Source organism: Candidatus Nitronauta litoralis (genome assembly GCA_015698285.1).
Taxonomy (GTDB): Bacteria; Nitrospinota; Nitrospinia; order Nitrospinales; family Nitrospinaceae; genus Nitronauta; species Nitronauta litoralis.
This window is the reverse complement of sequence record CP048685.1, coordinates 2537543-2652885: the sequence shown is the minus strand read 5'-3', so window position 1 is coordinate 2652885 and position 115343 is coordinate 2537543. Positions and strand designations below refer to the sequence as shown.

Below are 115343 nucleotides of genomic sequence, written 5' to 3'. Positions count from 1 at the left end.
ATCAATATTACGTTTAGAGAATGGCAGGGGATTATCGTTTGTCTGAGTTTATTTCCACTTCTTCTTTTCGCATAATAACCCTCCGAAAAAGAAAGCTCTCACTTCACCCGCAATAAATAAATCCCATCGCGGACGGTGAGGAAGACGTGCTCGACGCGGTCATCACGTTTGACGGTCTCGTTGAAGTTGGCAATCGCGCGGTCCCAGTCGTCGACGGGATGCAGCACCCTGCCGCTCCACAACACATTGTCGACTGCGATCAATCCGCCTTTCCGCATCTTCGGAAGAAGGGCCTGATAATAGTTCAGGTAATTGGCCTTGTCAGCATCGATGAAAGCAAAATCAATCGGACCCGGCACGGTGGAAATTGAGGTCAGGGCCTCCCCCTCCAGCAATTTTATTTTTTTACCGTGCGGACTTTCATCAAAATACTTCTGCGCTACGGCGATGGCATCTGGATCGATTTCACAGGTGAACAGTTCACCATCCTCAGGCAGAGCTTCGGCCATGGAAAGGGATCCGTAACCACTGAAGGTACCGACTTCCACCACCCGACGGGCATTGCTGATCTTCACCAGTAGATTGAGAAAGCGCCCCTCGATCCGACCGGTCAGCATTTGCGGTATATCCAGGGAAGCGTGGGTTTCTTTTTTCAACCGGTTTAGCAATTCGCCTTCGTCTTCGGTGTGATCATGTGCGTATTGTTCGATTTGTTCGTCTATAAAATCCATGAAAGTCTCCTGGTTGAAATATTCAATTTTTTAGTTTTATTCGAGTCCCTGGTGTAACAGAAAAATCACCCTGCTTCGCTTCCCTCTTTTACAAAGAGGGAATATTGTATTAACCCAAAATAAAAGCCCAAGGCGAGATTCGGAGTTTATCCAGAAATTTATTAATCTGCCCGCCCGGCCAGGGCCTGCCAGCAATACCAGGTGGCGATTGATTCATAGGGTCGCCAGTTGGCTCCGATTGCCCGAAGCTTTTTCGCATCCGGTTGGGATTTTAATTTGTAAATTTTCTGCACACCTGCCTTGAGACCCAGGTCGTCGACGGGCAGGACATCGAGTCTGTTCAAGGAAAAGATCAGGAACATTTCGGCTGTCCAGCGACCGATCCCTTTCACCTGGACCAACTGTCCAATGATCTCCTCGTTGTCTGATTTAGAGAATCGCCTTGTTTTGATAAGGCCCTCATCAAAATGACGAGCCAGATCTTTCATATAACTTATTTTTTGTCGGGAAAGCCCGGCTTGCCGCAAGTCTTCATCAGATAAATCCAGAGTCAGTCTGGGGCGGGGTCGCCCCCGGGCAAACAGGGAGCAAAACCTGTTGTAAATGGTTTCTGCGGCTTTGGTGGAAATCTGCTGGGAAACGATCGCCCGCGCCAGAACAATGAAATATTCCTTGTCCGGAGAAAGTCTATGCGGCCCCACCTTCCTGATGATAGCGGCCATTTTGGGATCCTGCCTCTTGAAATGTGCGAGGACCTGTTTTTGACCGGGGAGGACCTGCATGGCGATCAGTCGCAGTGCAGGAATTTAAATCGGGGGAGATCGGGTTGGTCGAGTAAACGCTGTTTGATATCCATCCCTGTCTGCTTGATAAAGTTTTTACCGAGGTCCAGCGTGATCAGGTTTTTCAAATGGCCGCTGTCTAAAATACAATCGACAGCCGAATCATCAAGACCGTTATCTCCCAGATACAGTTTTTCCACCGTGTTCAAAATGGGGGACTGGCAGAGAGCCTGCAGTCCTTCGTTGGTCATGCGCACCCGTTCCAGATAAAGTTCTTTCAGTGAACGCAGGTGCGGTGATGCTGCCAGAGCCTTCACCCCTTCCACACCCAGTGGATTGACCTTGGCATATAAAGTTTCGAGGCCGGCCAGGTTTTTTGAACCCGCAAGGGTTTCCATCGCCTCAGGCCCCAGCCGGTTGTACTGTATAAAAAGGATTTTCAGGTTTCGTAGTGTTTTGGATTCTGCCAGTGCGCTAATGGATTTTACGGTGAGTTTGTTGTGGGCGAGTGACAGGGTATGCAACCGCGCGATGGTCGGGAAACCTGCCAGCAAGACCACCCCATCATCCTCAAACTCATTGGAGTCGAGCCAAAGAGCCTTGACCGTTTTAAGGCGCGGCCAGCCACCCAGCCAAACCATTTCCTCCAGATTGATGTCCTTATCGTTCAGTTCCAGTTTGAATTTGGGTTCCTCACCTGATTCAGCATCGGCAAACATCCGCGACTCGTCCACCACCATCGCTTCGGCATTGTCGACACCCGACTCCACCAGGGTCATGCTGTGGCGCAACAGGCTTTCAAACAGTGGGCTTATTAAATCCATCCCTGCTCCTGAAAATGAAGGCAGATTTCCATACTGGTATTTTCCGGTTTGACATAAGATGTGTCGCAGACAAAATCTGCAGCGGCCTTATATTTTTCTTCACGCTCCGCCATGATCTGCCGCTGTTCATCCTCAAAACTGACACCGTCCAGAAGTGCAGGGCGGTTCCTGTCCCGTCGTAACCGTTCCAGTAAAATGCTGAATTCTGCAGTGAGTAACACGACACGGCCACAGCGTTTGAGCCTGTCCACATTGCGATGGTCGAGAACCACCCCGCCTCCACAATCGAGAACGGCATCTTGTGCTTCATCGCATACTTCCTGAACCACCTCGTATTCCAGTTCACGGAATTTCGGCCATCCATTCCGGGCCACAAATTCAGGAATCACCATTCCCCCTTTTTTTTCAATAATTCGATCCAGGCTGTAAAGCTGACGCTCCAACCGGCGAGCCAGGATCCGACCCACCACCGACTTCCCGGTTCCGCGGTAACCCATAAGAACAATATTCATGGCAAAGAGGGTATAAGAAATTATTCAGGGATGCAATCTTCCCTCCATGATTTCAATAGAAAGGAGAACATTTTTCCGTTACCAATTCATAAAACTGACGACCTTTTGGAACAATTCTTTTATGATATACTCGGATAAAGTTTCAGAAGATCCATTCAAAGGCTCGACCACCTACAGAAAGGGCGCCTGCCGTGAAACCTTCAATAAACAGGACGATCAAACTGTTTTTACTTGGAATCATAATCCTTCTTTCTACAACCACAACGGTAACTGCTTTGGACCGGGACGCTGCGCTCGAACAAAAGTGTCAGGAAAAAAATTCTTTCGCCTGTTTCACCATTGGTGAAAAACTGCGGACGCTGGATAAGAACAACACCGAAGCGCTAAAATATTACGTCAAAGCCTGTGATGGAGGTTGGATGACTGGTTGTACCAATGCCGGTATCCTGAAAACCCTGGAAGGGGAAACCCATGGGGATTATCAAACGAAAATGAAAATTTGGAAACAAGCGGGCAAATATTTCACCAAAGCCTGTGACGCTGAAGAAAACAATGCCTGCTCAAATCTTGGGGTGCTTAAATACAAAGAAGGGCGTACCAGCGCAGCTAAGAAATATTATAAAAAGGCCTGCGACCTTGGAAACAACCTGGCTTGTGGTCTCTACAAGAATCTTGAAAAATAATGGCAAAAAAATCCACGTTCACCGCAAAGGACTGGGAAAAGCTGGTCAACGATGGGACCAATTACGGGGACCTTGGGGACGAGTTCACTCCTAAACAAAAAATCCTCTTCGAAAGCATCAAGGATAAAAAAATCCTGAAAGTCCAGGATGCCTATGCTTTTTCCAAGCAAGGGAAAAAAGAAGAGAATCACGCCACTGAACTCGCTGAACTGATTGCCAGCTTCGAACCTGTCAAAAAAGTCACCAGTTTCATCATCACCCACAATGGGCTGACCCCTGAGGCACTCAAGATCCTGATTGATTCGGACTTCGTAAACGATGTCGAGTATCTACAACTTGGCTCAAATGAACTGGGCGATGAAGGGGTACAACTGATCGCCAGTACTGAAAAATTTAAAAATGTTCACACCCTTAATCTTGAATGCAATGGTGTGGGTCCGGAAGGAGCCAAGGCACTGGCAACTTCTCCCTATCTCAACAAAATAGATTATTTGAGTCTGGTGGATAACCGCGTGGGGGAAGAAGGTGCCTATGCGATTGCCAACTCCGACAACCTGGCCAGTCTGACCTACCTTCACCTTGGTGGGAATCGCATTAAATCAGAAGAAGCCAAGGAAGCTGTCCGCCAGTCAAAAAAACTGGTGAACATGAAAACTCTTAAGATATTTTAGCCCGGCCTTAGCCTCCGGGCACTTCTTCATAACCCGGCCTTAGCAGCTCTGGGCGGGAGTAATTAACATACCCGGCATCTTCACCCATATCTTCACGCAACAGCAGTTTTTCCAGCTTTGGAAGTGACTTGTGTTCGTATAATATTTTCGCCCCCACGTCTTTGAAATAATTTCGACCGATGTACAACGTTTCAAGAGACTTTAAATTCTCTGATTCTCCGAGAGCTTTTGCCCCTTCCTCGTCAATGGCGTTGTTGGTCAACCAGAGAGTTTTGAGGCCGGAAGGAATTTTTGACTTTGCGAAAGCGATCACCCCTTCGTCCCCCAAACGGTTTCCGGACAAATTAAGCGCTTCCAGAGCCGGTAGCCCGCCTTCCTCAAAAAGTGCGCCGCCCCCTTCCTCTCCCACATAGTTTCTTTCAAGATTCAAAAAAGTGAGTTGGGACAATGTCTGGCTCTTTCCCAGAGCGCGGGCCGTCTCCGGTCCGATTTCGTTGTAGCTGAGATTTAGCCACTCGAGCTGGGAGAAGTTTTTCGATCCGGCAATCGCCACACCTGCTGCATCTTTCAACCGATTATCATCCAATGAAAGAGCTTTCAGGTTTTTCATCAGAACGCTGTCGGACTCTGCAATTTCGGCAACCGCTTCTGAAGTAATAAAATTCACAGAAAGATTGAGGTCCAATAATTGGGTAAGGTCTTTGGCTTCGAAGATAGATTTCATTTCTTCCAGAGCAATCTGGTTATCGCTCAGGTCCAGCTTGGTCACCGTTTTCAAATCCGGGAACCCAGTAAGGATAGCCACTTCATCGGCACCGAAGTGACGTCCCGTGAAAGACAAAACCGTGGGATCCTTTTCCAATTGAGCCCTGATTTCACTCTCAAGCTTTTCTTTTTTTTCCTCAAAGTCTGGCTCACTGGATTCGTAAACAGAATCGCCGTCACTACGGATCGCCATTAAACCTCCAAATTGTATTGAAATTGTTGATCGCCCAAATTGAAGCAAAAGTCAGTGTATTTTAGCAAGTCTCCAGGTTTTTCCCAAGCAAGAGCAGACAGGAAAAGTGAATTCAGAGGGTTGGGAAGACATCGGGCCCTCCAGGTCCTTTTGCAGGTCCTGAAGGGGACCCAGTATTCACCCAAACCTTGAGGAGCAACCCCTGTTTCATCCTTCGTTTAGAAAAGTAGCCCCCAGACCTCGAAAACCGCCAGTCCCTTATAAAACAGCGAATAACAACAAGCCCCCAACATTATTAAAAAAAATTAATGGAACGTTAATTCAAAGTTAATGTTGGTTTCTTATATTAGCTACAGGTCATCAGGGAATGACCAACTCTAACCGCCCCATTTGAAAGGAGGGCCTGACCATGACGACATTTAAATCACTGGATATCAGAGGCCTGTCTTTCTTCAACGCTTTCAATATGACAAATGACGCAGTTAATGAAGTAAAGACGGATGGTATTCTGGAAATTATAATCGACAAAAAAAAGAATTTTACCGATGCTTTCCGCGAGTGGGCTAAGGAACGCGGTTACCAGGTATCGGGAGTAGACGAAAACGATGGACTTATCCGGATGTTCATTACCAAAGTAGCCAGACTGAAAAATAAAAAACGCTGATTGTACCAAGGGGCCACCGGTTTTTTCGAAAAGTTTCCCCAGGACCCTCCTCTCCCTGGGAGTCACTGCCCTCCTCAAACGAAAAAGCCGGGGCCTCTTTTTTTATTCCCCGCCACTACAACTGCTCGTTCTCATTTCCGGTTCCGCTCGTAAATCAAACTCAACCCTTCAAGTGTTAAAAAGTCGTCAACTTCTTCGATACTTTCGACTTGTTCCGCGATTACCCCGATCAACCCTCCTGTTCCAATCACCCGCGCCTTGGATTTCATTTCTTTCTGCATTCGGTACACAATACTGTCGATCATCCCAACAAATCCATAGACAGTTCCGGACTGGATACTTTCCATCGTCGACCGACCAATCACGTACTCGGGAACGGCCAGGTCCACTGGAGATAACTTGGCTGTATTTCGAAATAACGCTTCCAGCGAAATTCTAAGACCGGGTGCAATGGCTCCCCCCAAATATTCTCCCTGGGCCGAAACAGCGTCAAATGTTGTTGCCGTTCCAAAGTCAACCAGGATCAAGGGTCCACCATATTTTTCAAAGCCAGCTACCGCGTTAACGATGCGGTCTGCCCCAACCTCTACAGGATTTTTGTACAAAATCGGGATACCGGTTTTAACCCCTGGACCAACAACCAATGCTTTAGTCCCAAAAAATTTGAGGGATAACTCTTCAAACACGGGCACCAGAGGGGGGACGACACAGGACAATATCAGGGCGTCGATGGTCTCAGGGTCCGCAGAATTAAGACGGATAAACTCCTGCACCAGCACCCAATACTCATCTGTCGTCCGGTTTAGTTCCGTGCGGATGCGCCAATGCATCAACAGCTTTTTTTCCCGGAACAGGCCAAAGACAATATTTGTGTTTCCAATGTCAACTGCGAGGAGCATGAGTCAGCCTATCTCGAATCAGTCGAGCTCGAAAGCTTCGGCGTAATTCAATTTGAGGGAGGTATCCTGCTCTTCCTTGAGAAGCAGGCAGCCGCCAACCGAGAGAACATCCAGGTCAGTTCCCATAAAACATCGAAACGCATCTTCAGGAGAACCCACAATGGGTTCGCCTCGCACGTTGAAGCTGGTGTTTACGATGACAGGACATCCGGTGATTTTTTTAAACTCCGAGATGAGGGCGTGATAAGCCGGATTGGTGTCGGCATGCACTGTCTGGATTCGTGCAGAATAGTCGACGTGTGTGACTGCCGGAATATCCGAACGCGGCACATTGAGTTTGTCGATGCCAAACAGTTTTTTCTGTTCATCTGTCATGGCAATGTGCCGTTTTTTCACAACATCGGCAACCAGCAACATATAGGGGCTGTCTTCATCGATATCGAACCAGTCGGAAACATCTTCCCGTAAAACAGAAGGCGCAAATGGACGAAATGATTCTCGAAACTTTACTTTTAGGTTCAAAACCGACTGCATGGAAGCTGATCGTGCATCCCCGAGAATAGAGCGACCGCCAAGAGCACGCGGACCAAACTCCATTCTCCCCTGGAACCAACCGATTGCCTTTTCATTTGCCAGAGCCTGCGCGCATTGTTCGATCATACTATCCTGGTCCAATACGGTAAATTTAGCTCCCACAGATTCCAACCTGCGTTGAATGTCCTCCTGGTCGAATTCCGGCCCAAGGTAGGAACCGCGCATTTGGTCTTTCCCATGAGTCAGTTTACGTGGCTGCTGCTTGAACAAGTGGTGTCCCGCCAGCGCGGCACCCAAGGCTCCTCCGGCATCACCTGCCGCTGGCTGAATCCATATTTTCTCGAAACATTTGTCGCGCAACAACTTTCCATTGGCCACACAATTAAGAGCAACTCCACCTGCCAGACATAAGTTTTTAAGGCCAGTTTCTTTTGCTATGGAGCGCGCCAGTTGCAAGACCAGCTCTTCCGTCGCATGTTGAACAGAAGCGGCGAGGTCCATATGCCTTTGGTCCAAACGATCGGTCTCTGCCTGTCGAGGGGGACCACCGAAAAGGTCGTGAAACTTGTCATTGGTCATGGTAAGGCCGGTGCAATAATTAAAGTATGAAAGGTCCAACCGAAACGACCCGTCATCTTTAATATCCACCAATTGTTCCAGAATTTTTTTCGAATACCTGGGTTCACCATAAGGTGCCAATCCCATCACCTTATATTCACCGCTGTTGACTTTAAAACCTGTGTAGTAGGTGAATGCCGAATAGAGGAGGCCAAGGGAGTGGGGAAAATGAATTTCCTTGATCATTTTAAGGTCGTTCCCTTTTCCATGCCCGAATGAAGTGGTCGCCCATTCGCCAACACCATCCATTGTCAATACGGCTGCCTCCTCAAAGGGAGATGCAAAAAAAGCACTGGCGGCATGACTGAGATGATGCTCAGAAAACAGCAGGCGCTCCTCCACCCCGCTCTCCAGCCCGAGTGTCTTAAGCTCATCAATCAAAAGTTTTTTCTGGAAAAGTTTTTCCTTAAGCCAGACAGGGATGGCTTTTTGAAAAGAAACAAACCCTTTGGGAGCAAAGGCCAGGTAAGTTTCGAGCAGGCGTTCGAACTTCAGGAAGGGTTTGTCATAAAAAACGATATGATCGAGATCAACAGCAGAGAGGCCCCCTTGTTTAAGACAGAACTCTATGGAACGATGCGGAAAACCAGAATCGTGTTTTTTTCTGGTAAACCTCTCTTCCTGGGCTGCAGCTACTATTTCGCCATCCACCAGCAGAGCTGCTGCGCTGTCGTGATAAAACGCTGAAATCCCGAGGATGTGCATGTCGTCCGACTAAAAAAGCGTATAGATGAAGGGGGCTACTGTAGAACCCTGAGTCAAGACAATCAGGCCACCCATAAGAACCATCATAAGAAGAATCGGAAGCAGCCAGAATTTTTTTCTGACACGCATAAACGCCCACAATTCGGAGAAAAAGGACATGGTGACTCCTAAAACTGGTTGGACAGGGTTTCGGGATCCGGCCCTGGTGGATCACGGGGAATCCAGTAACTGTTTGCTTCGGGCTGAAACTTAAGACGCAGCAGGTCTTTCCCTGTAAGGCGCATGAAAAGCCCCATCGGGGTAACCACCACAAAAAAGATGATTCCCATTACAATTGGACTGACAATTTTGCCCATCAAAAGGCCTAATTTCGTCCAAAGCTTGTTCAGAGGAGCTAAAACTGAAGGGTAAACTGCTCCCGACAGGCCAAAAACAGCACTTAAAACGAGGAGCCAGGTTTTCAGGTCCCCAGATTTGTACCAGATAAAAAGAGCAATCGCGAGAAAAATCCCGGAAAACCAAAATCCAAAGGATCTATCGGTAGATGTCTTTATTTGATGTTGGTTGTCTAGCGTCTCGTGTGCCGTCATAGAGGGTGATTATACAATAAATCAATGATCTGGAAAGACGTATTCTTTCCCAGGATAGTCTGACCTTGAATCCTGAAGGATCCCTTGAAAAAGGTTCAAAAAAAACTGGTTAGATTTTGTTCAATTAAAAAACTTGAAATGCTTACTTTGGCACCACCGCACCTGTCAGGGAAAATACCTTTCCCCATTGTACGCCTAATTATCCTTTACCCAAAAAAGCTAATCACATAATTTATTGAAAAAGGCCTATTTAAAACAGACTTACAGGATAACAGCCTAATCAGCCACAGCCTTATAAAGCCCAAACAGGCTAACATCTATACGAAATTTCATATAATCGATCCATATAAGTAAACTATTAATTTTGAAATGTAACTCTTAATGAATTAGCTGGAAAACCCGTTTTCATAAAAAAAACCACCGAACAAGTTCAATACTGTCATAAACCGGGCCAAACACCACAAACACAACTAATTGATTTTATTAGCCTTAGATCAGAAGTCGCCTTTCACACAAAAAAAAATCCGCATAAAGTTTAAATCAGTTATTATAATCAAACCTTTACAAGATGTTTGGACTACTTTCGCACCTTAACCTCCTCTGACTTGTCAGTTTTTTCTTACAGGTTGCTGAAGATGACCCGAATTCGTCTACAACATTTAAAGCCGGGCATGTTAATTAGTGAGGACGCACAAACAAATTTGGGAAAGGTAGTGCTTTCTCGCGGAACGCGATTGGGTCAGGATGATATTCAGACACTAAAGGCCTGGGGTATTCCAGAGGTAGATATCCTGGACCCTGGTTCTGAACCTGCAGGGAGGGGAAACGAACCTCTTTCAAATTCTCCAGAAGTATCAGAAGAAATTATTTCACAAGTTAAAGTTCTGTTTGCAAAAAGCAATATTGATCATCCGGCAATTCAGGAGTTGCAAAGACTGGCAATCCACTCACGGTTACCATAAGAGGATAAATTCCTTTGCAGGTCACACCCGACAGCCTTGTTGAAAATAACCCTAAAATTTCGTCGCTTCCCGAAATTTTTTATTTAATTAATGAAGTTATTTCTGACCCGGATAGTTCTTTCGGCGATGTTGCTCAGGTTATCAGCAACGATACTTCTTTGTCACTTCGCTTACTGAAAATTGTCAACAGTCCCTTTTTTAATTTTCCACAAAAAATAGACACCATCACCCACGCCATTTCAATTGTTGGGACAGAGCAATTACGTGATCTGGCTCTTGCCACATCTGTTCTTACCCGGTTTAATGGAATAAACGATCCCAAGATTGACATGAATTCCTTTTGGCGACACAGTCTGGGTTGTGGGGTTACTGCGCGAGTCCTTGCTCTCCAATGCAGGCAGCCCAACGCTGAACGTTTTTTCCTCATGGGCATGGTTCACGATGTGGGAAGGCTGATCTTGTTTGAAAACCTTTCGGACAAAGCCTCTCAACTATTGAACCGGGAATCCCCAGAGGAGCCAACTCTTGTGGACAGGGAAAAAGACATGCTCGGGTTTCATCATGGTGACATTGGAGGTGCGTTGTGTCGGGCATGGAATTTACCCACTCTTTTGGAACAAGTTATCACCCATCACCACCATCCAGAAAATGCAGAAGATTTTTTTCTTGAAACAGGCCTCCTCCACCTGGCAAACCTCATCACCAAAGCCATGGAGCTTGGCAACAGTGGAGACACGTATGTATCCCCGCTTGATGAAGCAATGTGGAAACGAATCGGTTTGACCCCTGGACACCTTTCCTCAATCTGGAGCCAGGTTTCCCTTCAATTTGAAGAAACCGCTGATGTTATTCTTACAGGCTAAAAACAATGGATAAGCAGGAACAGCTACAACAAGAAACCCCACAAAGTTTAAAATCGCGTCTGGACCACCTGGAAAGAAAGAACCAATGGTACTACTCTGCTCTTGAGTTGGTCGCTTCGCTGGGGGAAATTCATCGTAGTTTTAACCATCTTGAAGATCCGGTCGAAATTTTCAGGGATGCCAGCCCGCTTATTCAACGGGTAGTGCCTTTTGACACCATGGCATTGTATCTGGTCGAGTCGGAACCTCCCAGGTTTGAATCCCAGACATGCGAACCAAAGGAAAACCAGAACGAGGTTCAGGATGCAGTTCACAACTGGATAGAGAACGGCACTTTTGCATGGGCCTTACAGCAGACAAAGCCCATGTGGTTGGAAGAAAAAAAGGGGAATTCCACCTGGTTGCTTCAAGCGCTGGCAACCCGTTCTACAGTGCTGGGCATGATCGTGGCCCGTATTCCAGAGGACCAGCATCGACCGCATCAGGACACCAGCAAAGTTTTGTCTATCATCGCACAACACATCGCCCAGGCCATCGAAAATGCCCTTCTATTCCGTAAAACAAGTAAGCAAAACCAGGAATTGGAAAAGTTGGTAAAAAAAAGAACCCTGGCTCTGGAAACCAAAACAGTAGAACTTGAAGCACAAGTACGTGAAGTCAATGACTTTTCTCACCTTGCTTCCCACGACCTCAGGGAACCTTTACGGAAACTCACATTATTCAGTGATCGGCTCAAGTTACACTTGCAAGCCAATTTGGATGAAAAGACTTCAGACTATCTGGGAATCATGAACCGGGCAGTCAACCGTCTTGAAACCCAGATTGAAGGGTTACTCAATTTATCCCGGGTCACTACACAAGGACGACCTATCCAGAAAATTCAACTCGATCGTTCACTACAATTTGTCATAAATGAACTGGCCATGGAAATTGAGGAATCCGGGGCTCTCATTGAGGTTGACTCACTACCCTCCCTGCATGCAGATCCGATACAAATGCAACAGATGTTTTCAAACCTCTTGCACAATGCAATTAAATATCGTTCACCCGGAAAAACTCCAGAAATCCGGGTTACCGCAGTAAAAAATGAAAACGGCTTCTGGTTGATTGGAATTCACGACAATGGAATCGGGATTGAACCCGAACAGCAGGACAAGATTTTTAAACCTTTTGAAAGGCTTCATGGCCAAAAACAATACGAAGGGGTCGGGATGGGGCTTTCAATCTGCCGAAAAATTGTCGAACGCCATGGCGGCAGTCTTTATGTGGAAAGTGACATCGGAAAAGGCGCTTCGTTTTTTATAAATCTACCCGAATCAGGATAATTACTAACCCATTTGATCCAGACTCTATCCGGATGTTTGAGGCTAATACGCCGCCTCTATAATTATTAGACAGATTTTTTTTATTTAAACTGGCAGTCTGGAAGGTTTTGGAAATTATTATTCCTGGCCAAAAGTTTCATCAATGGTTTTGATGACTTCCTTTTGTAACCCTTTTTCCAAATCGCGTTGCTTTCGGGGGACGAGTGCGCTCCGACCGGGAAACGATAAATTCAGTATTGTTGGTTTAGTTTCCGTTTCAATAGAGTGCTTGGACTTCAACCCATCTTTGGTCAGGGGTTCCATTTCAGCCTTTCTGAAAACCACTATCAAGAACTCCAACCGTCATTTGCATAAGATGTTCCAAGTATAATTCCTGATGGTTTTTTTGGTCGGGTTCAGTAGACAAAATCTGCCTGTTTTGAGGTTTTTTAGGGTTTTGTTTTTGTTTGTGGTCTTTCATGATTGTCTCCATTAACTTTTACATCTGAATCACATCTTTTTCAGCAAAACCTGTACCAAAACCCAGCTCCCAACAAAAAAGAACTCAATTCCTTAATTTACAATAAGATATATCGTATATTTTTTCTTAAAAATATCCTGATTTGCGTCAAAAAAGCGGCTGATTTTACCCATTGAGGGAAAAATTATCCAGATATCATGTTCGAAAATTGACAAACCCAGGTGCTTGTCCTAGATTTGGTTGAACTTTTCCTCTGGAGTTTTATGAATCGTAATCAGGTTGTCGCACAGAAAGACAAACTGGCAGGCAAAGACCTGACAGAGCTTGATCTTAGCGGTCTCGACCTTAGTGCTGGAAATCTTGCGGAAGCGGACCTCACAGGTTGTAAACTTTGCCAGAGTTCATTCCATTCGGCTCAGTTTTACCGATCGCGGCTGCGAAATGCTGACCTTACCGGAGCAAACTTCCATGAGGCCGATCTGACAGAGGCCAATATCAGTCAATCTGACCTCACAGATGCAAATTTCACAAATGCCATACTTGAAGCAGCGGATTTTCGTGAATGCACGCTGCTTCGTACCTGCCTGGACCACTCTGACCAGACAGGTGCATTCTTCACCAAAGCTTACCTTGTGGACGCTTCTTTCAAAGAGGCCGACATGAAAGCTTCTGATCTACGGGAAGCTGAAATGTTTGGAGCTGATCTGGAAGGTGCCGACTTGCGTTACGCCAAAATGTCTGGTGCACGTTTGCAAGAGGCCAATTTAAAAGGAACCGACCTTGGAAACGCCGACTTAACAGGGGCCACATTTGAAAATGCGGTCCTGAAAGATGCAGATCTTTCCAGCGCAGTTCTTGAGCACGCAAACCTCAATAACGCAGACTTAAGTAACGCAAATCTGTTGGGTACCATTGGACTGGAGTGCGTTCAACTGGAAAAGGCCCGGATCACCAGCGAAACCCTCCTCCCTGAAAATCTGGAGGTAGTCTGGGAAAAGGATAACCATGAAGGGAACGCTCATCTCTCCTTCAAATGCAGAGAAATCCAAAAATAACTTCAAAAATGAGGTTTTGCTTAAATTTTTTAGGAATACTTTATATCGAAACTTTTTATTAACTTATAATTTTTTCTTTCATAAAGGCCTGAATCAGCTACACTAATAAGAAATTAAACTTGCGGGTTCCGATAAAGTCCTTGGCAGTTCTCCTTATCCATCATGTGTTTAGAATTGCCCTTCAAAGAACCCTGTAAATCTATTTAGAAATGATTGGAAAACAAAAACTATCGTCTTTACAAGACAACACCAAGTTAGTGATCAATCAGATCACCCTTCTTGCAGAAAAAATTCAGAAATCCAACCTTCTGGATTTACATGGTAATACACCGGAAGAAGAACGAAATCGCGTTGTCAATGAGCTGAGCAACCTGAAAGGGAAAGTTCCCAAAATCCTGGAACGGGTCGAACCCGCAACGGAAGAGCTCCCTCCCCCACAAGAACGATTAAAGATTCTTTCTGAAATTGACTCTATCCTGTTTTCTATCAAACATGGGGTAGAAACCCTTGCCAGGGAACACGACGAATGTAATCTCGACCTGCATAAACAGGAGGTAGTAAAAGCTGTTGAATTGTGCAGGGAAGCTTTTGATTGGATCCTTCCCCAAATCCACAATGAAATGATGTATCTGGAAAAATTTTACGGCGACCCCTTAAATGCACAGAACACCATAATTCCTGAAATTGAATTACTCGTCAACAAGCTGGAAGAACATCAAATTTCTCATGATGATTTTCTTTTGGGCTTCAATATAAATGGCAAGGATCATCCCGGTTTTCGAGAATTAAGAACACGAAACAGAGTGTATTCTGATTTTCAGTTTTACGACCACAGTTTTGAGACCTACAAGGGGGTAAATACCTGCTTCTACGAAATCTGCAAGGCCATGGAATCCCTCTTGAAGGAATGGAAGCTGGAAGACAGCTTCAGTTATTACCTGAAGCGTATTCGGGAAAAGTCGCGACCCATAGCCAAAATGGGGGACATTTTTGATGCTGCCAGCTTTCTGGATCAATTTTACCAGCAGGCTTCCAGAAAGTATTCGTTCACTGAGGAAATGAAGCGAGTCAAACCCCTTATTAAAGAATTCCATGATTACCGGAAGCGTCTGGTGATTTACAATCATGAGGCAATCCAGAAAGCCAAGCTAACGCTTGACAACAAGTATCAAAACAGCCCAGAGCACAAACGCTATTCTCTCATCATGACGCGGGTAGAAACTGGCATTAAAAATCAAATGCTTTCCTTTATTAGTTTAGAAAATATCTTTGAACAGTTAAAAAATGATGATTTTAACATTGTGGTAAATACCGGCGAACCAGCCTCAATTGGAATCTCCATCACTCCACATCATGAAAAGCTATATGGCCGCGGATTGCTTGACCGTGTCAACACTATCTTAAGTGAAATTGATTTCTGGTACCCACCGAAAATGAAAAAGGACATCCTTGAGGAACTATCCATTCCATTACAAAAACTCCAGGATGATGAACTGACAGAACGAAACGAATTTTTTAAACGCATGCAAAACTTTGACCAGGAAGTCGAATCAAAAATTCGCCAATCCTACAGTGAACGTGTGCGCGAAGGCCAGATGATTCTTTCAAGTTTTGAAAAAATATTTTCAGATAAATCCGTACAGTCCAAATTAAAAGATCGTCTGGCCAATCAAAATATATGGAATGAAGTCGCACCAAGAATTGAACACATTAAAACCGAATTGACTGCAGCCAGCAACATTTCGGGTGAAAAAAACAGCGTCCAGAAATTCCCGCATTTAAAAAACGGCCTGGAAGAATTCAACCAATTACTTTATGACCTTTCAATGCAGTTGTTCGTTCTATTTCCTGGAGCAGAGGACCAATGGATAGCCAACATGGCGGGCATCCTGTCCATTTGCAACGACTGTCATGATATTGCAACACTTTGGGCAGCGTTCTCTCATTACCATAAAAAAATTGCGATACCCAATTTCCAGGTCAATGAATCCATGATCATGGAAACATCCAAAAACCCGCTGTGCAAATCCCGTTTTAAGGAGTTGTCAGCCGCCTGACCCCCAATACTGTCGATGCCTCTGAGCACACGAGCACAATCGACTTTTACGCTTTTTGCCGTTACACTTTCCATCGGCACATCCCTTCTTGCTGGAGAGTGGTTTTTAAGGTCTTTCTATCATTTCCCGGATTCTCTCGCCCCCTTCACTCCATTTCGAAACAATCTCCCTGGCTCACATTTCCAACTGGTTCAAAAAGAATTTGATATAACACTGGAATACAATCGCCAGGGATTTCGCGACAGTGACTTTGAAAAAAAACTGGATGCACCCAAAAAATTAATCTTTCTTGGCGATAGTTTTATTCAGGGCTTTGGTGTTGAAGAGGAAAACCGGGCATCCAATCTGGTAGAAACTGAATTAAACAAGAACTCAACGGGTCGCACCGTCTCCGTATTCAACGCCGGACAAATCATGTCAGGCCCTTTCCATTATTTTTTAAACCTGATACGTTTCGGAATTGCTCTAAAACCCGATGTCGTCGTGGTTGGATTGTTTATGGGAAATGATTTTATAGAGGCACACCATCGCCTGATTCCAAATGGTTACAGGGTGAGAGAGCAATACCCTATTTACAGTCGAGAATTGGATGACAAACCTTTTTGGAGAATCTCCTATCTACTGACTCTGGTCCAATCTTTCCTGGACAAAAAAAACCTGATCCAACGCAGAATAAATTCTAATCAGTATTGGAAGTTTTTTTATGGCAAAGAAATCAACCGTGATTTCTTTTTCGAAATGAGTGGGATGGATCACAAAGAATTTGAAAACCATATAAGCACTATTCCTGAATCCACTCTGGATGATTTTTTCTCAGGCCGAATCAATCCAAGCTACCTGACCTCCTCGTTCCTTTCCACCAAAGAAGCAGCCGGTCCATCCTACACAGGCGATGACATTCGAAACGTTTTTAATGCCATCTACGAAATGTATTTCATTTGCAGTCAAAGAAAAATCCCTTTTCTTCTTGTTATTTTCCCCAGCCCTTACCAGGTTTTCCCCCAGGAATACAGCACCCACTTAAAACAAAACTTTGGATACAAAAAGGTACCGGAAAGTTTAAAAGAACTGGACAACATTCATCAGGCATTAATTGAATGGCTGCGCATCGAAGCAATCGATTCGATAGATCTGAAACAAATATTAAACATAGAAGATTATTATCTGTTTGATGGTCACCTGAACTCGAAAGGACAATTCAAGGTGGCCGACCAGATTCTTAACAGAATCCGTCCCTGGGTGGAAGTAAACTAATCTTAATGTTGGTTTTCTAAATACCCAACCAGTTCAATAAGCCACTAGAAGACGCAGGGGAAGAATAATCTCCTTCATCAGTAAACCAAGTACTTATCGTATCCAAAACCCGGACCACACCATCCACCAGATCACCCTGCCAGGTATTTTTCAAATCATTGTCTTTTAGCCAACTTACTCCAGCGTCAAACATAATCCGTAATGGTTCGGAAACAGAAGGATGCTCCTTAACCCATAGCGCCCACCCCGGGCCGTATTTATAATACAACCGCACCAGCCGGGTTCCGGACTCACTTGCCAGCAGAGTATTATCCCGAAATGATCGGAGTACCGTGATTTGGTCTGCCAGTGGGTCCTCATAGACAGCTGTCGCGACAAAACAAGTAATGGATCCGGACATTAAAACAATTTGACGGGATAAGTTTAGAGCTCTTTGCTTATTGGCGGTTGTCCAGCCTTTTGTCAAGGGACCAACAACAACCTGACCAGAGTCTGCATTGTTGATAGTGAATGTGCCGGAGCTGTCTTTTATGACCGCCTGCGAAATATTCTTGGAATTAACTGGCCCTTTCTGGCCTGGGGTATCCATTTCCGGGTACGCAGCTTTTAACTCATCAAAAGATTCATAAGAACGAATCACCTCCAGCAAAAAGGCCACATTCTGTTTTGATGAACCACTCTTCCCGGGCATATTCCCTGTTACCGGGATGGAGTATTTATCTCCGGGAGCAAAGCTTTCCAGCGGATAGGCTTCCTGGCCTCCGGGAGCAATACCAATCATCATAGGCACTTTCATTTTTGTTATTGCTTTTGGGCTGGTATTGCTAAATGAGAGGTTTTTCGCAAACTTTTCTATGATTATTTCGTTTTGTTTTTTAATTCGCTTTCTTGTTTTGGAATCCGCTCCCTTTGGGATTTCCAATGTCTTGGGTTTTGAGTTGGGCTGAAGAAAATATATTTTAAATGCTACTGCAAAAGTCTCTGGCTCCTCGGGTTCCAAATCAGTATCCTGTCCGGCAAGGGTGGATTTATCAATACAAGACTTTCCATCCGGGCTTTCCACACGATCGCTCGGGCAACGGCAGTCATATTGTCGGGTCGTTGGGTCCTCTACGGCAATACTTCCGGACTTTTTCGACTGACAGGTAACGTTTGCCTGCTGTTGATCGGGTTTTTGGTCTTCCTGCTGGGCCTGCATTCCGGCTTCGATTTTTCCAATCGCCTGTTCAATGCGGCCGCGAAATTTATCGCATTTAGTATGACCTCTCGCTTCTTTCAATAGTGCCAGAGCCTGTTCCAGTTGATTATCCTTGAATAACTGGTTGGCCTGAGCGAAGAGAGTTTTTGTTTTTCCCTCATACCGCACCCGCTCAAAATAAAGCGCTTCCAGTTTTGCCCTACGTGGATCACTTCCAAGTGTTTTGATCAATCCTTTGGCATTTTTGAATTCACAGGCAGCAATGGCAACACGAGCTGTGCCAACCAATTTGTCGGGCCCCTCCCGAACCATTGAACGGGCCAGAGCGACACATTTCATGGCATCGGCCCCGGATTGTTGCGCCGCCTCCGAAAAAACTTCACCGGTATCAGCGACAGCCTTTATCCGGGCAACAGATTCCTTTAATGAACTGCCATCCGAACCCGACACCCTTCTGCTGAGTGATTCCAGTTGTGGCTGCAAGACCTGGTGATTTGCCTTCGCACTGGCAAGTCCGTCTTTTAGTGCAAGTAATTGGGCCGCAGCTTTTTCATCGCAGGGCGTCACCTGTTGAGTGGCCGTCACTACTCTTCCAAAAGCCGCATCCAGTCGAGCCAGTTGATCCGTTTCTCCAGAAACACTCCGCCCCTGAGAAAAAAGACTTTCGGCCCGCGCTTTTAATTCAGGTAATTTTTTTCTCGCTTCTGCTGCCTGAACACTCGCTTCTGAGATCCGGCTCAACTGGTTTTCAATGGACGTGAGCGCACCCGCTTTTTCCTGAGCCCTTTGCAAAATCGATTTCAATTTATCCGCTGCACCACCAAGTGCCTGAGCCTTTGCCTCTGCATCAGATGCCATGGTTCGAACACGAGTGTAAGCCTCTCCGGCTTTTCCAGCAGCAGATTTGGCGTTGCGACCCGCTGCTTCCGCTCTTGGGACAAGTTTCGCTGGCTCACCCTGTTTTTTCTGCAAAAGCTCGGCCTGCTCACAAGCAAAGAGGGCCTGGCTTTCAGCTGTTTTTTTATAGTCGATAATGGATTCAGAAATTCCCGACGCATCGCTCGACATTTTTTGTATTTCCACAACGCGCTGATTATGGTTTTCGATTTCCTGTCGGACAGCATTCATTTCCGACTTTAATTTCGGAAAATCTGATTGAAACTGATTTAAATCAGCTTCAACTTCTCCCAAACCGGATAATACCTGGCAGGCCTGACTCAATTGGGAAGAGGCGGTTTCAGCCTGGGTTGCCACCATTTCCAGTTGACCCGCTATATCAGCAATTGAACCACCTTCCTCGGATGGTCCTTCTTTATCTTTATTCTCTTCCTGTTCATCCTCTTCAAACTTGAGTGGAAGGGTGAGACTGAATGATTCTATGAATGGTCTTTCAGTAAGATCAAAGCCCAACTTGTCAGGTTCTATTGGAAACGTTTCACTCCGAACATTTCCCACGCTGGCCGAAACCTTCGCCGAAAGAGCAGATGATTTGGTAACCAGATGGGCTATGAAACGGCCTTTACCATCCGCCTGATTTATTTCACAACCCGGTAATTCCCGCGAATTACTAAACGACAGGTCAATATTAGCTCCCCCGCAATTAGGACAGGAACGTCCTGGTTGCTTTTCGTCCAGCACCCAACCCCTGATTTTAAAAAGAGACAGATGCTCCACCTTGTCAAAAAAACGGGAGTAAGTTTTATAAGCTGCGGTTCTCCTTCCCCCAGTAGACTTCAACTTATTGTGCTGCTCTACGAAGGCGAGTGCATAACTGGTTTTCAGGTCTCGGCGAGATTGCTCGAAAAGACTCATAAAACGCTCGACCTGCTGCCCAGACTCTTTTTCGATCCACCTGTCTACCTTTTCCACTGTGCAAGAGGGCTCTCCATAGGGATCCGCACCTCTGCGCAATGATTTGATCTGTCCACCCAGCGCATTGATGACAAGATTCGCCTCTTCTCTCAGCCCAACAACCCCGGATTTTTTGCTATGGTTTTTTCCACGGGGAGAATCTTTTGGATAAGGAGTGTTATAAACTTCAGCAATGGTCGGGATATCGTTTGATTTTCCTGCATAGGAAGCGAAATTGAGTCGCTCGCCCTCTTTAATCAAACGAATTACTTCATTTAATCCCGCACTCCCTCCCCCTCCGGGATTTCCCTTGATAAACTTTTTACCGTCCCAGAAAAACAACTGATTGTTATTGTGTTTGGGTTCCGTCTGATAAAAAACGTTACTGAACAAACCGTCCAGTTCCAGCGGGCAGGCTTCATATTCCGGGCCGAAGGTCCCAATCAAGGCCTTGTTTTTGGGATCTTTCATGGAATGGGTTTCCCCCCCAATACAAAACCCTTCCCGACCCCGGATCATTTTTTCAAGGGCCAGAACCTTGGCCAGCATTTCCTTGCCGATGTCTCCATAGGCTTTCACGATTTGCCCGAATAAAGACACGATAGGAATATTACTGTCTTCTGCGACTCCGCCAACCAGAGACAACAGGTCCATCATCCCTGCAATTTTCTGGTCGGGGACATCCGTCTGAAACGCACCTGCAATGATGACCACCGCATCTTTTATTTTGTAAGCCTCGTTTAGCCCCTTGATACGCCCTTCGTATTCCTTGAACTTTCTTAAATAATCACCACTGAACCCGTATTTCTCCAGAGCATCGCTGATATTTGTATCCCCCGCTTCGATTTCCTGCTGCATTTTGGTGAAACGGTCAAACTTATCCTTTGCCCCTTTCATTAAACCTTGTAGTCCGGTAATAATCTCCATAGAAGCACCGGACATATAGTCATTGAACAAACGGGCCAGAGGTTTGGCTTTTGCTTCCAGATAAGCGTGAACATAAGTTTGTATTTCGTTCTCGGGTTTAGCCAGCCATTCCAGAGCCTTGTCCATGGCCGCCGGAGAATTCGGCGCGAATTTGGCCTGCTCTTCCGGTGGGAGGTAGTCGTAAATTTTCAGTGCTACAAATTGCAGAAAGTAAACATAGACATCCCGCTTGACCGACTCAACACCGGCATTGAATTGTTTTTCAGCAGCACTGTATCCAGAGATGTCCTTCAATCGAGATTGCGCAGCACCTTCAAGATCGGCTCGCATCTTCTGGCATGCCGCAAGAAAAAAGGAATTGCCGCTTAAGCTGACGCCTTTCAGGGTGAATTTTCTTCCCTGCGCTTTAGCCGGCAGGTACTTTAAAATTTCTTTACAAGGATCTTTGGTTGAAAGAGTGATAACCAGTGTTCGCTCAGCAAGAACTATATTTTCTTCTGGAAATTGATTTAACCGATGGAAGGCCCCGGAAGGAATATTATTTGGCCCGGAATTCGACAAAGCACCAATTGAGGGGGAAAAGAGCAAAAGAATGCCACAAAAAGACAAAACCAGAATCGCAAGAACTTTTGAGAAGGAAGAGTTTCTAGAGATATTTTGGATGGAAAATTTTTCGGATCGCATCGAACCCCCTGGAAATATTTTTGCCCTTGAAGGGAACTATAGCGAACTCGGGAGGGGTTGTAAAATCTCAGATACTAACGGCAGGAAGTCCCGATATACCGGCTTTTCAAGACACAAACTTTTATTTCAATTATGAGAAATCAATTGGCAATTGTGACCCGATTGCGCCCTTTTTCCTTCGACCCATATAATGCCTGATCCACTTTTTCCAAAACATCTTCCAGGGTTTCACCCTCTTTAGTACAAGCCACGCCCAAACTCATGGTAACCATCAACTTCTTGCTTTTTTCGATGTAATAATCCTTTTCCAGTCTTTTTCGAATATTTTCGGCAATTTTTGCAGCTGATTCAAATTCCATCCCTGGCAAAAAGATCAAAAACTCTTCCCCACCATACCTGTATATTTTCCCTTTTGTCTCCAAAGCTTCACGCAGGGTATCGGCCACAAATTTTAAAACCATATCGCCTGTTTGATGGCCGTGGATGTCGTTAAACTTTTTAAATTCGTCAATATCTCCCATAATGATATTCAAGTTATTGGTATTTGATATTCCGTCCGGAAACCAGTCGCTAACCTGAACCTCAAAAGCATGTCGATTATAAAGCCGAGTCAATTGGTCGGTAAAACCCAGGCTTTCCGTCTCCTGCAATTTTTTTGCGAGACTCTCGGTTTTTTCCCGATACATTTCAAGCTCTTCTTCCATTCGACCGGTTTCTTCTTTTATTTTGGACAACCCCTTTATGATTTTCCCTTTGACAACCTCCAGGTCGCTTATAGATTCCAGTGTTGCAAATTCATCAATCACACCCCCCATTTCCTTGTTGATCCCACCCGAGGAACTTGACATACGACCAATCACATTTTCAAGGTCAGAAAAAAATGATTTCACCTGACTTCTTTCAAAGTTTTTAGCATCATCCTCCAGGTTCACTTTTTCAAAATAATGTTGGATTTCCTGAGCGAGCCCGACAGCCGGTTTTGGACGAGCCGCTTTTTTCAGAACTTTTAACAATTCCTGGATTTTTTTCTGCAAAGGGTCCGTGGAAGGCAGCCAGGCACTCATCCCACGGCAAAAAGAAAGAAGGATGGAAGCAATCCGCTCATTAAACTCTGAACGTTGATTATTTACGGCTGGTTTTGATTCGGGTTTTTTAAATATCATCTTCCCCTCAGATAATGTAAGAAAAACGGACACATCCTATCTAAAGAAGCTATGATAGCGGAGACAAAGCACAAAGCAAGGCCCGACAACGCAATATTGAATATCGGAAAAGCTCTGAGGCCAAACCGCTTATTCCGAATTTTTTAAAAAATTAATGAACTCGGTCACATCATTAATCCAGGAAATAAAATCCTGCACTCATTGCCAGGAACACCTGCCCCTGCCGCCTAACCCTGTAGTTTCCTTTTCCAGAGAATCCAGAATCCTGGTGGTCGGCCAGGCACCGGGGATAAAAGTCCACGAGACTTCCATACCGTGGAACGACCCTAGCGGAGATCGACTGCGTCAATGGTTGGATGTTTCACGGGAAGAGTTTTATAATCCGAAATTGTTTGCCATTGTTCCAATGGGATTCTGCTATCCGGGTAAAGGCAAGTCCGGGGATCTCCCCCCTCGTCCCGAATGTGCAGAACTCTGGAACGAACCGATTCTCAAACTTTTAAAAAACATACAGTTGACGCTGCTTGTCGGGCAATACGCCCAAAACTTTTACTTAAATGATTCAAAGAAAAAAACACTCACACTCACCATCCAGCATTTCAAAGAATACCTGCCGGATTATTTTGTACTTCCGCACCCTTCACCAAGGAACAATATCTGGCTAAAGAAGAACCCCTGGTTTGAAAAGGAAACACTCCCAAAACTGAAGCGGGAATTAAAGAGAGCTTTGAAACATTAACTAACAGGTTTCCAGAAAACGGGTGCAGGTCTCATGTCAAAAAAGCATTTCTTCTGTTTTGGGCTGGGCTATACGGGAACAGCCCTCTGCGAATTGTTACTGAAAGAAGGCTGGAGCGTTTCAGGAACCTGCCGTACAAAAATAGAACAATCCGCCCTGAACTCCCTGGGATTCAATACCTGCCTTTTTGATGGTGCCTCTTCCGAAACAAAACTACTGGAATCCCTTGCCAGTGCAAGCCACCTTTTGTCCACCGTCCCCCCGGGAGAATCTGGCGATCCGATCCTCCCTTTTTTAGAAAAGCACCTCAAAAACACAGGTGGATTTTCCTGGGTGGGTTACCTCTCGACAACAGGGGTTTACGGCCATCGTGACGGTAGTTGGGTGAATGAAGACAGCGAAACCAATCCACAAAGTGTCCGAGGGCTAAAACGACTGGCTGCCGAACAAGCCTGGACAAATCTTTCAAAACAATATTCCTTGCCGCTTCATATCTTCAGATTGTCCGCAATTTATGGTCCGGGACGAAATTCTCTTTTACGCGTTCTTGATGGGAAAGCCCGGAGGATTGATCGGCCCGGTCTGTTTTTCTCAAGAATACACCTCACCGACCTTATCCAGGTCATCCGAGCTTCAATTGAAGCCTCCAATCCAGGCCGCATCTACAATGTTGGAGATGACCTGCCGACACCACCAGAAGAAGTGATCCGCTTTGCATGCGAACTTTTAAACATCGAACCTCCTCCCCTGGTTCCCCTGGAAAAATGTGAAATGTCAGATCTGGCAAAAAGTTTTTACCAGGACAGTAAGCGGGTTTCCAATTCGCGAATAAAAAAAGAACTTGGTGTTCATTTAATATATCCGGATTTTAAATCGGGACTGACAGCGTTATTTAAAAATTTGAATGCGAACAGACGGTCATTTCCAAGGCAGGGCGGCAAGAAAGTTCCAGACAAAGGAAGCGGCAATTAACAATACCGCGATCACCGCTGCATACACACTGATCACATCCTTTTTTTGTTTTTCAGTCAGAGGTGCGTCGATCTCATCATCTTCCGGGTTTTTCGATCCCATTTTTCAATCCTGTCGGTTCTGGTTTTGACCCGCCGGGAGCGGGGATTTGGTACACTATTATAAAATAAACTTGTGCTCTTCCCAGCTTTACTTTTAGTTTAACAAAACACTTATGGATAACATTCTCACATCCTGGCATGACCCTGTTCTGGTCACCCTATCCTATGTAATCGCTGTCCTCGGGGCTTTCGTTGCACTGACCCTCATACTGCGTTACCGGCAATGCCCGGAAGAAAAACGGTGCAAGCGGTTGCTGGCCGGCGCCAGTGTCAGCATGGGAGGTGGGATCTGGTCGATGCATTTTATCGGCCTGATGGCCATGAACCTCCCGGTCAATGTCACCTACCGGTTTGTCCCTACAGTTTTATCTCTCATAATCGCCATCGCCGTGACTTTTTATGGGTTTCGACGCATTGTCCAGGAAGGGGTTTGCGGCAGCATACTGTCCCAGTCCGGGTTTCTCATGGGTATGGGAATCATCCTCATGCACTACCTGGGTATGTTTGCCCTTGAGTTTCCCGGAAAAATTATCTGGAATCCGGCACTGGTCCTTACATCAGTTGTCATTGCAATAACAACAGCCAACGCCGCGTTGTGGATATTCCTGAAAATGGAACCGGGGGAATCTGTCCGACAGAACTGCAAAAAAATATCAGCAGCCATGATCATGGGACTGGCCGTCTGTGGCATGCACTACACGGGAATGGCTGCCGCGGACCTGGTACCTCTGGATCACATTCCTTTTCATGGGAAATTCACCATGGAATCGAACCTGATGGCATACAGTACAGTTGGAATGATCGTTTTTATTCTGGCTCTCGCACTGATCACTTCAAGCGCAGTCGAACACATGGGCAGCCGACAGCGCCTTGCGGTATTGATCCTCATAATGTCGGGAGTCGTAATCAGCGTTACCGTGTTTTCCATATATTTTCTTTACCAGACCGGATTTATTCAACAACGCCAAAGGATGATCGAAATAGTCAAAAGCCAGGCCCGGCTGGTGGAAGCAATAGGACGGTTTAATAAAAGAATCGATCCGGCTGCACTGCCTCAGGGAGCTTATCAAGCCACTCTAAGCCAGATTCGCGATGCCCAGAAAAACTACCCGGGATTCGGAGAAACAGGAGAGTTCGCCCTTGCCCGCAAAGAAAATGGCAAAATAAAATTCATGCTCCATCAACGTTATAATCAAAGCAACAGCATGCCTGTTATTGAAATGCAATCTGCTGAAGCGATTCCCATGAAGCGGGCTCTGATGGGAAAGTCAGGTGTCATGACTGGCAACGATTACCGTGGTGTCAAGGTGTTGGCTGCATTCGAACCAGTGCCGGAACTGGCCCTCGGGCTGGTTGTTAAAATGGATGTCGAAGAATTACGGGCACCTTATATTAAGGCGGCACTTCTCACCAGTGGCCTGGGTGCAGTCGCCATCGCTCTCGGTGCCTGGTTGTTCTTCGGAATCAGCAATCCAATGATCACACGCCTGGAAAAAGAAATTAAAGACAGGGAGTCCGCACAAAAAGATCTGGCCAAGAGCAAGGAAGATCTGTCCAAAGCCCAGGAAGTCGCCCAATTAGGCAATTGGGTTTGGGAAATGAAAACAGACGAAGTCCGCTGGTCGGACCAAACCTATCGCATCATGGGTTATAAACCGGGGGATTTTGAAACCCCCGCAGGACAATTCGAAAAAGCCGTTCACCCTTCCGACTGGGAAGAGGTAGACCACATCATCGAAGAATGCGTTGCCACAGGCAAACCGCTGGAAATGGAACATCGAATCGTTTGGCCTGATGGAACCATCCGATATGTTTTAGGAAAGGGTGAAGCCATTTTGGATGAAACCGGCACACCCATTAAATTGGTAGGAACTATACAGGACATCACGGAACGAAAAAAAATCCAGGAGGAAGTCCAGCAACTCACCCTGGAAAAGGAAAAAATTGAAAACGAACTCGAAGTGGCCAAACTGGTACAGGAAGGCTTTCTACCAGAAAAACCGCCTTCCCCGCCCGGGGTGTTGTTTGCAGCACAAAGTGTTCCTGCAAAGTTTGTCGGTGGAGATTTCTATGACTTCATCGATCTTGGCGAAGAACGACTGGGACTGGTACTTGGGGATGTTTCCGGGAAAGGGGTTTCGGCAGCTTTGTTCATGGCGCAATTATTGAGCGATCTACGCAACGTATCCCAACTTGAAACAGACCCGTCCCGTATCATGTCCAAAGTCAATGATCTTCAATGTCGCCGCTCGCGGAGAGGCATGTTTGCCACGGCGGTTTATCTCATGCTGGATTTAAAACGAAACTCAGTAAGCGCCTCCAATGCAGGGCACCCCCCCGTGTTTGTCCGATCGGGCAAAGATGGTAGCCTCCGACAGGAAGCTAAAGAAGGCGGCATTCCCCTCGGCATCATGCCATCCACCGATTACAAACGCATGGACTTTGATCTTGAGGCTGGCGATCAGGTATTAACGTTTACGGATGGAGCAAACGAGGCCATCAACCCGGAACGGGAACCCTTCGGACTGGACCGGCTCGAAACCATATTCAAGGCCCACACCGGCACACCGGAAGAACTGATAATAAAAATCCAGAGCGCTATCACTCAATTCCGACACCCGCAAGATCCTTCAGACGACCTCACTCTGATGGCCTTCAAGATTTTATAATTTTCTGATTGAACAAGCTTAAACCAAATCCCCGGGATAATTTTTACTGGACCGTTGCCGATCCACCTCAGCTAAAAATTGTTTTACCGTATCAACACTCGAAATATTTTTGAACGGAGCCACCATTCCGACAATGCAGCATGACAAGGTAAAAGGATCGTCTCTGCCACTCAGGATGACCATGCTGTTCACGTAGTCCTCCTTGAACCAGGGAAGGTTGTTCACATCTATAGGCAGAGGAACATTTTCAATATAAACAGGCAAACCATACTTCTCTGAAAGATATTCCTTCAATTCTTCAACTTCTTCTGATTCAAGAAGATTATTTGTCCGCTGCTGAAGCCACCGTAGATAACCGGGATCGTGATTCTCCTCCGCTGATCTTCTTAATTCCTCAAAGTTTTTAATGAATTTATTGCAAGGCAGGTTGTGATCGCGCAAATAGCACACCCAATCGATCCGGATGTCTTCTTCTTCATGCGGGAGGGTCAACCGCGAAGAAGGAATCAGCGAATAAGCTTTGTATAGGACCATATTGATTTACTTTTCCAAATTAAAAAACCATTCTATCCGGACAATGCTCAAATCTCCGGAAGAAAATGGTTTCTGCCCCCTCAAAATGAAACCCGTTGTTTAACCGACAACAAACCGGAATCAATTAATTTCCCAACAAAAATGACCGATAAATACTGTAACACCAATTGAGCCGGAGGCGATCATGAGCCTGAATTTGAAAGCCATGTTTTCAGGGTTTCTTAAACAAGCAAAAGAGCAGTATTCCGAAACCGGAAATACTGAAGCTTCGCAATCCCAATTGAATATCAGCGGAGATGAAGAAGTATTGACCGAGGAAATACCCTACAAACTGGAGCCAAGCCTGGCTGAAGTCGAGCAATACCTGGGACGCATCCGCCGCAACGGCTTGTAGGCCTGCAAGTTCGACTAAATATCTCCGATGCCATCCTCTTCAAACAGGGATTGCATGGTTTCGGCATCGGACTGCTCCGTTGCCTGCTGGTCCGCCCTGTTGAGGAAATCGTTGACCGTCCTTAAATGTTCTTCAGTGATATTGCAAAACGACACTCTTTGCATCACGGTTTCCTTTTCGAAGTGATTTAATAGCTTGCCCAGGGCTCCCATCAGGAACGGAGAAAAAACCAGTTCTACCCCGCTGAAATCAAGATCCACCGACCGCTTTTCTATCAACTCCGTAAATAGTTGCTCGTATACTTTTTGCCCGTCGTCAAGACCTGCACAACGCGGCCCGCACAATTCGCTCAATTTTATTCGCATAATGACTGATTACTCGCTTTTAAATGTCTGTGACTATAGAGTTTCGCGTATGATTTGGTTACAATCCTTTTTCAAAAATCACCCTTCTACGAGAATTGGATTTCCATGCCATCACCGCCAACCCCCCGCCAGAAAGAAAACGCCGAAAAACTTCGTGGATTCTGTATCTGGTTTTTTTACGTGTTCATAGTGGGCGGCGGAATCCTGTACCATTTTATTCTATTTCCCGCCTTTGACTAAAAAGAAATCCAATTATCTCAATAAATGGCCTCTGGCTGGATGCACAATCTGAAAATCTGGATCGCCACCCTCCTTACAGTCGCTCGCGATGACGGGCTTTTGGCCATAGCTCCGATTAGATTAAGATGACCTATTTGGGGGTTATCAAAGGTCCCCTTAAATACAAAGGGGAAATTTATCTTCACCTAAATCCGAAGTTCCAAGGCGAGATTCCAAGGCGAGATTCCAAGGCGAGATTCTTCTTCGCCTAACGGCTCATCAGAATGACATGCAATGGCTTTTTGCTTCGTACTGACTTGTCGATGGAGGCCTTCAGAATGACGTACTGAAATTCATTGAATTTTTAAATTTCCGGCTTCTTGACTCCGGAATTTTTAAACCCAGCAAATGTCCTACTGCCATTCTGAACGAAGTGAAACGGAGTGAAACGGAGTGAAGAATCTCGCCTTGGATTTTGGTTTTAAAGCTACGCTCTTTTCCCCTTTTCAGGAAGAGCTTCGAAAAAAGGTTCTCGTCGCCCGTACGGCTAGCACCCGCCTGCGGAAGACCCAATTTTCTTGAAATTGGCGGGATAGCATAAACACCCGAAAAAGAATCCCTTCAGGCTTTTGACACCTATCCCCTCCCCTCATATAATCAATTGATATGAAACGTGTTGTCAGGTTAGCAGGCAATAGAAGGAAAGGTGTAATCCGTTCCGAGAATAGACCTCTGCAAAAGTGCTTTTTAATGAATGGAAACAAGAACGCCCCACTTCGACGGACTCAGTGTGACAGATTAAAACAACAGCATGTCATTCTAAGACCTTTCGTTTCGCGCAGGACAGGTTCCGCGAAGAATCTCCCATTTGCTTTTGATTTTCGGGGTTATGCAAAGGTCTCCTCCGAAAAAGGGTTCACCCTGATCGAAATCCTCAGCACCATTCTGCTATTGGGAATCCTTGCGGCAGTGGCGCTACCCCAGATCACAACGGATACGATAGATATCAATTCGGCAGGACAGATCGTGCGGTCCGATCTTCGTTTTTTGCAGCGGTTGGCGATGGGCCAGAACACAGGAACTCTCAACATTACATTTACTCTTGGAGCCAATACTTACAACACGTTTGATGCCGGCGGGAATGGGGTGACCCGGACACTGCCCCAAAATATAACGATCTCATCGCCAACAAAAAACCTGGGCTATAACCGTTTTGGAGAACCTGCCTTTGGAACGCCAACAGATTTTGTGCGAATCACCAATGGAACACAAACAATAGAAATCACGATTCAACAATTTACCGGCATGATCACTGTTGCCAGTCTGTAAAAGAATTTACAAATGAAAAGACACGGGAATGGGATAAAAAATACTGAAAGCGGTTTCAGCCTGATCGAGATTATCATGTCGATTGTGCTGATCGGCATCGCGGTTCCCACCTTCAGCAATTATTTCAGCGGACTGGATGACAGCAAGGAACCCGAATACTTTACTGAAGCTGTATTTCTCGCAACCCGGCAGATGCAGGGGATCAAAAATGAAACCCTGGCAAGGTTCCCCAATGCTGCCAACTTCCCAACATGTGCCGGATTCCAGTCTTCCCAAACGGTTGGAGCCAACTTTAATATCGATTGCACTACTCCCCCCTATGACCAATATGAATTCAGTTGGCTGGTTGAAGATGTGGGCGCAGGAACTCCCAATACTGGGGGATCAGGTACATTCGGCAAAAAAATCACCTTAACGGTTACCAGGAAAGCAGGCGGTATGACTCCTTTTCAACTGGTCAACTTGTTCTGAATAAATATTTATGATGACAACACCAGAACATCCAGGAGGAATAATCACCAAAAGACAAAACGTATTTTCGTCTAAAGGTGCAATCTCCCAAGCCGGGTTCACTCTGCTCGAAATTATTGTTTCCATTTTATTAATTGGAATCATCGGGGTGGTAACCCTCAGCTTCCTCACCAACCTGATACAAACCAACCAGGATGCCTCGGGCCAACTGGAGGTGGTGGAAGATGTCAACACGGCGCTGGATTTCATGGCGCGGGAGCTCCGGCAGGTCGACGAGTTTTCCTGGCCCATCCGCTGCGGCAACCCGGCAGTTTCTTGTGTTCCAGGTACGGTGTACACACGAATCCTGTTTTCCAAAGATGTGGAAATGCCTCTGGACCCGGCACGACGCGATACCAATACCGACGATATTATTTACAACTTGAATGGGACGACACTGGAAAGAATCAGCAATGGCATCACCACCACACTGGCCACAAACGTAAACAGTTTTTCAATCAGGGAAACCCCCTTACCTTTAGACCCGGGAACACCTAACGGATTGTTTGAAATTACGTTGCAAGTCACACGTCCCTCACTCGACCCCGGAACCAGTTATGATTTTACCGGTGTCACCGCGGCTCAAATCAGAAACCGCTGGCCATTAATGAGCGTTGCTTTTGTGGTGAATAACCCTGGCAATTTGCATGCTCAAAGGGAGGTGGGCTATAACAACCACCTGGCCAATGTACTGGGACACAATGTTTCGTTATTTAATGATAACGATCAAACATGGACACCCACAAATTTTGATGTAGTGGTTTTATCAGGGAGCGGAGGAGCTTCGGCTGACTCCTGGTTATCTGGTATTTCTGTGCCCATCCTCACTCTGTATGCGCAGGATTACAACGAGTTCAGCCTGGGAACGAATCGAGACACCAATGGGCAGGAAGTATTGGGAACAGTGCAGATAGCAAATCACTTCATTACCCGGGTCTTTGGCCTGGGTAATTTTGCTTTTGATGATGGTGTGGCTATCAATCAGCCAGATAGAGGATACATAACGGGTTTCTCTAATCAGGTGACCAGTTTAATTTCGTACGCCATTGCGGGTCGTTCCAAACTCCTGGTGGTCCAGAGTGGAGGCACTCTTGTCAATGGCAGCCCGGCCCCGGCAAGGCGGGCATTTTTGGGAATGCGTCACTACACGGAAGGTGGCCGGGTTCTCAATCGAAATGGCCTAAAACTTTTCAACCGCACACTGGCCTGGGCTGCAGGACTGGATTAATGATGACACTACACCGCCAAATAAAAAACGAATCAGGTGTCGCCACTCTCCTCATGGTGATTGCGGGCATCCTTATCGTGGGCCTGGTCGGAATGAATTTCGTTATCGAGCAACAGAACAAACACCAGGGCTCGGCGGTAACAGTCAACGCTGAGCAGGCCCAGGCCAATGCCGAAGCCGGTTTCCGTTACGCCACGAAATGCCTGCAGGGCAATGATCCCCAGTGCCGGTGCAACACCGATGTCGGAGCCAACGGTTGCCAAAGCTGGATCAATATGCAGAACTTCGCTCCAATAAACCTTGGACGGGGTAACTTCCAGGTTTCTTTCAGCAACCTGGAACAATGCTCCATTGGAATCACGTCGACTGGCACTGTCAATAACACCCAGCGAACCGTCAGCGACATTCTGACTCGAAACGCTATCGGCGGCGCGGTACAGGCCGTAATCGTCACCAATTCACAATCGGTTCTAGGCCCCACCATTCCACCAATTGCAGTTTTAAACTATCAATCGAATGATAATTCTACACGTACAAATACGATTACCTTTCCAAACTATACAACTCCCGTTGGGTCAAATCTGGTTCTGGTAGTTAGCGCAGGGGGGGAAGAACGACACAATGCTCAATCTGTTCCTTCAGGAATCACTTTTGCGGGTCAGCCAATGACACTTGCTGCCAGCGGTTTTTCGAGCGGAGGAGGAGAAGATCCCGGCGTCGGAATGTTTTACCTCCCGGTAGCATCAGGGGTAACGGGAGACGTAGTTGCGACCTTTAATGACACAACAGACACACAAATGATAGGGATCGCCACATTATCCAATGCCATTTCACCGCCAGAAGCTGTTGTGTTTTTTAATGATGATGATGACCCCGTTTCTCAAATCAGAACAGATATAACAACCCAAACCACGAACGCCATGATTATGTCCGCAGCACATTATAAGGACGACAATAATTTGCAGGCTATAGGAACTGACCACGTTGAATTATCTGGGAACGACAATCCATCCAATAGCTCGGAGGGTGCCATGGGTTACCTACCTGCAACTACGGCTACTACTTATACGAATATTGGATATCAACGACAAGGAGGATCAAACGACGAAATGGCATTGGTCCTGGCTGCCTTTGGTCATGCCAACCGCACCATTTCAATGAACTACACCGTTCCTGCCGGTGGTAATCAGATTTTAGTGGTGGTCGCTGGCGCAGAAGACGGGGTCTTACCCCGTTCACCGGATAGCACCCTTCCCATCAGCGCAACTTTCAATGGAACCCCAATGAACCTTGTCACCAACGAAAACATTACTGCAGGTGGATCTTTTGGGTTTCAGGCAGGGCTGGGCATGTTCTGGCTGGCGGTGAATGCTGGTGATTCAGGCACAATTACCGTCACCTACACAGACAGTGCCATAGATGACAAGACTCTTCACGCCTATACCCTGAACAATGCCGTTGGCCCACCGGAAAGATTTGTTGTTAATTCCAGCACTGTCTCTCCCAATATCACGCAGGACTTTGCAAATATTCTCACTGCAGGCGCGATGATTGCTACAGGTGGATATGAGGGAACAAGAACAGGTATTGGACCGCTCCCCTTAGCGGGAACCCATGTAATTCACAATCAGGTCCTGGCTGCATCCTCCAGTGGCGTTATGGGTAGTCGCCCTGTGCCTGTAGCTCAAACCCCCCTCGGAATCGGCTGGACCGGTAATTTCAACCGGATGGCCCTTATTCTCGCCTCCTTTCCACCGGCAGGCGGTGGCGGACTTTGCACAGACTCCCCATAACTCATTGAAATTTTAGCGCTTATTTTTCTATTTCTATAGACAGCGGAAATCCCCTGTGACATAATTTAAAGCAGTGCCTTTTGAGCTCAAATGGGCACTCCTAAATTTTTCAACACGTTGGGATTTCTAATGGCAAAAGGCGAAAAAGCAATCGGGCTTGATATCGGGTCGACTGCCATCAAGGTGGTTGAGGTCAAACCCAAGGGTGATGGCTTCCAGATCATCAAGTTTGCCCACCGTCCCATTCCGCCGGAAATCCAGGAGAACGATGCCAAAATCACGGACCTGATCCGCGACCTGTTCCAAAGCAGCGGCATCAAGAACAAAAAAGTCTACCTCGCCGTCAGCGGCTCGAACGTCGCCATCCGTCGCACCACCCTTCCGAAAATGCCGGTCGCTGAACTTCCTGAGGCTATCAAGTGGGATGCCCAGGAAGAAGTCATGTTTCCGCTCGACAATGCGGAGGTCGATTATTACATCACCGGAGAAAAAATGGAGGCCGGCAGCCCTTTCCTCGAAATGGTGACGGTGATTGCAGAGGGTGAATTCATTCGACGGCAGGTCCACCTCGTCAAAAATGCAGGGCTCCATCTACTCGGCATCAATGCCTTTCCACTGGCCCTGATGGCCTACGACAACACCTTATCGCAAACCAACGAGGGCGGCGAGGTCACAGGTTATATCGATATGGGTGCAGAACGTACCCGGATCTACTTTGCTGCAGGCAGCGACCTCCTGTTCTTTCGCGAAATCCCGAGTGGCGGGCAGAACGTCACCGAAGCGTTGATGCAGCCTTTTGAAGACATAGAAGGTCGACGCATTGTTGTTGAAGAAAGCCGGGCGATCGAAATTAAAATGGAACACGGTTTGCCTGAGGAAGGAGCTACAGGCGGTACGTCCGAAGGGATCACCTTCGACGAACTGTTCGATCGCATACTGCCCGTGCTCAACAAACAGGCAGAAGAACTTTACCGGTCGGTTGAATATTTCAAAAACATGTTCAAACGCGACGACATCTCGCGTCTCACGGTATCCGGCGGCGCAGGAGGCCTGAAAGGATTTTACCGGTTCCTGTCGGAAATGCTGGAACTGCGAATCGAACAGTTCAACCCCCTTATTCAGTCCAATCCTCCGGTTACTGGAGTTTCTGAAGAAGAAGCCCAGATGATCGGACCCAGCCTGACAGCAGCTACCGGACTGGGTCTCGGGGCGTGTGACAAAATCAACCTGCTGCCTGAAGAATTCAGACCTTCAATAAAAAAGGACCTGATCAAGCTTGCGCGTGTGGCGATCGTCCCGTTGATCCTGATCGGACTTGTGTTGTTCACCGGCCAGATGCGCAGCAAGGTCGAAGATCGCGAAGCAACCCTGCAATCGGCCCGACAGCAATTATCCCAGCTACAGCAATCGCTTTCCCAACTGGAAGCCCCCAAGCAGGAACTGGCCCGGCTCGAGGCGCAAAAAATGAACCTGCAAACCAGAATAGGCGAAATGCCTCTTGGTTCTGAAAAGGGGATCGACTTCCCCAAAATATTCAAAGAGCTGGCCCGACGAATGCCATCCAATGCCTCCCTCGAAAAGGTAAGCTACCTTCCTGCATTTTATGAAGGCAACAATGAGGATGAGGAAGATGAAAATTCCAGCGACCTTTCCCTGCTGAATATGGAAGGGCAGGTGTTTGGTGATGAAGTTAAATCCCTGGACACTTTGGAAAAACTGATGGCCCGACTGGAGAAATCGTTCCTGTTTTCCAGGATTCAACTTGTGGAAACGGTCGAGCTGGATGGCAGTCTTTACTCCCAGGAAGGGTTAAGGTTCAAGTTGATTGGATTCCCCGCAGAACGCGGCCAGGAAATGCCTTTATAAAGTTAACGGTTTTGGAGAATTACATTGGCAAGTGCTCTTGATAAATTAAGCACCCGGGAACGCCTCATCCTTGCACTGGTCGCAGTGGTCGTGGTGGGTGTCGGTTATCTGAATTTTGTATACGATCCATTGACTAAAAAACTCAAGACGATCGATAACCAGATCGCACAGGTACAGGGTGAAATTGGCAGTTTTCAACAGGCGATATCCGGGTTACGCAGGCAGAATATTCAGCAAAAGATCCAGATGGCCCGGGGAGAAATTGTCCGTATCCAGGATGAAATGCAGTTTTTCCAGACCCGTATGTCCGGTCAAGTACAGGATGTGATTGGCGTACTTAAACGCCAGGCGGCATTGCACGGAATCAGATTGAAATCAATCAACAGCGAGGAAAGCCCGGCGGGGGGTCCCAATCTCCAATACCGGAAGGTTGAGATCAGCCTCAAGATGGAATCAGGGTACCCGGGAATAGGAAACTTCATCCAGGCACTCGAAGAAGTCCCAGCGATCATTGCCGTTGAAAACCTGGAAGTGGTGCGGGAACCTAAAACGCTGCCGCGCTTAAAAACCAGCTTAACTCTCAGGCTATTTGTTATCTAACCCAACATGATGAAAATACAATTTAAAATTTCAAATCTTTTTCTGGTCGCAGCAATGGGAGCCGTTTGCATCTGCCCTTCTGCCTGGGCCGATAAAGGCCGCACCAACCCTTTTGAACTGCCTTCTGGAGTCACTTACAAAGGTCGGCAACTGCCTTCGGTAAGCGACCTGGACCTGCAGGCCGTTGTTGAAGGAAAAACCCGACGGGTGGCAACCATCAACAACCGGAATTATCTGGTTGGAGACATGGTAAAAGGCCGGGAAATTATCCAGATTGCCCCCAATCACGTGGTCCTGGCCGAGGGCTCTGAGTACGTCAAGTTAAACCTCAGACGCAAACCGTTTTCCATCCGTGTCACCCCCGCAACATCCCGGTAGTTTTTAATACGACCCCACCGAAAACACCCTCAGCCTACCCCTCCCCAAAAAGCTCATAACCTATTATTTTTCAAAGATATTTTTGGACATAAGTTGCCTTTTGATGTAGTATAATTTAGTTAAATTAATATAAATTAAGTATGAAATCGGCTAAATGACAACTAGGATCAAAAATCTTCCTCTGTTGCTGGTCCTGTTTCTGGGATTGTCTTCCTGTTCCACCCTGAAGAGCGCAGAGACTGTTACCCAGCCACAGCCACTTGAATCGGCCAAAGCCAAGCCTCCTGCCAAGCAGCGCCCGAAGTTTGTAGGACCGGGCGGCGACAGCCGTGAATTGTTGATGCCGCAAACGGATTTCGTTCCGGGCCAGGAACCGGTTTCCCCAATTATTGAAGATGCTGCCACTGCAGAAAAAAAACCGGTAGAACGTAAAGGTCCGCTCTTTTCTTTGTCAGCCCAGGATGTAGAAATTAAAACGGTCCTGCTTGCCCTGGCCAAGGAAATCAAACAAAACATTATCATCGAGCCGGGTGTTTCAAGAAAAGTAACCGTAGATCTTAAAGATGTCACTTTGCCCGAAGCCCTGGACAATCTGCTTCTCCCCCATCGATTGAAATGGACCCTGGAAGGGGACTTCATCCATGTGGTCCCGCAAAAAATGGAAACCCGGTTGTTCCAGATGAATTACATCATCACCCGTCGACAGGGTGTGAGCAACCTCCAGGCCACGAGTGGTCAGGGAACGGCCAGCACCACTTCCATAGGTGTCTCTGGTGGCGGAGCAGGCAACCTCAATACAGGCACTGCTGGAGCCGGTGTGGGTGGCGGATCTGGAACCGGTTCCGGCCGAACTTTCAACAACCTGTTCACCTCGGAAGAAACCGACCTTTGGCGAGAAATCTTTTTTGGTCTGAAACGCCTGGTGACCGATGCTGAGACCCAGGGAGATCGTCCCGACATCACTCAGCAAGGTGCATCCGGCGGACTCGGAGCTTCTACAGGAATCGGTGGGGTCGCACAAAGTCAGGACTCAGAAACCGGCAGCGAACTTGATACCGCCGATTCATCCGACGACACCACGACAACAGAACCCAAGGAAAAAGGGTTCTTCACGATCAACCGGCAGGCCGGGATCATCGTGGTCAAGGATTTCCCGGATGTTCTGATCAAGATCGCGGAATTTCTGGAAGCCGTGGAAGGTTCGGCGCAGCGTCAGGTATTCATCCTGGCCAAAATTCTGGAAGTCAATCTGCGTGACGAATTCAAACTGGGAATCGACTGGAGTCTTGTTTCCCCGGTCAATATTCTGCATGACAACGAACCAGGAGTAAATCAACAGTTCGGGGATGTATTCAATCTGGCCAAAACAGCATCCAGTCCACTTGGAACTTTTATCCAGGGCTCGGCTGGTTTTTTCTACGGACTCAGCAACACCCAGCTCAACATCATGATCGATGCGCTCGGGCAGCAGGGTAATGTCAGTGTTCTTTCCAGTCCCAAGATCGCGACCCTCAACAACCAACGGGCGGTGATCAAGGTGGGTACGGAAGACGTGTTTTTCATCCCGCAAGTCGTAACGGCATCCGAAACCGGGACCCAGACAACCACCTTTATTCCTTCATCGCTGACCATCGGAATCGTTCTCGATGTATTGCCGCAAATCAACGAAAACGGCCAGGTGATGATGAACATCAACACCAGCATTTCAGAAAAGTCCGGTGACCGTGTTGCTCCTGATGGACGCACCAGTATCCCGGTCCTGGATGTGCGCGAATCCAACAATGTGGTGCTGGCCCAATCCGGACAGACCATCGTCATTGGCGGGTTGATGAAAAACCGAAAATCCAAAAACCAGAATGAAGTTCCTCTATTAGGTGAAATTCCCATTGTTGGGCGGTTGTTCCAACATGAAGAGGACATTGATGCGAAAACGGAGCTGGTCATCATGCTCACCCCCCAGGTGATGGCAGGCAAAGCGATAGACGAAAAGCTGCAGCAGGAAGAAAAACGACTACAGAATTTTGTGCTCCCAAAGGGTTGATCTCTAGATCACCAGAGCATAACTATCTTTACGGACAACTATGTACGAAGCCTTTTACAATTTCCGGGAAAAACCGTTTAACCTGACCCCGGACCCGAAATATTTATACTTCAGCAAACACCATCAGGGTGCCATGGACCACATGCTCTACGGTATTCGGGAGCGTGAAGGTTTTATCGTCATCCTCGGAGGCATTGGAGCAGGAAAAACCACTTTAAGCCGGTGCCTGCTCAATCGGCTGGACAAAAATATTCAGGTAGCTCTCATAGTAAACCCGATGCTTTCCGATGTAGACCTGCTTCGCACTCTGGTCCACGATTTACGGATCACTCCGAAACTGGAAATGGCTGCGGCGGCTTCCCGGCCCCGTAGGATCGATGATGGAGACGAGGCAAAGGATAAAGACATTGAAGTAACTTCCGATGAAACTCCACAGGTAGTTAGCAACTGGGTCAACCGCGCCACCAAAAAAGAATTACTCGATGCACTCAATGAGTTCCTGCTGGATCAGCACGCCAAAGGCGGCTCGACAGTAATCATTATTGATGAAGCACAGAATCTTTCTCTGGATATTATGGAAGAATTGCGATTGCTGTCCAATCTGGAGACTGAAAAAGAAAAGCTGTTACAGATAATTTTCGTCGGTCAAAAGGAGTTGGAAGAGAAACTCAAATCTCCGGAATTAAAACAACTCCGACAACGAATTTCTATCCAGTATGAACTGCAGCCCTTATCCCTTGAAGAAACCAGAAACTATATAGACCACCGCATTCTGATCGCCTGTGGAACCGCCCGTACCACATTTAGCAACGGTGCCCTTAAGGAAATACACAACTACTCAAAAGGTTACCCACGTTTGATTAATCTGGTATGTGATCGGGCACTGCTCGGGGGATTCAATGCCAAAGTCGACCGGATTGAAGCGAAGCATGTTCGCAAGGGTATCCGCAGCCTGCTGGGTGAAGAGGGAAAAGAGTTTTTCCTCAAACGGTTTTTCAAAGAACGTCTTCCAGTGGCGGTCTCCATCCTGTTTTTCATTGCAGGTCTTGCCTTTTTTGTTGGAGGCGGAAAGGGTGGACTGCCACGACTGCAGCAATGGGTCCAGGCTAAATGGGAGCAAACGGTCAACGGCAAATCACTGATGACCACAACACCCGTAAAACAGACACCTGAGAAAATTTCTACAGCAGCTCCGATTTCTGCGCCGGCGTCAGACAAAGCAGAAAAGGGTGTTAACGAAAAAGAAACTATCGTAAAAGTTCCCGAACCGGAATCCCCTGTGATCTCAAAGGAAAAGCAACAAGTGTCGGTACTGACCCCCAATAGTGAAGGTGGTTACTATCGGATTCAAGTTCATTCCTCGAAAAAGAAAAAGGACGCGGAAGCGCTGATCGCAGAGCTTGGCAGGGAAGGCTACAAGTCTTTCCTCAAAGAAGTCCGGTCTACCGGCAAACCCTGGTATGTGGTTTATGTAGGGCCATACGAGGCTTTGGACAAGGCCCGCATTCACCTCAATGCTTTGAAGTTTTCAGGACGCTCCCCGATCCTCCTTTCTATCAGCAGATCCGGATAACAGGAGGGTTACCTTGAGTTTGATTTCCGAAAGTCTCAAAAGGGCCCACGACGATCGTAGCCAGGCTGAATCCCGACCTGCGTTTAACCTGGTCGATTCCCAACCTTCTGCAGTCTCCGAAAATCCTTCAATTTTCAGATTGTCTTTGTGGATTACAATACCAACCCTGGCTTTAGCTGGATTGGTAACCTTTGTTTTCAACACACAGGACACAAAACAGGTCGCCAGAGTCACGCCACACCAGGTATCAGCGCCAGCATCTTCTTCAGAAGCCTCACCCGTTAATTCCATTTCAAAAAAACCCGTCCCGGTTGTCGTAAATCCTTCGCAACCTGAACGTGTGGAAGTCAAAAAACCTGAACCGGCTAAAAAACCGGTAAAGAAAAAAGCAGTTTCCCTTTCTCCAGTCGCCCCGAAAAAAATTGAGAAAAAACCTGTGTCCACGGTAAAGCCATCCCGGAAAAACAGGGTATCCAAAAACTCGAAGGCATTGGGAAAACCTGAAAAGAAAACGGGGAAAGTAAAAGTTTCCCTCACACCCAAAAAGACGCCGGTTAAAAAGGCGGTGGTCGCCTCGCTTCCAAACAATAATTCCTCCGCTTCCAAAAATGCGAAGCAATCTTCCGAATCAAATGTTAACAAGAAGAAAACCGGAGAATTGGGCACCCAGGCCCCGGCTGAAAAGGATTCGGAGTTTTTCTTTAAAATGGGTGTGTTTTATCAACGCACCAAGGATCCTATCGAGGCGCTTGATTATTACAACAAGGCATTACAACTGGACCCGACAAATGCAGAAATTTATAATAACCGGAGCCTCATTTACAAAGAACTCGGTAAATTTGACAAGGCGGTCACAGGATTCCTGAAAGCAATTCACTTTGATCCAAAATACGTAAAGGCTTATAACAACATTGGATTGATCTACTTTCTAAAGGATAACCCTGCGGCGGCCATCGCCAGCTTTCAAAAAGCCATTGAAATCGATCCAGGAAACCTCGAGAGCTACAACAACCTTGCAAGCGTGTACAAGAAGCAGGATAATCCTTTCAAGGCACGTGAACTGTACCAGTCGATTCTAAGAATGAATCCTGGTCAAATCGAAGCGCACTACAATCTGGCTCTTCTCTATGAACAGGAAGGCGACTACCCCAACGCCATTACCCATTATTCCCGGTTTGTTGAACTGGGTGCCTCCCTGCGACCAAAACTTGCCAGCAAAGTCAAAGCCCACCTCAAACTTCTGCAATAAACATATTTCTATAACTCACGTCTTTCAATGCATTGAGGTAATCCGTGGGTGATTATTTTAAAAAAAGTTTTTTGGCCGGGCTGCTTGTCACAGTTCCGCTTGCGCTCACCTATCTTCTTTTTTCATTCCTGATACGAAAGCTCGATCATTTAGTAGCGCCACTGGTGCGCGAAATCATTCTCAAAACGGGTGCCCCCTTGCCGGAAGACTTCCATCTTCCCGGGCTGGGTTTCTTCATCACCTGCCTGTTAATGTGTTTGGTTGGGGTATTCGCAAAAAACTATATTGGAATCAAAGTTGTCCGTCGGGGTCAGGAACTACTGCAATCGATACCCTTTGTTAAACCTGTCTACACCACCATCAAACAGGTAGTCGATTCCATTTCAAAAGTAGACAAACGGGTTTTTGAACGCATGGTAATGCTGCGGTATCCGCACTTATCCACTTATGTCATGGGTCTGGCGGCCTGTGATTCCTCAGGGGAGGTCTTGCTTCGCACGGGTGAAAATTCTGTAAACGTATTTGTTCCCATGCTCCCCAATGTAACGCTCGGCTGGTTACTGGTGGTACCGCGCGATCAGGTCACGGTACTGAAGATGAGCCGGGAAGAAGGCATCAAAATGCTTTTGTCCTTTGGAATTTTCGAAGCTGGGGGTTCAAAAAAGGGGAACGCCTCTATTCGGAAAGAAGAAGGTTAATTGGCTTGGGGGTTATCGTCCAGGAGTTTACCTGCAATCCTTTCGCTGATTCGCTTGGCCACTTTTGTATCCATTTTACCAAGCACAGAACCTGCGGTTTTACTTTTCATGCGTGACACAATCTGAATCGCCACTCCCTCATCCAGTTTTTCCAACAAACGGGCAGCCTCTGCTGATTTCATTGCCGAATAAACCTTAACCAGATTGTTTACATTTTTGTCGATCAGGTCGCGCTTGATACCCACCTGCTCTTCGCTTCTGGCTAAAGCTTTCTCAATTTTGGCCAGGTCTCCATTGATCTTTGCCTCCAGTGCCTGAAGGTTTTTCTCGCGTAATGCCATTTCATTTTCACGTTGTTTCAAGTCCCGGTTTTTTCGTTCGATCATTTCCATCATGCGGAGAGTTTCCGGGTTAATACCAGCAGGCTCGGGTGGTAGCTCGGGTTTTTCCTCCGGTATGGAAGGCTCTGGTGTATTTCCATTTTCGTCAAACACAGGAGGTTCCCGGTTTTCAAGATCCACGGGAGGTTCAGTCAGCTTGGTTTGGGCCCACACATCACCATGAAATATTGGGATGAAACTGGTGAAGGACATGGTTATGAACAAGGCTCCAATCAAAATCAAGTTCAGGCGTATCATAGATAATCCCTCATGCGACGGGTACTGGCGATTTCATCCATTTCTGCCATCTCACGCTTTTGCATTTCCCTTTTTACTTCAAACTGATGCCTCTCTTCCAGGATTTCCAGGATTCTCCGTTTTTTGACTGCCTCGTTCAACTCTTCTCGTTTAGAATCTGCTCGCTCTTCAACCTCTGAAATAACCTGGGCTTGTTTTGCATTATTAACCTGGCTTCCTCTAAAAAAATCGTGGTACACCCCAAGTAAATTCTGGTCAGGATTTACGGCGATCCGCCGGTTAAACTCCTCCCGGCTTTGAGCGGTGATATTCTGAAGGCTCGCGAGCTTATCTTTTTGTCTGACAAGATGGGTATTTATATTGCCCATTTCCCGTTGCAGCATATTCTCCTGGTTTTTCCGGAGCCTCAAAAGGGACTCAAATCGAAATCGCATGTTAATTCTCCAGAATCTGCTTTAATCGGGCGATAGATTCACTTAACGGCCGAGCTTCCAGCATTCCCTGCTGCAAATATTGATTAAATGAATTGATTTTTTCTATTGCGAGGTCGATTTTAGGATTACTACCCCGTGCATACGCCCCAATATTGATCAGGTCTTCTGCTTCTTTATAGGTCGCAAGGATATCCTTAAAACGCATGGACAATTGATAATGCTCTTTAGACACCACATCAATCATCAAGCGACTGATGCTCTGTAGAACATCAATGGCCGGGTAATGGTTGTGAGTGGCAAGTTTTCGCGACAAAACAATATGACCATCGAGTATGGCGCGAACTGCATCCGATACCGGCTCATTAATGTCATCACCTTCCACCAAAACCGTGTACATTCCTGTAATACTGCCCTGTCCTTCTACATTACCAGCACGTTCCAACAAGCGGGGCAGGAGTGAGAAAACTGAAGGCGTATAGCCGCGCGTAGTGGGTGGTTCACCGACTGACAAACCAATTTCCCGTTGTGCAAAAGCGAGACGGGTGACCGAATCCATCATCAACATGACATCCTGGCCCTGATCGCGAAAATATTCTGCTATGGTGGTGGCAATGTAAGCCCCTCGCAGCCTGGCCAATGGTGGTTGATCTGCAGCAGCCGCAATCACAACAGATTTCGCAAGCCCCTCCGGCCCCAGGTTTTCCTCTACGAATTCTTTAACTTCCCGGCCCCTTTCACCGATCAGCGCGATTACATTAATGCTTGCTTCTGTATTGCGGGCCATCATTCCAAGTAAAACTGATTTACCTACCCCGGTTCCGGCCATGATTCCAATACGCTGGCCTTTTGCACAGGTAAGCAGACCATTGATGGACTGAATTCCAACATCCAGAGGTTTTGTAATACGGGCACGGTTAAGTGGATTCAGGCTTTTTCCCTGCAGGGGATATTTGATCCCAGAGGGCAGTGGGCCCTTTTCGTCAAGAGGCTGACCAACTCCATCGATGATTCGTCCCAGCAACTCTGGGCCTACCTCAAATGTCGGGGTTTCTTCCCGGGATTCGATCACACTGCCAGGCTCTATCCCGGTTGAATGAGACAGTCCCATAAGAAATACTTTTTTATCACGGAATCCCACCACTTCGGCTTCAGTCACCGCGCTGCCGTCATTCGAGTACAGGGTGCAAGTGGTTCCAATGGGAACGGCGGGACCATCACCTTCGATGATCAAGCCTGTCACACGGTTGACCCGGCCACGTTTCGTCACCAGCGGCAAGTGCTCAATAAATGTTTTATATTTGGACAGATCGATGGTTTGATCCATGGCTCACTCGCTTTCCGATTTATCGTCGAGATCTTCAGACTCCGGTCCGGAGGCTTCCCACGGAAAATTAGGATTCTCGCTTTCTTTCGAAGATGGTTTTTCTTCTCTATGCTCAGGAGGCGCTATACCAAGAATTCGATCAATTTGATCATTGAGGTTGCTCACCTGGGCATCAACTGTTCCAAAATTGGTCTCTATCAAGCAACCACCGCGTTCTATTGAAGGTTGCCCTTCAATAGTAATATTTTTTATTTCGTCGAACAGGTGATGTAACTCCGGGCGATAGGTCTCGGCATGAATCTGATCTCCCGGATTAACTTTTATTATCATATTTTCCCGATCGAGGACGGTCTGCACTGCCAATCGAATGACATCTTGAATTGAATCTTCACGAGTAGTGAGCTCGGCATGAATCACTTTTTTGGTCAATTGCACGATCATTTCAATCATTTCCCGTTCAACCTTGGCATACATCATTTGCCGGAACTCGGATAACTCCCGAACCAGTTCTTCCAGGGTTTTTAAAAAAGGAGTGAATTCGTCACGCGCAAACTTTTCTCCAGACTCGAAACCGGCTTTTTCGCCAGCGGCAAAGCCTTCTCCCTGGGCCTCAGCTTTTATCTTTTCAGCCTGAGCCTTCAGGCGATCCATGGCATCCTTAAATATCTCCTGGACACCTACTCTGGCTTTATCCACATTGGTGGGATCAAAGTTTCTCTGCGTTTCATTATCGAAGCTGAAAGTTTTTTTTTCGACTGAAGGGGGTTCGGAGGAAGCGTTAAAATCTTCCGGTTGAAATTCCTGCTGAAACCCGCTTTCCTGGGATTCAGGGGAAGATTCTTCGGAAGTGAAAAATTGCGGAGTAAACCTATCCATATTGACTAAACCAGCTCTTCGCCAGCCCCTCCAATAACCAGCTTTCCTTCTTCTTCAAGCCGTTTACACGTAGACACAATTTTCTGCTGTGCTTTTTCGACTTCGCTGATTTTGGTTGGTCCAAGAGATTCGAGGTCCTCTCTTAACATGGTTGCAGCGCGTTCCGACATATTTGAAAAGATTTTTTCCTGGAGATCCTCACTCGCCGTTTTCAATGACACAAGCAAATCTTCCTGGTTTATTTCCTTAAGAACCAGTTGTAATCCGTGGTCGTCAATTTTCAACAGATCCTCATAGGTGAACCTGAGGTTTCGGATCTCATTGGCAAGATCAGGGTCGATTTCGTCCATGGCAGTAAGGATAGCGGACTCCGCTGCCCGGTCGAGGGAACCCATAACCTGGGCCGCCGAGGCCACCCCGCCAAGTTTACTTCCAGAAACCGCACCTGAGGTCCGGAATTCCGATTGTAGTGCTTCATCGAGCTCTCTTATAACCTGAGGGGACACGCGCTCCAATGTTGCGAGGCGGTGAATGATTTCCATCCGGGTTTCTTCGGGAAGCTCCCGCAACGTCGCACTGGCCACACTGGCCTCGAGATGCGCCATCACAATCGCTGATGTCTGCGGATGTTCATTTTCCAGAAATGAGGCGATAATCCTTGGCTCGAGCATACGAACTGTCTCGAGGCCACCCCCAAGGTCTTCACCGGGAGTGGTGATGTTGTTCAGAATTTCAGTCGCTTTTGCAGGGTCCATGGCTTGCATGAGAGTGCTTTTCAAGAAGTCGAGTCCCGGGATACCCAGTCCTCCGGAACCTGTTTCAACTGCGGTATAAAACTCCTTGGTGACCTGATCCAGAACCGACATGTCAATGTCGGACAAGGCAGACATGTAGTTTCCGACAGTCTGGATTTCTCGGTCTTCCATCTGCGCCATAATTTTTGCGGCAGCTTCCTCACCCAATGCCATCAAAAAGATGGCTACTTTTTCCGGTCCGGTAAATTTTCGGGTCGACATACTGAAGGTCCCTTAAAGATCAGGCTCGCTCACGAAGCCATTTTCGCAGGACACCTGCGGCGTATTTCGGATCATTGTCCACAAAATCATTCACGGCTTTGCGAACTTCAAGGTTTTGCTGAGTCATTCTTGCAAGCCGCTTTTCTTCTTCGGCGGCTTCGATTTCTTCCGGTGTCGGCAAGTGCGAATCTTCTTCCACAACTTCAACGCTGGTTGTTACCCAGTTGACCAGCGGGCGGATTACCCTAAACAGGAAGAATAAAACTATTATAGCAACAAACAGGTATTTACCAATCTCAACACCCTGATGGATCAGTTCTTCCTGCTCCAGTTGGGCAGCCTGCTCCAGTTCCAGGGTACGGTCAAATTCCACATTTTCAAGCTTTATGAGATCGCCGCGTTTTTCGTCATAACCCACAGCTGATTTTACAATAGCCTCCAGTTGAGACATTTCTTCCGGCGTTCTGGGTTGATAGGCTGGAGGATCTCCCGCCATCTGCCCATCCACCATAACGGCTACCGAAAGTTTTCTTACGGAACCAGTCGGCTGGGTGGTGTGCTTGACGACCTTATTGATTTCATAATTAAAAGTCGTTTTTTCATTATTCCGCTTAGCCGGTTGCCCAAGGCCCTCTCCAGCCTGCCCATCTGCGCCAGGAAGGAGAGACTCGACCCCCGGAGTTCCTCCAGGCGGAACTGCACCCGTTACGGATTCATTACTGGCTTGTTCGCTACGCACCACCTGGGAATCGGGATCAAAAATCTCCTCCGTTTTTTCAACCTTGTCAAAATTCAGGTCGGCGGTCACTCTGGCGATGACCTTGTCAGGTCCCAGAGCATCTTCCAGCATACGAATGATACTTTGCTCAAGTTGTTGTTCGACCCGGCGTTTGTGCTTGTAGTTGGTAGCGGTCAGGATCGCCCCTTCGGCAGCTCCCTGCGAACCCGAAAGGATGTTGCCCTTGAAATCGACCAGCACAACATTTTTGGTGTCCACACCTTCAACGCTACTCGACACTAAATGGACAATTCCCTGAACCTGGGATTCCGTTAAGGAGCGACCCGCCCGTAATTTAAGCATGACCGAGGCTTTCCCTTTTTTTTGCTCCTTTATAAAAACATCATCTTTCGGAATAACCAGATGAACCCTTGCCATGTCGACAATATCCAGAGTGGTGATCGTCCGTGCAAGTTCTCCCTGCAAGGCTCGTTGAAAATTTAGTTTTTGAATAAATTCGGTCATACCCAACGGCATTTCTTCAAACAACTCCAACCCGACCTCATTTCCTTTTGGAAGACCCTGGCTTGCCAGCTTAAGACGGAGTTCGTGAACCATGTGAGATGGCACGTGAATGGAAGTCCCGTTGTGCGTTAATTGAGGTTCAATATTTTGAGTTTTTAATTGTTCAAAGATAGTGCCTGCATCTTCTTCTGAAAGATTGGCATAGAGTAGTTGATAGTCAGGCTCCTGCAACCACAGCGCCATCGCCATAAAGGACCCCATGATGAGCGCCACGAGACCCAGCGCGACCGCCTTATTGGTCGGGGTTAACTCCTGGAAACGCTGCCCCAGGCCTTGAAAGAATTGCAGAATTTTTTCCATAATCTATTTGCGAGTCAATTAATAAAAAGTTTTAGAAAATGCTACCTTCCAAGTTCAATAGCTCGTTGAGCCATTGCTTTAGCTGTATTTATCGATTGAACATTCGCTTCAAATGATCGGGATGCATTGATCAAATCCACCATTTCCTTGACCATATTAACGTTGGGCATTTTGACGTAGCCGCGTTCGTCCGCATCGGGATGGTCCGGGTTGTAAACCAGAATAGGGTCCGACTGATCCTCAACAACTCCGGTAACCACAACTTCACGTAATTTATCCCCGACCTCATTTTTTAATACAGAAGCGAACTCGTTATCTACTGGCAAGGCGTTGATGACCACCTCTTTCCGACGATAAGGTCCCCCTTCCGGTGTCCGGGTGGTTTCAATATTCGCTAGGTTGCTGGAAATAACTTCCATCCGTTTGCGTTGAGCCGATAACCCGGAGGAACTGATTTTCATTGCTGTCAGGAAATCCATAGCCACCCTCTTCTTTCAGTCAAATTGAAAATGTCACTCACCCAACCTTCTAAACAACCTCTCCTATGACGAATGACAAGCAATACTTATGCCGGAAACAGGAAACCCATCTAACAGAACTCGTTAAACACGCCCAAAGACTTATTTTATAAAGGGTTGTTTCCAAAAGACTTGTATTGCGCTACTTTGGATATTTTTTAGCGCGATCCTGGAAAGTCACTTTTTTGACGTAAGGGCGGGAGATTTTTGGTCTCTTTTTCCTTCAGTCCAATATCCCAGGGAAAGGAATTTCCTAACAGAATTAAAATGAAATTTAAAATAACCTCAAAATATTTTTATTAAAAAGCAGTTCCATATTTTTCAAATAGTTGTAATAAAATGTACTTTTCGGGCGAAATAAAAATATTTCAAAAATAAAAACTCATATAAAAAAAGATTTTGATATCGATATAAATCCCATTACCTTAACTTCATAATTTCAATTCCTGTTTTTTTATTCATATGACGAATTTAACAACACAAGCATATCAGTCCCGCTGGCACAAATTAATGCTAATGCGACAAGCTGGTTTTTTTTATGAAAGAACCCAGAAGGGTGATTTTACTTTTGTCAGTCCTGAAGTCACCGACACGCTGGGCTGGACTCCCGAGCAATTCATTAATCAATGGTCTTCCTGGACTCCAATCCCCTCAAAAGAAACAGGAGGTCTTCATCGCCTTGGGCAGGAACTGGTCTTAGGGGACCTCAAAATCTATCGTTGCAAGATTCCCGGAAAATGTGGCCGTCTGTTCTGGTTCGAGATGGTCGAACAACGAAATGAATCTTCCGACGGCGACTCCGGCTTCATAGAGGGTTTTGCACGCAATATCAGTAATCAGTGCCGGGAAGAAGAACTGAATCGTTTGCAGGAAAACCAGCTTCGCCAAATCATGGATTTTGCCCCTATAGGAATATTTCAAACAGATCCTGATTTTAATCTGACTTACGCGAATACATATTGGAAAGTGATCACCCGGCATTCTCTTAAGGAAACTCTTGGAAAATCCTGGTTGCCACTGATCCATGAAGAAGACCGAGAGCAGTTTCTGGAAACATGGAAAAAAGATATGAAATACAACCAGGAGTGCTTTGTTCAGTGTCGGTTATGCCGACCCGACGGTGAATTCCGCTGGGTAGAGTTTCGAACCCGGTTGTTATTTCAGGATGGTGGACGCATTATTTTTGGAACTATTGAAGATATCACTTCGCACCGGGAAATGGCTCTCCAACTGGAGAAGCAGACCCAGGATCTGAAAAGGAGCAATCAGGATCTCGAGAATTTCGCCACTATCGCCTCCCATGATCTGAAAGAACCTCTGCGCAAAATCACCGCTTTCGGAAACCGGTTGATGACCTGCATCACCCAGAAAAACGATGAGCAGTCACTTTATTTTCTGGACCGGATTCAGATGGCAGGTGGACGAATGCAAAACCTTATTGACGATCTTCTGCAACTTTCCCAAATCACTATTGAATCACGACCCTTCACACCGGTTGACCTGGATGCCCTGTTAACAGAAGTCATCTCGGACCTGGAGTTGCTCATCAATCGATCCAATGCGATCATCAAACTGACCGCCCTACCCCGGCTGATGGCGGACGAGGCCCAGATGCGTCAATTGTTCTTGAACCTTCTGGGAAATGCCCTGAAATTTACCCGTGAGGGTATTCCCCCCGAAATCCAGGTTGACGCCGAAAAACAAGAGAATGGAGATTGGCTTTTTTCTATCAAGGACAATGGTATCGGTTTCGATATTACCAATCTGGAGCGTATCCTCAAACCCTTCGAAAGGCTCTACGGCAGGAGCGATTACGAAGGAAGCGGTATGGGCCTTGCCATATGTAACAAAATAGTCGAACGCCATAATGGCACACTTACGGCAAACAGCAAACCCGGCGAGGGAACCACCTTTTTCTTTACTTATCCCGGAAGAACATGACATCAATTCCTACATTTCAACAATCTTAAATCTCTCAACCTCCTCCATCTTTTCCAAGACAAGATTTCAACCATTTTTTCGGCCGGTGTGAGAGGGTTTATAAATATTAAAACCCCCATTAATTTATTTTGATCTCGGTTCTTTCGATCAGGTAAAATAAAGGTGCCTCAAACATTTGCCACTTACCACGGATGCATGGGCAAATACCCGGAATCTTTACACAGGTTTTGGGTCCTCCCAACCGTGACAGGCTCTATTAAGATCAGGCGGTTTGTTTCCGCTTCTGAATCTCGTCATCATAGTGAACCTTTATCCAGTAGTTCCTGGAAACTTCAGGCAGGAAAGGAAAATATTATGTTTAAGGAAAAACAAAAAGCTCTTGTTCTTGCACTTTCAATGCTAGCTGTATCTGGATGGGTAATTAGCCCGTTGAACGCCATTGCCGAGACCTCTGGCAGTTATGCCCACCCTGAAATTCCAGGTCCCGATGAGGGCAATCCCATGGATCGTGGGTTTCGGTTTGTCAATCCCCCTCCTGCTGAAGAGGGAAGCGTCACCAAGGACGAACCTTCGACCAAAACTGAAGGCAGTACGAAAAAGGGATACGGTCCCGGTGCCCACCCGAAAACAGACAAGGAAGGAAGTGGGTCTAAAAAATACAGCCACGGGCACGGCAAAGGATACGGACACAGCAAGGGCCATGGCAAGAGCTACGGAGGACATTCTCCCCATCATGCGAAAAAACATCATGGGAAAAAACATCATGGGAAAGAAGGAAGCGGCAAAGGCTATGAGCGCGGCCACAAAAAAGGATACGGACACAGTAAAGGCCACGGCAGCTATGGTGGGCATCACGGCAAGAAAGGTGGCAGCCATAGCGCTCATCGGGGTTCAGCTCATGGCGGACACGGCTATGGGGGGCACAAATCCAACCCATTCCGCCATATTTTGAAGTTTCGTGAAAAACTGGGCTTGACCTCGGAGCAAGTTAAGTCCATTATGCGCATGCGATTTAACTGGGAGAAGCAACGGATCAAACTTGGCGCTGATCTCATGATTGCTCACATGGAACTGGACCGCCTGGTTCACTCTGGTACAATTGATGAACCCCGGATGCACGAATTGGCAAAGCTGATCGGCGGGCTCAAAATGCAGAAGGTTCAGATCATGGTGGAAGCCAAGATATCACTGCTCAAGGCTCTTACGGAAGAGCAAAGGAAGAAAGTTGCGGGTGTACATTCGCAACATTAAAAGAATAATAAATCGGGGCGTGGCGCAGCCTGGCTAGCGCACCTGCTTTGGGAGCAGGGGGTCGGAGGTTCAAATCCTCTCGCCCCGACCAAATAAAAGAAGGACTTGGTGGAAATCCACCAGGTCCTTTTTTGTTTTGGCTAACGCTATGGCTAGCATTTACCCATAAAAACGATCCTGCCTAAATAGCATCAACTCTTACCGCTTTGATTGGAATTAAATTAATCGCGCCCGAAGCCCCTGATTTGTAATCAGTAGGTAAACGGTTTAATTTCACTCATCAGCTCCAATAAAGCAACACCTTGAGAATTCGCTTCTAAATTATTACCTTCAGGCTAACTCTAAGGCCAACAAGTAAAACACTTAGAATATCAGGAAGATTATTCACTAATTTTTTAAATATTTCTCCAGTTTGGTAATTTATATTTTTTAGCACGGATATAAATTTAAAGTTATTAACCAAATAACAAGCAAGTTTTTTCAATAAATTCATTCTCTTCAAGAAATTGAAACAGGGAATAAATAATACAATATATGCGAACCTTGCAAATTCAAAAAGTGGGTCAAGGTTTGCCGAAAATGGCTGTGAATTATTTTCAAATGTTGGTGAATTTCCAGTTGGGTCAGTTAGGCCTGAATGGTTAAACCATCTTGCAATGAATTGCGATAGGCTTTGATGGCAGGAATGAGCCCCGCTATTATGCCGCCCAAAAGGATTCCGCCCAGATACATCCATTCGGTGGAAGATAGGGATTGAATCGGGAGGTAAAGGGAAAAGTTGGATTCCAGAATAGGTCGAACAATAAACAGACCCAGGTAGAGAAAAATGGTACCCAAAAGGATACCCATAAGGACGATCAGGGTCGATTCAAACATCAGGAGCGAAACGACTTTACCGATTCCTGAACCCAGTGCACGGAAAATGGCTATTTCCCTGCGACGTTCGTTTAGAGATGTGTAAAGAGAGATAATCACACTGATCAGTCCAACAACTAAAACACATAGACTGATCAGAAAAAGTATATTTTCCACATAAGAAAGGGTCCTCCACAACTCATGCAGGGCCACACCTGGAATCACTGCCATCAAAGGGTCCTTTGGGAATGAATCAATTTTCCTTTGTAACTTAAGCGTCTGGATACGATTTTTTGTCTTTAAAAGAAAACTGGTGATCTGCCTAATTTGTATGTTTGCTTTTTTCAGCTTTTCCGGAGAAATGTCGTTTCCTTTGCGCGGGACGCCCTCTTCCCAGCCAAAATGAAGGGCCTCCATTCCTTCGAGAGTAATAAAAACACTGCGGTCGATGGGTGTGCCCGTGGGTTTCAAGACACCCACGACTCTAAAGGGCGTGTTTGAATGCTCCATGATCGATCTTTTGGAAATGCCATGCGACAAAACGATCGAATCGGAAGTTTTGTGTTGGTATTTTTGCGCCACTTCAAAGCCCAGAACCACATCAAAAATACCCTTGGGAATTTGGCCTTCCAAAATCTCAATTTTTTTATCCCCACGATAGCGATAGTATTTGAATAAATTCTCATCGGTCCCCACTACCCTGTATCCACGGTAGGCGTCGCCCAGGGAGATAGGAATCGTCCAGTCCACTTCAGGTAGATTCTTGATCTTGGTATATGAGGAGTAGCGGATGTTGTTCGTGGGCGCACCGATACGAAAAATCGTATACAGTACCAGTTGAAGCGGGCCCCCTTTACTTCCCACAATCAGGTCGGTTTGACTGATGGTATTGGTAAACCCGTTGCGGGCTCCGTTTTTCATCCGCTCGACTCCTAATAGCAAAGCGACACTCAATGCGATTGAAACCACACAAAGCAGTGAAGTCATTTTTCTGTTTTGAATGGATTTCCAGGTTAGATAAACGACCATCATCCTTATTCCTTGATCCTGTTCATTTCTGATAGAGAAACACTGCGGTCGAATTCCTCTGCCAGACGTTCATCATGACTGACAAATACCAGAGTGAAATTTTTTTCCTCCCATTCCCGCAGCATTAGTTGCAAAAACTCCCTGGTATTCTTGCCGTCCAGAGAAGATGTGGGTTCGTCTGCAATCACCAGTTGAGGATTGCCGATCAACGCACGAGCAGCGGCAACTCTTTGTTGCTGACCCACACTGAGCTGGCGAGCTTTTTTATGTAAGACATCATTAAGGTTCAGATGATTGGCCAGCAAGGCAGCCTCTTGCTCCAGAGGTCTCGTGATTTTGGCTTTTCTCTGGGGAGTGATAATGCATGGGAGCAAAATATTCTCCAGACAATTCAGGTACGGAATTAAATTGAAAGTTTGAAAAATATAGCCAATCTCCTTACCTCTAACTTCATCCCTCCTTCCTTTTGAGGTAGAACCAAAATCAAGGCCTAGAACTTCCAGGGTTCCCTGCTGCGGCAAAAATATCCCTGCTATCAGCCCAAGCAATGTACTTTTTCCACACCCGCTGGGACCATATACAAAAATCTTTTCCCCCATTTTCACTTCGAATGCATCCAATTCCAGAATGGGATGGGCCTCTTCGTAGTGGAAACTCAGGTTTTGTATGTTGATGGCCGGTTTCAAATTCCAGTTATCCTTTCCAGGAGTAAAATCATAAATCCAGGATCGCCTTATCCCGTGTCAGGGTTTTTGAATAAGGTGTGCCTGAATTGGGAAGCACCTGGACTTCAATCTCCTCAATATTTTGAAAATGTTTTTTTAACCATACGACCAGTTGCGAATCTTTTATCTCTTCACGACACAAAAATTTCGCATCTGCTTGGATTTCGCTGTGCACTCCCATCAATGTTTTTTGCTCAACATGGTTGGGGTACTCCTCATGACTGTGTTGCTCATTTTCGTGGTGTAAATCCTCACCATGGGCCTTACTCGTTTCTTCATGATGATGGTCGTCATCATGGTGATGTCCTCCCTCTCCCTCAAAATGCATAACCATATGAGCATTTTTAATCTCACAGGACAGGGATGGATCAATTTGAATCAGTTCCTGTGTTTTGTTTTCCCATTGTTTTTTAATCGAAGTCCAAAGGGATTTTTGTTGGTCAGTTTCTGGTCGATGTTCGAATCCCAAAAAACTTTCCGAAGGCGAATGAACTTCAACAAAAAGAGTTTTTCCATCGGCTGCCACGTTGAGCTGGACATGTCCATGCAGATGTGCGGCTAAAGAGCTCTCGGCATAAACGGGGGGCGAAAAAAATACAACCGCTAAAATTAAAAGTAAAATTATTTGCTTCATAACGGCTCATCCTTTTTAACTGTCTAGTGAATTGTGTTTCCAAAAAAGTCATTGAATGGGTCCATTCCGGAATCAGTCAAAACTTTCAGTGATCGAACATCCATGGCATAGGAAGTTGTCAATCGGTCATCCAAAAGTTTGGCTTGGAGAACTTTCAAGTGGCCTACAACTTCTACAGGATTAAAAATATCTTTCATCTTTTTTCCTTCTTGGAGTTTGACATGGACCATTTGACTGGGCGGTGGTGGAGGAACATGCATGCATGAGGGAATATAAGGGACCAGCAAAAACTCGATAATTCTTTGTTTCGAATCATAATCCAGGGGTATGATGAATCCCTTGATCATCACATCTATACTGAGCTGCTTTTGCAAATTCCAACTAGCCTGGTGAGTTTCCGGGTCCAATTGATACAGGTCACTCCAGGTCATTTCCCTCATAAAGGGGATTTCATCGATCTCCTCCGGTTCGGCTTTTTTGAAAAAAAAGTTTTTAAACTTGCTAAAAAAACCAGATTCAACCTTTTTCACATTGGGGTTATTTTTTTCTGCGGAAATTAGCACTCCCGGTTGAACGAAAATGAGAGCTGTGACAAGCCAAATAAGAAAAATATTTAGCCTGAAAAGGATCCGAGGATAATTGATCCTTGATCCTGATGGGCGGAATAAACCATTCTTAGACATAGCTATGCCCCCAAAATAGTTTCAGATTATTTTCAGAAATAACAAACCCAATCCCGTTCAATGATGGACAAAGAAAGAACGCACGGGTAGCGGTTTGCTTTCAAAAATGGATGAAATTAGTTATATGAAAAAGAAATTTACAAAAACTCGGGAGGGCTTCGATTGGCAAAGATAACAGGAGCAAATGAAATATATGGGGGTTTAAAAAATATACGAGAGAAGGATTGAATGAATGAAGAAATCGGGGAATTTGGAACTGCGGTGTCAATTTGAGAATTACTTTGTTTCCAAAGACAAGACGCACAATCACTATGGACCTCTTCAAAGTCGAAGTCGTGGTTGTGGAGAACAGATTCCAACCCCGCCAATGCGGCGAAACTCAATATCAGCAGTAGCACCAAAAATTTTTCACTGATACTTTTGTTTTTAACAATGTTATTTGTTGGCATTTTGAAGCTGGTCCTTCTCTTTTTCTCTCAAAAACGCACCCAATAAATAATGGATTCTTTGCCTAACCAATAGGGAGAATGGTGGGTTTCAATTCTTCCTGCGCTTCTTTTATTATCACTAAAGAGGATTTTAAAATATAAGAGCAGATGAGCATGCTGATCACCAGATCCGGCCAAGGGGAGCTTGCCCAGGCTACGCCTCCCGCTGCCACCAATACACTTAAGTTCGCCAAAACATCATTGCGTGCACAAATCCAGGCAGAACGCATATTGATGTCGTCATTTTTATGGCGGGTCAGCAGAAACAGGCAGGTTACATTTGCAGCAAAGGCTAAAATTCCAATGATACCCATCATTTCCACGGTAGGCATTACCGGATTATAAAACCGATAAAATGAAAGCAACATTATGGAGAAGGCCAGTGCGGCCATGAAGTATCCTTTTGCCAGGGCTGCTCGGTTTCGCCAAATCGCTTCCTGGTTCAAAACCATCAGGGATACCCCGTAGATGATCCCATCCCCCAGCATGTCCAAGGAGTCGGCAAATAAGGCGTTGGAATGCGCCAACCAGCCATAAACGGCTTCGATTACAAACATTCCGAGGTTGAGGCAAAGAACAACCCAAAGCGTGCTTTTATGCTTTTGAGCTATTTTTTCCCAAATCTCTTGGTTAGTTGAGCAGCAATCGTCCATAACTCATAACTTTGGGGTTTCTTGAAAAAGTTAAAATGGCAGTGAACATCAAGGAGAAGATGGTGTAGTGAAGTGTGCGAGCAATCGAAAAGCCTTTTGAAAATCGGTCTAAAATTGACTGAGTCGCTTTTTTCATTGCCTTTTTTCCTTGGGTGTCAACTTAATTATATTTTTGGGGAAGTCGATTATTTTTAAGTTTAGATCAAAATTGCGGGAACACAAAAAAGTTTAACCTGAACTTATAAAAAAAACAATTAGTTGGAATACCCCAATGGTCCCGCCGGAGAGGGTGTCTCCGGCGGGACCCGCTGGATTTAAAAATTGACCCGGACACCAACCTCCGCCCCGCGCCCGGCTTCGGGAGCAAAGTTCCTCAGGAACGAAGTGGAATTTCGGATGTTTTCATCCAGCAAGTTGTTGCCCTTGGCGTACACCATCACCTCCGCGCCCTGAAAATCGTCCACATGATAGTGCGTGGAAAGGTCCAGACGAACATAGTCCGGAGTGTTGGCTTCGTTCGCACCGGGATGGTCCTGAGCCTCCCCCCGTGTCAGACGAATGTTGGAGCTCCATAGCCCCAGTATATAATCCACTTGGAATCCCCAGCGCAGTGAAGGCATTTGGGGAACATCCCCCCGGTTGATCAACCGCCCACGCGTGTAATCACTGAACAGAGTCAGATCGACAATTCCGTTTCGATTGTCCATCAGCGGAAATATGAGGTTGGCCTCATAACCCACAAACCGAGCTTCGGTCTGTTGATACAGCACGACCGGGTTTCCATCCATATCGACGGTACCGGTCCTTCCCACAAAAATATAATCGTCCACCGAGTTGTGGAACACATCAAGCTCGACCACCGCCCAGTCCGAGAAAAACCGGTACCCCACATCCACATTGTTTGAAGTTTCCAGCCCCAAACCGGGGTTGCCCTGCTCAAAGGCGCGGAGGGGTTCATGAAAACCCTCAAAAAACAACTCCTGTACCTGCGGCGCCCGCTGGGAACGGGTGTAGGCGACATTCACCCGGTGGTTTTCGTTGATTGACCAGATGCCTGAAGCCGAAGCGCTGACGGGCGTGAAGCTCCTAAATGGGCGGTCGAAACCGGCCGGGTCCAGCGAGACGTTCTCCACCCGAACTCCGGCTTCAACTTCCACCGGCCCGACAGTCGCCGATTCAGTGGCAAACACGCCATAACTGTTGGTCCGAGTGGGGAGAACAATAAATTCTCCGCTTTCCAATTCCATAGCAGCGAATTTGCTGTTGATGCTCTGGAACCCAATGACGCCGTCAATTCCCAAGATGGGCTTGTGCGGAATTTCGATTCGGCCTTCAAACGTGTCATTACGAAACAACCCTTCCTCGCCTTCCAGGTGTTCGTAATCAGTGAAGCTCAATCGGGCCCGGATCGAATCCAGGATGCCCAGGGGGTTGTTCCATTGACTCTTGAAATCGAATTTATTTTGCTCCAGGCGGATTTGGGCCAGCTCACCATCATCCGTTCCTTCCGGAGGGATTCCGTAGGTATCTTTCAGCAGGTTTCCCGAAATCCCGATAAAACCGGCGTCTCCCACCAGAGAAAATCCGGCTGAACCGCCCCTGGCATCCCCCTCAGTGTTGCGGATGAAACCGGTGGTATTCTGAGTCACCGCCAGGTCGGGTTCGCTGACCTGGGCCCGGGCCACGTCGATCGCCTGTCCGCCGATATCCGTGTTTCCCCGGTCCCGGTAAAACCCATCAAAGTGGTAAGCGAAGTGGTCCTTGCTACCTTCAATTTTTAAGGTCGTTGAATGCTCATTTGCAACGGAATTAAACTTTTGCTCCAAGGTGCCACCCACCAGTTTGTCGGAGGGGCGTTCCGGAATGCGGTTGTCGATGACGTTAACCACGCCGCCGATCGCGCCGCTCCCATACTGCAGGGTGGCCGGTCCGCGCAGGACTTCGATCTGTTCGGCAAGCAGGGGAACCACAGTCGAAGCGTGGTCCGGACTGGCTTGAGCGGCGTCATTGGCGCCCAGACCATTGCTTAATACGCGAACCCGCGGGCCGCTCTGCCCACGAATCACCGGAACCCCCACTCCCGGGCCGAAGGACTGACCATGGACGCCACGTTCCAGTTTCAAGGTTTCGCCTATCGTGCCTCCTCGTTTTACCTGTAATTCTTCGTCGTGCAATATGGTTACCGGCTTGGCCGACCCGGAAATTTTCTTCTGTGCGGGATCAGTCACGATAATCTGGTCAAGATGAATTTCATGCCGTTTTTTAGGGCTTTCGGGTTCTTTTAGCCTATCCACTGCCATTACCGGGGCAGTGGAAAAAAAGGCAACAACAAACAGCGCAATTAGACATTTGTATCGATACATGGCTCACTCCGTTGACACCCCTCTCCTCCATAAACCGGGACTCCAAACAAATCAGACAGCCCCAGCCCTGAAAACAAAGAGGTAATTTATAATTGGGAAAAGGTTTTATAATCAACGGAAGACCGGTGGGGCACGGCTAAAATAAATCAGAGAAACGTAGGCAACCCAAGAGATAAACGCTTCTGCTATCCAGGAAATGGCTGGAACCAAATAGGGAAGCTCTGGAGAGGGGGCCTCCAGACTGAGGCCGGTGTGCTGAAGGTGGCACTGAGAGCAGTCTAATTCTATATGGGAGGGATCCAGGTCATGCTCGTGAAGCGGAGCCCCGAACAACGCCACCAACCCAAAACAGACCGTCAAGAGCAGGACAGGCCAGAAGGGTTGAGAGGAATTGTTATTTTTCAAGTTAATAAAAGTCACCAGGCACACCTAGATTTTTCCTCTTTCGAAAACAGGTAATACAAGCACAACGATGGTCCAGCACAATCAATGCGGCGTCAGTACCGCGTCACCACTAAATTTCACTACTATGCATTAAAGTAATTTTTTTTCGATCTGCTTTGCCCCAATTTGAAACATTCTCTTTTTTAGCTTTTTTTGAAGGATGTTTCTGTCATACGGCTTCATTTCCTTCCACTTTCGACATTCTGGCCGAGTGCGCCCACAACCCAGACACCATCCCTTAGGCCCTGAGAATTCACAGACATCAATACAAGGACTTTTTTGCCGTTTCACTTATTTTGCCCTCACCTTTACTCTTTCTCCATTTTATTGGCTTGGAATCAAAGCCCCCTCAATATCTGTTCGACGCTAGGTCCCAGCTGTCGAAGATTGTTAAATTCCTCAAAAAGTCGTTGTTCCAATTTTTTTAAATTGAGCGGCAGTGTTCGCTGACAAATGTTGTAGCCCTTACCGACCGTCTGATACCCCTTCCAACTCTTTATGCGATCTCCCTCTAGCTCCAGGAATTTTTCAATAAATTCAGATTGAGAGGGACAATCTTTTTCTGCATGCATACAAACTGGAAACGCTTTTTGTTTGATCTGAGGCGTTTCGATATAAGTTTCAAAATGAATTCCGCCTTGATTATGATTGTGCCAATTCACTTTATAGAGTTGCAGGTAAGTCCCACGGTTAAATATTTCCCAGCCGTCATCAAACCAACTTGATTGTTTGAGTTTTTTTTCGAGGTTAAGGAAAATACTTTTTAGATCTTTCATATAGCCAAGTCCTTTTATTTGTCTTGGGTTGAGATTCTATTTTTATTTTATTTACCTCATACAATTCAATCCCAAATTTTTTTATCCGAGCTTGTTGGCTAATACTTTTCTAGTCACCGGTAAAATCCGAGACCATATAACCTTTTGCAAGACCGCATGGAATAGTTCTCTTGAAACAGCCACCTCAGCAATTTGAAAAGAAATACTACCGGTATGCCGGATAACCTTCGCGCCCATCTTGATCAGTTTCTCCTACAGTGTGGTCAAGGTCCAGTGTTTGACCTTACCCTTGATATGATTTCCATGGCCACTTTTACACTCTTAAAATCAGCCTTGAAATAAAAGCATTGCCAATGCTCCAAATCCAAAGAAAATTATGTTCAGCGTTTTGTTACCTTTTCTTTTGTTGCCTATCAACATCAGATCAAAAAAGGCTAAGTAAATAAAAGTTCCGGCAGAAACGGCAATGGCGACACCCAACCAATATTTATCGATCAAATTAAAAACACCAAAAGAAAGCAAAACTCCAAGGGGTGTGGTTAGTGCGAATAAAAATATGACCGAAACAATGGTTTTTTTATCGTACTCCCCTCCTTTTATAAAAAGAGCGCCTAATAACATTGCGGCGGGAAACTTATGAAAAATAATCGCCGCGACGACAGCAAACCCAAAATTCATCAAGGTTGCAGCGCCCATTGCAAAGCCTTCGACAAAAGCGTGAAAGGAAAGGCCCAGCAATGCGGTCAGCCCCATTTTTTGAAAAGCCAATTCTTGAGTCGTGTAGTCTTTTCGTCCCAGCGCTTTTTCTATCCCGTAAATTGAAAAGAATCCGATTATGATCGGTAAAACCATTTGAAACCCTAAAATAGGGGTCGCGTCGGGAATCATGTGAAATAAAACGGCTCCAATAAAAATTCCAGCAGAGAAATTGATAATGTATTCGAATTTACTGGGAGCCCATGATTTAAAGGTGGAGAGACAACCTCCCAACATAGTTACAAAAATAGTAAATCCCAGTAATGGATAAGGTATAGTAATTTCCATTTTTACTCGTTCCTTATAAGAAAAATATCCTAGAATCTCAAACAGTAGTGTATGGACTAGGTGTTTATCTCATCAGCTTAATATTTTTGATCGATGACCACCGCATTATGAGCATGCAAGCTTTCCTGATGCTCCACTTTGAACCAGTAATCCAGGGCCCAATCGGATTGCTCCAGCATGCATTTAATTTTTCGCGCTGCATCTTCACAGAACATCAGATTGTCAGCATTTAATCGGGCAAATTCCTGTTCGTCGCTGCGCTTGACCATAGTTTGCACAGGTGTACCGATTGTCTCTTCGATCTGTGCAATGAGAGACGGCAGTGAAGGCCAATGATTGTCGCCTAGTGATAGATTTAAATATGCGAATGAACGCTGACCATGCGGGGTGGCTACCGTCGTCGCGTGCGCCCATGAAATTAGTTCCTGTTTTTGAATGCGCTGTCCTAAAAATTGATTGTCTATGGCGTTGGCAAACAACTGATTCGCAAGTGAGGCCGAGCAAGGACAGGTGCTTGAATAGGGAACGGTTATTTTTAAGCCGTAGTGGCATCTGCCATTTAACTGTTGACCCCTTATCTCGATGGGGTAGGTTTGAAAACCGGTTTCGTTGCTGAGCAAAGATTCCTTGGGAAGCAGTAAGTCAAAGGTCAGATCAATCTTTGAGCTTTGGCTGATCCCTTCTTGAGAGAAGACCAAATTTTTCAGGAGTAAATCGAGCCCCTCTTTGTCGCAAGTTTGGGTGGAAAGTTGATTGAGATGGGCATGAAGGCGAGACATATGGATGCCTTTGGCGGTAGTGTCATCAAGACTGACGTACACATTGGCCTTAGCCGACACTTTCTGTTGCTGCCTGTCACCTTCATTAAAAAGGATGGGAACGGCAATATCTTCCATTCCCACCCACTGCAATGAGTAACTTTCTGGTGCATGTTGGGTATTGGTAATATCGGGTAGTAATCTGGAAAACTGCATTTAAATCACGCCTGAATAAAAAGTTGAAAGAAAATGATTTTGCCCTCGATAATTATCGATTAAAGGCAAGCGGCAAGGCTAAAGGCTTGCCAGATACGTTTTCGCCACAGCTAAAAACCTGCTGACCATTAACCCAAGTGCCTTTAATTCGCGAAGAAAACACCTGCCCATCAAAAGGAGTCCAGCCACAGCGGTATAAACTATTTTTATGAGTGACGGTGGTGGAAGTTTTGCTGTCTATGAGGACTAAATCTGCGTAGTAACCTTCCCGCACAAACCCTCGCTCAGATATGGCGTATCGAAGCGCTGGGTTGTGTGCAGTTTTTTCTACAACCTGAGCTAATCTGAGGCGCCTATCCTTCACATGTTCTAACAAACTCAATAGCGCATGTTGGACCAGTGGAAGCCCTGCAGGAGCCCGATCGTAGCTAACTTGTTTTTCTAACAAGGTATGAGGGGCATGGTCGGTGGCAATTATGTCAATTTGGTTGGTGCGCAAGGCTTGAATTAATGCATCGCGGTCACTCGGTCTTTTTATCGATGGATTACACTTTATTAAATTACCTAAACGCTTGTAGTCCTTGTCGGTAAACCACAAATGGTGGACACAGGCTTCTGCAGTAATTCGCTTTTTCTCTACGGATAGAGACTCAAATAAGCCAAGTTCTTTTTCCGTTGTAATATGTAGTACATGCAATTGGGATTGATATTTTTTAGCCAAACTTACAGCATAAGATGAAGAAGCATAACAAGCGTTGGTATCGCGAAGTATTGGGTGATCTTCAATAGTTAAAGTTGGTTTCGAGTTAAGAAGCGTTTCTCGGTTTTTACTAATGGTTGGGCCGCTCTCACAGTGAGTAACAATGAGTACGGGGGATTCGCGAAAAATGGCCTCAAGCGCGTGAGGTGTCTCAACCAATAAATCACCGGTCGATGCCCCCATAAACACTTTTACACCGCAGTGCCTCTTGGGGTCGAGTCGCTTTATTTGCTCAAGATTGTCTTCGGTTGCCCCTAAATAAAATGCATAGTTGGCATATGATCGCTCAGCAGCAATGGCGTATTTTTGCTCGAGCGCCTCAATTGTTGTCGTGGGTGGAATAACATTGGGCATTTCCATATAGCTGGTGATCCCACCTGCCACCGCTGCTCGGGATTCACTTGCGATGGTGCCTTTATGGGTTAACCCCGGCTCACGAAAATGTACCTGATCATCGATCATTCCTGGCAGCAGATAGCAACCGTTAGCTTCAATTATTTGGTCTGATTGCTTTCCTTTGATATCGGTTTCAATTTTTTCGATTTTGTGATCGGAAATTCGCAAATCGGTTTCTTTGATTTGACCTTCATTCACCACGCGGGCATGTTTGATGAGCGTTGCTCCCATATTCAGGCGTGATCTCCTTTTACAACAACCTGTTGATTGTCGGCCTCTACGTTTAAATAAAAACAGGATGGCCTGCCGGTATGGCAGGGGGCACCTTGCTGTTCTACCTGGCAGAGGATTGCATCACCATCACAATCAAATGACATGGAGACCACCCGTTGCACGTGGCCGCTGGTTTCACCTTTTACCCACAGTTGTTGGCGGCTCCGCGACCAGTAAGTCATGCGTTTGTTTACAATTGTTTTATGGAGCGCTTCTTTATTCATCCAGGCAAACATAAGCATGGTTTTAGTATTTGCGTCCTGAGTGATTACGGGGATTAAGCCCTGGTCATTGAAGGCTAGCTGGTCGATGACTTCCAGCAACGCCAGTGAGCTGTTGTTCTTATGTTGCTCGAGAGCGATAAAATAGTCCCGTTTCATATTAAGCCTTGGTTTTTATGGTTTGGGCAGACACAGTCACTATCTTTTTGTGATCGACAAAGGCGATAATTGAACCAGTGCCCAACCGCAACGAAACAGGTCCCTAGAAACGTAAGTAATTTTTCTCCTGCCTCACCGATATGCTCTTCTCCCAAAACTAACGCCATAACAAGTAGCGTTAATCCCATGAAACCCAGGATGAGCAACCGATATCGCTTGTGTTGTTTACACCCCAAAGTTAAGGCATAAACACTGCTGGGGATTACGGCCACGACCATCCAGAGATGGAAAGCCTCGTTATCCAGTTGTAAAGCCACCAAACTGGGCAGCAATGCCAATAGAGTTGTTAGAGCCAGGCAATGGATGGCACACATCAGCGATAAGCCTATGGCCAATTTATCTGTTACCTCTTGTGCTGTTTTCATTGAATACTTTCCCTGTTTTGTTAAGTCGCTTGTGCCAGGTAATCATCACACAAGCAATGTGACTTGCCCTCCGAAACCTGGTCCAGATGTTGCGCTAGGGCTCGGGCCTTAAACCCTGGCATGTCGTGATGTAAAATCCTCAGTCATTGGCTGGGCCAAGTTTCGAATGCTTTCGCCTTTGATGACGAATCCCCTGTTCGGCGAGTTTCAGTCGAAGATGCAGACGATCAAAAGCTCTTTCCCAGTTCGGGCGCTGCGGTGCATTCTGTGGAAGTGTTGATAGTGCGTATTCAACAGCGGCTCCAACAGCACGCGCATCCTCGAGATTCAATCTTGGCATCATTCACTCCCTACTGACACCAGTTGCTGTTGTCGGCGATCGGGCACACCCCGTTCGAGTGTGTTCAAGAACCTTTCGTCCGCCTGCACCCAGGGTTCCTTGCGATACCTTTGGTAAAGGTCCAGCATGGGCTTGATGACCTCCAACCGGGGGACATTCCCTCTATAAGGACGGTTCAACACCACCGAAAAGTATCCATCGCGGCGCCATGGGTTCCCGGATGGACCGGAGGTCAAGAACCAAATGGTGTAGTTAAGGCCTCCCCCTTGGCAGGATACCGGCTCGGCGGAGAACAGCACACGGTGGACCGATCCCAGAGCGAGGTGGCAGTGGTGATCCTGCAGCCCGCCGATCTGCCAGGAAACATGGCCTTGTTCCACATATCGGTGAACTCCGTCGATCTTCTCGGTCTGAAATTCCACAAGCGTACGCTCCCTGTAGATAACGAGACTGGACTCTTTCAGGTCCAGAGCTTCGCTTAGCAGCGGTAAGCATGGCGGATCCATCGTTTCAACAGTCGAACCGTGATTATGGTTTGGTGCCAGAGCCTTAATTACACCGTCCCAACCTGTGTCAATTTGGTCCGTCGCCTCTTGCATCTGACTTAGCAAGGCCGCACCTTGAGGACTTTTTCGGACTTCAGAGTCGACAGACAGTTCGACTAAACCCGGAGCCTGTTTGGCGTGCAAGCGCAATCGCTCGATGAAACGATGAACCACTGCTTCATCAAGCTGGTCTTCCCGGTAAGGGCAGTCCGGCATCAGCGAAAGCACCCAGCGATCAGTGGGCGCGCCGCCTGGTCCGACAATCAAAAAGCGGACCTCAAGCGCCGGCTTGAAGGCCAGGCAAACGCTGGGGGCGATGGCATAGCAGACCCTGTGCACACGCCCTAAATCGATATGAAGGTGATGGGGGCCGTCGTCCAATAGGATTTCGCGGACACCCGCAAAACACCCTTGATAGCGGGCCGGGAGTAGTTGGGCGCGCCCCGCTGGAATAATCTCGCTGACGGCTCCATCGGCCCAGCAGCCGCAGGCAATCGTCGTTTGCGCGTCTTGAATCCAGTCATTGATTACCCCATGAAAAAATGCGATGACCGCCATGAATTTCGAGTCGGCTTCGCCTACTGGGTCGGGGGCTGGACCTCCCCGGGTAACTGACACCTTTTGCATACGTTACAACTCCTTAAGACTGACTGAAGCACCCGCCTTTTCGGTGAGATCAAAAGAAAAAATTGATACTGTTCCCTCTGTTCCGCCTACAGCCATGCCTTGCCCATCTGGAGACCAGGCGATTTTTGAAATTGGATAACCAAGGGAGATACTTTCAACAGGAGCTTTTGATATTTTTAGATTCCAAATATGAACCTCTCCTCTTTCATCTCCGGAGGCTAACAATCCTCCCTTCTTTTGGAAAACCAGAGATTTTATTGCACCTGCATGCTGTTTAAGTAAAATAGGGGCCCTGCACCCTGGACCAACCAAACTTTCTTTAGAAATCAAATCCACCAAAGGGAACAATTCTTCGTTGTCAGATTTTTTTCTGCCACAATCCCAGATCACCAGGTTTTCTCTATCATTAGTCGCTAAATAACTGCCGTCGGAACTCCAGGACATTTTAGAGACTTTGGAGTTGTAACCGAACAAGGGATGATGCATGCCAGTTTCAACTTCCCAAAAATGAACTGCTTCTTCGTCTCCCATGGCAATATGCTTTCCATTTGGCTGCCAGGCTATTTTTACTGGGAAGCCATGCCATTCAAGTAATTGAGTTGTTTCCAAATGCCCATATCCTCTTATCGTGATTCCCCCTTTGGCGGTAGACGCAATAAAACGACCATCTGGAGACCATTCAATGTCCGAGATAGAACTTTTAGGATTGAGCCAAAACTGTTCGTGTTTTCCCGAATAACTCCATATGCTTAAATTTTTTCCTGATGAAGAAGCTAAATAATATCCAAGGGAACTCCAGCTTAAACAGTCAATCCACCCTCCCAAATCCTGACTCCATGCTTCGCTCATTAACGATATATCCCATAAAGTCAATTTTCCATCATGCCCTGCACTTGCCAATAAGGCTTCGTAAGGATGCCATTGCATGGAATTAATGCCATGCTTATGTCGACCAAGCTCGATCCAATGGCCATCAGATTTCATGTTTCTTAAAGCAACTTGACCACTGCCAGTAACAGCGGCTAAATAATCTCCGCTTAGAGACCAGTCAAGATCAATAATGTATTCGTCTAATACATCCTGTTGAATCAGGTCTTGTTTAATTTTCATACTTTTGAACCATAGGATTTGGAGAATCGTGTTTTTTCAATTCAGTTTCATTGAAATTATGTTTCCAAGATTGTCGCCAACGGCGATAGATTCATCGTTGGGTGCCCAGACCAGTTGAGTGACCTCAGAGTCAAAATTGACAGTGGCTAGTGGTTTCTTAGACTCTTCGTTATTCCATATTGCGACCAACCCTGATTGATCGGCGGAAGCCAGGAGCGGTCCATTATTCTGAAAAGCCACTGCAGAAATCAGTTCTTTATGTTTTTCCAGTGGGATAGGATCAGTGCCTTGAGGACCTTTCCCCGAACAATCCCAGAGAATTACTGTATTGCTCCCTCCGGTCGCCAGATATCTACTTGTAGAATTCCAAGTTAATGGTAGTACTTTGGTGGGATAACCAGACATTTGACTGTCTTGACCGCTTTCAACATCCCAAAAATGAATCGTCGAATCCTGATCACCGGTCGCAATAAATTTTCCATCGGGACTCCAGGCGATTTTCAACGAAGAACCTTGCCATTCAAATTTTCGCTGTCTGTCCGGTTGCTCTGGGAAGCGGAAGGTAAGCCCGCCATAAGTTGCGGCAACCACACAATCACCGGATGGAGACCATGCAATATCGGCAATGGTGCTTTCATAGTCACTCCAATCAGCCAACAACTCACCCTCCGAATTCCACAATCGCAAATACTTTCCTGCGCTAGTGGCTAAATATTTACCATGGGGGTGCCATGCCAAGTTTTCGACCCAGGACGAGCCTCCCTCCATGGAGCGAATCTCTTTTGCCTGATCATCCAAATTCCAGTATCGAATTAACCCATCCAGACCGGCGCTGGCAAAATTCTCTCCTACTGAACTCCATCCAATTTGAGAGGTTCCAAAACTATGGCCAGAAGCAACGGATATTTTGTTTCCATGCTCAGAATCAAAAATTGTAATGGGCCCACTGGTTTCAGCTGCAGCCAGAGAAGAGCCGTCAGGGGACCAGGAAAGATCAATAACGTAGTCTCCTATTGATTGCGACCATTCCTGCAACAGCGGTTTGCCGTTCTTTTTGTGACTTGTTTTTTTTAGCTTAGGCACGAACGAACTCCATCTTCAAAAAAACTACGGTCCAAATTTCGGCCTATGAAAATCAGATTGCTTTCCCGCTTTTTGTCTCCCCAAGGTTTTTCCGAAGTAATATCAAAAAGCATGTGGACTCCCTGGAAAACAAACCGATTAGGCTGATCTTTTATACTTAAGACTCCTTTCATTCGATAGATATCTACGGCCTTGGTTTGAAGAATAATCCCTAGCCATTGATTGAGCTTTTCCTGATCCAGGTCTCCGGCCAGGCTTATTCCAACAGAAGAAACTTCGTCGTCGTGCTCATGGTCAGGATTAAAAATTTGCGAGACTTCGGGCTGGATTGTTTCTCCATTTTCATTTTTTAACTTAGCGTTAAATTCTTCTGGCATGTGTTCGGAGAACAAAATGTAAGAACCTTTTATTGGAATATGTATGAAAAACTGAGACTGATCAGATTGAAGGTCTAAATAAAACAGCTTACCGTTTGGTTTTAGAGAGTCTTCAGAATGCAAAGTTTCCTTTTCCTCGGAAAAGGTCAGAACTGTGGGTTCTATCGACTGTTTTATTTCGTCTTGGTTCGCTTGTGAAGCCTGGCCCAGGCAAACTTTCATTCCGGGATCTGGCCCTTCTTGAAGAGTGAACTGGTAATGACCTGCATCAAGTTCGAATATTCCACACCATTCGAATGGATATTCTGGCTCAAGGAACTTGGGGTTAGTCTCCAGGGATCGCTGCAAATCAAAGGCAGAGATATTCAATATATTTTCCAAATCGATCTTTGTGTTTTTAGTTTGAAAAATCTTGGCAGCCCCATTCATTTTTCGGAGTCTCGTTTCCAAGGCAATGAGCTCTTCAGGCGCAACCAAATCCGTTTTATTGATAAGCATCACATCGGCAAAAGCAATTTGCTCCCGCGTTTCACTGCTATCCTCTATCCGGTCGTTGATATGTTTGGCGTCAACAACCGTCACGATGCCGTCTAGCGATAGTTTCGCGCCAATCTCGTCGTCCATAAAAAACGTTTGAGCTACTGGGCCTGGATTCGCCAAACCGGTAGTTTCGAGCAAAATGTAATCGAACTTGTCTCGCCGCTTCATTAAATTTCCAAGAATCCGAATCAGGTCTCCCCGGACAGTGCAGCAAATACAACCGTTATTCATTTCGAAGATTTCTTCCTCTGCATTAATAACCAAATCGTTATCAATGCCGAGTTCTCCAAATTCATTTTCAATAACAGCTATTCTTTTCCCATGGTTTTCAGTCAATATGTAATTCAACAAGGTTGTTTTGCCGGCTCCGAGAAATCCGGTTAAAACGGTTACTGGTACTGTTTCGATTGGTTGTTCAATACTCATTGCATTCCTCTGCTTTTCGTTATCGCTTTGGTAGTTCAGCAATATCCTCAAAATTAATTTCGTTTATCCGCCTATGAAACTTGTACTGTTCTTTTTTGGTTCCCTCTCTCAAAATAACGATTACCGTTTCAATAGGCGGGCACCCCTCTTCATGACATTGCAATTCTGTGACAAGAATGCTTTCGTTTTCATTCAACTTAAAAACTTCCCGCACCCAATTTTTAATTTCCAAAATTGCCGCAACATTCTTTTCCTGGTTTTTGCCAAAAAGATTTTGCATAAGGTTAGGTTTTCCATTTCTTCTTAAAACAGAGCAGCATTTAAATTGAAAATTTGTTTGACACGAGGTGCTGTCCAAAGTAATTCGCCAAGCGGTTCCAAGCTCCTGCCATGTCGTCGCTGAAAACGGTTTGCTGATCCCAATCTTCCAGGCAACTCACTCGGTACGAATTACCCATTACTTGGTTTACCCAATCCTCATAACGGGTCGCCCATTCACAAAACTCTGAGATCAATCCAAAGGAGTGCTCCCATTCTTCTTCGTTTGAGGGCGGCACTAAATCAGGAAGAGCAGAAGACGACCAGAAAGGAGGATTCAACGGTACTTCGCCAATTAATTTTGGGTAAAAATCGAAACGCCCAAGGTAGACGCCGCTGTTATTGCCACACCCAAAATAAATTCCAAAACCCCATAGAATCAATCTGACTTCTCCATTTATTGTGGCGATATAATTTGTGCTGCCGTCGAGTCTTTTGGGTGGGCGAAACTTTTCCAAGCCGTACCGAATGAGTAAATTATTTCCCGGGTTCTTAATATCCTTTCCAAAACACCAAAGCTGCTGGCTCATTAAAATCTCGGCAAACTTTTTAACTTTGATCAGCCCCCGAAAATAAGGGGAAGGATCGATAGAAAACGAAGAACGATCTTCCGCCACCAGGGTATTTTGAATTGGCATTTTTTCCTCAATAAACAGGCATAAATTTGCGAATAGTTCGCAAATTTCTTATGGCCACCATAATATGCTTTTTAAAAAAATGCAAACTATTTGCAAAAATATTTTTTAATATCTACTGTCCAAATTAAATAGTTTCATTTTTCCCGCTTACTACAGGCGGAGTTGCCTTCAAATAGGCAATTTCGAAGGGAAAAATGGCGAAATCCAATGGACGAAGGAAGGAAACGGGCTTTTTCGACAAATTCAGGTCGGAATTGGAATCTGGAATTTCATGGAGCCAGGATCAGGAGTGATTCCGGATATCTGAGTTTTGATGAATTGGATAAGATTTTTAGATGGGAAGCTGATATTGAGGCAATAATTGGGGATTCCGGAGGACAAGCTATTTGGCAATTCAACCGTTGGGGTAACGGAGAATTATCCGGGGAGGAATCCTGGAGAATCGAGTTCCAATCATCTAATGTTTTAAAAATGGGTTCGATCCCCCACCCTCCGGGTCCTATACTATGATCATTTCACCTACGCTCTATACCTACCGAAGTTAAATTAATCTCCGTCAAGAAGTTGGCATAACTCATGGTTGCTTCACTCGTAAATCCCCATAAGCCAGCAGTCGCCAAAGTGATTCCAGCGGTCCCCGAGTCCTTCGGCTTAGCCACCAACGTGAAAAATTTTGCTGGAGAATAATTATTAAAAGAGTTATCGGAATCAATCCTGAAAATGGCATGAAACCCCTCCAGCCAAGCCCAAAATCATAAAACAAACACAATCCAATAATGCTTTGAGTTAAATAAGTTGTAAGGGGCATTCGTCCAAGCGGGACCAACCATCTAAAAATTTTTCGCCACCTCTTGTAAAGCCAATTTTGCCAAATCAACCTGATATACCAAAGGGCGAGAGAAGTGCAACTGATGTGATATGCCAGAGACTGCAATATTCCTGTTTCATCTGGAGACCATGGAGAGCCGGTAAATCCTTTAATAGACGCATAAACCAAACCTGTAAATAATCCTACTCCACCCATCCATTTTCCCCAGGCATAAAAAAGGGTTTGCTTTCCTTCCATGTTGAACAATATTTCTCGCGCAATCCACATACCCAGTAAGAACTGTCCCAATACTTGCATGGGTCTTCCAGATTTTAAATAGCTCATCGGCCGTTCAACGGCTCTAAAAAAATTAGATAGTATATGGTCAAACACAGAATTAGACGTTTGCATATCAAACAATGAACGTCCGCCAAAACCCCATTGTTCTTTCAAGCGCTCACTTAGCTGAGCGAGGGACTTCCAAAAAATATGATCTGACGTAAAAAATGCAACCCATTGGATCAGCCAGGGTAAAGAGAGCAGCAATACAACCCATAACAGCAATTTCCTGGACGAAGCTTTTATAAACAACAGAAGGATTATTCCCATAGCGCTATAAAGCATCAGAATGTCACCAGGCCAAATAAGGAACATGTGTGCAACACCAAAAAGAAGTAAAGCTCCCATTCGACGCAACCAAAAAACTTTAAACGAACTTATGGATTTGTCAGCTCTCGTGGCTTGTAGCCAGAATCCCATCCCAAAAAGCAGGGAGAATATTGAATAAAACTTTCCCTCCACTAGCCAATCGATAAAAAATAGAACTCCAGGATCCATTGATGCCCAAGGTAAATTCTCTCTTTGAGAGTGAGTCATCACGTAAAATCCGGCGAAGCTTACCAGATTTGCGATGCAGATCCCGATCAAGGCAAAGCCCCGCACAGCATCTAATTGATCAATGCGCTCATCCATTTCGGTGGGTTTAAATTTTTTCAGCATTTAATGTTTAATCTGAAAAGGAGATAGAAAGCGAGTTGTTCTGGAGGCGAATAATGGAGAGTTAAAAATGAAATGTACTATCATCAGGCGCTATTTCTTGGCAGTCATACAATACAAATACAAAGAGCGCCCCTTGATCCATCGGGCTAATTTTTAAAATTTAAGTAAGCTGAACCGTTCAATTTGGCTTGCTCTAATGGTATTTGAGGAACTTCCAGAGTATTTTATTATCAGATCATTCCACAACTGAATGTTAGTCCAGTCTTGAAACCGGATAAGTTTTTTATCAGAGTTTAGTTTTGGAAATGGAAAAAATATCGTCAGCATTTCCTCATCTTTTTTATTCCAAAAACGAATTCCATACTCGAGGATTGTGTTCTCATGTTTCGGTTCTTTTGAGAAAAACCCAATCTTGCTACAGACTTTATTATTATCAATCTCCTTAGTCTTTTCTTGTCGATGGAATTCCTGTGGGTTTATTACACAGAAATGAAAATGAGACAAACTGGATGATGCCCCTACCGTTAAATATCCGTTCTTCAAATTCATTATTGGCTTTTCGTCAAATGCCATTTCGAAAATCACTCCCTGCATCCAGGGGCCGAACATAACCTTCTGCCAATTAAAAAGTAATGTATCTCTGAGAACCGACAATACAGTGCCAAGCTCACCTTCCGATGCGTCTTCCAGCGATTGGCCTGAAACCGTTTGAGTGCTTATATGCTTCCACCAAGTTCCCCTACGGATGGGAATAAATCGGTAATCCACTTATTTGTTCTCCTGGATATCTATTTTTTGTTTCCGATGCTTGACTTGGAATAAGAATTTTTCGGAACCGGGTAAGATTTTATTTTTCAATACTTTCCTTCAATTTTTTCTTCATTCACCTCCCTTTCTACAGGGAGTAGACGTTTTACCAGAGATGAAACCTTTTAAATCCTCAAATTATTCTCCCAAAGCACGAACATTCTATAAAAAATGCAAACTATTTGCAATAAATTTTGCAAATGACTTGCAATTATGGCCTTCGTGAGATAGTTTGTCGCTTAAATTTTGCAAATAGTTTGCAAAAAAAATATCAAGAGTTAAAAGTTCTCAGGCCTCTCGGGGCCGGAAGGTTTTCTTCAGAACATTACCTCCTCCATGGGGATTCTGCTTCCGGTCTCGGGTTTTGAGGGCATCAAAAAAGGTCGGTTTCCAGTAAAGCTAATACCTCTGTACATCGCAGGCAAACAACTTTCATAGAAACGCTCATATTTTTATGCAGTGAAGAAGCGCAGTTCAGCTAAGGATTCAACCTGAGCCATTGGAGAGAATCAACTCTATTTTTTTGCCCTGACTCAAAGGGTAAAGGCAAAAAACGTCACTAAATAAATTCATAAGGATCTAAAAAGGATGAATAAAATTGTTGTCAGTACATTTGCCGTTTTCATAATTATGATACTCCCTGTTTTAGCAATGTCTGACGATTCAAAAACCGATTATTCAAATTCCTCAAAAACCTCGTCGAAATTAGTACTCGATGAGATTCCTATTTTTGCCAAGGAAACACTTCTTGAAACTCCATCAGAAACATCAAGCCGACTTGGTCTTAGCATTCGGGAAACCCCTGCAAGTGTCCATATTGAAAAAAATTCGGTAATGATGAACCGAGGATACTTTACCCCGTCCGAAGCAATAGAACGAATGCCAGGAATTATTGCGGGAAATCCACCGGCGGCTCAAATGTCATTTTCGATGCGAGGTTTCTCTGCAAATCAGATTCATATTTTACGTGACGGAATCTGGTTGGGACCCGCAGGGATGGTGGGCCGACCCTCTAATTCATTTAATTTAGACAGAATAGAAGTGTTAAAGGGGCCTGCATCTGTCCTTCAGGGTCAGGGAGTGATCGGCGGTGTTATAAATATGGTTACAAAATCTCCTGTCAAAAATGAAGCGTACACTGGTGAGGTTTTAGCTTCTTATGGGCGTTTTGATAACTACATGGCAGCTGGTGGCTTTGGGGGTCCGATTGGAAATAACATCTGGTTCAGAACAGATATCAGTCAAACCGGCACCAGCGGTTATGTAGACGATGGTGGAACACGATCTCTCAATAGCACAGGTTCTATCCTTTGGCGGCCCAATGATCGATTTGATGTGAAATTCCAATACGATTTTCTTGACGATGACCTTGCAAATTATTGGGGAACCCCGCTGGTTTCTCAGGCGTTTGCGACCCAGCCTCTGTCGGGCGTAATTTCAACAAAGGATGGTCGCACTCTGGATCGGCGTATGCGGTTCCTCAATTTTAATGTTGCCGATCATCTTGCGGAGTCAACCCAGCATTTCACACGAGGTGATATCAGTTTTAAAGCTACGAATGAAATACAATTAAAAAATACCTTTTATTACTTTGATGCCGAACGAGCTTGGGCCAATTCCGAAACTTTTTCGTTCAATTCAGGAACCGGATTGATTGATCGTGACCGATTTTTCGTAGGCCATGAGCAGGTTACTCTGGGAAATCGTTTTACTGCCAAACTCGATAATAGAATTCTAGGTCGCTCTAACCGCACTCTTGTGGGGGTGGATTACCAGCACGTTGATTTTGTCAGAAACAGCCGGTTCTTCGGAAATTTTGACAGTGTTAATCCATTCAATCCTACACCGGGAAGTTTCCCCAATCTATCTGCGTCATTCCGAAATCCTACGGTCATTGAGACCATTGCCGTATTCATGGAAGAAACATTGAAGATAACTGATAAATTTCGAGCTGTCGCGGGTTTTCGCTACGATCACATTGACCTTGATCGAGATAGCTTCAATCTGGATGGAAGCTTCAATACGAGAAATGCTTTTCAACGAGACTTTGAGCCTCTGAGTTGGCGGGCTGGCATTGTTTACGATGTGACTCCTGCCTGGTCTGGATATTTTCAGTGGAGCACCGGTGCGGATCCGATAGGGTCCAATATTTTTGTAGTGAATGGTAATCAGAACTTTGATTTGACCAATGCCCGGCAGTGGGAAATCGGATTAAAAGGTTCATTTTTAGAGGATCGAGGTCATATTACATTGGCATATTTCGACATTGAACGGACCAACATATTATCTCCGGGAGGACCAGGTGGGGCCGTTCAGAATATTGGAAGCCAGTTTTCCGATGGAGTAGAGGTGGATGGCGCATTCGAAATTACGAAGGATTGGAATATCGGGGGCAATTTCGCCTATACAAATGCCAACTTTGGAGTTTTTGGAGCCAACTCTGGGAATACACCACCGAATGTTGCGAAGTGGACGGCAAATTTCATCACCAGCTATCAAAATATTGCGAATTTGCCTATTGAAGTTGGGGCAGCGGTTCGCTATGTCGGTGATCGATTCGGAGACAATGCCAACATAATTACTTTGGAAGACTATACAGTCGCTGATGTTTTCGGGTCATACACTTGGGGGCCAGTTAAGTTTACCGCTAAAGTAACTAACCTGTTTGACGAAAAATATGCCTATTGGCAGGACCCGTTCTATACCTCTGAGGTATTGCTGGGTGCTCCTCGTGGTTTTCAATTAAATGCTCATTATAGGTTTTAGGCTGATGAGTTTGGTAACCAAAGGTATTGTGAGAATTCACCGATGGTTTGGTGTAATACTTTGCCTGTTTTTTGCGGGATGGTTTGCAAGTGGAGCGGTCCTTTTATACGTTCCATTCCCTTCTCTCTCTGATACTGAGCGGTGGGATTATAGCCAACTTATAGATTCGTCACGCATTCATATATCCCCTGCGGAAGCGATTGAGAGTGGAAAACTATCTACTTTAAACCGGTTGCGTATTATTGGTTTGGGGGAACGAGGGGTTTATGTGTTGGAACCGAATACAGGGCCGGTTCGAGCAGTTTGGGCCGACAATGGTGAGCTCGTTCAATTTTTAAAAAAGGATTTGATAGTCAATTCTTTTAGTTCCATTTCAAACACCCCTGTCACCGAGATTGAAGGCCCAATAGAATTCGACCAATGGATTGTGCACCACCGTTTTAATTCATATAGACCGTTTTATAAACTGAAACTGAACGATCCCGGCTCCGAAGAAATTTATTATTCACAAAGGACTGGTGAGCCCATGCAACAAACATTTGAAGATGAGCGTTTTTGGGGTTATCTGGGCGCTGTGATTCATTGGATATACCCTACAATTCTTCGCAAACATCACGATCTTTGGAGCTTCTTAGTCTGGTGGCTCTCACTTGCTGGAATAGCAATGGTTCTTTCGGGATTATGGACCGGGTTTTCATCTTTGTGGAATCAACGAAGAAAAAGCAACTCACTTCTGAACCCATACAAAGGCTGGCTAAAGTGGCATCAAACATTGGGAATCCTGGGCGGCGTAGTGACCCTTACATGGATCTTCAGTGGGTGGTTATCAATGGACCATGGACGACTCTTTTCAAGCCCTACCCCTTCTAGGTTTAATTTAGAAAAATTTCGTGGATTATCATTAGATCAAGCAGTCTCGAACATTTCCTCCGCTACGCTCCGCGGTTTAGGATCATTCAAAGAAGCCCAATTTTTTTCTGTAGACGGGAAAGTCTATGTATTGATTAGAACCGAAAACAAATCAAAGCTTTTGAGTCTTGGTCAAAAATATAATTTGGTTCCTTCTCAATTTTCTGAAAAAGAATTAGTAAGTGCTGTGAAAAAAGGCTGGTCAGGATTTGAGATAAAAGGTGTTTATAAATTGGATAAATTTGATAGATACACCAACCTGAGAGAAGGCTCTTTACCGCCGAAAACTCTTCGGGTTGAAATAAATGACCCGGAAAAAACATGGGTCCATGTAGACATGGAAACAGGAGCTCTCGTTTCAGTAATGGATCAGAGTAGACGAGCTTACCGTTGGTTGTACAACGGCTTGCATAGTTTTGATTTCCCTGGATTCAGCAATCATCGCCCTGTCTGGGATATCGTCATAATCTCTTTTCTTATTCTTGGATTTAGCTTAAGCGTAACCGGGGTGGTCGTAGGATGGAAGAAACTTTGGAATAGTCGAAGGATCAAAGTTCATTCCAGCAATTACGTATCCATTAAAGCAACTGAGCAAAGATAATAGAATCCACAATACCTTATTCATTTTTGATGGGAAATCGAAACTGGGATTCCCTGTTACTAGGTTCAGTGGCGATACCGGATAGCTGGTTTCCGGTGAACTGAGTGAAATCCTTAGGAGGAAAATGGCTTATTCCAACGAGTTGTACCAACAGGTGATTCTGGAGCATAACAAAAAGCCTAGGAATTTCAGAGAAATGGAAGACTCGACCCACTGCTGCCACGGGTACAACCGGTTGTGCGGCGACGACTATAAAATTTATTTAAAGGTGGATGAAGAAAACGTCATCCAGGACCTTAGTTTTACCGGTGCTGGATGCGCCATCTCCAAGGCCAGTGCCTCGCTCATGACTACCTGCCTGAAAGGGAAGAAAGTCGATGAGTCCCGGGTGATTTTCGGGGAGTTTCACAAAATGGTGCTGGGTGAGTTCGAGCCTGAAAACAACGAACACCATTTGGGGAAACTGACCTTATTTCTGGGAGTGCGCAAGTTTCCTTCACGTATCAAATGTGCCAGCCTTTCCTGGCATACCATGATCGGCGCGCTGGATAAGAACGAAGTGGTGAATACGGAATGACCTTTTTACAGAAGCAGCTTCGGAGGAATACCTGATGAAGACAACCGTCCACAAAGAAATAGTGAAAAAGGCGGAACAGTTGATAAAGAAAAATAATTTAAACGTTACGGAACCTAGAAAAAATATATTGGGTTTCTTACTTGAAAACCATGGTCCGTTTTCAGTTGAGGAGATTCATGAGGGATTAGGAAATAAGGCTTGCGATTTGGCGACCGTTTATCGGAGCATTGTTCAATTCGAAAATGCGAAACTTGTGGAAAGGCACTATCTGGGTAACGAGGTGCAACGGTATGAATACAGAGATATGGAAAACCACCACCATCATATTATTTGCCGCATTTGTAAAAGCATCGCTAAAATGAATTTTTGTTTTCTATCTGAAAGTGAAAAATTGATTCGAGATAAGGGCTATTCAGATATCACTCATTCGTTGGAGTTTTTCGGGATTTGTTCCAAATGTAATTCGAAGTAACGAGATAAAAATCAACTTTTAACATCTTTTTGTGTTTAATTTATTACATTATTAATATCTTTTTCCCGTGAGCCGAATGTGGATCAGAATGGACTTGTCGCGTTAGGTTTTTAGCCGTGGACTCCCAGTCCCCTTAAACTCCGGCGACTGATAGCTCCGACTCCTCAACAACCCGGATGATCTCTCGCTTCTAAGATGGTCCGTATCTCATATATCGATGTCCTCTGAATCCGTGCCATTCAGACTTTTACGGACTCGGTTCTTCAGAGGCATTTCGGCAACCAACTGCTTGAGATACCCATTCTCCTTCTTTAAATCCACAACCTCAGTTAAGTTGGATTCTCTTGCCGTATCTTCCATCAATCGTTTCTTACCGGCCTCCCAGGAAGTCCTTGCTCCAGCGGTAATACAGGTTGCCTGGAATCCCCTCACGCCAACAGATTTCCGAAATACTCTCATCACCTCTTAAGACCATCCAGAACGATCCGTATCTTCTCTTCAGACGAATACTTCTTCCGCGTCCGACGACGAATTTCCTTCACCATACCTTCCTTCTTCATAACGCTCTCCCTACTATAGGAAAGGTCAGCAAAAGTGTCTCTTAACTTTTTACCTTTTTTGGACCAGATTTGGCTGACGGGGAACACATTTCAAACAAACGCACCTTACAATAGGGCTGAAAGGGTAATAACGATTACCCCAAAAACCACCGCACCAACAAGAATTGTCATAATTTTAACCCTCAAAATATTAGAATATTTTGTTCTCCATAAAGTTTTCTCAAATACAGGAAAAACAATCTCTACTGTCTAAAAACAATAAAAAGCCAACATCCTTTTCTGTGCTCTTTCATCAAGTTTCCACATGAATTTCAAACAATCTAAAGAGTTCCTTTTAAAGTTGGTGCCGGTTTGAACCCCACAGTTCTACTTGCCTTTATTTTTATTGGATCGCCTGTCTGGGGATTTTTACCCATTCGGGCTTTTCGACTCCGAACCGAAAACGTTCCGAAACATGGATAAACAAATCTCTTTTCCTTCTTGATGGATTTTCCAATAATAGAAAACGTGGCATCGATGCAATCCCGGACCAGACGTTTTGAAATCTGATCCCCTTTACATTTTTTGGTGACGGCAAAAATCAACTCGCTTTTTGTCATTATTTTTCCTTTCAGTTGTGTCAAATAAACAGGCTTATTTGTTTAAATTTTCCTATTAAATTAGTTTTTTTATCGCTTACCAAAAAGGCGTTTCAGCCCCAATTTTATCAACCCACTCTTTTGTTCACAGGAATTGTTACCAAAGGAAAACCTCTCAGAAAAACAGCGATCCTCATTTAGACCAAAGGCAGGCAAGACTTTGCCCGCAATTTCAAACATCTCCAATGGTCCGGCCATGTAGACATCATAAGGTGACAAATCGTTGTTATCCTCTACAACGGCTTTATGGACCTGCCCCCTTCTACCATTCCAGGTTTCTTTCAAATCGGAGGAAACGGGAATAAATTTGAAATGTTGATATCTTCGCTCCCATTTATTAATTTGATCTTTCAAATATAAATGTCTGCTACTCGGGACCCCCCAATAAAGCCTCACAGGGGCACTGTCCTCCTTTTCCAATCTTTTTTCTATCATTGGACGAATTGGGGCAAATCCCGTTTCACCGGCAATAAATAAAGTCGGTCTATTTGATTCCTCGTCCAAATGGAATTTCCCATAGGGACCTTCAATGCATATTTCATCTCCTGTTTTAAGAATATCCAATAGAAATTCAGAAAAGAACCCACCCCGGATCCGTTTAATGTGAAACTCCAATACTCCACTTTCGTCTGGCAATGAAGCTAGAGAAAATGCTCTTTTACGGTTTTCAGCAAGGATGAAATTGACGTACTGCCCCGGGTGGAAATAAAATTTTTTATCCTTCGGTATCTTCATTAATAATTTAAAAACGTCTTCGGCCACTGCTTCAATTTTTTCAATACAACAATTAATTTTTTGCCTCTGGAAATTAATTTCCCCTGAACGTGGAATTTGCAATTCCAAATCACTTTTTGGTTCGGCCTTACATACAATGATCCACCCTTGCTCAATTTCCTTTTTTGATAAAATCCCCGGGGAATAACCATGAAGATAACTCCATTCCCCCTTTGTCACCTTTGCCCGGCAATTTCCGCATTCACCGTGGCTACAACCGTGTGGAAGATGAACTCCATTTCTTATGGACCCATCCAAAATGGATTCCTCATGTAGCACATTGAAAGAAGATTTTCCTTTATCGATGTAAATCTGAAAACTCATTCGACAATATCCATTACCTTTTTTCTTGTTTCCTGGTTGTTAAAAATTTTTCACTTTTACATCCCCCTTCCTACCCACAAAGGCAAGGAGGGAAAATAGCAAAAGGTCAGGACTTTTCTTTGGGATCATATTTTGCCAGAGCACGATCCCGCTTACGCGCTATACGACTGGTTCCGCGGTAGACTTTTCCGTAAAGATTCCAATCAGCAACGTCATCTTCACTGATCTTACCGTCTGGCCCTAAGGAATACAGGTCGTAACTTCTTCCACTGACTTTCCCAGGGTTATCATACTGATAGATGTTTCCCCAGGGGTCTGTAGGAACAGAGGAGAGATAACCAGCCTTTACTAAAACTTCTAAACCGCCGTCCTTTTTTGAGGGTGGTGGTTTTTTAAGGTCAAACGAATAGGCTCCCAGTCCACTTTTAAGAAACATGACACCTTCCCGGGCTTTTTGAAGATTGATGTCTTCAATGGAAGGGGTCAGTTTAAAAAAGCGGGCCGTCAGCCCTCCTAAAACCAGAAACAAGACCAGGACCACCATGATTTCTACGAAAGTAAATCCCGCTTCCCTGATTTCAGAAAAGCTTTTTAACCTAGTTGTATTGTTCATCACCTTTTCCTCCTTTCAGGCTGGCGGTTTTCGTGAACACTTCCATTTCAGTGCTTGTTTCCACCATAAGGATTCGGGGAACAATAAATTCTTCAATATCAAACGACAAGGGAGGATCCTGATATTCTTTTGTATTTTTCAGGAGGTCCTGCAATGCCATTCGGTACCAAAGTTTCGCCTCAACTTTGAGTGGCCCACGGAATCCCGGAGGTAACGGAATGTTGTACGGCACCGTATCGCTTTCTTTGGGCCGTATAGGATGACGTTCATAGGTTCCACCCCTGGCATCGAACAAAACATGCCGGGTGTTGGCGCTGCCATCGTCATTCACCAGTCTCTTGATATAAATGGCAGCCTCTGGGTCGATTTCACCTTTCTTGTCATCGAACCAGCCGTTGTTATAAACCACCTTGTCATCAGCATTTTTGGCGATAACTTCTATCCACATATGACGCTGATCCAAAACCCCGGTGGGCAGGTAATGTCCGGCTCCGGTATTGGTCACGACAACATCGAGTTGGGCGTTACCGTTCATTGAGGATTTAGGATTGATTTTAATATCGCCTGCAGATTTGAGCAGCTTGACAATCAAGTCCTGCTGTTTCTGAAGACTTTCCAGCCATTCATCACCGGTTATAAAAACGTTCCTTCCCGGAACCCAGCCGCCGCGCAATTCGGCCAGTTTTTCCCGGAGCCTATCTGCTGCGGTCAACACATAGTTCACACCAACAAAACGATGAGAAACTACTCTCTTGGGTCTTTCCCCGCGCTTAAGGGATTCCACATATTCCCCAGGATCCGGATGCATATGACAATCCTGGCATTGAATCCCTTCTTCTGCGTAATCGCTAAGGCGCCATTCATCAAATGTCTCCTGCAAATGCATGGGGAAATTTCCATTCACTCTCGTGGGTCGAATTTCCGTATGGCAACTGCCGCACAAATCAGATTTACCCATCAGTGGATTGTGTGACTTCGCCTGCATGGCCTTTGCATGTTCCTCCGGAGCTGCCATAATGAGGGCTGGGTCCAGATATCGGTGCATCTCGTTAAACTTGACCGTCAAGGCACCGTTTCCGATCAATGGGCGCGCAGCGACGGCGGTATGGCAGACGATACAAGTCGTTCCTTCTTCAAGAGCTTCGTTAGGACCCACTATCGGCAAGGGTGTTCCTTCACCTGCAAGAATACCCAATGGTTCGTGACAACCGTCGCACCAACGCACTTTTTCTGTAGCGAGGTCACCGCCATGCTCACTTCCCAATTCATTCTTCGTGATGGTATTTTCATAGAGAACATCCGGGCCTGTGATGGCATGTATTGAAGAGGCCCATTCCTTGTATTCCTTCTCGTGACACTCCGCACAGAAAGTAGCAGAAGGCACACCACGCCAGTCAATCAGTTTGTCTCCCTCGGTTTTCCATTCGGAAGGGTAGAATGGACTGTTATTGGTCCAGGGCATGGAATAGTCCGTAAGGTCCAGGGCCACATCGATACCGGTATTTTTTTCCCAGGGAATAATCATTGTCATCCCCGTAAAGACACCAACCGAGACGGCAGAAACCAAAAGGATTCTAAGGACGGGGCGAGTAATAGTCAGATTCAGTTTCATGATTGTCGCCCTCCCTTCCTGACAATCCAGAGCATATGGATGAAGATCACAGGAATCAGAATGACGCTTGCCAATAAATGGGCTGAAATAAGAATCTGGCTGTTGTAATACCCCTTCATCCAGACTAAACCGGAGTAAAAAAGCAGGCCCGGAATCGCGATGACAAGTCCCGTAGCGAATATGACCAGAAAAACCCAGGTCAAAGCAAAGCCCAATTGGCGCTGGCGAAATTTTTGATTTTCCTCATCTTTGTTGCGTTTCAATTTCCATGGCATGAAGAGTGTGAACAAGCCCTGCGCCTGATCCTTCATGTGTAGAAAATAAAAAACGACAAATAGGAACAAGGTCATTACTCCTCCTGCCAGGTGAAGCACCAGTACCGTTTGGGAGGAGTTCCAATTGATGTCACGAGGAACAAGGTAATACCAGAAACCGCTTACCAGGGTGACGGCAAAGGCAATGGAAAAGCCGTACAACATGGAGATGCGGTTCTGGTACCCCTCGGTTTTTTTCTCCACCGGGTCTTCGGCAATTGTCAGTTTAAAAAAACTCATTGAACTCGCTCCTTATAAGATGTTGACTTGCAGAAAAAGGGCGGGGTCAATTTCCCCTCGCTCTGTTTTCCGTGCGTAAAAGACACATCAAAACTTCCCGGATAGAGGGGTATGAAATATATCCCACAGAAAAAAGACGGGAACGGCTTCACCTCGTCGCAATTTTCATGTGATTTCAACACGTCCAAATATTCCGAAAAGAAGGAAATACTATTTTGATGATCACTTGCTTTCATTTGCTAACAACTTTTTCATTAAGGCAATTGAAGATTTTTTATTCACTTTCATCCAGCATAATCCAGCCACAAACAGCCCGAGCATAACCAATTGCCCTGATAGAGTTTCCAGTGTGGGATACAGCCCCAGCGAATCCACTTGAGGCCAACCGGTTAAGGGTGTAGACGAAACCAGACCACTGATCTGAAGCTCGAGCAACCCCTGACCCGTGAACACCAGGGCCATGAGAAACAGGAGGAATGCAGTAAAAGAAAAAAACAGACTTATTGGAAGACGAATGGAAGCCACCCGGACAAAATAATAAATAACCGCCAGGGTCAAAGCCGCTAACCCAACACCGACCCAGATGGCATTTAAATCACTGGTGGTGCCACTTACTAAAGCCTGATAAAAAAGAATCGTTTCCGCTCCCTCCCTGTAAACAGCAAGGAACGAAACAGCCCCCAGGGCGAACAGGCTTCCACCACTTAAGGCTTTGTCCATTTGCCCTTTAATAAAAACCTGCCAGCGATCGGATCCGCTTTTTGAATAAAGCCAGTAGCTGACATAAAGAAGCATTGCAGCGGCAAGGAGGAGGGTGAATCCTTCCAAAGATTCCCGATTTTTCCCGCTCACTTCAATCAGGCTGTTGAATGCCCAGGCCGTGGCTACGCTGGCCGCCAATGCAAGCCCCACTCCTTTCCAGATCACCGGAACTTTTTCCCCGTTTCCAGAGCGCCGCAAATAAGCTACCAGAGCGGCAACTACAAGGATGGCTTCCATGCCTTCGCGAGTCAGTATCAAGAATGACTGCAGAGCCAACCCCCAGAACCCTTTTGGTTCATCGTCTGCGGCGTAGCGTTTAACCGCAAGATCCAGGTCCTCCTTTAGCTGATCCCAAGTGCTACGGATCACCTGCGGATCTTCTCCATTCATGCTGAGATTGATCATCTGGCTGAAGCTGAATTCGATTTTTTGTTTCAAAGAATCGTCCTGTAAACCCAGGTTGAATTCCATTCCACTGCTTTCAAACACATCGAAATATAGCCGTGAATATCCATTACCTGTCACCGCCGAATTTTGAGGGGAATAATTTTCCATCAACGCATCTCCGCTCTTAATGATTTTCTCCACTACAATGCGGTAGTTTTTTCCCGGTTCAGGCTGGTCCGCTTTTGCTGGAATAGAAGCCAGCAAAATGAAAAGGCCCAACAAACCTACTGATTTAAATATTGCAGTATTCACAAGGGCTCCAGTCAAATCATTGAAGTGAATCTTTTGACTTGTTTTTCAAGCAGGAGAACGGCGTCTTTTGAATTCTCCTGACCGTAACGAATTTCGATATAACGTTCCGTTATGTCGGTGGCCCCTGCTGCATATTCCGGACACTCCAACCCAAGTCGGAGGGAAAAATCACGGGGACATTCGAATGCTTTTCTTTCATAACCTTTTTTAGCCAGTTGATCGCAAAACCCGGCATAAGCTTTCAGAACGGGGTCAACGTTCTTCTTTGTTTTCCACCACCAGACCAGAAGGTACATTCCAAATAAAACCAGCACACCAGCGAGGGTGCTTAAAAGCAGCCCAAGCCAGTCTGTCTTTTTTACCCCGACACCCTTGAGCAATTCGACCTGTCTGTCCGGGTTGTATTGAATGACCCACTTTTGCAGACCACCCATCAGCTGAGTCCAGTCGGGTTGTTTCCAACCGCTGCTTTCCCTGTTTTCTGTTGAGCCTTTGCTCGATTTCGAAATGGATGAATCCTCGTTAAAACTCTCATCCTTTTTTAATTGGACAGCCGGCGTTACTTCCGGTTTGACTTCTTCTTTTTTTGAATCATCTTTTTCTGGCGGCAGCACAATGTCTTTTGGTTCTACACGCTGCCACCCCTTATCATCCAGCCAGACTTCTACCCAGGCGTGGGCATCTGCTTGTTTGACGATGACGAAGTTGGTCAAGGCTATAATGGTGCCACCTCGATAGCCACTCACCAACCGTGCGGGTATTCCAGCTGCACGCATCAGCAATACAAAACTTCCGGCTAGTGTCTCCGCACCTCCGGCCTTATCTTTAAAAAAGAAATGATCCAGAGATTCCGGACCGGGAGTTGTTGGATGTCCTGGGGCGAACTTGAATTTTTCTTTCGCCAGATATTGGAGTGCCTGCTGCAAGACTTCCTCCGGTTCCTTGAATTTGTCTCGCAAGTCCTTTCCCATTTGAAGTAACCGTGGGTTTGTCTTCTTCGGCCATGCGAGGCCAAGTTTGCGTTGTTCATCTGTTAACTGCTCTCCAATGCCGTAATCCAAAAAGGAACGCATTTCCAGTTTTGGTTCATGGTCGTCAATTTTTCGGATGCTCAATAGTTGATATTCATCCGAAATAAATGATTCCGGTGCAGGTGCGGCTGGTACTTCCAGGCCATACAGCCATCTTCCTCCATTGGGCATCACCCGCAATGTGTATCGAACCGGATTCCGAGACCACCGCATTTCCCGTTCTAAATCTGCCTTCTTGCGGATAGCCCGTTTAAGTAACCGACTGCGGTTGTCCCAGTTTTCCGGAAGATGCCAGCTTTCACCGTCGTAGTTCCAGAACACTGGCCCTCGCCAATACAGCCGATTTTTAAATGGGACAGCGCCCTTGAATTCAGCCACCAGCACATTGCCGTTATCTTGACTCACCCTGTGAATTCCACCCGGTTTCAGAACTGTTGCTTTGCCAAAATCATTCGGGCCTTTTTCCAGCATCGCTTTTACTGGCAGACCAAAAGCAAGCCCGATGTCCCACAAGGGTCCCTGAATTCTGGGGAACGTAAGAAACAGCAGCACCATGACCGGTAAAGCCTTGAAATAAAGTTGCCCGGTAAGCCGCAGGACAATTGGTAAAGACAACGACATCCTGCCCGCGTTGATAGCAATAAGGCTGGCCGTCAAAGCAAGTATCACAACAAACATGTGCAACAGGCTTAACAGCGTTTCCCAATAAAGCGCTCCGACTGCTGCAAGTATTACCGACGCGAACACAAGCAACAGGTAGTCCCTGTTTGAACGGGATTCTCCCCATTTAAGAAACACGACGGCAATGTAAAAACTCAGAATCGAATCTCCACTGAACCAGCTATCAAAACTGAAATGAATTCCCAATGCTGTTGCTACTAGCAACAGGGAATTGATTGTTCGACCTTGCCATCCGTTTCGCCAATGCCCGGCGAAGTGCAGCGCCCCGCCAATAACGACGATTATTGCTACCCACCCAGGCAGGTGAACCAGTGACGGCATCCCTGACAACACGAGTGTCAGCAGGACCCATCGTTCGCATGCCAGAGGCTCAGTGAATTTATTTTCATGTCCCATTTAAGCGGCCTCGCTTTATTCTTCCCCAAAAAGAGCAAGGGTTTTCAAGCAGAGCCGTTTGTGATTCTCGTCGTTTCCAGGAGAAATCCGAACGCCAGGCAATTCCAATCCGTATTCCCGGTTCTGGCCATGCGCATCCAGAATCCATCGGCACAACTGCGAAATCTTGTTTTCCAAACCCGGAGCCCGGACCTGATCCAGGCGAAGCCAAAGGGCAGGATGGCCTTCGGCCCCATCAAATTCTTTTGTGTAGAGCTCATCCGTGCGAGCCCAGGCCTTCCATGAAACTCTGGAAAGTGGATCCCCGGGTGCATAGCGTCGCATTTCCGCAAAGTTGTCGGACTCCCGACCAAGATGTGCCAGTTCCTTTTCGAATGACTGCGGCAATGGTTCTTCACCATGAGGTGCAGGATAGACCAGACATCCCGGCAGGTTATTTAAGGAAAGTCGGGAGCGAAATAACCCAAGAGGGAATCGGCTTTGCAATCCAACAGGAACGGGTGGTTTCAATCCGCGGTTCTGGGTGCATCGTTTAACCTCTGCCCGATCATGTTTGCTGATTTCGATTTCAGGAATTTCTTTTGTGCTGTCGGCACAGATAAAAAGGCCAAAGCGTTCTCGTTGTGATTTGTTTTCAATGCCGCATTGATAACGGATATCGTGGCCGGCGAAAACCGGTTCACACCTCCAGGGCTCCAGGTTTAAACCTGAGACATTCCAGTAGGTTTGCCAGCAGCCAACGAGGGCAATTCCAGACAATAGAAAAGTCATGGCAAAAATCAGGTTGTTGCTGAAGTTGACAGACATTAAAAAACCGCACACCATCATCAGGAAAAATCCCCATCCGGGGCCGGTGAGCCTGGTCCTGATTGAACCGGGATTACTCGAAAATAAACTTCCGGGGTTCTCGCTTCGCTTTTCTTGGTCGTTCTTTGTTTGCATTGCCTATTATTCGACTGAAATGGACTCAATAATCCTTTCACCAATCTGGTCGGGCGTCATATTTCCACCTACCGGTTGCAATCGATGCCCTGCCACTGAGGGAAGTACAGCCTGAACGTCGCCCGGCAGTAATTTGTTCTCACCATTTACTAATGCCCAGGCACGGGACGCACGAAGAAGGCCCAATCCCGCCCGGGTTGACAGCCCGTTTTGAAATAGTCCGGATTGACGGGTGAAATATAAAATACGGTAGATGTAGTCAAAAATTGGGGCTGCTACATGCACTTCATCCACCTGTTTTTGCATCGCCAGCAACTGCGACTTATCGACCATGGCAGAAAGCCCCTCAAGCATTTCACGACGGTCTTCGCCGCGAAACAGTTCAATCTCTGCGTCACGGTCGGGATACCCCATTTCAATTCGCATCAAAAATCGATCTAACTGGGATTCGGGAAGTGGAAAGGTTCCTTGCTGTTCGGAAGGGTTTTGGGTTGCGATGACAAAAAATGGATCGGATAACGTACGCGTGTTTCCTTCGACGCTCACCTGTTTTTCTTCCATACCTTCCAGTAAAGCACTCTGGGTTTTGGGAGTTGCTCTGTTGATTTCATCAGCCAGTAACAAATTGGTAAAAATAGGTCCTTCGTTAAATTGAAACCGGGAGCTATTACGGTCATAAATCGAAACCCCAATGATGTCTCCTGGCAAAAGATCACTGGTGAATTGGACTCGTTTGTATTCAAGCCCCAGAGCTTTTCCCAGCGAATGGGCCAGGACTGTTTTACCCAGGCCCGGAACATCTTCGATCAGAAGGTGTCCCTTGGCCAGCAGGCACGCCATGGCAAGACGAAGCTGCCGAGACTTACCGAGGATTACAGAATCCAACTGGTCAAACAGAGGGGGCAACAATCCTGTTATTTTTTCAGGGACTGCATTTAGCGGTTTCACTTTTTCTTCCATCACTTGACACCTTCTTTAAAATGAATTACCTGTCTTAAAAATTTAAGCCAGAATACATTTTGTCATCCTGTTAAAATCGACGCGTGATTCCAAAGAAAGTGCCAAAATCTTCTGCGGCATCATTCATGCCGGTCCGAAACCCGAGGTCGAACTGGGTTTCGGCATCATATCCATAGGTGAGACCGTAGCTGGCTAAAGCGCGGTAATCGGTCTCGGCTCCCCCGACACCAACATATTCGAGATAAAAGGCGAGAGGCCCACAGATATCACGGCCCACGACAATGCTATGAAGAATTTCAACATCGTGGTCCATTTGAGAATCGTCGAATACGACATCAATTTCGGCCTGGGCTCCCATACCCCACCCACCACCCAGCTCCATCATAAAAGGCATGATGACTCCACCCTCAACTTCATTGTTGCTGAGCTCTCCTCCGGTTGGGATTTTTATATAAGGCATTATGCCGAAAGCATGATCGCCTCCATCATTTCCCCAGAGGTTATATTTGAGCCGGAACTGGACATCGGCGAACCCTTCAGAAAACGTGTCGGGGTTGGCAATATCCCGAACGTCTTCAGTTGAATAAGCTGAAAAAACAAATTGAAGATCAACCCTTGTATCCAGACCCACCTTGAAGTTGGTCTGCATAGCCTGGAGACCTTCGGTCTCAACGCCCATTCCGTCGTCAAAACTGTAATCAAGAAAACTGAGCTCTACCTGGAAACGCCCGGTCGGAACGGTTATAGGGCTTTCGGTAATATCAGGTCGGTCAGAAGACATATCCCGCATTTCAGATCGCGGTGTCGGATTTAAAAGGGAATAGCTGTCGGCAAAAACAGAGGAGGAGGCAGACGATAAACCGATGAGCATTACAACCGAGAAACAGGTTACTGCTTTAAAAATGCGCTCCGAAAAAAAGTTCAAATTTTCACCTTAAGTCAAGGTCAATATTTAAGAGCCGGAATTCAATCTTTATCAGGCATACACGCCAGCATAAAAAAACAGATTAATTACCCAACACTCTTAACCAAACCACATCCTGATCCAGACAGGCATGCTCACAATTGGTTTTTAACGGAACAAATTTTTAGAAACCTCCCCACATAAAATTTCTCCCAAAATTTGTTTTTGTTAAATCCCTTCCTTTTCTTCTATCAAATAATTAATTGGAGATATTATTTTCGGAGGGAGGAAAATGAATCCCTTTTTTGCCTTTTCTATTGGGTTTGGTAAAAACCTGAAGGAAACCGCAGCGAGGACACTTGATTTCAATCAACCGGACATTGCCTTCCATCAGCAGTCGCTGACAACGGCGGCATCTGATTTGATTTTTTGTGTTCTTGACTTTCAAAAGAAAAAGCCCCACCTTCGACTAGTTTAAGTTCTGGTAAGGGCTTCAGGAGCCTCGGGTCCAATTGGCAAAAAATAAAATATGCCAGTTGAACCGGATCAAACTACTAAATTTTGATAATGATAATTATTATTATAATTTGGCTCTATTGTCAATATCAAAAGCCATATAAATCATTAAAAAACGCAGTTTTAATCATTTTTTCCATAAATCCAACACATTTTTGATAATCATTTAGGGCCTTGAAATGAGAATGTTTTCTTCAAATTCAAAGGCTATTTGTAAATGAAACATGGGGGATTAACCGAAAAACAAAATCACAGGCTTTCTAATCACAACCCATCAAATTAAAATCTTTCCCCTCATTCCTTTTTTTGCGTGACCCTTGATCGTGCATATTAAGTCCGAGATTTCACCGGTTTTAACCGGAACAAACCACCATTGAGCGCTGCTTCCTGGATACACCTCAATTTCCCGGATAGATCTTTTTACTTCAACCATGGCGGCACCATCCTTTTGATTGATCTGGACTTTTCGGATAAACACGAATCTGGAAAACATATCCTATGAAAAGTAATGTTTTTTGTCGCTGGGATTGGTGAGGTTCAGGAGATAAAGCCTCCCCGTTTCAAGCTCAAGGGAGTCCGGGGAAAACCGCAAGTCCCCGTCTTTGTTTCCCAACTGCATGGCAATTCTTACAGGCTCTTGACTGGTCATAACGCCTGTAGCCCAGCTTAAGGAAACAATATTTATGAGAACCATACCTATGGCAAAAAATATTTGGAACAATGGCGATTTAAATTTTTTCATACTTTGTTCTCCAAAATTTTTCGTTTTAATCCTGAGCCAGGTCGTATTCCGTTCCAGACAAATTTATTCCAATTTTTTTTGTGGTCGATCTATTGCCCCTTTTAAGGACGGGTTTGTCTAATTTGAGCGAATTGAAAAGCTTTTCAAGTCTCTTTCTGTCTACCGGTTTTTTCCTATTAGCTGAATGGCTTATTTCCGTATCAAAAGATTTTAAAGGGGAAGAAGGATCCACTTTTCTGGGAACATTTGGGATAAGTTTAGATTCAGGTTGCTTTTCCGGGCGGACAAACATCTCAAACCGATCGCCCTTATGGCGCATATCTTTTAACAATATTCTCTTTCCTTCAGCATCGAAAGGCGGTTTTTTCTTTTTTTCAAGAATTTTTTCGTCAACCAAACTTTCGGATCTTACAATTTGTTTAGAGGCCTTTTGTTTCGTCTTGGGTACCGTCTCGCATCCGGACAATGTCATGGCATAAAAAACAAACAATAGAAAGGAAGTGAAGGCTTTAAAATTGGAGGAAACTCTATGAACAATCATTTTCAATTTTCCCTTCTCGCGACTTCAAATGTGTCCGAAGCGATCAAGTATGACAACGCCGTATCTCCCTCTTCGCCTTTTGGAGCCAGTACTTTATATTCCAGAGTGACTGCACGCCAATCCCCGGAAAACTGTTTCTGGTCGATTTGGTATTTTTCTCGTGTCATGTTCTTTAATCGAACAGCATAAATTCGATACCCAAACCCTTTCCAGGCGCGGACAATTTTAGTCGATACCGATTTATCCTGAAATAGACCTGAGGATTCACCAATAGATAAATCATCCACAGGCAAAATTCCTTCTGGCAATTCCAGATCAGGGTTATCCATGGCTTTTACTGCGAAGCGAGTTAAAGCAATAAACTCATGAGTGGAATCGGTCGCCGTTTCTGGTAGATCGCCCCAACCCTTAAAAAACTCCATTGCGGGCCATCGAGGGCGCTCTAAATCCGGGCGATCCGGAATAGTTTTTTTTGACTTCAGGTATTTTTGCAAAGCGTTTGGCTTTTGAACAAGATCATCCACTCGTTCAATAGTATTTTCCTGCGCTTCTTCGGGTGTCTTAAAAACATGAGGTGTGATCAAAAGGACCAGTTCTGAGCGGCGATAATCACGAACATCTCTTCTAAACAATTGGCCAAGCACCGGAATTGAAGATAATATCGGTACCCGTTCTTCAGAATCTGAAGAGGTCGTTCGGATCATCCCTCCAACGGCTGCCGTCAATCCGTCACGTGCAATTACGGTGGCCTGGATATTGGCTGTGTCTACGGTATCAACGGAAACCTCTTGCACCCCTGAAGCTCCGGAAACCGGGACCCTTGCAGCGTTAGGAGAAACTGTAGATGAATCCTGCTGAATCCTAAGGGTGACCGTTCGGTCCGAATTAACACTGGGAACAATTAGGAGTGTGTTCCCTATATCCCTGGTTTCTGTTTCGGGAGTAATTGTCACCACACCACCACCCCCTTGAGTGGCCAACACATCACTGTTGACACCCGTTACCAGAACCCGTTCCTCTCCAATAAACAATCTTGCCGGTGTGTTGTTTGAAGCAAGAAGCATTGGAGTGGCCAGCACATTGATTTTATTTTGTGTTTCCAATAACTGAAGCCGCGTCAGGATCTGGTTGCTCATCACTTGAAAAACTCCCGTATTTCCCGGAGCAAGCAAAAAATTCCCCAACCCCAGACTAACTTTTGGCGCAGCTCCTGCTGTTCCTGGAGAAAGAGGATTACGTGGTGCTGTGGTGGGTGGACCATTAGCTGTCCCAGCCCCAGAATAGCTGAGATCTAAAATAGAACGGAATCCATCCCCTATGGTGACATCCAGAATTTTCATTTCAAGCAGCACCTGCGGCACCGGCTTATCCAGATCTTTGATCAGCTTTGCAATATGCTCCATTGCTTCTTTATCTGTAGTTCGTACCAGAAGCTGGTTGTGGAGATGATTGGTGCTAAGATAAATAATTGCCTTGTCGCGACTCACCAGTGCAGATATTTCTTCCTCTGAAATTCGCGAACCTCCCTTACGTGCCAGATCGAGTGCACGGAGCCGCTCTGGGCTTAAATCCACCGAAGTTCCTAATTCCCGTTCATCCCGCGATATTCCAGTTCCCGATCCTCCACCAAATCCGCCTGATAGAAAAGACCCACGGTTGGACCCCCCTCTTGTTCCACTGCGGTTGATGCCGCTTGACCCCCGATTACTTCCAAACCGTCCTCCACTATTTCCAAAACCTCCACTCTGACTTCCAAACCCTCCACCTAATCCCCCCTGCCCTCCACCGGCCCCAGCACCTCCAATTCCGGCGCCTGTATTTAACTGAAAGGGGTCAATATCAATTGTTTGGGAATATTGAATTCTGTTGTTATAAATATCCTGAACAATGCGGGCCGCAGCGGTCACATTTTGAAACCGTAAAGTGAAAACTCTGATGATATCTTCGCGAAACACAATAATATCTTCACGGTATTCGTCAGTAGTCATAACAATAAAAGTTCCAGTTTTTTCATTAAACCGGTACCACAATCCAGAAGTTCTGCAGATACTATCGATCGCTTTCTTAACAGTAGTGTTCTTTAGATAAACGGTTACCAGTTTTTCTCCGGCACCGGCGGTAACAACAATATTGACATCAGTCGTTTCCGAAATGATGCGAAATGCATCCTGCACCAAAGCCTTTTTAAATTCCAGATCTGCGATGGGAAGATCCTCTTTATTATCTTCGGCCAGGACAATGGAAACTGGTATCAACGTTAAAGCCAATGCAAGGATCGACAACACGATTGTTGAAAAGCTTATTCTTGGTTCTGAATTATTCTGATTCATAATAGTTTCACCTTACGATCATCACCTGCCCCAGTGATCCTACCTCCACCACCAGGTTCAGCCGATTGATTTTTTTAATTCGAACCACGGCATCCTTCCCCAACTCGTTTAGACCAACTGTGTCTTCTTCCCGAACGACGTGTGTCCCGGCTCCTTCCACCTCAAGCAAAGCAGCGATTTTTTTCCCCGGCCTCCTTACAATTCCTCGAAGCTTCATAACTGGAAAGTTTGCTCCTGGTTTCGCAGGCTGAAAGGACAAGGCACCCTCTCCCTGCCCAAGCCGGACTTTTAGCAGTCGGTTTGTGACAGCAAATGGATCTCGCTTTCCATTAAAGTAACCTGCTGTGCGTTGCACACCCGAACCCTGGCCAGATGGCCGCTCCAAAACAACCGGATTGCTGTTAACTACTTTCTTCCTCTGGGGCTTTTTCTCAGCTTCCGTGGATGTTTTCCCATTTTTATTTTTTTCCAAACTGGATCCACTCAATATAGGCAATCGGTCATTGATCTCGTCAAAATAATCCCCAATAGTTTCCATATTCTTCAAAATGGATTCTTTTGGGGTGAGGTTGTCTGATATTTTTTCTTTTTTTGCGCCTTGATTATTATCCGCATAGGCCTTTGAAACCAAAATGATTAAAACTGCCATCACCACCAATGTGATCTTCTTAATTTTTAATTTTTTTAATATGTTTTTCAAAATTCCCTCTCGATTTTACCCGGCACCTGATACGGCTAGAAGAGCTGAGAAAAATGCGTAATACACCAACCCGACGGGTACGGCGATAATGAGGACGGCAACTGGCACCATCCATTCAGTCAGAGTCGAGATTCTGGCAGTCAGTTCTTTACGATAAAATTCGCCAGACTCTTCCATAACCTGTTCCAGCTGTCCGCTTCGTTCGCCAACAGCCGCCATATGCTGCATTAATAAAGGCAATACCGATTGGTTCAATGCATTAGCCAAACTCCGCCCACTCAAAATCTGGTTGGCAGACGATTCAAATACATCTGCCAGGGCCTGATTATTCATGACACTGGCCGTCATCCTTAAAGAATCCAGAACAGTCACCCCGCTACGAAGCAACATACCCATTGTCCAGCCCGCTTGCGCCATTCCCGCAATGAGCGTAGTCTTTCCTATTACTGGAAACCGAATGAGAATTTTGTCTATCGCCCGTTTTCCGGTTGCTGTTGTGTAGGCTACTAAAAGAGAAAATGTCACTATCCCGATACTTCCCAGTAATGTAGGTCCATAAGTAACAAACCACCCCGAAACATCGAGCAGGAATTGAGTCGTTGGGGGTAGCGCCTCTCCACGACCTGTCAGAAAATCAGCAAATTTTGGGATGACAGTCGTTACAAGGAAATAAAGAACACCTCCTCCAATGATCACCAGAAATGCAGGATAAATCATCGAAACCATAAACTGCCTTTGCACTTCACGCCTCCTGGATAAATCTTGCGACAGCCTTTCGAGTATCGGTGACAAATCACCACCATGTTCGCCACTTGCAACCAGCTGAGCCTCCAGTTTTGAAAATGTTTTCTTTTCTTCCGCTACGGCGGAAGAGAAATTTGCTCCCTTTCGAATGGAATCGGCCATTCGATCGAGAGTTCTTTCCAATCGCAACTTTCCTGTTAATTCACTACAGGCGTCAAGAGCCTGAACAACCGTGTAACCTGAACGCAACATCAAAGCCATCTGCCTGAAAAACAGACTTCTGTCATATATACCTGGCGCCAAATATCGCGACGGTGAAAGAAACCGCAAAAACCCTTTGGTTGCTTTTCCCCCGGAAGTTCGTGATTTCTTTTGTTCACCCTCTTTAATATCCACTACAAAGAGTGATCGGGCACGCAATTGGTTCGCCGCTTCACGTGCATCGGTAGCATTTATCGTGCCTTGCTTCTCTTTGCCGGTATTGTCCAGAACGGTGTAAGCGAATGATGTCATCCGTGAACATCTCCCTGCAAATTCAAGTAGGAAACCTCATCTATGCTGGTAAGTCCGCTCAATACCTTGTCACGCCCATCCATTGCCAGTGTGTGGTAATTCTTCGCGGCCTTTCGTATCTCAGATTCCGTAGCACCCTCAGCAATTAATGTACGCATCTGATTATCAACCCAAAAAGTTTCGTACAATCCCACTCGTCCGAGATAACCTGTCCCAAGGCAATTCGGGCACCCACTCGGAGCCCAGAGTTCTATTTCAGGATCAAGTTTGCCTCCCAGGGCCAACCTTTCATGTTCTTCCGCAATGTGGGATTTTCTGCAATGTGGACAAAGGCGCCTGACCAGGCGTTGAGCCATAACACCGATCAAGGTTGAGCCGATCAGGAAACGCTCCGCACCAATATCTACCAGTCTTGAAACAGCGCCGATCGCATCATTAGTGTGCAGAGTCGAAAGGACAACGTGACCGGTCATGGATGCTTTCAAAGCAGTTTGTGCGGTTTCGAGATCGCGAATCTCCCCCACCAGGATGACATCGGGATCGTGCCTTAGAAATGAGCGCAAGGCTTGCGCAAAATCCAGTTTTCCTGTGACTTGTATCTGGGACACTCCATCAATAATCTGTTCTACTGGATCTTCAACTGTGAGAATATTTATTTCGCTGGCATCCAACTCCCTCAACGCCGCGTACAACGTGGTGGATTTTCCGCTTCCAGTTGGCCCGGTGACCAGAATCATTCCATGAGGCCGATGAATGGCTTCACGAAGCTGGATCAATGTCGACTCTGGCATCCCCAGTCCTTCAAGGGTCAGACGGCCTGTTTCCTGACCCAGCAAACGCAGTGTTGCCCTTTCTCCCCAACGTGTCGGAACGGTTGCAACACGAATATCCATCTCTCCCATGTCCCAGTCACTTACCCGGTAGGTCATGCCACCGTCCTGCGCCATTCTTTGCTCGGCAATATCGAGGACCGCCAATACTTTAAGGCGCGTCATCAAGGCTTCTCCATCCGCATGAGACAGGGGCCGTGGATACTCCTGAAGATGCCCGTCAACCCTTAACCGAACCCGGTAATCCTGTTTGTTGGGTTCAAGATGAACGTCAGAAGCACGCCTCAAATAAGCTTCCTTCATAATAGAATCGAACAACGTTACTGAATCCCCATCCGTTGTCAGGTCGGGAGTTTCTATAAGGGGATTGTTTCCCTTCATCTCCCGAAAAATAGCGGCTTCAAGAGCTTCCGGATCAGCCAAAGCTGCTTGGAAATGCTGGCCACTGGCACGCTGAATGCTGTCAATTCCAATCTGGTCATCAGGGTCTGCCATGGCCAGTAATCGTTCCCCATTCGTAACCTGTATCGGGAAGAGCAATCGGCGCTGCATTAGATTGGGAGGGAGCTTGGCAATAATTTCAGAATCGGGCCGGAGTTCTCGACTATTTAGAAAAGGAATGCCCCGGAGATCAGCTAGCGCCTGATAAAGGGCTGTGATTGGAAAACGCCCCTCTCTTGCAACGGCTTCAAGTAACCCGATTCGTTCACGCCTGGCCTGCAATTTCAGGCGACTGATTGTAGAACTGTCCACAAGTCCTGACTGCAAACCGGCATTTATCAATGTGTTTTCATTAACTGCCATGATCAGGCTCCCCTCAACACAGAAATCTGAAGCAATTTGTCAAAGGCTACCGGATCATTACAAAAGGACCTGGCCTGCTCACGGCTGATTCTCCGACCTGCCACTAACTTGGCCAGGGACTGGTCGCGAGTTTGCATCCCCTCTCCGGATCCGCTTTCCATGGCGGAATAAATCTGACGGGTTTTTGCGGCGTCAATCAGATTGGCAACGGCAAGAGTGACTATTAGAATTTCCACTGCAGGTACGCGGCCGCCTCCATTCAGAGTCGGCATTAAATGTTGAGAGACAACAGCACGCAAACTCATCGCGATGCGGTGACGGGCAACGGATTGTTCATCTCCAGGAAAACTTCCAACAAAACGTTCAACTGTTCCAACAGCATCACTGGTGTGAAGGGTAGAAAAAACCAGATGGCCTGTTTCAGCCGCTGTCAGTGCAGCCCGCATGGTTTCAAGATCACGCATTTCCCCGACCATAATGACATCCGGATCCTCGCGTAAAGCCGATCGAACCGCAGAAGGAAAATCCGGGACATCTGTAAATAATTCTCTATGGTGAATCAGGCTTTCTTTTCCTTCGTGGATAAATTCCACAGGGTCCTCAATAGTCAAAACGTGACAATTCCTGTTTACATTTATTTCATGAATCAGTGCTGCCAGGGTGGTGCTTTTTCCACTGCCCGTTGCGCCGGTAACCAGAACCAGCCCGGAAGGCAGGTGCGCAAGCTTTTTTAGTTGTGGAGGCAGCGAAAGTTGTTCGACATCACACATATCCTGATCAATATGACGAACGGCCAGGGCAACCTGCCCTAACTGTCTGTAGCAGTTAACCCGAAATCGCTCTCCTTCGGGGGAGCTGTAACCCAGGTCTATAGACTGATGGGTTTGAAATTCGTTTTGCTGCCCCTGAGTCATTAGACTAAGAGCAACTTTTTCCATTGCGTCCTGGTCAACCTTTGCAATATCCAGTAATTTCAATTCTCCGTGAACCCGGTACACCGGCGCCCGACCGCAGCTGAGATGCAAATCCGAAGCACCATGCTTGACGCAAACCGCCAGCAACTTGTCAAAGCTTTCCTTGTCTTTTATTGGCTGACTCACAGGGTTAGCACCATTCTCACATTCAGCCGCCCTGAAGGCAGGGGAGGAAGTTCATTTCCTCCAGAGTTACCGGCCCCTTCCATGGCCTTTGCCTCAATATTCACAACTGAAACGTGATAAGTGAGCTGTTTTAAATCCTCAAGAAATCGAACAAGGCTCCAATAGTTCGTTTCTGCATTGATTTCATACAAAGGACGCCCGTAAGTATTGCGGTTGGATATATCGGGTGGCCGAGAGGTTTTCCCTGAAACATTTTGACCGGAAACCTGGGAGCCCACCCTTGCCGCTTGTCTAACGTGCAACCCTGAACGCCTGGCAAGGGTGGATATTTCAAGACGCAACCGTTGTTGAACCGAAGATGAATCTAAAGGAGCGAATCCTTCCATATTTTGTGCCAGTCGCGCACGTAAGACTTCCAAATCTTTTTCAACCAGGCTCAACTGCCGAGTCAAACCAAACAGATCTCCATCAGCCTGCTTTTTTATTTGGGTTCTTTTTTCAATTCGATCCAGCCTCCTTTTAATCATATTTTCAGAATCTAGAAGAGACTTGGAAGTGCGGGGATAAATAACAAAGGTATAGACGGAGATGATGACAGCCAATCCGATAACCATTAGCCGGTACCGGTCTTTGGAAGCAAGCATGCTCCAACGTTTTTTTAATTCTTTCATCCTTGAGGAACCTCCTGGATAAGCTGAGGGACCAACCAAAGACTGAATCCATAACCGTCCAGACCCAGACGTCCACGGCTGGAAGACACCTCGGCTCCAGACACTGACATTCCCCACTCATCCAATTTTCTTCCCAACTGGTTGAGGAAAATTTCAGCGCCCGTATCGGTCAATGCCCAACCTGTAACCCTGATTCCGGAAGAATTTTTTGATTCAAAAATTCCGTCTAAAATAATTTCATCGCTGATAGCACTGGCTAAACCACGCAGGATGCCCGGCACGGATTCCTGCCGCTCCAATAGAATTTTTTCAAATAGCCGGTTTTTCTCAATAAGTTTTTCGATTGCCCTTCTGCCTTCCTCAATTTTCTCTTCAAGGACCTGAGTTTTAGAGGCATCGCTTTCTACCTTCTTTTTAATTCCAAGTTTTTCCTTGAATTTTGCGGTCAACTCTTCTTCTTTTTTTACGTTTTGCCAGGTTTCAAAACGTATGGTTGCATCGAATGCAACCACTGCGAACAGGATTAGTACCGCAGTTGCATAGGGATACAATTCCTTTCGTTTCCATACAGGTTGTTTTGGGGGTTGGGCATTCAGCCTGGCCAGTGTATTTACGGGAACCCGCCCAAGGTAATGGGAAGCTGCACCCGCCAGAGACCCAAGTCCGGAAGAGTCCGTTTTTCCATCAACCTGCACTACTTCGACCTTGCGCCCAGTATGCCCAGCCAACTGCTCCGCAAGTTCTTTCGAGTTTGAAAGTGGAGAGAAAAGATGAAGTGTCCGGAGGTCTGGCCGCAATTGTTCCTGGCACATGACAAAAACATCCAGGGGGTCGGGAGAGCCGTTTTCGACGGGCGAAACCCGGACAGCGGCCATTTGCCCCACATGCCCCCGAAATACCGCCATCTGTTCCTGACGAACTTCAAGCAGCAACTGCTCACCTTTTTTTCCTGCACCCTGGTCCGTCACGGCGAAAACGTTCCCCAGTTGAGGATAAATCCATTCCAGAACCAGGCCGTTAATTCGAAACGCCTTCTCCCATGCTGTGGACATGGCTTTGCCAATTCCTACTGCATACCATGGGAAAATTTCTTCCTGTCCCGAATGAGCCTCCTCCTCGGAAACCTGAGGTGCCCAGCCGCAGGTGAGGTCATCGTTCACCAGAATCAACTGTTCCTGTATAGCCAGGGATTCGTCTATCTGCTCCCGCGTAACCAGTTCCAATTGCAGCGCAACCTCACCAAAGGGAAGTGATTTACGTTTTCCTGATTGGTCCTGCCCCAGACTCTGTTCCTTTGCCACCTGCTCCCGTTGTTCTGTGGAAAGATAGCCGCGTCCCATCAACAGAGCACCCACTGACCAGATATCATTCTGCTGACCAAAAAGAGGTTCCAGTTCCCAGCGGATCAACTCCTGCATTTGATCTTCGGTTCGAGGGTTCGAAGGGTTGACCGGCAACTCCAATAAAGTGCCAACAACTGAGGGAGTGGAGAGTATGGCTTTTTTGGGAGGCTTTTTGCCTTTCTCCTCCAGTTGCTCAACCAGTTCCCCGACCGCGACCCGAAAATCGACAGCACGCGATTCGACCACGTCGCCGATTTCAAGACCTGAGACTCCGGACTTGATGATCGCACCACGCAGCTTGAACCCATCGGTTTCGCAGGCGAAGACCGCACCGGGAGCGCCGACTTTGATGTTATCGAGTTTTTTAAAGAAACCGAGCATGCACGTTACCTGATTGTTAATTGAAGAGTCGGAGTTCCACCTCGCGGGTAAAACCTGACACGGGTTCCATTTACGAAACCCGCAGTGCCAATCCCGGCTGTTAAAGTTGTTGTATCGTCATTAGTATTGATAGTTCCATCCACATCATCCACAAGCACTAAAAGATGCTCTCCCGCAGGAACACCCTGAACATTTGCAGGAAAGGCAGCTGTTGTTTTTGGCGGGGCAGGGGCAGCGGCATTGCCATTGCATAAACCATCTCCCGTGCCATCAAGGCACCCTGCTAAGGAAATATCAGTCGAGACCCGACGCCATTGTCCTGAAGTTCCGGCATTGAAATCATTTCGATAGAAAAGAAGGGCAGCTCTTAGGTTGGTATTCAGAACCGGAGGTGATGTGGCATCACTTAGGTTTATATCTACTCCAGAGGCATTGACGATAGTCACTGTGGTCAGTGCCTGAATTGTTGTTTGCCAGTCAGTTTGCTGCACCGGTTCCTGCATCACAATATCCTGTTCGTAAAAATCCCCAGTCAATGCACCTGCTACACTGTCGCGACCGGCACTATCAGCAAAAAAATTGTTCGGTTGTCCCGTGAATGGGCCGACGGTGGCAAGTTGGGTGGTCACGCACCAACCGTGATTGAGAGCATCATTAAGGTTCCCTTCTCCTCCTCCTACCGGCAAGGGGTCGGTCGGACAATCAACACCGCCTCCCCCACCTCCTCCCACACCAGTGGTTCCCCATCCGTCCCGGTAAAACCCATTGGAAGCTCCCTGTAAATAAAAGTTGCGGTGTCCCTTAAGAAGCTGCTGGGCCGGGTTGCTCAGTGGAATTTCTCCGCCAACGGCAGGCAAAGCAGGGCCGTTATTCCAGCCATTGCTATCGGGATTAGGATCAAAAATTGGATCCATTAAAATATAAGGGTCAAAGTTTGCAGGCAAATTCACTAATGCATCAATATTGCCCGGTAGAACGCCATTGTCTACAACGTATCCGGTCAGGGGATCACCTGGAGCAGGGGCAAGGTTGTTACTTCCCAAAATGGCTGTTCGAAAAAGACTCAACCGGTTGCGGGTGTCTTCGAAACGTATTTGGTCGCTGTTGTTTTCTACGGCGGACAAGGTCATGAATGCGGTTGTGGAGAGAAGTGTGACGACGAGCAAAAGCTCCAGCAAGGTAAATCCTGATTGGTCAAACCGTATCGAATTATTGTTCATCGTCCGGCTTCCCCTTCATAATCCACTACCAGAAATGCCGGACCTTTCGAATAGTTGTATACGTGATAGGCATAAAACTGGACAACCTGGTCCACCCTCAGGTTTCGGCTGATCTTCCTTGCGGCCATATCTTCGACGTAGACAGGAATGATGGAGCCGCCTTTGGATTCAACGAACATCCGATGAGAGACTTCCGGCATGGGGTCCAACCCTCCGGCGACTCTTAAGGCGGTATAGATGTATTCAATTTTTCTTTTTTCCGGCAAACGCTTTACTTTGGAGGAGAAAAATACAGGGCGAGTGGGACGCAAAATAATTTTTCTGTTGTCTGCCGGGTTTCGGGTGGCGGCAATGATCTTTTCCAGATTGATGGTCGCGAATCGGGTGCGGTCCGGCGCGGGTGAGGCTTTGGGAGAGTCTGCGAAAGACGTAACCGCACTTGCGATCAGCAAAAAGAAAACAGCAACGAATGTTTCGATATATTTTTTATTCATCAGTTCACACTCACCACGATGTCGTCATCATTGCCCTGGTCATACCTGCCATTGAGACCAAAAGCAGTCACGCATGGCGAATTGCATCCCGTAACATTGGCATCTGCACTCGACATGATGAAGTATAAGAAAGGACGACCATGCGTCAGAAAAGACGGATCGCCTGCACGCGGTCTCCAGTCGAGCAGGCAGGCCGTATTGGCCAGATTCTCTGTACAATCATCTGCCCCCCCGTCGAATTGCGGCGCTTGCTCCTGGGGGTCGGCAACTCCTAATACATTCAAGTGAGGGCCGGTTGCGATTGTATCGGGATTACCGAGCCCGTCTTCTTCAAGGTCGTCTCCGACATCTACCAGGCTTTCCCGCTTGAGATAAGGTCCGCGCCAACCGCGGCCGGTATCCGGATCCCACCGCATTACGCAATTGGCGCACGGGCCAGTAGTGGTAGCGGGGATGTCGTTGTCTGTTGTCGGCTCCTGGTAAAGTTGTTCAAGATTTGCCGGGGATTCAAACCGGGAAATATCGACAGCGGGGTCGGGGTCGTTTCCCGGATCCAGATCGATACTGCCGCCATCAGCGACATGATTGAACAAGCCTTGCTTGGGGTAGTAGCCGGTATCCTGACGGAATTGCCGGATGGCGGCAGCGACTTCCTGCATTTCAACACGGGTCAATTGGGCGCGGGCATCCTGATCTACCCCGATAAAAGTACCTGTCACGGTGAAGGCAATCGCTACCATCACGGTGACAGTGAGCAATAACTCGATCAGGGTAAATCCGGATTCCTGTCGGCTTAAACTTAGAGCACGATCAGGGTTTGCAATGTGATTTTTCATGAGACTGGCCTCAAAAAAGAAAAATCCCCGCAGGAAAAAACCAGACGGGGATTCGGTAACAGATTTTTTAACAGGAATATTTTATTGAAAGGGCCGACGCAAATATCTGGCAATCTACCCTTTCGAATTCCCGTGACACCTGGTACCAGCCAACGCCGGTGATCCCTCTGTTATGAATAGAGACCTAAAAAAATTTGAACGCGATGATTTGAAGCTCAAAAAACCTTAAATTTTCAAAGCTCCGAAGCAGCCATTTCCAATTTCAACAGGTACTCAAAAGCCAATTCGTCAACCTGGAGGAGAAAACAATCTTCCTCACCCCAAGTCAATTATCAACTTTCCGCCTACAATCTCAAAAATACAATTGATTTTATTGAGATTATAGACTGTAAATCTAACAGGTGTCAATCCTTAATTAATTGTAAAACAATGTTTTATTTAATTTTTGATTTTCAGTATCGTTTTAATCCGCAAAACAGAAACTTTTTTGATTATTAAAATCAAGTGGGTTTCAAAAGTTTTATTCCAAAGCTTACCCTCTGTTCTTGTTTGAGAATAAGCCAATGAAGTTCAGGCCAAGACCGGGTATATTTATTGTCATCCTGGTTAAAAAATAACCAGGAAAGGATCTTGCCCCCCCTAGCCGGGGCAAGATCCTTTCTCGTTTTGAAAAAAATAATATGAGCCAGAATGGCAATCTGTTTTAGAAATAGGCGAACTGCCGTGCCATAAAATGGCACGGCAGTCCTATTGGAGGGTAAAGCGTTTACCAGAGAACTAGATGGTGTTACGCGTACCATCCCATTCACCCAGTTCTTCTTCCTTGGTGTCGCCAGCGCCATCAACAATCGCGAGCAATAACACCTGATCAACAGGAGCAGCACCACCGGCACCATCGGTTTCACCAACCAGGAACAAAGCGGTGAAACGATTGTACTCAAGCGGACCAACATGGCGGTAAACCGGAACGGTGCTCATTCCACCAAGCGCGCGCTTGTCGAACAAGGTAGAGCTCGGTCCAAGACCAACCGCCATCATGACAGGAAGATCAGCATCAGTACCAGTCAGGTCCAAAGCGCCTGCAGTTTGGAAAATATCAGTACCCGCTACTGGCTGACCGGTTACACGCTCGGAGCCACCAGCCCAACCCATTACAACGGAGGTTTCGAGAAGGGTATGATCTCCACCGCAACCGTTTGCAGCCGGGCTCAGGTAAATGTTACCTGCAACAACCGCGTTTCCACGATCTTCGATCAAACCAGCATAATCATTGCAATCGCCCGTACCATCAGGGTCCAAACCACCGGTGGTCGTATCATAAGCAACGCGCAGGGTGTTGATTCCAATGTCATCCATCCGCTGAACAGCCAGGCTGCCAGCAGCTGATTCATCGTAAGGGGTGCCTGCATCATCAGCAGCATCAGCTACCTGAGGAAAGACAGTATCAAGGTCCAATAAAGCCAGATCTTCATGGGCTGCAATGTTGAGCTGGGCGGTACCCGTAGTCCCCAAGGCAGCTGCAGTTTGCATGATTGAATCGAAACGATTCGGGTACTGGTTGCGGTTGAGTACACGGAATTCGCGGATACCCTTGTCAAGCTCATCCATCATTGCAACGTGAGCTGCAGCAGAAGCACGAGCGTCCGTATCCTGAAGCGCCACAACGGCAGTACCTGCAATGGCAGCCAAAATAGCGACAACTACCAGCAGTTCAAGCAAGGTAAAACCGGACTCATTGCCCGCATTTTTTTGTGCGCGATTGCGCAAATGAGCAAAAATTGCTTTTAGCATTTTTCTCTCCCTCAAAGTTTGTGTCGGACCCGACCTCACCCCTGAGGCTCTGGTTACCAGTATTTTTTTATATAATTGTCCCTAACGGGTTCTAAAGCGCGGCCCCTCGCCGCTGCCTAATTCCATCTTCCCCAGATTTTTCTGCCGAAGAAGCTTCTTCTATCAATCTTCTTTCTCCATGAATTCGCCTGTCAACCATGATTCGTCTTTCTAATTTAAAATCACGCTTTGCGGATTTTAGTCGCCGATCCCGGGTCATACGGCGCCCAGCTTCACGTCTTGAAACCCCGACAAAATTTTTATCGGCCTGATGCCAGGGTTTTCGGGGAACCACCTGATGCCGCTCGCGCCCTTTTATGGCTCCTTTATTGTCGAAATCAACTACCCACCGGTGTTGCTTGCCACAATGCAGAATGACTTCTTTTTGGCCTCGACGCTGAATCTTGATTTCCACTCGGATTTCACCATAACCATCATGGGCAAAAACATCGTCGTAAAGCTCAACAAGCTTATTCAAGACATTTAAATTGGTTGCTGAACGGGACACATTCACCTCAAAAATTTTTCAGGATACGAAAACTGTACTAGAAAACCTGCCTCAGATATGATTGACGGCCATATTACTGATAACGATTATCAAATTCAAGCAAAATTTTATTTGGCCCCAGAAGAGAACCCCATAAACTCAATTAATACAATTAGTTATGGGTTGAAATAAAAGCGTGCAAAAAATTGATTTTGAAAATCAAAAAAGAGTGTTCCTTGTCAGATAAATCTGGACCCAAAAAGGTAAAAAGCTGAGAGACACTTTTGCCAACCTTTCCTATTGAGGGAAGGCGTTATGAACCGGAGTGGAGCTTATGAATTGACTCTTAAAAACCCAACCGGGTCTTCCAGGAAAGATTACAACCTCATCATTGGAGGAGTAGCCGAATTTGCGTTACGTGCCAGCAACGGCAAAACAATTGGCGAAAGAGGTCCGCGAATAGTTTTACCGCCAAAATCTGACGCTGTATAACGCACAGGCTGACCGCGAAATTCCCCTTTAGGGCCTTTAAATTACTGCGTCAGGTTTGTGGCATACCTATAGGAATTTCTTGATTCTTATTGACACAATTCGCAACGAGCGTCTCTGCAAGTTATTTAAAATAAAAGCTGACAATTAGCGCACCTGCTTTGGGGGCAGGGGGTCGGAGGTTCAAATCCTCTCGCCCCGACCAAATAAAAGAAAGACCTGGTGAAAATCCACCAGGTCCTTTATTTTTTGCAATACCTTGTAGTTGAATTCTTTTTTAACGATGGAGAAAAAAAAACCAAGGTTCATTTCAGTATCACAATTCTCTCAAATATTTACTATTTAGCTTTTGCCGGTTTTTTTCGATTCAAATGCTGGGACAGAATTGCATCAAGGGTTTTTCAATAATTTCCTGGATTTCCTTTAATCGATGAGGGGTCTTAGCCTCAAAACGTAAAGTCAGTGCAGGTTGTGTGTTTGAGGCACGGACCAGAGCCCATCCATCTTCAAAGTTGATTCGAACACCATCTATATTCACAATTTCATATCTTTCTTCCAGATATTTTCTCATATTTTCCACAACTTCAAACTTCAATTCATCAGGACAGTCCCTTCGAATTTCAGGAGTGGTCGAAGTTTCCGGAATATCTGCCAACATTTGGGAAAGGGGTATAGGTGAATCCCCGAGAATCCTAAGCAAGCGGCAAGCCGCGTACAGGGCGTCATCAAATCCAAAAAATTCATCTGCAAAAAAAATATGACCGCTCATTTCACCTGCCAGAAGGGCCCCTGTGGATTTCATTGTTTTTTTTATCAGGGAATGGCCAACAGCTGTCATTTCGGGAATTCCACCATACTCTTCTATCTGTTTAAACAAACTCTGGGAACACTTCACTTCGCCTAATATTTTTGCACCTGGGAATCGTTTTAACAGGTCCCTTGCAAAAAGTATCATGAGCTGATCACCCCAGATAATTTTGCCCTTTTCATCCACCACCCCAATCCGATCCATATCGCCGTCAAATCCTATTCCCACCTCCGCTCCTTCCTGCCTTACTTTTTCAACAAGGTCCTTTAGGTTCTCCGGAAGGGTTGGGTCGGGATGATGGTTTGGGAAAGTTCCATCTGGTTGTGTGTGGAGTTCAACAAGATCCACTCCAAGATTGCGGAGGACACTGGGACCGACAACTCCAAAACATCCATTTCCACCATCCACCACTACCTTGATTGGTCGAGGAAATTTCAGGGATTCCTGAAGAAATTTTCTATAGGGCTGGATGGCGTCAATCTTTTTCAGGGAACCCTGGCCAGAATCAAAGTCCTGCTTTTCGACCAGTTGTCGTAACGACTGAATTTCATCCCCTACAAGACACTCCCGGTTGATACTGACTTTGAAACCATTAAAGGTTGCGGGATTATGGCTGGCGGTAATCATTATCCCACCATCTGACTTGAAATGATGCTGGGCAAAATAAGAAACTGGGGATGGAGCTAAACCCATCTCGAGGATGTCGCATCCACTTGACAAGAGAGCCCTGGTCACAATATCCCGATAGCGGACAGAACTCGGACGAACATCCCAGGCCAATGTAATCGTCTTTCCATTGTTTCGGCAAAGATAGGTACCGACAGCGCGACCGATCCATTCAACGGATTCCGGGGTGAGGTCCACATCGACAACACCCCGGATATCTGATTCCCTGAATATTGCAGGATTGACTTTATGCTTCATTTAACTTTACAGATGTTCATTTTTCGCTGGTTTCATTTTCATTTTCTCCAACCGCAACCGGTTCCGAAGAAGAGATACTGAATTCAGGTTCTTCCTCTTCTTTTTCTACCCGCCAGGTCAGTTCCAATGCGAATCGCTCTTTATTCTTTTTTATAGAAGCTTCTAATTCCATTTCCACAAACTTGGAAGGTTTGAGAGTTACAATATCTGTTCCTTGCTGGACACATATGGTTCCTTCTTTCATGCTGGAAATCAGGTCTTCCAGATAACTGATGACTTTTTCCTGTTCGATTTTTGCCTTAAGAGATACTTCACGCTTTTCCATGTTGTCCTCCAAAAATTAAGTTAAAGCCCTATTAATTGTTCAATACAGGTGTCCACCGCCCGATTAAAATCAACCCCTCCGGTAATTTCCAATACCGGGCAACCGCGCAAACACTTTAAGTAAGCGTCTTCAGAAAAATCAGATTTTTTTCCAGAATCTGGCAAAAAGAAAAGCCCGGGACTTTTCATTAAAGCTGGTAGTAGATCGCGTCGACTCCAAAGATCTACACGATTAAAAACAGGATCCTTATATTCATGATCCCAGTTCAGGATTACAATCAGGTTTATGGGCGCGTGTAATTCAAAACGATTGGATCCATAGCACTGATCGATATAAACATCGTATTTCTGTTCCAGGTGCCAAAGTTTATTGGGATCCATTTTTTCCACTTTGCTTTTTTCAGAGGGTGACAAAATGGTTTGCAGGTCTGGGTTGTTCAGGGCTGTCCCTGGGTTTATGCGTGGTAATTTGGGAACCCCCCACATGTTAATCCGTCCATCCTTTTGCTCCAACAGGAGCCGGTCGTTGCTTATAAAATTAAATCCTCGGCTCATTAGATGAAGGGCCAGGGTGGATTTCCCCATTCCGGAAAACCCAGCCATTGCGATACCTTTGCCATTTTTGGAAACTCCGGCGCAATGAGCCAGAAGCATTTCCTTTTTGAGCATCCATTCAATAAATCGGTTGTTTATAAAATTTATCACCTGATTGTCGTTTTTAAAGCAAGGACCTACCGCCAGATTCAACTCTTTCCCAAAAATGAAGCACATTCCCGTCAGTCGCTTGCGAACAATCCGTCCATCAATAAAATCAAAATATTCTTCTTTTATTTTTCTTTTCCCTGGTTCGGGTTGACGGGTCTCAAAATCAACATTGAAACCCTGAATTTCCGTCTCTACTGCAGTAATTTCAATATCAGGAGTTGAAAGCTCATCAGCCTGGAAATCCTGAAAATAGCGAATGAGGTGGTCGCAAAGTGGCTCGGAGTTGGTTTTTACCCGAATACGGCAATCTCCGAATTTAAGGTTCAATTCATGGGGAAAGTTATGCATATTCTTGTAAATTTCAGCAATTTCCATCGCGGTGTACTCAATTTTTTCCATGACGCAAACCCTCCAGGACATGGTCAACATAAAGTTCTGCTGCATCAATTCCATGGGCATCTTTTAATCCCTTGAATCCTCCAAAGGCAGAAACTTCGAAGATACGGGGCCCTTCAGGTGCTTCAACCAGATCAACACAAGTGAAATCCAGTTCGAACGGTTCCTGAGCCTTTTTAGCCAATTCTATTATTTCAGGGTTGGGTGTATAAGGTTCATAGTGACCTCCAGATCGGGTAGTCGTATTCCAGGAGTCCGCATTAGCAACGCGGGCATAAGTTGCCAGATAGTTTCCCCCCAGAAAAACGATTCCCAGATCTTTCCCTGGTATCTGAATCCACTTTTGCAGATAAAAAGTTCTGTTTCCTGAAGTACGGTAGGCTTCCAGCTTTTCACGAATATTATTATTTTCATCCAGCACAACCATACCCCTGGCTTTGGAGGTGTAAAGGGGCTTCAAAATACATTTGCCCATGCTTCTGGCAGTTTGTTCGGCCAATTCCATGCTTTCTGTTACCACTGTAGATGGAATTGGTATATCTGAGCGAAACAACTGGTTGGTGCAACTGAGTCGGTCCAGTACCTTATTAATGCTTTCGGGTCTGGAGAAAATTTGAACACCACAGTCTTCAACATATCTCAGGACTTCAAGCCTGCTAAGTAAATCAGGTGTGTATTCAGCTCCAAGTTTTTTAATAATTAAAGCATCAAGATCGAGAAGGCTTTGCCCCTGGAAGGTGACGGTGCCCTGTTCCATATCGAAAAGAACCTCTTCCATATTGATTACCATTCGAAACCCGGTTTTTCCCTGGATTACATCCGCCAGATGGTCAGAAGACCACATCCCCGAAATTCCAATAACCCCGATTTTGGGTGAGTATTTTTTTTGCATAATACTGTTTCCCTTCAATATGAAAGAACCTCTTGAGGAAGCCGGAACTGAGCCCAGGGTTTTCCTCTAAAACCCATTAATTTTTCCATCAAGTACACTGCTCTTAACAGCATGGTGGAGGCAAATTCCTTATTGAATTCAAACCGGGTTGAAGTTGTAAAGGAACGAATCAAACCTAGTGCCAACCTGGCCTCATAGGTTGGATCTTTCTGTTTTTTGGCAAAATTCCTGCCAAAGCAAAACATCCTTAACGTCATGTTGTTAATGTTTTTACGAATTCGGTTAACAAATACAGGCAACCTGAAGTTTGACAGAATGAATACTGAGATATCCTGAACGTAATCCTGCGGTTTGGACCGATGAAGGTCAATAAAATGAATTGTGCTATCGGCCTCATTAAACAAAACATTGTCTATATTAAAATCACCGTGGATCAATACGGAAAATGGAGCCCCTCCAATTTCTTCCTCAATCTTTTGGGTTTGTTCAAGAAGAGCGGGAAGAGACAATGTGCGGTGGCTTCCAATTTGTTTTTCAAGCAGCTTAAAATCCGGGTGCGTATGGAAAATATCTTCTATTCGTTGACTTGTTTGATTTATGAAATTTGCCTGCACTGGTTGGGGGTTTTTAGATTTTAACCAGAGGTCTTCCAGATCCTCTGTCAACTGGTTCATGGCTTTGTCCAGTAATCCACGATTGGATTCCAAAAGTGCTTTTTGAAGTGTTGTCCCGTTTAGAAATTCAAGAAGTATGGAAGCTGATTTCCCATTTTTGTTAAACCCAAACACCCGGGGAGGCAACCCGGGTTTGATTTTTTCCCACAGCCTGATATTTTTGTTTTCCTGTTCGAGTTTGTCGATCTGGCCTTCCTTGAATATAACCCCTGTTTCCTGGTCCGCAGTTTCCGGCCCCTGAATTCTGTTTATTCTGCAACCAGATTTGGTCTCAAGAAATGATTCAATACTGAGATTGGTGATGGGCCCGTGGATATCGATACCTTCCATGGAATCCTCAAGGGCTTCTATGTGGCTGATTTTGAGTTTTTCACCGACACCTGCGAAGATAATGGCTTCGCCAATATTCAACATCTGGTCTCCCATCCGTTCCAGGTAACGCAGTATAAAAAGGGTTGTGACCAGGTTTTCAATGTTTCGCCCCTTGCGGAGATCATCCATTATTTTTTTAAATTGCATTGCAAAAAGACTATCGATCGTTTGCTCGGACCTGCAGATTTTAAAGGCCTGGTTTATGTCGCGCTTTCGAAGAGATTTTTCAACAAGCTTCAATGCCCCGGTCACTTCGTCGAACAAAGGCTTGTATTCGAAATTATGCAAAAAAAGTGGATCGTCCAAATAATGCAGTTGTGAAATAATATTGACCGAATAGTCGGCAATATGCTCCAGGTTTGAAGTAATAATATTAATAGCCCGGATCAGATCAACATCCCGTTTTTCAAGATTACCTTTGAGATTGCTGTAGAAACACTTGTTTTCAATCAGGCTTTTTAAATTATCGATATAGTCATCGCGGGAAAGAATCTTATTTTTCCGTTTGCCATCAGGCTGATCAAGAACCTCGCGTGTATTTTGGACCTGTTTTTGAACTTCCAAGATCAATGTTTTAAAATTACGGTCAATTCCTTGATTGGATAAAATGCCGCTTTTTTCAATTTCAGTTTTTTGCATAGGTTATCTCAATTTTTACCGGTTCTTCTTTTTACCGGGCTTGATTTCAAGCAGGTCTTTTCCTGCATCTTTGCCGTCTTTTTCTTCTTTCCAGTTAATTTTCACTGAAATCCTTACTTCCTTATTTTTTCGTCGTGCCTTAACGGCAAGGTTTAACAACCCGTTGGGCTCAAGGATTAATTTTTTTTTGCGGGTACCAAACAAAATCCGTCCATTTTCAAAACCATCCAGGAGGGCTTGAAGGTAGTTACGAATGGATTCTGTATCTTGAAGAGATTCGTGACGAAATTCGTCATCCATTGAAGCCATAAAACCCTCTTTGTGAAGTCGTACCCCGACCCTTAAGGGAAAAGACACACTTCTCCCTTTCTCCAGCCGGAGCTATTTGACAAATTAAGAATCTACGGAACTTTTCTTTTTCCCAAGCGGGCTTATCCGAGCCGCGCCAGATATTCTTCTATCAGTTTTTGCCGGTCCATGTTTGCAACAATCAGACTTTTGCGAATGGCAAGATCGTCCCAAGCCGGTTGGAAACCTACTTCCCGTTTTACCTTTTCCTTATTCTGGTTTTGAGGCTCCTTGATTTTTTCGCTTAGATGACAATCATCACCCATAAAAATCAAAATAGGACGCTGGCCCGACAATTGCGTTTTGTTTTTCAAATTCACTACATTGATTAAAAATTCAGTGTATTCCTGAGATTGAGGATTCCACGCTTCAATCCCATCAACATCGTATTCTGCAAGAAGAATAGGCCAGAATTGCTCCGGATGGGGAATCACTATTCCTCCCCCTAACATTCTGGTCTCCTCAATAAACTCTTCTATTGCGTAAAAATAATCCGGACTAAAATGTTTTTTGACAATTTTCTTTACCTTCTGGATCAGGAACTGCGCCCTCTTAATCAAGCGGTCATCATAAATTTCCCGTAACTGGTCAAAGTAATTTGCCAGTAATTTATTCTTGATGTGATCTTGAGGGGTTTCCGATTCATGCTCAACCAGTAACCGCTCCAGCTTCCTTGTATAGACTTTTACAAACCGCAACAGGTCATCATCGGCCCCATACATTTTTCCAGCTGCCTGCAGCCGGTGATCAAGATTGGGATCCACAATGGAATGAATCAATTCAAACAACTGGCTGGAGCGATATTTAAGAGTGTGCTTGAGCATCGATTTGAGAACATCGGCTTTTTCAAGCCTGGAATTCTCGAAATGAAGCAGTATTTGAACTTTTCGATTGAATGGCCGCGCAAAACAATCAACCTCTACACCGGTGTATTTCCCATCGTAACTATTCAGAATGTTATGGTTGGTGGGGATTATCAATTCCTGCGATTTATTTGGAAACATCGTACACACTCTTTCCCGAATCATCTCCATGGGAATAAATTCCGGATGCCAGTGCATGGCTACAACTGTGTCTTGCCTTGGAAAGGTGTTTTTTGGTATCCGTATCCGCTCTTCCTGAATCTCATTCAGCTCAACAGTTGTGATGCGACGGTAGGTTTCATAATCCCATTCTGTGAGTTCTTCGGAAAGGATCTGGGGAACCTCCAAGGCGCGAATATTTTGGTCGGCTGATGCCTCTGTTTGAAGGTATTGTATTTCGGATTTGTCTTCTGCGATTTTCATCATTGGCTCCAGGGAAGGGCTTCTAAATACTTGCCGGGTGGGAGGTGGCAACTGTTTAATTTTTACTCTTCCCATTTCACGGATTGAATAAACTTTTGTATATCAATCAATCTCTGGAAAGATAAACCAGGTCTGTTAGATTGAAATTTGGTTTACGTTAGATAGTTTGCAATTGTGAAATTAATAAATGGTAAAAAAGACCTGGTGGATTTTCGTCAAGTCTTTTTTGGCTAACAACAAGGGCAGGATAGCGAATGCTCATTCTATTCTAAAAAAGTCGGTGGGCAACGGCTCTATTTGCTGGATCCTGCCGATAAAAACCCTGTAACACCTGATAAAGTATTGGATGATGGTCTTTCATGGTTTCAGGCTTACTGAAAAAATATTCGGTCGCCACCGCGAAAAACTCCGCTTCATTGGTTGCCGCATAACTGTCCAGGAAAGTAGGCCTGCCCTGTTCCACCTGGTCACATAACTTCAGATATTCTTTGGAACAGACTTCAACCCATCGCTGATATTCCTCAGGAGTTGCCAGGGGTGGAGTACCGTCAGCACTGTCATCGAGCATATCCAGTTTATGAGCGAATTCGTGATAAACAACATTATGGCCGTGTTCCGGATGGCGGGTTTCCCTTTTCACTGCATCCCAGACGAGAATCACCGGACCGCGTCGATGGGCTTCCCCCAGAATTGGCATCGGACCGGATACAGGTGTCGTACGAACTTCGAAAAATCCTATGGAATTTTCGGGAGAAAGAACGGTTGTTGGATAAACATATATAGATTCCACTTTTCGGTAATAGTCATTTGGCAACGCCAGGATCAACAAGCAGGCATGGGCCGCGATAATCACGCGAATCTCATCGGTCATTTCCAGGCCATTGCATCCCACCCAATCCTTTTCAGCAATAAAGACCTGAACAAGGTTCCGTAGGCGCTGTTTTTCTTCAGCATTGAGGTGATGGTAGTTTTGGATGTTACTTTGAATACACCTCTCCCACTCTTCTGGAAAAGAAGCAGACAGTATTTTTTTTCGCTGAGTATTGCGAAGCCATTGCCACATAAAAACCAACCTTAATTAAACTAAATATCGTCAGGATCTCAAAATACTTTGGGTATTTAAAACAGACAATGCAAGGGATCGTTTTATTGTAATCGCCACGTCCTCCGTAACTGAAACAACCATCAAAAGAAATAAATTGGTAGAAAACAAAGCATTTTCCAAAGCATAATTTTTAAGGCCTAAATATTCTTTATACAAATCATCGCCAATGGGAAAA

The 115343-nt window shown here is 45.8% G+C and carries 109 protein-coding genes, 1 tRNA gene and 1 pseudogene (1 of these 111 cut by a window edge); 32 read left to right on the top strand and 79 right to left on the bottom strand.

Annotated elements, in window-relative coordinates; all coding sequences use genetic code 11:
- Nucleotides 1-98: 98 nt before the first annotated feature.
- From G3M70_12075 to G3M70_12060, 4 genes are all read right to left on the bottom strand, one after another.
- Nucleotides 99-731: a methyltransferase gene (locus tag G3M70_12075; protein ID QPJ62569.1), complete on the bottom strand. Its 633-nt coding sequence runs from the start codon at nucleotides 729-731 to the stop codon at nucleotides 99-101.
- A 161-nt stretch (nucleotides 732-892) separates the two neighbouring features.
- Complete coding sequence (locus G3M70_12070; GenBank protein QPJ62568.1) at nucleotides 893-1513, bottom strand: DNA-3-methyladenine glycosylase 2 family protein; 621 nt, start codon at nucleotides 1511-1513, stop codon at nucleotides 893-895.
- A 5-nt stretch (nucleotides 1514-1518) separates the two neighbouring features.
- Nucleotides 1519-2337, bottom strand: coding sequence for a hypothetical protein (locus tag G3M70_12065; GenBank protein QPJ62567.1), 819 nt, complete (start codon nucleotides 2335-2337; stop codon nucleotides 1519-1521).
- On the bottom strand, nucleotides 2328-2849 hold the full coding sequence (locus tag G3M70_12060; GenBank protein ID QPJ62566.1) for a shikimate kinase: 522 nt from the start codon (nucleotides 2847-2849) through the stop codon (nucleotides 2328-2330). The genes G3M70_12065 and G3M70_12060 overlap by 10 nt, the downstream gene beginning before the upstream one ends.
- A 191-nt stretch (nucleotides 2850-3040) precedes the next feature.
- Between G3M70_12060 and G3M70_12055 the strand changes: the two genes are divergently transcribed.
- Together G3M70_12055 and G3M70_12050 are read left to right on the top strand one after the other, a co-directional pair.
- Nucleotides 3041-3532 carry a sel1 repeat family protein gene (locus tag G3M70_12055; GenBank protein ID QPJ62565.1) on the top strand — a complete coding sequence of 164 codons (492 nt, stop codon included), beginning with the start codon at nucleotides 3041-3043 and terminating at the stop codon, nucleotides 3530-3532.
- Nucleotides 3532-4203: a hypothetical protein gene (locus G3M70_12050; GenBank protein ID QPJ62564.1), complete on the top strand. Its 672-nt coding sequence runs from the start codon at nucleotides 3532-3534 to the stop codon at nucleotides 4201-4203. Before G3M70_12055 ends, G3M70_12050 begins: the two co-directional genes overlap by 1 nt.
- 7 nt (nucleotides 4204-4210) lie before the next feature.
- Here G3M70_12050 and G3M70_12045 read toward each other — a convergent pair whose 3' ends face one another.
- Nucleotides 4211-5161 carry a hypothetical protein gene (locus G3M70_12045; protein ID QPJ62563.1) on the bottom strand — a complete coding sequence of 317 codons (951 nt, stop codon included), beginning with the start codon at nucleotides 5159-5161 and terminating at the stop codon, nucleotides 4211-4213.
- 409 nt (nucleotides 5162-5570) lie between these two features.
- Here G3M70_12045 and G3M70_12040 point away from each other — a divergent pair, with 409 nt between their 5' ends.
- On the top strand, nucleotides 5571-5825 hold the full coding sequence (locus G3M70_12040) for a sulfurtransferase TusA family protein (GenBank protein ID QPJ62562.1): 255 nt from the start codon (nucleotides 5571-5573) through the stop codon (nucleotides 5823-5825).
- Nucleotides 5826-5956: 131 nt separating this feature from the next.
- Here G3M70_12040 and G3M70_12035 read toward each other — a convergent pair whose 3' ends face one another.
- The 3 genes from G3M70_12035 to G3M70_12025 form a co-directional block, all read right to left on the bottom strand.
- Nucleotides 5957-6724, bottom strand: a complete 768-nt coding sequence (locus G3M70_12035; protein QPJ62561.1) for a type III pantothenate kinase — start codon at nucleotides 6722-6724, stop codon at nucleotides 5957-5959.
- A gap of 18 nt (nucleotides 6725-6742) precedes the next feature.
- Complete coding sequence (locus G3M70_12030) at nucleotides 6743-8581, bottom strand: carbamoyltransferase (GenBank protein QPJ62560.1); 1839 nt, start codon at nucleotides 8579-8581, stop codon at nucleotides 6743-6745.
- A 167-nt stretch (nucleotides 8582-8748) separates the two neighbouring features.
- Nucleotides 8749-9171: a hypothetical protein gene (locus G3M70_12025; protein QPJ62559.1), complete on the bottom strand. Its 423-nt coding sequence runs from the start codon at nucleotides 9169-9171 to the stop codon at nucleotides 8749-8751.
- 635 nt (nucleotides 9172-9806) lie between these two features.
- Between G3M70_12025 and G3M70_12020 the strand changes: the two genes are divergently transcribed.
- Genes G3M70_12020 through G3M70_12010 form a run of 3 tightly spaced genes read left to right on the top strand, consistent with a single transcriptional unit; the run spans nucleotide 9807 to nucleotide 12321 of the window.
- Nucleotides 9807-10133: a hypothetical protein gene (locus G3M70_12020; GenBank protein QPJ62558.1), complete on the top strand. Its 327-nt coding sequence runs from the start codon at nucleotides 9807-9809 to the stop codon at nucleotides 10131-10133.
- A 14-nt stretch (nucleotides 10134-10147) separates the two neighbouring features.
- Entirely contained in the window at nucleotides 10148-10996 is an 849-nt protein-coding gene (locus tag G3M70_12015; protein QPJ62557.1) for an HDOD domain-containing protein, read from the top strand.
- Nucleotides 10997-11001: 5 nt separating this feature from the next.
- Nucleotides 11002-12321, top strand: coding sequence for a GHKL domain-containing protein (locus tag G3M70_12010; GenBank protein ID QPJ62556.1), 1320 nt, complete (start codon nucleotides 11002-11004; stop codon nucleotides 12319-12321).
- 117 nt (nucleotides 12322-12438) lie between these two features.
- Here G3M70_12010 and G3M70_12005 read toward each other — a convergent pair whose 3' ends face one another.
- Nucleotides 12439-12624 (bottom strand): hypothetical protein, encoded by a 186-nt coding sequence (locus G3M70_12005; protein QPJ62555.1) that lies wholly within the window; start codon nucleotides 12622-12624, stop codon nucleotides 12439-12441.
- Between the two features lie 420 nt (nucleotides 12625-13044).
- Between G3M70_12005 and G3M70_12000 the strand changes: the two genes are divergently transcribed.
- The 3 genes from G3M70_12000 (at nucleotide 13045) to G3M70_11990 (ending at nucleotide 17147) form a co-directional block, all read left to right on the top strand.
- Complete coding sequence (locus G3M70_12000) at nucleotides 13045-13836, top strand: pentapeptide repeat-containing protein (protein QPJ62554.1); 792 nt, start codon at nucleotides 13045-13047, stop codon at nucleotides 13834-13836.
- Nucleotides 13837-14045: 209 nt separating this feature from the next.
- Nucleotides 14046-15893 carry a hypothetical protein gene (locus G3M70_11995; GenBank protein ID QPJ62553.1) on the top strand — a complete coding sequence of 616 codons (1848 nt, stop codon included), beginning with the start codon at nucleotides 14046-14048 and terminating at the stop codon, nucleotides 15891-15893.
- A gap of 15 nt (nucleotides 15894-15908) precedes the next feature.
- A complete protein-coding gene (locus G3M70_11990; GenBank protein ID QPJ62552.1) occupies nucleotides 15909-17147 on the top strand; it encodes a hypothetical protein in 1239 nt (412 codons plus the stop codon).
- A gap of 16 nt (nucleotides 17148-17163) precedes the next feature.
- On the opposite strand, the gene G3M70_11985 is transcribed toward G3M70_11990, so the two are convergent.
- Together G3M70_11985 and G3M70_11980 are read right to left on the bottom strand one after the other, a co-directional pair.
- Nucleotides 17164-21807 (bottom strand): hypothetical protein, encoded by a 4644-nt coding sequence (locus tag G3M70_11985; protein ID QPJ62551.1) that lies wholly within the window; start codon nucleotides 21805-21807, stop codon nucleotides 17164-17166.
- Between the two features lie 140 nt (nucleotides 21808-21947).
- A complete protein-coding gene (locus G3M70_11980; GenBank protein ID QPJ62550.1) occupies nucleotides 21948-22970 on the bottom strand; it encodes a diguanylate cyclase in 1023 nt (340 codons plus the stop codon).
- Between the two features lie 154 nt (nucleotides 22971-23124).
- Here G3M70_11980 and G3M70_11975 point away from each other — a divergent pair, with 154 nt between their 5' ends.
- Both G3M70_11975 and G3M70_11970 read left to right on the top strand, forming a co-directional pair.
- Nucleotides 23125-23709, top strand: coding sequence for a uracil-DNA glycosylase family protein (locus G3M70_11975; GenBank protein QPJ62549.1), 585 nt, complete (start codon nucleotides 23125-23127; stop codon nucleotides 23707-23709).
- A 33-nt stretch (nucleotides 23710-23742) separates the two neighbouring features.
- On the top strand, nucleotides 23743-24681 hold the full coding sequence (locus G3M70_11970) for an SDR family oxidoreductase (protein ID QPJ62548.1): 939 nt from the start codon (nucleotides 23743-23745) through the stop codon (nucleotides 24679-24681).
- Here G3M70_11970 and G3M70_11965 read toward each other — a convergent pair.
- A complete protein-coding gene (locus tag G3M70_11965) occupies nucleotides 24628-24783 on the bottom strand; it encodes a hypothetical protein (GenBank protein QPJ62547.1) in 156 nt (51 codons plus the stop codon). The genes G3M70_11970 and G3M70_11965 overlap by 54 nt on opposite strands.
- A 112-nt stretch (nucleotides 24784-24895) precedes the next feature.
- Here G3M70_11965 and G3M70_11960 point away from each other — a divergent pair, with 112 nt between their 5' ends.
- Nucleotides 24896-27451: a SpoIIE family protein phosphatase gene (locus tag G3M70_11960; GenBank protein ID QPJ62546.1), complete on the top strand. Its 2556-nt coding sequence runs from the start codon at nucleotides 24896-24898 to the stop codon at nucleotides 27449-27451.
- A gap of 18 nt (nucleotides 27452-27469) precedes the next feature.
- Here the strand turns inward: G3M70_11960 and G3M70_11955 are convergent, their stop codons facing one another.
- The gene (locus tag G3M70_11955; protein ID QPJ62545.1) at nucleotides 27470-27985 is read right to left on the bottom strand and encodes a hypothetical protein; all 516 of its coding nucleotides are present in this window, start codon (nucleotides 27983-27985) and stop codon (nucleotides 27470-27472) included.
- A 184-nt stretch (nucleotides 27986-28169) separates the two neighbouring features.
- Between G3M70_11955 and G3M70_11950 the strand changes: the two genes are divergently transcribed.
- Nucleotides 28170-28379 (top strand): hypothetical protein, encoded by a 210-nt coding sequence (locus G3M70_11950; protein ID QPJ62544.1) that lies wholly within the window; start codon nucleotides 28170-28172, stop codon nucleotides 28377-28379.
- A gap of 14 nt (nucleotides 28380-28393) precedes the next feature.
- Here the strand turns inward: G3M70_11950 and G3M70_11945 are convergent, their stop codons facing one another.
- A complete protein-coding gene (locus tag G3M70_11945) occupies nucleotides 28394-28744 on the bottom strand; it encodes an STAS-like domain-containing protein (GenBank protein ID QPJ62543.1) in 351 nt (116 codons plus the stop codon).
- A gap of 969 nt (nucleotides 28745-29713) precedes the next feature.
- Between G3M70_11945 and G3M70_11940 the strand changes: the two genes are divergently transcribed.
- The 11 genes from G3M70_11940 to G3M70_11890 all read left to right on the top strand — a co-directional run bounded on the left by G3M70_11940 (nucleotide 29714) and on the right by G3M70_11890 (nucleotide 42228).
- Nucleotides 29714-30292 (top strand): type II secretion system protein, encoded by a 579-nt coding sequence (locus G3M70_11940; GenBank protein ID QPJ62542.1) that lies wholly within the window; start codon nucleotides 29714-29716, stop codon nucleotides 30290-30292.
- Between the two features lie 12 nt (nucleotides 30293-30304).
- The gene (locus tag G3M70_11935; protein QPJ62541.1) at nucleotides 30305-30763 is read left to right on the top strand and encodes a prepilin-type N-terminal cleavage/methylation domain-containing protein; all 459 of its coding nucleotides are present in this window, start codon (nucleotides 30305-30307) and stop codon (nucleotides 30761-30763) included.
- Nucleotides 30764-30773: 10 nt separating this feature from the next.
- Nucleotides 30774-32030, top strand: a complete 1257-nt coding sequence (locus tag G3M70_11930; GenBank protein QPJ62540.1) for a type II secretion system protein — start codon at nucleotides 30774-30776, stop codon at nucleotides 32028-32030.
- On the top strand, nucleotides 32030-33823 hold the full coding sequence (locus G3M70_11925; protein QPJ62539.1) for a hypothetical protein: 1794 nt from the start codon (nucleotides 32030-32032) through the stop codon (nucleotides 33821-33823). Before G3M70_11930 ends, G3M70_11925 begins: the two co-directional genes overlap by 1 nt.
- 90 nt (nucleotides 33824-33913) lie before the next feature.
- Nucleotides 33914-35689, top strand: coding sequence for a type IV pilus assembly protein PilM (gene pilM, locus G3M70_11920; protein ID QPJ62538.1), 1776 nt, complete (start codon nucleotides 33914-33916; stop codon nucleotides 35687-35689).
- Between the two features lie 24 nt (nucleotides 35690-35713).
- Nucleotides 35714-36289 (top strand): type 4a pilus biogenesis protein PilO, encoded by a 576-nt coding sequence (gene pilO, locus G3M70_11915; protein ID QPJ62537.1) that lies wholly within the window; start codon nucleotides 35714-35716, stop codon nucleotides 36287-36289.
- A gap of 6 nt (nucleotides 36290-36295) precedes the next feature.
- On the top strand, nucleotides 36296-36667 hold the full coding sequence (locus G3M70_11910; GenBank protein QPJ62536.1) for a hypothetical protein: 372 nt from the start codon (nucleotides 36296-36298) through the stop codon (nucleotides 36665-36667).
- A gap of 154 nt (nucleotides 36668-36821) precedes the next feature.
- A complete protein-coding gene (locus tag G3M70_11905; protein QPJ62535.1) occupies nucleotides 36822-38708 on the top strand; it encodes a hypothetical protein in 1887 nt (628 codons plus the stop codon).
- A gap of 40 nt (nucleotides 38709-38748) precedes the next feature.
- The gene (locus tag G3M70_11900; GenBank protein ID QPJ62534.1) at nucleotides 38749-40281 is read left to right on the top strand and encodes an AAA family ATPase; all 1533 of its coding nucleotides are present in this window, start codon (nucleotides 38749-38751) and stop codon (nucleotides 40279-40281) included.
- 13 nt (nucleotides 40282-40294) lie between these two features.
- The gene (locus G3M70_11895) at nucleotides 40295-41530 is read left to right on the top strand and encodes a tetratricopeptide repeat protein (protein ID QPJ62533.1); all 1236 of its coding nucleotides are present in this window, start codon (nucleotides 40295-40297) and stop codon (nucleotides 41528-41530) included.
- Nucleotides 41531-41574: 44 nt separating this feature from the next.
- Complete coding sequence (locus tag G3M70_11890) at nucleotides 41575-42228, top strand: DUF502 domain-containing protein (GenBank protein QPJ62532.1); 654 nt, start codon at nucleotides 41575-41577, stop codon at nucleotides 42226-42228.
- Here G3M70_11890 and G3M70_11885 read toward each other — a convergent pair.
- The 7 genes from G3M70_11885 to flgC are packed head-to-tail and all read right to left on the bottom strand — an operon-like array spanning nucleotide 42225 to nucleotide 48598.
- Nucleotides 42225-42866, bottom strand: a complete 642-nt coding sequence (locus tag G3M70_11885; GenBank protein ID QPJ62531.1) for a hypothetical protein — start codon at nucleotides 42864-42866, stop codon at nucleotides 42225-42227. The two genes, G3M70_11890 and G3M70_11885, sit on opposite strands and share 4 nt — an antisense overlap.
- Nucleotides 42863-43300: a flagellar export protein FliJ gene (gene fliJ / locus G3M70_11880; protein ID QPJ62530.1), complete on the bottom strand. Its 438-nt coding sequence runs from the start codon at nucleotides 43298-43300 to the stop codon at nucleotides 42863-42865. The genes G3M70_11885 and fliJ overlap by 4 nt, the downstream gene beginning before the upstream one ends.
- Nucleotide 43301: 1 nt before the next feature.
- Entirely contained in the window at nucleotides 43302-44624 is a 1323-nt protein-coding gene (locus G3M70_11875) for a FliI/YscN family ATPase (protein QPJ62529.1), read from the bottom strand.
- Between the two features lie 3 nt (nucleotides 44625-44627).
- Nucleotides 44628-45500 carry a hypothetical protein gene (locus G3M70_11870; GenBank protein QPJ62528.1) on the bottom strand — a complete coding sequence of 291 codons (873 nt, stop codon included), beginning with the start codon at nucleotides 45498-45500 and terminating at the stop codon, nucleotides 44628-44630.
- Between the two features lie 5 nt (nucleotides 45501-45505).
- Nucleotides 45506-46516, bottom strand: coding sequence for a flagellar motor switch protein FliG (gene fliG, locus G3M70_11865; GenBank protein ID QPJ62527.1), 1011 nt, complete (start codon nucleotides 46514-46516; stop codon nucleotides 45506-45508).
- Between the two features lie 19 nt (nucleotides 46517-46535).
- The gene (gene fliF / locus G3M70_11860) at nucleotides 46536-48119 is read right to left on the bottom strand and encodes a flagellar M-ring protein FliF (GenBank protein ID QPJ62526.1); all 1584 of its coding nucleotides are present in this window, start codon (nucleotides 48117-48119) and stop codon (nucleotides 46536-46538) included.
- Between the two features lie 41 nt (nucleotides 48120-48160).
- Nucleotides 48161-48598 (bottom strand): flagellar basal body rod protein FlgC, encoded by a 438-nt coding sequence (flgC, locus tag G3M70_11855; GenBank protein QPJ62525.1) that lies wholly within the window; start codon nucleotides 48596-48598, stop codon nucleotides 48161-48163.
- Nucleotides 48599-49147: 549 nt separating this feature from the next.
- Here flgC and G3M70_11850 point away from each other — a divergent pair.
- From G3M70_11850 to G3M70_11840, 3 genes are all read left to right on the top strand, one after another.
- Nucleotides 49148-50578: a PAS domain S-box protein gene (locus tag G3M70_11850; protein ID QPJ62524.1), complete on the top strand. Its 1431-nt coding sequence runs from the start codon at nucleotides 49148-49150 to the stop codon at nucleotides 50576-50578.
- 354 nt (nucleotides 50579-50932) lie between these two features.
- Entirely contained in the window at nucleotides 50933-51829 is an 897-nt protein-coding gene (locus tag G3M70_11845; protein ID QPJ62523.1) for a hypothetical protein, read from the top strand.
- Nucleotides 51830-51842: 13 nt separating this feature from the next.
- Nucleotides 51843-51920 (top strand) — tRNA-Pro (locus G3M70_11840).
- A gap of 536 nt (nucleotides 51921-52456) precedes the next feature.
- On the opposite strand, the gene G3M70_11835 is transcribed toward G3M70_11840, so the two are convergent.
- From G3M70_11835 to G3M70_11730, 22 genes are all read right to left on the bottom strand, one after another.
- On the bottom strand, nucleotides 52457-53716 hold the full coding sequence (locus G3M70_11835) for an FtsX-like permease family protein (GenBank protein QPJ62522.1): 1260 nt from the start codon (nucleotides 53714-53716) through the stop codon (nucleotides 52457-52459).
- Nucleotides 53717-53718: 2 nt separating this feature from the next.
- Complete coding sequence (locus G3M70_11830) at nucleotides 53719-54312, bottom strand: ABC transporter ATP-binding protein (protein ID QPJ63799.1); 594 nt, start codon at nucleotides 54310-54312, stop codon at nucleotides 53719-53721.
- A gap of 115 nt (nucleotides 54313-54427) precedes the next feature.
- Nucleotides 54428-55072, bottom strand: a complete 645-nt coding sequence (locus G3M70_11825; protein ID QPJ62521.1) for a DUF2796 domain-containing protein — start codon at nucleotides 55070-55072, stop codon at nucleotides 54428-54430.
- A gap of 23 nt (nucleotides 55073-55095) precedes the next feature.
- On the bottom strand, nucleotides 55096-55503 hold the full coding sequence (locus G3M70_11820; protein QPJ62520.1) for a DUF3299 domain-containing protein: 408 nt from the start codon (nucleotides 55501-55503) through the stop codon (nucleotides 55096-55098).
- A 763-nt stretch (nucleotides 55504-56266) separates the two neighbouring features.
- The gene (locus tag G3M70_11815) at nucleotides 56267-56800 is read right to left on the bottom strand and encodes a cation transporter (protein ID QPJ62519.1); all 534 of its coding nucleotides are present in this window, start codon (nucleotides 56798-56800) and stop codon (nucleotides 56267-56269) included.
- A 410-nt stretch (nucleotides 56801-57210) separates the two neighbouring features.
- Complete coding sequence (locus tag G3M70_11810) at nucleotides 57211-59259, bottom strand: TonB-dependent receptor (GenBank protein ID QPJ62518.1); 2049 nt, start codon at nucleotides 59257-59259, stop codon at nucleotides 57211-57213.
- Between the two features lie 534 nt (nucleotides 59260-59793).
- Nucleotides 59794-59994 carry a DUF1289 domain-containing protein gene (locus tag G3M70_11805; protein QPJ62517.1) on the bottom strand — a complete coding sequence of 67 codons (201 nt, stop codon included), beginning with the start codon at nucleotides 59992-59994 and terminating at the stop codon, nucleotides 59794-59796.
- A gap of 47 nt (nucleotides 59995-60041) precedes the next feature.
- On the bottom strand, nucleotides 60042-60479 hold the full coding sequence (locus G3M70_11800; GenBank protein QPJ62516.1) for a hypothetical protein: 438 nt from the start codon (nucleotides 60477-60479) through the stop codon (nucleotides 60042-60044).
- A gap of 327 nt (nucleotides 60480-60806) precedes the next feature.
- Nucleotides 60807-61247 carry a ZIP family metal transporter gene (locus G3M70_11795; protein ID QPJ62515.1) on the bottom strand — a complete coding sequence of 147 codons (441 nt, stop codon included), beginning with the start codon at nucleotides 61245-61247 and terminating at the stop codon, nucleotides 60807-60809.
- A gap of 353 nt (nucleotides 61248-61600) precedes the next feature.
- On the bottom strand, nucleotides 61601-62497 hold the full coding sequence (locus G3M70_11790) for a GTP cyclohydrolase I FolE2 (protein ID QPJ62514.1): 897 nt from the start codon (nucleotides 62495-62497) through the stop codon (nucleotides 61601-61603).
- A gap of 52 nt (nucleotides 62498-62549) precedes the next feature.
- Entirely contained in the window at nucleotides 62550-63884 is a 1335-nt protein-coding gene (locus tag G3M70_11785; GenBank protein QPJ62513.1) for a dihydroorotase, read from the bottom strand.
- Nucleotides 63885-63886: 2 nt separating this feature from the next.
- The gene (gene hisI, locus G3M70_11780; GenBank protein QPJ62512.1) at nucleotides 63887-64306 is read right to left on the bottom strand and encodes a phosphoribosyl-AMP cyclohydrolase; all 420 of its coding nucleotides are present in this window, start codon (nucleotides 64304-64306) and stop codon (nucleotides 63887-63889) included.
- On the bottom strand, nucleotides 64303-64731 hold the full coding sequence (locus tag G3M70_11775; protein QPJ62511.1) for a MerC domain-containing protein: 429 nt from the start codon (nucleotides 64729-64731) through the stop codon (nucleotides 64303-64305). The genes hisI and G3M70_11775 overlap by 4 nt, the downstream gene beginning before the upstream one ends.
- Nucleotides 64732-64870: 139 nt before the next feature.
- Entirely contained in the window at nucleotides 64871-65074 is a 204-nt protein-coding gene (locus G3M70_11770) for a hypothetical protein (protein QPJ62510.1), read from the bottom strand.
- Complete coding sequence (locus G3M70_11765) at nucleotides 65071-66243, bottom strand: hypothetical protein (GenBank protein QPJ62509.1); 1173 nt, start codon at nucleotides 66241-66243, stop codon at nucleotides 65071-65073. The genes G3M70_11770 and G3M70_11765 overlap by 4 nt, the downstream gene beginning before the upstream one ends.
- A 3-nt stretch (nucleotides 66244-66246) precedes the next feature.
- Nucleotides 66247-67353 (bottom strand): WD40 repeat domain-containing protein, encoded by a 1107-nt coding sequence (locus tag G3M70_11760; protein QPJ62508.1) that lies wholly within the window; start codon nucleotides 67351-67353, stop codon nucleotides 66247-66249.
- A gap of 36 nt (nucleotides 67354-67389) precedes the next feature.
- Nucleotides 67390-68436: a WD40 repeat domain-containing protein gene (locus G3M70_11755; GenBank protein ID QPJ62507.1), complete on the bottom strand. Its 1047-nt coding sequence runs from the start codon at nucleotides 68434-68436 to the stop codon at nucleotides 67390-67392.
- A complete protein-coding gene (locus tag G3M70_11750; protein QPJ62506.1) occupies nucleotides 68424-69779 on the bottom strand; it encodes a GTP-binding protein in 1356 nt (451 codons plus the stop codon). Before G3M70_11750 ends, G3M70_11755 begins: the two co-directional genes overlap by 13 nt.
- A gap of 19 nt (nucleotides 69780-69798) precedes the next feature.
- Nucleotides 69799-70059: a hypothetical protein gene (locus G3M70_11745; GenBank protein ID QPJ62505.1), complete on the bottom strand. Its 261-nt coding sequence runs from the start codon at nucleotides 70057-70059 to the stop codon at nucleotides 69799-69801.
- A gap of 40 nt (nucleotides 70060-70099) precedes the next feature.
- Nucleotides 70100-70735 carry a hypothetical protein gene (locus tag G3M70_11740; protein ID QPJ62504.1) on the bottom strand — a complete coding sequence of 212 codons (636 nt, stop codon included), beginning with the start codon at nucleotides 70733-70735 and terminating at the stop codon, nucleotides 70100-70102.
- A 574-nt stretch (nucleotides 70736-71309) separates the two neighbouring features.
- Entirely contained in the window at nucleotides 71310-72542 is a 1233-nt protein-coding gene (locus tag G3M70_11735; protein QPJ62503.1) for a DUF418 domain-containing protein, read from the bottom strand.
- Nucleotides 72543-72695: 153 nt separating this feature from the next.
- Nucleotides 72696-73310 (bottom strand): hypothetical protein, encoded by a 615-nt coding sequence (locus tag G3M70_11730; GenBank protein ID QPJ62502.1) that lies wholly within the window; start codon nucleotides 73308-73310, stop codon nucleotides 72696-72698.
- A gap of 627 nt (nucleotides 73311-73937) precedes the next feature.
- On the opposite strand from G3M70_11730, the gene G3M70_11725 reads away from it, so the two are divergent.
- From G3M70_11725 to G3M70_11710, 4 genes are all read left to right on the top strand, one after another.
- Nucleotides 73938-76115, top strand: a complete 2178-nt coding sequence (locus tag G3M70_11725) for a TonB-dependent receptor (GenBank protein ID QPJ62501.1) — start codon at nucleotides 73938-73940, stop codon at nucleotides 76113-76115.
- A gap of 4 nt (nucleotides 76116-76119) precedes the next feature.
- Nucleotides 76120-77625: a hypothetical protein gene (locus G3M70_11720; GenBank protein QPJ62500.1), complete on the top strand. Its 1506-nt coding sequence runs from the start codon at nucleotides 76120-76122 to the stop codon at nucleotides 77623-77625.
- A gap of 124 nt (nucleotides 77626-77749) precedes the next feature.
- Nucleotides 77750-78202 (top strand): SUF system NifU family Fe-S cluster assembly protein, encoded by a 453-nt coding sequence (locus G3M70_11715; GenBank protein QPJ62499.1) that lies wholly within the window; start codon nucleotides 77750-77752, stop codon nucleotides 78200-78202.
- Between the two features lie 34 nt (nucleotides 78203-78236).
- On the top strand, nucleotides 78237-78674 hold the full coding sequence (locus G3M70_11710) for a transcriptional repressor (GenBank protein QPJ62498.1): 438 nt from the start codon (nucleotides 78237-78239) through the stop codon (nucleotides 78672-78674).
- A gap of 207 nt (nucleotides 78675-78881) precedes the next feature.
- Here the strand turns inward: G3M70_11710 and G3M70_11705 are convergent, their stop codons facing one another.
- From G3M70_11705 to G3M70_11575, 27 genes and pseudogenes are all read right to left on the bottom strand, one after another.
- Nucleotides 78882-79133, bottom strand: a complete 252-nt coding sequence (locus G3M70_11705) for a hypothetical protein (GenBank protein QPJ62497.1) — start codon at nucleotides 79131-79133, stop codon at nucleotides 78882-78884.
- A gap of 421 nt (nucleotides 79134-79554) precedes the next feature.
- Nucleotides 79555-79833, bottom strand: a complete 279-nt coding sequence (locus G3M70_11700; protein QPJ62496.1) for an HU family DNA-binding protein — start codon at nucleotides 79831-79833, stop codon at nucleotides 79555-79557.
- 69 nt (nucleotides 79834-79902) lie between these two features.
- A complete protein-coding gene (locus tag G3M70_11695) occupies nucleotides 79903-80970 on the bottom strand; it encodes a 2Fe-2S iron-sulfur cluster binding domain-containing protein (GenBank protein QPJ62495.1) in 1068 nt (355 codons plus the stop codon).
- Between the two features lie 106 nt (nucleotides 80971-81076).
- The gene (locus G3M70_11690; GenBank protein ID QPJ63798.1) at nucleotides 81077-81583 is read right to left on the bottom strand and encodes a prepilin-type N-terminal cleavage/methylation domain-containing protein; all 507 of its coding nucleotides are present in this window, start codon (nucleotides 81581-81583) and stop codon (nucleotides 81077-81079) included.
- Nucleotides 81567-83195, bottom strand: coding sequence for a hypothetical protein (locus G3M70_11685; protein ID QPJ62494.1), 1629 nt, complete (start codon nucleotides 83193-83195; stop codon nucleotides 81567-81569). Before G3M70_11685 ends, G3M70_11690 begins: the two co-directional genes overlap by 17 nt.
- Nucleotides 83192-83749, bottom strand: coding sequence for a hypothetical protein (locus G3M70_11680; GenBank protein QPJ62493.1), 558 nt, complete (start codon nucleotides 83747-83749; stop codon nucleotides 83192-83194). Before G3M70_11680 ends, G3M70_11685 begins: the two co-directional genes overlap by 4 nt.
- A 222-nt stretch (nucleotides 83750-83971) precedes the next feature.
- Complete coding sequence (locus tag G3M70_11675; GenBank protein QPJ63797.1) at nucleotides 83972-85180, bottom strand: FTR1 family iron permease; 1209 nt, start codon at nucleotides 85178-85180, stop codon at nucleotides 83972-83974.
- A gap of 41 nt (nucleotides 85181-85221) precedes the next feature.
- Complete coding sequence (locus G3M70_11670; protein ID QPJ62492.1) at nucleotides 85222-87318, bottom strand: DUF3488 domain-containing transglutaminase family protein; 2097 nt, start codon at nucleotides 87316-87318, stop codon at nucleotides 85222-85224.
- A gap of 15 nt (nucleotides 87319-87333) precedes the next feature.
- Nucleotides 87334-88260, bottom strand: coding sequence for a DUF58 domain-containing protein (locus tag G3M70_11665; GenBank protein ID QPJ62491.1), 927 nt, complete (start codon nucleotides 88258-88260; stop codon nucleotides 87334-87336).
- A 6-nt stretch (nucleotides 88261-88266) separates the two neighbouring features.
- Nucleotides 88267-89220, bottom strand: coding sequence for an AAA domain-containing protein (locus tag G3M70_11660; protein QPJ62490.1), 954 nt, complete (start codon nucleotides 89218-89220; stop codon nucleotides 88267-88269).
- A gap of 70 nt (nucleotides 89221-89290) precedes the next feature.
- The gene (locus G3M70_11655; protein QPJ62489.1) at nucleotides 89291-90145 is read right to left on the bottom strand and encodes a transporter; all 855 of its coding nucleotides are present in this window, start codon (nucleotides 90143-90145) and stop codon (nucleotides 89291-89293) included.
- Nucleotides 90146-90383: 238 nt separating this feature from the next.
- Complete coding sequence (locus G3M70_11650) at nucleotides 90384-90572, bottom strand: Com family DNA-binding transcriptional regulator (GenBank protein QPJ62488.1); 189 nt, start codon at nucleotides 90570-90572, stop codon at nucleotides 90384-90386.
- A 342-nt stretch (nucleotides 90573-90914) separates the two neighbouring features.
- Nucleotides 90915-91118 carry a hypothetical protein gene (locus G3M70_11645; GenBank protein ID QPJ62487.1) on the bottom strand — a complete coding sequence of 68 codons (204 nt, stop codon included), beginning with the start codon at nucleotides 91116-91118 and terminating at the stop codon, nucleotides 90915-90917.
- An 18-nt stretch (nucleotides 91119-91136) separates the two neighbouring features.
- Complete coding sequence (locus G3M70_11640; protein ID QPJ62486.1) at nucleotides 91137-91382, bottom strand: hypothetical protein; 246 nt, start codon at nucleotides 91380-91382, stop codon at nucleotides 91137-91139.
- Between the two features lie 25 nt (nucleotides 91383-91407).
- Nucleotides 91408-91923 carry a hypothetical protein gene (locus G3M70_11635; protein QPJ62485.1) on the bottom strand — a complete coding sequence of 172 codons (516 nt, stop codon included), beginning with the start codon at nucleotides 91921-91923 and terminating at the stop codon, nucleotides 91408-91410.
- Nucleotides 91924-91925: 2 nt separating this feature from the next.
- On the bottom strand, nucleotides 91926-94253 hold the full coding sequence (locus tag G3M70_11630; GenBank protein QPJ62484.1) for a DUF3438 family protein: 2328 nt from the start codon (nucleotides 94251-94253) through the stop codon (nucleotides 91926-91928).
- A gap of 7 nt (nucleotides 94254-94260) precedes the next feature.
- Nucleotides 94261-94953 carry a hypothetical protein gene (locus G3M70_11625; protein QPJ62483.1) on the bottom strand — a complete coding sequence of 231 codons (693 nt, stop codon included), beginning with the start codon at nucleotides 94951-94953 and terminating at the stop codon, nucleotides 94261-94263.
- Nucleotides 94954-94968: 15 nt separating this feature from the next.
- Nucleotides 94969-96210: a type II secretion system F family protein gene (locus G3M70_11620; protein ID QPJ62482.1), complete on the bottom strand. Its 1242-nt coding sequence runs from the start codon at nucleotides 96208-96210 to the stop codon at nucleotides 94969-94971.
- Nucleotides 96207-97844 (bottom strand): type II/IV secretion system protein, encoded by a 1638-nt coding sequence (locus G3M70_11615; protein ID QPJ62481.1) that lies wholly within the window; start codon nucleotides 97842-97844, stop codon nucleotides 96207-96209. The genes G3M70_11620 and G3M70_11615 overlap by 4 nt, the downstream gene beginning before the upstream one ends.
- Nucleotides 97845-97846: 2 nt before the next feature.
- Nucleotides 97847-98932 (bottom strand): PilT/PilU family type 4a pilus ATPase, encoded by a 1086-nt coding sequence (locus G3M70_11610; protein QPJ63796.1) that lies wholly within the window; start codon nucleotides 98930-98932, stop codon nucleotides 97847-97849.
- An 8-nt stretch (nucleotides 98933-98940) separates the two neighbouring features.
- The gene (locus tag G3M70_11605) at nucleotides 98941-99615 is read right to left on the bottom strand and encodes a hypothetical protein (GenBank protein ID QPJ62480.1); all 675 of its coding nucleotides are present in this window, start codon (nucleotides 99613-99615) and stop codon (nucleotides 98941-98943) included.
- Nucleotides 99612-101339, bottom strand: coding sequence for a hypothetical protein (locus G3M70_11600; protein ID QPJ62479.1), 1728 nt, complete (start codon nucleotides 101337-101339; stop codon nucleotides 99612-99614). The genes G3M70_11605 and G3M70_11600 overlap by 4 nt, the downstream gene beginning before the upstream one ends.
- Before the next feature lie 5 nt (nucleotides 101340-101344).
- Complete coding sequence (locus G3M70_11595; GenBank protein QPJ62478.1) at nucleotides 101345-102559, bottom strand: prepilin-type N-terminal cleavage/methylation domain-containing protein; 1215 nt, start codon at nucleotides 102557-102559, stop codon at nucleotides 101345-101347.
- Entirely contained in the window at nucleotides 102556-103053 is a 498-nt protein-coding gene (locus G3M70_11590) for a hypothetical protein (protein ID QPJ62477.1), read from the bottom strand. Before G3M70_11590 ends, G3M70_11595 begins: the two co-directional genes overlap by 4 nt.
- Complete coding sequence (locus G3M70_11585) at nucleotides 103053-103889, bottom strand: type II secretion system protein (protein QPJ62476.1); 837 nt, start codon at nucleotides 103887-103889, stop codon at nucleotides 103053-103055. Before G3M70_11585 ends, G3M70_11590 begins: the two co-directional genes overlap by 1 nt.
- Nucleotides 103890-104666: 777 nt before the next feature.
- Nucleotides 104667-105680 (bottom strand): type II secretion system protein, encoded by a 1014-nt coding sequence (locus tag G3M70_11580; protein QPJ62475.1) that lies wholly within the window; start codon nucleotides 105678-105680, stop codon nucleotides 104667-104669.
- 373 nt (nucleotides 105681-106053) lie between these two features.
- Nucleotides 106054-106233: pseudogene (locus G3M70_11575) on the bottom strand (hypothetical protein).
- 288 nt (nucleotides 106234-106521) lie between these two features.
- Between G3M70_11575 and G3M70_11570 the strand changes: the two are divergent.
- Nucleotides 106522-106698 (top strand): hypothetical protein, encoded by a 177-nt coding sequence (locus G3M70_11570; protein ID QPJ62474.1) that lies wholly within the window; start codon nucleotides 106522-106524, stop codon nucleotides 106696-106698.
- 364 nt (nucleotides 106699-107062) lie between these two features.
- On the opposite strand, the gene G3M70_11565 is transcribed toward G3M70_11570, so the two are convergent.
- The 9 genes from G3M70_11565 to G3M70_11525 form a co-directional block, all read right to left on the bottom strand.
- Nucleotides 107063-108427: a phosphomannomutase/phosphoglucomutase gene (locus G3M70_11565; protein ID QPJ62473.1), complete on the bottom strand. Its 1365-nt coding sequence runs from the start codon at nucleotides 108425-108427 to the stop codon at nucleotides 107063-107065.
- A gap of 16 nt (nucleotides 108428-108443) precedes the next feature.
- Entirely contained in the window at nucleotides 108444-108752 is a 309-nt protein-coding gene (locus G3M70_11560; GenBank protein QPJ62472.1) for an amphi-Trp domain-containing protein, read from the bottom strand.
- Nucleotides 108753-108772: 20 nt separating this feature from the next.
- Nucleotides 108773-109831, bottom strand: a complete 1059-nt coding sequence (locus G3M70_11555) for an HprK-related kinase B (protein ID QPJ63795.1) — start codon at nucleotides 109829-109831, stop codon at nucleotides 108773-108775.
- Between the two features lie 10 nt (nucleotides 109832-109841).
- On the bottom strand, nucleotides 109842-110744 hold the full coding sequence (locus G3M70_11550) for a GAK system ATP-grasp enzyme (GenBank protein ID QPJ62471.1): 903 nt from the start codon (nucleotides 110742-110744) through the stop codon (nucleotides 109842-109844).
- Nucleotides 110745-110758: 14 nt separating this feature from the next.
- A complete protein-coding gene (locus G3M70_11545; protein ID QPJ62470.1) occupies nucleotides 110759-112429 on the bottom strand; it encodes a phosphotransferase in 1671 nt (556 codons plus the stop codon).
- Between the two features lie 15 nt (nucleotides 112430-112444).
- Complete coding sequence (locus tag G3M70_11540; GenBank protein QPJ62469.1) at nucleotides 112445-112738, bottom strand: amphi-Trp domain-containing protein; 294 nt, start codon at nucleotides 112736-112738, stop codon at nucleotides 112445-112447.
- A 122-nt stretch (nucleotides 112739-112860) separates the two neighbouring features.
- Nucleotides 112861-114036, bottom strand: coding sequence for a hypothetical protein (locus G3M70_11535; GenBank protein QPJ63794.1), 1176 nt, complete (start codon nucleotides 114034-114036; stop codon nucleotides 112861-112863).
- 295 nt (nucleotides 114037-114331) lie between these two features.
- A complete protein-coding gene (locus tag G3M70_11530) occupies nucleotides 114332-115126 on the bottom strand; it encodes a zinc-dependent peptidase (GenBank protein ID QPJ62468.1) in 795 nt (264 codons plus the stop codon).
- A gap of 30 nt (nucleotides 115127-115156) precedes the next feature.
- On the bottom strand, nucleotides 115157-115343 hold the 3' portion of the coding sequence (locus G3M70_11525; protein QPJ62467.1) for a hypothetical protein. The gene runs 152 nt beyond the window's last position; the window shows 187 of its 339 coding nt (coding positions 153-339); its start codon lies off the right edge, out of view — the gene reads right to left on this strand; the stop codon is at nucleotides 115157-115159.

Coding starts and splice junctions, on each gene's coding strand:
- G3M70_12075 (QPJ62569.1), bottom strand. CDS start 731: ATGGATTTTATAGACGAACAAATCGAACAATACGCACATGATCACACC.
- G3M70_12070 (QPJ62568.1), bottom strand. CDS start 1,513: ATGCAGGTCCTCCCCGGTCAAAAACAGGTCCTCGCACATTTCAAGAGG.
- G3M70_12065 (QPJ62567.1), bottom strand. CDS start 2,337: ATGGATTTAATAAGCCCACTGTTTGAAAGCCTGTTGCGCCACAGCATG.
- G3M70_12060 (QPJ62566.1), bottom strand. CDS start 2,849: ATGAATATTGTTCTTATGGGTTACCGCGGAACCGGGAAGTCGGTGGTG.
- G3M70_12050 (QPJ62564.1), top strand. CDS start 3,532: ATGGCAAAAAAATCCACGTTCACCGCAAAGGACTGGGAAAAGCTGGTC.
- G3M70_12045 (QPJ62563.1), bottom strand. CDS start 5,161: ATGGCGATCCGTAGTGACGGCGATTCTGTTTACGAATCCAGTGAGCCA.
- G3M70_12040 (QPJ62562.1), top strand. CDS start 5,571: ATGACGACATTTAAATCACTGGATATCAGAGGCCTGTCTTTCTTCAAC.
- G3M70_12035 (QPJ62561.1), bottom strand. CDS start 6,724: ATGCTCCTCGCAGTTGACATTGGAAACACAAATATTGTCTTTGGCCTG.
- G3M70_12030 (QPJ62560.1), bottom strand. CDS start 8,581: ATGCACATCCTCGGGATTTCAGCGTTTTATCACGACAGCGCAGCAGCT.
- G3M70_12025 (QPJ62559.1), bottom strand. CDS start 9,171: ATGACGGCACACGAGACGCTAGACAACCAACATCAAATAAAGACATCT.
- G3M70_12020 (QPJ62558.1), top strand. CDS start 9,807: ATGACCCGAATTCGTCTACAACATTTAAAGCCGGGCATGTTAATTAGT.
- G3M70_12010 (QPJ62556.1), top strand. CDS start 11,002: ATGGATAAGCAGGAACAGCTACAACAAGAAACCCCACAAAGTTTAAAA.
- G3M70_12005 (QPJ62555.1), bottom strand. CDS start 12,624: ATGGAACCCCTGACCAAAGATGGGTTGAAGTCCAAGCACTCTATTGAA.
- G3M70_12000 (QPJ62554.1), top strand. CDS start 13,045: ATGAATCGTAATCAGGTTGTCGCACAGAAAGACAAACTGGCAGGCAAA.
- G3M70_11995 (QPJ62553.1), top strand. CDS start 14,046: ATGATTGGAAAACAAAAACTATCGTCTTTACAAGACAACACCAAGTTA.
- G3M70_11990 (QPJ62552.1), top strand. CDS start 15,909: ATGCCTCTGAGCACACGAGCACAATCGACTTTTACGCTTTTTGCCGTT.
- G3M70_11985 (QPJ62551.1), bottom strand. CDS start 21,807: ATGCGATCCGAAAAATTTTCCATCCAAAATATCTCTAGAAACTCTTCC.
- G3M70_11980 (QPJ62550.1), bottom strand. CDS start 22,970: ATGATATTTAAAAAACCCGAATCAAAACCAGCCGTAAATAATCAACGT.
- G3M70_11975 (QPJ62549.1), top strand. CDS start 23,125: ATGAACTCGGTCACATCATTAATCCAGGAAATAAAATCCTGCACTCAT.
- G3M70_11970 (QPJ62548.1), top strand. CDS start 23,743: ATGTCAAAAAAGCATTTCTTCTGTTTTGGGCTGGGCTATACGGGAACA.
- G3M70_11965 (QPJ62547.1), bottom strand. CDS start 24,783: ATGGGATCGAAAAACCCGGAAGATGATGAGATCGACGCACCTCTGACT.
- G3M70_11960 (QPJ62546.1), top strand. CDS start 24,896: ATGGATAACATTCTCACATCCTGGCATGACCCTGTTCTGGTCACCCTA.
- G3M70_11955 (QPJ62545.1), bottom strand. CDS start 27,985: ATGGTCCTATACAAAGCTTATTCGCTGATTCCTTCTTCGCGGTTGACC.
- G3M70_11950 (QPJ62544.1), top strand. CDS start 28,170: ATGAGCCTGAATTTGAAAGCCATGTTTTCAGGGTTTCTTAAACAAGCA.
- G3M70_11945 (QPJ62543.1), bottom strand. CDS start 28,744: ATGCGAATAAAATTGAGCGAATTGTGCGGGCCGCGTTGTGCAGGTCTT.
- G3M70_11940 (QPJ62542.1), top strand. CDS start 29,714: ATGAATGGAAACAAGAACGCCCCACTTCGACGGACTCAGTGTGACAGA.
- G3M70_11935 (QPJ62541.1), top strand. CDS start 30,305: ATGAAAAGACACGGGAATGGGATAAAAAATACTGAAAGCGGTTTCAGC.
- G3M70_11930 (QPJ62540.1), top strand. CDS start 30,774: ATGATGACAACACCAGAACATCCAGGAGGAATAATCACCAAAAGACAA.
- G3M70_11925 (QPJ62539.1), top strand. CDS start 32,030: ATGATGACACTACACCGCCAAATAAAAAACGAATCAGGTGTCGCCACT.
- pilM (QPJ62538.1), top strand. CDS start 33,914: ATGGGCACTCCTAAATTTTTCAACACGTTGGGATTTCTAATGGCAAAA.
- G3M70_11910 (QPJ62536.1), top strand. CDS start 36,296: ATGATGAAAATACAATTTAAAATTTCAAATCTTTTTCTGGTCGCAGCA.
- G3M70_11905 (QPJ62535.1), top strand. CDS start 36,822: ATGACAACTAGGATCAAAAATCTTCCTCTGTTGCTGGTCCTGTTTCTG.
- G3M70_11900 (QPJ62534.1), top strand. CDS start 38,749: ATGTACGAAGCCTTTTACAATTTCCGGGAAAAACCGTTTAACCTGACC.
- G3M70_11885 (QPJ62531.1), bottom strand. CDS start 42,866: ATGATACGCCTGAACTTGATTTTGATTGGAGCCTTGTTCATAACCATG.
- fliJ (QPJ62530.1), bottom strand. CDS start 43,300: ATGCGATTTCGATTTGAGTCCCTTTTGAGGCTCCGGAAAAACCAGGAG.
- G3M70_11875 (QPJ62529.1), bottom strand. CDS start 44,624: ATGGATCAAACCATCGATCTGTCCAAATATAAAACATTTATTGAGCAC.
- G3M70_11870 (QPJ62528.1), bottom strand. CDS start 45,500: ATGGATAGGTTTACTCCGCAATTTTTCACTTCCGAAGAATCTTCCCCT.
- fliG (QPJ62527.1), bottom strand. CDS start 46,516: ATGTCGACCCGAAAATTTACCGGACCGGAAAAAGTAGCCATCTTTTTG.
- fliF (QPJ62526.1), bottom strand. CDS start 48,119: ATGGAAAAAATTCTGCAATTCTTTCAAGGCCTGGGGCAGCGTTTCCAG.
- flgC (QPJ62525.1), bottom strand. CDS start 48,598: ATGGATTTCCTGACAGCAATGAAAATCAGTTCCTCCGGGTTATCGGCT.
- G3M70_11850 (QPJ62524.1), top strand. CDS start 49,148: ATGCTAATGCGACAAGCTGGTTTTTTTTATGAAAGAACCCAGAAGGGT.
- G3M70_11845 (QPJ62523.1), top strand. CDS start 50,933: ATGTTTAAGGAAAAACAAAAAGCTCTTGTTCTTGCACTTTCAATGCTA.
- G3M70_11835 (QPJ62522.1), bottom strand. CDS start 53,716: ATGATGGTCGTTTATCTAACCTGGAAATCCATTCAAAACAGAAAAATG.
- G3M70_11830 (QPJ63799.1), bottom strand. CDS start 54,312: ATGGGGGAAAAGATTTTTGTATATGGTCCCAGCGGGTGTGGAAAAAGT.
- G3M70_11825 (QPJ62521.1), bottom strand. CDS start 55,072: ATGAAGCAAATAATTTTACTTTTAATTTTAGCGGTTGTATTTTTTTCG.
- G3M70_11820 (QPJ62520.1), bottom strand. CDS start 55,503: ATGACCTGGAGTGACCTGTATCAATTGGACCCGGAAACTCACCAGGCT.
- G3M70_11815 (QPJ62519.1), bottom strand. CDS start 56,800: ATGTTTGTAATCGAAGCCGTTTATGGCTGGTTGGCGCATTCCAACGCC.
- G3M70_11810 (QPJ62518.1), bottom strand. CDS start 59,259: ATGTATCGATACAAATGTCTAATTGCGCTGTTTGTTGTTGCCTTTTTT.
- G3M70_11800 (QPJ62516.1), bottom strand. CDS start 60,479: ATGAAAGATCTAAAAAGTATTTTCCTTAACCTCGAAAAAAAACTCAAA.
- G3M70_11790 (QPJ62514.1), bottom strand. CDS start 62,497: ATGCAGTTTTCCAGATTACTACCCGATATTACCAATACCCAACATGCA.
- G3M70_11785 (QPJ62513.1), bottom strand. CDS start 63,884: ATGGGAGCAACGCTCATCAAACATGCCCGCGTGGTGAATGAAGGTCAA.
- hisI (QPJ62512.1), bottom strand. CDS start 64,306: ATGAAACGGGACTATTTTATCGCTCTCGAGCAACATAAGAACAACAGC.
- G3M70_11775 (QPJ62511.1), bottom strand. CDS start 64,731: ATGAAAACAGCACAAGAGGTAACAGATAAATTGGCCATAGGCTTATCG.
- G3M70_11770 (QPJ62510.1), bottom strand. CDS start 65,074: ATGATGCCAAGATTGAATCTCGAGGATGCGCGTGCTGTTGGAGCCGCT.
- G3M70_11765 (QPJ62509.1), bottom strand. CDS start 66,243: ATGCAAAAGGTGTCAGTTACCCGGGGAGGTCCAGCCCCCGACCCAGTA.
- G3M70_11760 (QPJ62508.1), bottom strand. CDS start 67,353: ATGAAAATTAAACAAGACCTGATTCAACAGGATGTATTAGACGAATAC.
- G3M70_11750 (QPJ62506.1), bottom strand. CDS start 69,779: ATGAGTATTGAACAACCAATCGAAACAGTACCAGTAACCGTTTTAACC.
- G3M70_11745 (QPJ62505.1), bottom strand. CDS start 70,059: ATGCAAAATCTTTTTGGCAAAAACCAGGAAAAGAATGTTGCGGCAATT.
- G3M70_11740 (QPJ62504.1), bottom strand. CDS start 70,735: ATGCCAATTCAAAATACCCTGGTGGCGGAAGATCGTTCTTCGTTTTCT.
- G3M70_11735 (QPJ62503.1), bottom strand. CDS start 72,542: ATGCTGAAAAAATTTAAACCCACCGAAATGGATGAGCGCATTGATCAA.
- G3M70_11725 (QPJ62501.1), top strand. CDS start 73,938: ATGAATAAAATTGTTGTCAGTACATTTGCCGTTTTCATAATTATGATA.
- G3M70_11720 (QPJ62500.1), top strand. CDS start 76,120: ATGAGTTTGGTAACCAAAGGTATTGTGAGAATTCACCGATGGTTTGGT.
- G3M70_11715 (QPJ62499.1), top strand. CDS start 77,750: ATGGCTTATTCCAACGAGTTGTACCAACAGGTGATTCTGGAGCATAAC.
- G3M70_11710 (QPJ62498.1), top strand. CDS start 78,237: ATGAAGACAACCGTCCACAAAGAAATAGTGAAAAAGGCGGAACAGTTG.
- G3M70_11705 (QPJ62497.1), bottom strand. CDS start 79,133: ATGAGAGTATTTCGGAAATCTGTTGGCGTGAGGGGATTCCAGGCAACC.
- G3M70_11700 (QPJ62496.1), bottom strand. CDS start 79,833: ATGACAAAAAGCGAGTTGATTTTTGCCGTCACCAAAAAATGTAAAGGG.
- G3M70_11695 (QPJ62495.1), bottom strand. CDS start 80,970: ATGAGTTTTCAGATTTACATCGATAAAGGAAAATCTTCTTTCAATGTG.
- G3M70_11690 (QPJ63798.1), bottom strand. CDS start 81,583: ATGAACAATACAACTAGGTTAAAAAGCTTTTCTGAAATCAGGGAAGCG.
- G3M70_11685 (QPJ62494.1), bottom strand. CDS start 83,195: ATGAAACTGAATCTGACTATTACTCGCCCCGTCCTTAGAATCCTTTTG.
- G3M70_11680 (QPJ62493.1), bottom strand. CDS start 83,749: ATGAGTTTTTTTAAACTGACAATTGCCGAAGACCCGGTGGAGAAAAAA.
- G3M70_11670 (QPJ62492.1), bottom strand. CDS start 87,318: ATGGGACATGAAAATAAATTCACTGAGCCTCTGGCATGCGAACGATGG.
- G3M70_11665 (QPJ62491.1), bottom strand. CDS start 88,260: ATGCAAACAAAGAACGACCAAGAAAAGCGAAGCGAGAACCCCGGAAGT.
- G3M70_11660 (QPJ62490.1), bottom strand. CDS start 89,220: ATGGAAGAAAAAGTGAAACCGCTAAATGCAGTCCCTGAAAAAATAACA.
- G3M70_11640 (QPJ62486.1), bottom strand. CDS start 91,382: ATGAAAAAATTTAAATCGCCATTGTTCCAAATATTTTTTGCCATAGGT.
- G3M70_11635 (QPJ62485.1), bottom strand. CDS start 91,923: ATGATTGTTCATAGAGTTTCCTCCAATTTTAAAGCCTTCACTTCCTTT.
- G3M70_11630 (QPJ62484.1), bottom strand. CDS start 94,253: ATGAATCAGAATAATTCAGAACCAAGAATAAGCTTTTCAACAATCGTG.
- G3M70_11620 (QPJ62482.1), bottom strand. CDS start 96,210: ATGACATCATTCGCTTACACCGTTCTGGACAATACCGGCAAAGAGAAG.
- G3M70_11615 (QPJ62481.1), bottom strand. CDS start 97,844: ATGGCAGTTAATGAAAACACATTGATAAATGCCGGTTTGCAGTCAGGA.
- G3M70_11605 (QPJ62480.1), bottom strand. CDS start 99,615: ATGAAAGAATTAAAAAAACGTTGGAGCATGCTTGCTTCCAAAGACCGG.
- G3M70_11600 (QPJ62479.1), bottom strand. CDS start 101,339: ATGCTCGGTTTCTTTAAAAAACTCGATAACATCAAAGTCGGCGCTCCC.
- G3M70_11595 (QPJ62478.1), bottom strand. CDS start 102,559: ATGAACAATAATTCGATACGGTTTGACCAATCAGGATTTACCTTGCTG.
- G3M70_11590 (QPJ62477.1), bottom strand. CDS start 103,053: ATGAATAAAAAATATATCGAAACATTCGTTGCTGTTTTCTTTTTGCTG.
- G3M70_11585 (QPJ62476.1), bottom strand. CDS start 103,889: ATGAAAAATCACATTGCAAACCCTGATCGTGCTCTAAGTTTAAGCCGA.
- G3M70_11580 (QPJ62475.1), bottom strand. CDS start 105,680: ATGCTAAAAGCAATTTTTGCTCATTTGCGCAATCGCGCACAAAAAAAT.
- G3M70_11570 (QPJ62474.1), top strand. CDS start 106,522: ATGAACCGGAGTGGAGCTTATGAATTGACTCTTAAAAACCCAACCGGG.
- G3M70_11565 (QPJ62473.1), bottom strand. CDS start 108,427: ATGAAGCATAAAGTCAATCCTGCAATATTCAGGGAATCAGATATCCGG.
- G3M70_11560 (QPJ62472.1), bottom strand. CDS start 108,752: ATGGAAAAGCGTGAAGTATCTCTTAAGGCAAAAATCGAACAGGAAAAA.
- G3M70_11555 (QPJ63795.1), bottom strand. CDS start 109,831: ATGGAAATTGCTGAAATTTACAAGAATATGCATAACTTTCCCCATGAA.
- G3M70_11550 (QPJ62471.1), bottom strand. CDS start 110,744: ATGCAAAAAAAATACTCACCCAAAATCGGGGTTATTGGAATTTCGGGG.
- G3M70_11545 (QPJ62470.1), bottom strand. CDS start 112,429: ATGCAAAAAACTGAAATTGAAAAAAGCGGCATTTTATCCAATCAAGGA.
- G3M70_11540 (QPJ62469.1), bottom strand. CDS start 112,738: ATGGCTTCAATGGATGACGAATTTCGTCACGAATCTCTTCAAGATACA.
- G3M70_11530 (QPJ62468.1), bottom strand. CDS start 115,126: ATGTGGCAATGGCTTCGCAATACTCAGCGAAAAAAAATACTGTCTGCT.